The sequence below is a fragment of the Psychrobacillus sp. NPDC058041 genome, from assembly GCF_042885655.1.
In the GTDB taxonomy this organism is placed as follows: Bacteria; Bacillota; Bacilli; order Bacillales_A; family Planococcaceae; genus Psychrobacillus.
Genome location: NZ_JBHVRO010000007.1, coordinates 1 through 92,255, shown reverse-complemented (window position 1 = coordinate 92,255; position 92,255 = coordinate 1). Strand labels below are relative to the sequence as shown.

At 34.9% G+C, this 92,255-nt stretch carries 83 protein-coding genes, 1 pseudogene and 3 riboswitches; of the genes and pseudogenes, 29 read left to right on the top strand and 55 right to left on the bottom strand.

Annotated elements, in window-relative coordinates; genetic code table 11:
• Positions 1-789: 789 nt before the first annotated feature.
• Both ACFVR1_RS12535 and ACFVR1_RS12530 read right to left on the bottom strand, forming a co-directional pair.
• Entirely contained in the window at positions 790-1,593 is an 804-nt protein-coding gene (locus ACFVR1_RS12535; protein ID WP_387584440.1) for an SDR family NAD(P)-dependent oxidoreductase, read from the bottom strand.
• A 117-nt stretch (positions 1,594-1,710) separates the two neighbouring features.
• Entirely contained in the window at positions 1,711-2,793 is a 1,083-nt protein-coding gene (locus ACFVR1_RS12530) for a CapA family protein (protein WP_387584438.1), read from the bottom strand.
• Positions 2,794-2,974: 181 nt separating this feature from the next.
• Here ACFVR1_RS12530 and ACFVR1_RS12525 point away from each other — a divergent pair, with 181 nt between their 5' ends.
• The 3 genes from ACFVR1_RS12525 to ACFVR1_RS12515 are packed head-to-tail and all read left to right on the top strand — an operon-like array spanning position 2,975 to position 5,453.
• Complete coding sequence (locus ACFVR1_RS12525; protein WP_387584437.1) at positions 2,975-3,715, top strand: ABC transporter ATP-binding protein; 741 nt, start codon at positions 2,975-2,977, stop codon at positions 3,713-3,715.
• Entirely contained in the window at positions 3,693-4,799 is a 1,107-nt protein-coding gene (locus tag ACFVR1_RS12520) for an ABC transporter permease (RefSeq protein ID WP_387584435.1), read from the top strand. The genes ACFVR1_RS12525 and ACFVR1_RS12520 overlap by 23 nt, the downstream gene beginning before the upstream one ends.
• A 12-nt stretch (positions 4,800-4,811) precedes the next feature.
• Positions 4,812-5,453 (top strand): TetR/AcrR family transcriptional regulator, encoded by a 642-nt coding sequence (locus ACFVR1_RS12515; RefSeq protein WP_387584433.1) that lies wholly within the window; start codon positions 4,812-4,814, stop codon positions 5,451-5,453.
• Between the two features lie 31 nt (positions 5,454-5,484).
• Here the strand turns inward: ACFVR1_RS12515 and ACFVR1_RS12510 are convergent, their stop codons facing one another.
• From ACFVR1_RS12510 to mtnK, 4 genes and pseudogenes are all read right to left on the bottom strand, one after another.
• Positions 5,485-6,693, bottom strand: coding sequence for an MFS transporter (locus ACFVR1_RS12510; protein ID WP_387584432.1), 1,209 nt, complete (start codon positions 6,691-6,693; stop codon positions 5,485-5,487).
• A 90-nt stretch (positions 6,694-6,783) separates the two neighbouring features.
• Positions 6,784-6,912, bottom strand: a pseudogene (locus ACFVR1_RS12505) (ABC transporter permease); the annotation flags it as partial.
• A 4-nt stretch (positions 6,913-6,916) separates the two neighbouring features.
• Positions 6,917-7,972: an S-methyl-5-thioribose-1-phosphate isomerase gene (mtnA, locus tag ACFVR1_RS12500; protein ID WP_387584430.1), complete on the bottom strand. Its 1,056-nt coding sequence runs from the start codon at positions 7,970-7,972 to the stop codon at positions 6,917-6,919.
• Entirely contained in the window at positions 7,969-9,159 is a 1,191-nt protein-coding gene (gene mtnK / locus ACFVR1_RS12495) for an S-methyl-5-thioribose kinase (RefSeq protein WP_387584428.1), read from the bottom strand. Before mtnK ends, mtnA begins: the two co-directional genes overlap by 4 nt.
• A gap of 74 nt (positions 9,160-9,233) precedes the next feature.
• A riboswitch (SAM riboswitch) is annotated at positions 9,234-9,389 on the bottom strand.
• A gap of 175 nt (positions 9,390-9,564) precedes the next feature.
• Positions 9,565-9,670, top strand: a riboswitch (SAM riboswitch).
• 68 nt (positions 9,671-9,738) lie between these two features.
• On the opposite strand from mtnK, the gene mtnW reads away from it, so the two are divergent.
• The 4 genes from mtnW to ACFVR1_RS12475 are packed head-to-tail and all read left to right on the top strand — an operon-like array spanning position 9,739 to position 12,787.
• Positions 9,739-10,953, top strand: a complete 1,215-nt coding sequence (gene mtnW, locus ACFVR1_RS12490; protein ID WP_387584426.1) for a 2,3-diketo-5-methylthiopentyl-1-phosphate enolase — start codon at positions 9,739-9,741, stop codon at positions 10,951-10,953.
• A 4-nt stretch (positions 10,954-10,957) separates the two neighbouring features.
• Positions 10,958-11,617: a 2-hydroxy-3-keto-5-methylthiopentenyl-1-phosphate phosphatase gene (locus tag ACFVR1_RS12485; protein ID WP_387584424.1), complete on the top strand. Its 660-nt coding sequence runs from the start codon at positions 10,958-10,960 to the stop codon at positions 11,615-11,617.
• Between the two features lie 2 nt (positions 11,618-11,619).
• On the top strand, positions 11,620-12,237 hold the full coding sequence (locus ACFVR1_RS12480; RefSeq protein WP_387584423.1) for a methylthioribulose 1-phosphate dehydratase: 618 nt from the start codon (positions 11,620-11,622) through the stop codon (positions 12,235-12,237).
• Between the two features lie 16 nt (positions 12,238-12,253).
• On the top strand, positions 12,254-12,787 hold the full coding sequence (locus tag ACFVR1_RS12475) for a 1,2-dihydroxy-3-keto-5-methylthiopentene dioxygenase (RefSeq protein WP_387584422.1): 534 nt from the start codon (positions 12,254-12,256) through the stop codon (positions 12,785-12,787).
• A gap of 502 nt (positions 12,788-13,289) precedes the next feature.
• On the opposite strand, the gene ACFVR1_RS12470 is transcribed toward ACFVR1_RS12475, so the two are convergent.
• Positions 13,290-14,456, bottom strand: coding sequence for a TraB/GumN family protein (locus tag ACFVR1_RS12470; protein ID WP_387584420.1), 1,167 nt, complete (start codon positions 14,454-14,456; stop codon positions 13,290-13,292).
• A 486-nt stretch (positions 14,457-14,942) separates the two neighbouring features.
• Between ACFVR1_RS12470 and ACFVR1_RS12465 the strand changes: the two genes are divergently transcribed.
• The 3 genes from ACFVR1_RS12465 (at position 14,943) to ACFVR1_RS12455 (ending at position 17,076) form a co-directional block, all read left to right on the top strand.
• A complete protein-coding gene (locus tag ACFVR1_RS12465; RefSeq protein ID WP_387584419.1) occupies positions 14,943-15,281 on the top strand; it encodes a heme oxygenase in 339 nt (112 codons plus the stop codon).
• Positions 15,282-15,452: 171 nt separating this feature from the next.
• Positions 15,453-15,884 carry a MarR family winged helix-turn-helix transcriptional regulator gene (locus ACFVR1_RS12460; protein WP_387584648.1) on the top strand — a complete coding sequence of 144 codons (432 nt, stop codon included), beginning with the start codon at positions 15,453-15,455 and terminating at the stop codon, positions 15,882-15,884.
• 1 nt (position 15,885) lies between these two features.
• A complete protein-coding gene (locus ACFVR1_RS12455) occupies positions 15,886-17,076 on the top strand; it encodes an MFS transporter (RefSeq protein WP_387584418.1) in 1,191 nt (396 codons plus the stop codon).
• A gap of 41 nt (positions 17,077-17,117) precedes the next feature.
• Here the strand turns inward: ACFVR1_RS12455 and ACFVR1_RS12450 are convergent, their stop codons facing one another.
• The 7 genes from ACFVR1_RS12450 to ACFVR1_RS12420 form a co-directional block, all read right to left on the bottom strand.
• On the bottom strand, positions 17,118-17,981 hold the full coding sequence (locus tag ACFVR1_RS12450; RefSeq protein WP_387584417.1) for a copper resistance D family protein: 864 nt from the start codon (positions 17,979-17,981) through the stop codon (positions 17,118-17,120).
• Between the two features lie 228 nt (positions 17,982-18,209).
• Positions 18,210-18,752 (bottom strand): copper resistance CopC family protein, encoded by a 543-nt coding sequence (locus ACFVR1_RS12445; RefSeq protein WP_387584415.1) that lies wholly within the window; start codon positions 18,750-18,752, stop codon positions 18,210-18,212.
• A gap of 123 nt (positions 18,753-18,875) precedes the next feature.
• On the bottom strand, positions 18,876-19,868 hold the full coding sequence (locus ACFVR1_RS12440; RefSeq protein WP_387584414.1) for a sensor domain-containing diguanylate cyclase: 993 nt from the start codon (positions 19,866-19,868) through the stop codon (positions 18,876-18,878).
• A gap of 31 nt (positions 19,869-19,899) precedes the next feature.
• On the bottom strand, positions 19,900-20,703 hold the full coding sequence (locus tag ACFVR1_RS12435; RefSeq protein ID WP_387584413.1) for an alpha/beta fold hydrolase: 804 nt from the start codon (positions 20,701-20,703) through the stop codon (positions 19,900-19,902).
• A 434-nt stretch (positions 20,704-21,137) separates the two neighbouring features.
• Positions 21,138-21,872 (bottom strand): amino acid ABC transporter ATP-binding protein, encoded by a 735-nt coding sequence (locus tag ACFVR1_RS12430; protein WP_387584412.1) that lies wholly within the window; start codon positions 21,870-21,872, stop codon positions 21,138-21,140.
• A 22-nt stretch (positions 21,873-21,894) separates the two neighbouring features.
• On the bottom strand, positions 21,895-22,653 hold the full coding sequence (locus ACFVR1_RS12425; protein WP_387584411.1) for an amino acid ABC transporter permease: 759 nt from the start codon (positions 22,651-22,653) through the stop codon (positions 21,895-21,897).
• 62 nt (positions 22,654-22,715) lie between these two features.
• Positions 22,716-23,567, bottom strand: a complete 852-nt coding sequence (locus tag ACFVR1_RS12420; protein WP_387584409.1) for a transporter substrate-binding domain-containing protein — start codon at positions 23,565-23,567, stop codon at positions 22,716-22,718.
• Between the two features lie 130 nt (positions 23,568-23,697).
• Positions 23,698-23,881: riboswitch (Lysine riboswitch) on the bottom strand.
• Between the two features lie 330 nt (positions 23,882-24,211).
• Here ACFVR1_RS12420 and ACFVR1_RS12415 point away from each other — a divergent pair.
• Positions 24,212-25,612: a purine-cytosine permease family protein gene (locus ACFVR1_RS12415; RefSeq protein ID WP_387584408.1), complete on the top strand. Its 1,401-nt coding sequence runs from the start codon at positions 24,212-24,214 to the stop codon at positions 25,610-25,612.
• 898 nt (positions 25,613-26,510) lie between these two features.
• Here ACFVR1_RS12415 and ACFVR1_RS12410 read toward each other — a convergent pair.
• From ACFVR1_RS12410 to ACFVR1_RS12390, 5 genes are all read right to left on the bottom strand, one after another.
• Positions 26,511-28,220 (bottom strand): methyl-accepting chemotaxis protein, encoded by a 1,710-nt coding sequence (locus ACFVR1_RS12410; RefSeq protein ID WP_387584407.1) that lies wholly within the window; start codon positions 28,218-28,220, stop codon positions 26,511-26,513.
• A gap of 632 nt (positions 28,221-28,852) precedes the next feature.
• Positions 28,853-29,647, bottom strand: coding sequence for a phosphonate ABC transporter, permease protein PhnE (gene phnE / locus ACFVR1_RS12405; protein ID WP_387584405.1), 795 nt, complete (start codon positions 29,645-29,647; stop codon positions 28,853-28,855).
• Positions 29,644-30,438 (bottom strand): phosphonate ABC transporter, permease protein PhnE, encoded by a 795-nt coding sequence (gene phnE, locus ACFVR1_RS12400; RefSeq protein WP_387584404.1) that lies wholly within the window; start codon positions 30,436-30,438, stop codon positions 29,644-29,646. Before phnE (ACFVR1_RS12400) ends, phnE (ACFVR1_RS12405) begins: the two co-directional genes overlap by 4 nt.
• A complete protein-coding gene (phnC, locus tag ACFVR1_RS12395) occupies positions 30,435-31,205 on the bottom strand; it encodes a phosphonate ABC transporter ATP-binding protein (RefSeq protein ID WP_387584402.1) in 771 nt (256 codons plus the stop codon). The genes phnE (ACFVR1_RS12400) and phnC overlap by 4 nt, the downstream gene beginning before the upstream one ends.
• A gap of 102 nt (positions 31,206-31,307) precedes the next feature.
• Entirely contained in the window at positions 31,308-32,231 is a 924-nt protein-coding gene (locus tag ACFVR1_RS12390; protein WP_387584401.1) for a phosphate/phosphite/phosphonate ABC transporter substrate-binding protein, read from the bottom strand.
• A gap of 174 nt (positions 32,232-32,405) precedes the next feature.
• On the opposite strand from ACFVR1_RS12390, the gene ACFVR1_RS12385 reads away from it, so the two are divergent.
• The 6 genes from ACFVR1_RS12385 (at position 32,406) to ACFVR1_RS12360 (ending at position 39,635) form a co-directional block, all read left to right on the top strand.
• Positions 32,406-33,959: a bifunctional metallophosphatase/5'-nucleotidase gene (locus ACFVR1_RS12385; protein ID WP_387584399.1), complete on the top strand. Its 1,554-nt coding sequence runs from the start codon at positions 32,406-32,408 to the stop codon at positions 33,957-33,959.
• Positions 33,960-34,146: 187 nt separating this feature from the next.
• Positions 34,147-35,190 carry an ABC transporter ATP-binding protein gene (locus ACFVR1_RS12380; protein ID WP_387584397.1) on the top strand — a complete coding sequence of 348 codons (1,044 nt, stop codon included), beginning with the start codon at positions 34,147-34,149 and terminating at the stop codon, positions 35,188-35,190.
• A 7-nt stretch (positions 35,191-35,197) separates the two neighbouring features.
• Positions 35,198-36,076, top strand: a complete 879-nt coding sequence (locus ACFVR1_RS12375; protein WP_387584395.1) for a carbohydrate ABC transporter permease — start codon at positions 35,198-35,200, stop codon at positions 36,074-36,076.
• Positions 36,077-36,088: 12 nt separating this feature from the next.
• Positions 36,089-36,913: a carbohydrate ABC transporter permease gene (locus ACFVR1_RS12370; protein ID WP_387584394.1), complete on the top strand. Its 825-nt coding sequence runs from the start codon at positions 36,089-36,091 to the stop codon at positions 36,911-36,913.
• 101 nt (positions 36,914-37,014) lie between these two features.
• The gene (locus tag ACFVR1_RS12365) at positions 37,015-38,334 is read left to right on the top strand and encodes an ABC transporter substrate-binding protein (RefSeq protein WP_387584392.1); all 1,320 of its coding nucleotides are present in this window, start codon (positions 37,015-37,017) and stop codon (positions 38,332-38,334) included.
• Positions 38,334-39,635: an MBL fold metallo-hydrolase gene (locus ACFVR1_RS12360; RefSeq protein ID WP_387584390.1), complete on the top strand. Its 1,302-nt coding sequence runs from the start codon at positions 38,334-38,336 to the stop codon at positions 39,633-39,635. The genes ACFVR1_RS12365 and ACFVR1_RS12360 overlap by 1 nt, the downstream gene beginning before the upstream one ends.
• Positions 39,636-39,826: 191 nt before the next feature.
• On the opposite strand, the gene ACFVR1_RS12355 is transcribed toward ACFVR1_RS12360, so the two are convergent.
• The 4 genes from ACFVR1_RS12355 to ACFVR1_RS12340 form a co-directional block, all read right to left on the bottom strand.
• Positions 39,827-41,101, bottom strand: coding sequence for an L-cysteine desulfidase family protein (locus ACFVR1_RS12355; RefSeq protein WP_387584389.1), 1,275 nt, complete (start codon positions 41,099-41,101; stop codon positions 39,827-39,829).
• 245 nt (positions 41,102-41,346) lie between these two features.
• On the bottom strand, positions 41,347-42,612 hold the full coding sequence (locus ACFVR1_RS12350) for a cation:dicarboxylate symporter family transporter (RefSeq protein WP_387584387.1): 1,266 nt from the start codon (positions 42,610-42,612) through the stop codon (positions 41,347-41,349).
• Positions 42,613-42,714: 102 nt separating this feature from the next.
• Complete coding sequence (locus ACFVR1_RS12345) at positions 42,715-43,623, bottom strand: response regulator (protein ID WP_387584646.1); 909 nt, start codon at positions 43,621-43,623, stop codon at positions 42,715-42,717.
• A 10-nt stretch (positions 43,624-43,633) separates the two neighbouring features.
• Positions 43,634-44,848, bottom strand: a complete 1,215-nt coding sequence (locus tag ACFVR1_RS12340) for an ATP-binding protein (RefSeq protein WP_387584386.1) — start codon at positions 44,846-44,848, stop codon at positions 43,634-43,636.
• 492 nt (positions 44,849-45,340) lie between these two features.
• Between ACFVR1_RS12340 and ACFVR1_RS12335 the strand changes: the two genes are divergently transcribed.
• Together ACFVR1_RS12335 and ACFVR1_RS12330 are read left to right on the top strand one after the other, a co-directional pair.
• Entirely contained in the window at positions 45,341-45,874 is a 534-nt protein-coding gene (locus ACFVR1_RS12335; RefSeq protein WP_387584384.1) for a GNAT family N-acetyltransferase, read from the top strand.
• 370 nt (positions 45,875-46,244) lie between these two features.
• Complete coding sequence (locus tag ACFVR1_RS12330; RefSeq protein WP_387584383.1) at positions 46,245-46,769, top strand: ECF transporter S component; 525 nt, start codon at positions 46,245-46,247, stop codon at positions 46,767-46,769.
• A gap of 356 nt (positions 46,770-47,125) precedes the next feature.
• Here the strand turns inward: ACFVR1_RS12330 and ACFVR1_RS12325 are convergent, their stop codons facing one another.
• Positions 47,126-48,625: a malate:quinone oxidoreductase gene (locus ACFVR1_RS12325; RefSeq protein ID WP_387584381.1), complete on the bottom strand. Its 1,500-nt coding sequence runs from the start codon at positions 48,623-48,625 to the stop codon at positions 47,126-47,128.
• Between the two features lie 533 nt (positions 48,626-49,158).
• Here ACFVR1_RS12325 and ACFVR1_RS12320 point away from each other — a divergent pair.
• Entirely contained in the window at positions 49,159-49,650 is a 492-nt protein-coding gene (locus ACFVR1_RS12320; protein ID WP_387584380.1) for a CcdC protein domain-containing protein, read from the top strand.
• 192 nt (positions 49,651-49,842) lie between these two features.
• Here ACFVR1_RS12320 and rlmH read toward each other — a convergent pair whose 3' ends face one another.
• From rlmH to rpsF, 17 genes are all read right to left on the bottom strand, one after another.
• Entirely contained in the window at positions 49,843-50,322 is a 480-nt protein-coding gene (gene rlmH, locus ACFVR1_RS12315) for a 23S rRNA (pseudouridine(1915)-N(3))-methyltransferase RlmH (protein WP_387584378.1), read from the bottom strand.
• A gap of 87 nt (positions 50,323-50,409) precedes the next feature.
• Positions 50,410-50,577 (bottom strand): CxxH/CxxC protein, encoded by a 168-nt coding sequence (locus ACFVR1_RS12310; RefSeq protein ID WP_387584377.1) that lies wholly within the window; start codon positions 50,575-50,577, stop codon positions 50,410-50,412.
• A 165-nt stretch (positions 50,578-50,742) separates the two neighbouring features.
• Positions 50,743-51,948, bottom strand: coding sequence for a S1C family serine protease (locus tag ACFVR1_RS12305; RefSeq protein ID WP_387584376.1), 1,206 nt, complete (start codon positions 51,946-51,948; stop codon positions 50,743-50,745).
• A gap of 162 nt (positions 51,949-52,110) precedes the next feature.
• Positions 52,111-52,899, bottom strand: a complete 789-nt coding sequence (locus ACFVR1_RS12300) for an MBL fold metallo-hydrolase (protein ID WP_387584374.1) — start codon at positions 52,897-52,899, stop codon at positions 52,111-52,113.
• 12 nt (positions 52,900-52,911) lie between these two features.
• On the bottom strand, positions 52,912-53,724 hold the full coding sequence (locus ACFVR1_RS12295) for a two-component system regulatory protein YycI (protein WP_387584373.1): 813 nt from the start codon (positions 53,722-53,724) through the stop codon (positions 52,912-52,914).
• Complete coding sequence (locus ACFVR1_RS12290; RefSeq protein ID WP_387584372.1) at positions 53,702-55,024, bottom strand: YycH family regulatory protein; 1,323 nt, start codon at positions 55,022-55,024, stop codon at positions 53,702-53,704. Before ACFVR1_RS12290 ends, ACFVR1_RS12295 begins: the two co-directional genes overlap by 23 nt.
• On the bottom strand, positions 55,015-56,838 hold the full coding sequence (gene walK / locus ACFVR1_RS12285) for a cell wall metabolism sensor histidine kinase WalK (RefSeq protein WP_387584370.1): 1,824 nt from the start codon (positions 56,836-56,838) through the stop codon (positions 55,015-55,017). The genes ACFVR1_RS12290 and walK overlap by 10 nt, the downstream gene beginning before the upstream one ends.
• A gap of 5 nt (positions 56,839-56,843) precedes the next feature.
• Positions 56,844-57,548: a response regulator YycF gene (gene yycF / locus ACFVR1_RS12280; RefSeq protein ID WP_387584369.1), complete on the bottom strand. Its 705-nt coding sequence runs from the start codon at positions 57,546-57,548 to the stop codon at positions 56,844-56,846.
• 288 nt (positions 57,549-57,836) lie between these two features.
• Positions 57,837-59,312, bottom strand: a complete 1,476-nt coding sequence (locus ACFVR1_RS12275) for a peptidoglycan DD-metalloendopeptidase family protein (RefSeq protein ID WP_387584368.1) — start codon at positions 59,310-59,312, stop codon at positions 57,837-57,839.
• 440 nt (positions 59,313-59,752) lie between these two features.
• The gene (locus ACFVR1_RS12270; RefSeq protein WP_387584367.1) at positions 59,753-61,039 is read right to left on the bottom strand and encodes an adenylosuccinate synthase; all 1,287 of its coding nucleotides are present in this window, start codon (positions 61,037-61,039) and stop codon (positions 59,753-59,755) included.
• A 237-nt stretch (positions 61,040-61,276) separates the two neighbouring features.
• A complete protein-coding gene (gene dnaB / locus ACFVR1_RS12265) occupies positions 61,277-62,632 on the bottom strand; it encodes a replicative DNA helicase (RefSeq protein WP_387584366.1) in 1,356 nt (451 codons plus the stop codon).
• Between the two features lie 12 nt (positions 62,633-62,644).
• Positions 62,645-63,094, bottom strand: coding sequence for a 50S ribosomal protein L9 (gene rplI / locus ACFVR1_RS12260; RefSeq protein WP_387584364.1), 450 nt, complete (start codon positions 63,092-63,094; stop codon positions 62,645-62,647).
• Positions 63,091-65,067 carry a DHH family phosphoesterase gene (locus ACFVR1_RS12255; RefSeq protein WP_387584363.1) on the bottom strand — a complete coding sequence of 659 codons (1,977 nt, stop codon included), beginning with the start codon at positions 65,065-65,067 and terminating at the stop codon, positions 63,091-63,093. Before ACFVR1_RS12255 ends, rplI begins: the two co-directional genes overlap by 4 nt.
• A gap of 12 nt (positions 65,068-65,079) precedes the next feature.
• Positions 65,080-66,021: a YybS family protein gene (locus tag ACFVR1_RS12250; protein ID WP_387584362.1), complete on the bottom strand. Its 942-nt coding sequence runs from the start codon at positions 66,019-66,021 to the stop codon at positions 65,080-65,082.
• Positions 66,022-66,410: 389 nt separating this feature from the next.
• Entirely contained in the window at positions 66,411-66,647 is a 237-nt protein-coding gene (gene rpsR, locus ACFVR1_RS12245; RefSeq protein WP_142608051.1) for a 30S ribosomal protein S18, read from the bottom strand.
• A gap of 46 nt (positions 66,648-66,693) precedes the next feature.
• A complete protein-coding gene (gene ssb / locus ACFVR1_RS12240) occupies positions 66,694-67,200 on the bottom strand; it encodes a single-stranded DNA-binding protein (protein WP_387584361.1) in 507 nt (168 codons plus the stop codon).
• A gap of 41 nt (positions 67,201-67,241) precedes the next feature.
• The gene (rpsF, locus tag ACFVR1_RS12235) at positions 67,242-67,532 is read right to left on the bottom strand and encodes a 30S ribosomal protein S6 (protein ID WP_142642276.1); all 291 of its coding nucleotides are present in this window, start codon (positions 67,530-67,532) and stop codon (positions 67,242-67,244) included.
• A gap of 224 nt (positions 67,533-67,756) precedes the next feature.
• Here rpsF and ACFVR1_RS12230 point away from each other — a divergent pair, with 224 nt between their 5' ends.
• Complete coding sequence (locus ACFVR1_RS12230) at positions 67,757-68,305, top strand: DUF3267 domain-containing protein (protein WP_387584359.1); 549 nt, start codon at positions 67,757-67,759, stop codon at positions 68,303-68,305.
• A 393-nt stretch (positions 68,306-68,698) separates the two neighbouring features.
• On the opposite strand, the gene ychF is transcribed toward ACFVR1_RS12230, so the two are convergent.
• The 3 genes from ychF to ACFVR1_RS12215 all read right to left on the bottom strand — a co-directional run bounded on the left by ychF (position 68,699) and on the right by ACFVR1_RS12215 (position 70,955).
• On the bottom strand, positions 68,699-69,799 hold the full coding sequence (ychF, locus tag ACFVR1_RS12225) for a redox-regulated ATPase YchF (RefSeq protein ID WP_387584357.1): 1,101 nt from the start codon (positions 69,797-69,799) through the stop codon (positions 68,699-68,701).
• 87 nt (positions 69,800-69,886) lie between these two features.
• Positions 69,887-70,087, bottom strand: coding sequence for a DUF951 domain-containing protein (locus ACFVR1_RS12220; protein WP_387584356.1), 201 nt, complete (start codon positions 70,085-70,087; stop codon positions 69,887-69,889).
• Between the two features lie 43 nt (positions 70,088-70,130).
• Positions 70,131-70,955 (bottom strand): mechanosensitive ion channel family protein, encoded by an 825-nt coding sequence (locus tag ACFVR1_RS12215; RefSeq protein WP_387584355.1) that lies wholly within the window; start codon positions 70,953-70,955, stop codon positions 70,131-70,133.
• Positions 70,956-71,034: 79 nt separating this feature from the next.
• Here ACFVR1_RS12215 and yyaC point away from each other — a divergent pair, with 79 nt between their 5' ends.
• Positions 71,035-71,634 carry a spore protease YyaC gene (yyaC, locus tag ACFVR1_RS12210; protein WP_387584353.1) on the top strand — a complete coding sequence of 200 codons (600 nt, stop codon included), beginning with the start codon at positions 71,035-71,037 and terminating at the stop codon, positions 71,632-71,634.
• Here yyaC and ACFVR1_RS12205 read toward each other — a convergent pair.
• From ACFVR1_RS12205 to rpmH, 11 genes are all read right to left on the bottom strand, one after another.
• Entirely contained in the window at positions 71,590-72,297 is a 708-nt protein-coding gene (locus ACFVR1_RS12205; RefSeq protein WP_387584351.1) for a DUF554 domain-containing protein, read from the bottom strand. The genes yyaC and ACFVR1_RS12205 overlap by 45 nt on opposite strands.
• 150 nt (positions 72,298-72,447) lie before the next feature.
• Complete coding sequence (locus ACFVR1_RS12200) at positions 72,448-73,287, bottom strand: ParB/RepB/Spo0J family partition protein (protein WP_387584349.1); 840 nt, start codon at positions 73,285-73,287, stop codon at positions 72,448-72,450.
• Positions 73,280-74,041 (bottom strand): ParA family protein, encoded by a 762-nt coding sequence (locus ACFVR1_RS12195; RefSeq protein WP_387584348.1) that lies wholly within the window; start codon positions 74,039-74,041, stop codon positions 73,280-73,282. The genes ACFVR1_RS12200 and ACFVR1_RS12195 overlap by 8 nt, the downstream gene beginning before the upstream one ends.
• A 136-nt stretch (positions 74,042-74,177) precedes the next feature.
• Positions 74,178-75,050: a nucleoid occlusion protein gene (gene noc / locus ACFVR1_RS12190; protein WP_387584346.1), complete on the bottom strand. Its 873-nt coding sequence runs from the start codon at positions 75,048-75,050 to the stop codon at positions 74,178-74,180.
• A gap of 199 nt (positions 75,051-75,249) precedes the next feature.
• Positions 75,250-75,966 (bottom strand): 16S rRNA (guanine(527)-N(7))-methyltransferase RsmG, encoded by a 717-nt coding sequence (gene rsmG / locus ACFVR1_RS12185; protein ID WP_387584345.1) that lies wholly within the window; start codon positions 75,964-75,966, stop codon positions 75,250-75,252.
• Positions 75,967-75,989: 23 nt separating this feature from the next.
• A complete protein-coding gene (gene mnmG / locus ACFVR1_RS12180) occupies positions 75,990-77,879 on the bottom strand; it encodes a tRNA uridine-5-carboxymethylaminomethyl(34) synthesis enzyme MnmG (protein ID WP_387584344.1) in 1,890 nt (629 codons plus the stop codon).
• Positions 77,880-77,902: 23 nt separating this feature from the next.
• Positions 77,903-79,288: a tRNA uridine-5-carboxymethylaminomethyl(34) synthesis GTPase MnmE gene (mnmE, locus tag ACFVR1_RS12175; RefSeq protein WP_387584342.1), complete on the bottom strand. Its 1,386-nt coding sequence runs from the start codon at positions 79,286-79,288 to the stop codon at positions 77,903-77,905.
• Positions 79,289-79,489: 201 nt separating this feature from the next.
• On the bottom strand, positions 79,490-80,224 hold the full coding sequence (gene jag / locus ACFVR1_RS12170; protein WP_387584340.1) for an RNA-binding cell elongation regulator Jag/EloR: 735 nt from the start codon (positions 80,222-80,224) through the stop codon (positions 79,490-79,492).
• Positions 80,221-80,991 (bottom strand): membrane protein insertase YidC, encoded by a 771-nt coding sequence (gene yidC / locus ACFVR1_RS12165; protein ID WP_387584339.1) that lies wholly within the window; start codon positions 80,989-80,991, stop codon positions 80,221-80,223. The genes jag and yidC overlap by 4 nt, the downstream gene beginning before the upstream one ends.
• 69 nt (positions 80,992-81,060) lie before the next feature.
• Entirely contained in the window at positions 81,061-81,405 is a 345-nt protein-coding gene (rnpA, locus tag ACFVR1_RS12160; RefSeq protein ID WP_387584338.1) for a ribonuclease P protein component, read from the bottom strand.
• 63 nt (positions 81,406-81,468) lie between these two features.
• Complete coding sequence (gene rpmH, locus ACFVR1_RS12155; protein WP_387584337.1) at positions 81,469-81,603, bottom strand: 50S ribosomal protein L34; 135 nt, start codon at positions 81,601-81,603, stop codon at positions 81,469-81,471.
• 490 nt (positions 81,604-82,093) lie between these two features.
• Here rpmH and dnaA point away from each other — a divergent pair, with 490 nt between their 5' ends.
• From dnaA to ACFVR1_RS12120, 7 genes are all read left to right on the top strand, one after another.
• Positions 82,094-83,437, top strand: a complete 1,344-nt coding sequence (gene dnaA, locus ACFVR1_RS12150; protein WP_387584336.1) for a chromosomal replication initiator protein DnaA — start codon at positions 82,094-82,096, stop codon at positions 83,435-83,437.
• 172 nt (positions 83,438-83,609) lie between these two features.
• A complete protein-coding gene (dnaN, locus tag ACFVR1_RS12145) occupies positions 83,610-84,746 on the top strand; it encodes a DNA polymerase III subunit beta (protein WP_387584335.1) in 1,137 nt (378 codons plus the stop codon).
• A gap of 97 nt (positions 84,747-84,843) precedes the next feature.
• Positions 84,844-85,071, top strand: a complete 228-nt coding sequence (gene yaaA / locus ACFVR1_RS12140; RefSeq protein ID WP_387584334.1) for a S4 domain-containing protein YaaA — start codon at positions 84,844-84,846, stop codon at positions 85,069-85,071.
• A gap of 1 nt (position 85,072) precedes the next feature.
• The gene (gene recF, locus ACFVR1_RS12135; protein WP_387584645.1) at positions 85,073-86,188 is read left to right on the top strand and encodes a DNA replication/repair protein RecF; all 1,116 of its coding nucleotides are present in this window, start codon (positions 85,073-85,075) and stop codon (positions 86,186-86,188) included.
• Positions 86,189-86,278: 90 nt separating this feature from the next.
• Positions 86,279-88,201, top strand: coding sequence for a DNA topoisomerase (ATP-hydrolyzing) subunit B (gene gyrB, locus ACFVR1_RS12130; RefSeq protein ID WP_387584644.1), 1,923 nt, complete (start codon positions 86,279-86,281; stop codon positions 88,199-88,201).
• A 27-nt stretch (positions 88,202-88,228) separates the two neighbouring features.
• Complete coding sequence (gene gyrA, locus ACFVR1_RS12125; protein WP_387584332.1) at positions 88,229-90,730, top strand: DNA gyrase subunit A; 2,502 nt, start codon at positions 88,229-88,231, stop codon at positions 90,728-90,730.
• 111 nt (positions 90,731-90,841) lie between these two features.
• Positions 90,842-91,948: an HD-GYP domain-containing protein gene (locus ACFVR1_RS12120; protein ID WP_387584331.1), complete on the top strand. Its 1,107-nt coding sequence runs from the start codon at positions 90,842-90,844 to the stop codon at positions 91,946-91,948.
• Positions 91,949-92,255: the final 307 nt, after the last annotated feature.

Genomic DNA, 92,255 nt, shown 5'->3' with positions numbered 1-92,255 from the left:
GCATTAGGACAAGCGTCAACCGGATCATGTACGCGAGAGCATCAGCCTGACAGGTGGATTTTGAGGAGTTGGAAGTGACTACGTCACTTCCAACTCCTCAGTTCCGATCATCTTGTGGCGAATATTTGTCCGTCTCCCTCTTGAAATATGTAAAAACATGAAGCATTTGTTTTGAATAATGAGAGATAAGATACTTTCCTATTCTTTTAAAAGCGGACGAAGATACAATTTCGTCCGCGACTTCCCTACTTTATTAATTGACACTTCCTATTTTTCTCTAAGTCTAGATGACCATTTAAATCCTATGATCGTTAGTTTAAGAACTACATTTTATCTACATGTACAAAATTTAACCAATTTTAAAAGTAATAGAATCACTTATTCAACAATGATTACATGATTGCATAATCATTATGTTTACTTAAAATAATTCTATCCTCTTACCGAAAACGGGCTTAGTTACTACTCACAATAGATTGAAGTGAAAGGTGGCGACTCCAGGCGGAGGCCAACAGGATGTTGGTCACGAAGGCGTTGCCACAAGATGTGGCGCTTTTAGCCTTTGTTCCTCTGTGAGACAGATTAGACATCACAAACGAACGCGTAGCGGACGGTGATGGCTAATCGCTCACCCCGCGGAAAGCGTCCACCTGAAACGTATATCCCGGTATTATTTAATTCTTTCAATTACTATGAACACTGGTTTCTAAGACGATGATGCATATACATTCTTATCTATTAAAAAAAACTTCGACATGAAATAAATCAAGTCGAAGGACTTTTTTAAGCTTATTGTGATTTTTTCATTAGTTCTTTGAAGTCCGGGACCGTTGGGTTGGCAAGATAATGGCCACCCTCCACTTGAATTGTTTGCCCCGTAATGAATTTAGATTCATCTGAAGCTAAAAACAACACTGTGTTTCCAATATCATCTGCTTCACCATGGTATGGAAGAGCATTATATTTTGCGAAAATGTCTAATAGAGCTGGAGGTAAATTATTTTTAGCTGCTGGCGTTAAAATAAGGCCAGGTGCAACTCCATTACAACGAATATTATCTTTACCATATTGGGTAGCTATATATTTTGTCAACTGAACAACCGCAGCTTTAGATGCTCCATAAGCAGAACGCACTGTGTCCGATGCAAAAGCAGCCATGGAAGCTGTATTTATAATAGAACCTCCCCCAGCTTTAATCATATGAGGGACAGCAAAACGACTTCCTAATAAAACACTTTTCGTATTTACGTTCATCAATCTATCCCATTCATCTAAATCAATATTCACAACGTCTAAATCTTTTTGAAGATTTGTTAAACCAACATTGTTATATAAAACAGTTAGAGAACCATAATAATCGACAGCAAATTCAACTGCTTCTTTAATAGAGTCTTCTTTAGATGCGTCTAAAAACACACTAACAGCTTCGCCGCCTAAGCTTTTAATGTTTTCCGCTGCTGCTTTTGCACCTTCAACATTATAATCAGCAATGACAACTTTTGCGCCTTCTTTAGCTAATAATGTAGCTGCTGATAATCCAATACCTGATGCACCACCTGTAACTAAAGCTACCTTATCTTGTACTCGACCCATAATAATCTCCTCACTTACTACTAGTAATAGTAGCAATTTTTCCTTGTAACTTAACAATTTTAATTACGAATATATTTTAACATTAAAATATATAACATTAAAGTAAATAGTTTTATATCATTCAACAAATACATGCGTTAGCACCCACTGATCACTTAGACCAATTTGAGACTCAACTTCCTGAAGTGGATAAACACTGAAAGGATCACCTTGTACAACAGCAGTCGCAAAAAAAGAAGGTTGCACACTCAAGATTACTTGATTATCATTTACCTTCTTTTTCAAGATGGCTACTTTCGCTATACCTCCTACATTCGTATAACCAAAACTCTGCGCAGAAAAAAAGTTTCCTAATGAATAAAACACATGTGTTTCGTGTCCACTGCTTGTAGTAAGCATTTCATACTTTTGAATAACGTGTGGATGATGTCCAAAAATAATATCAGCCCCTGCATCCGCCATCGTTATCGCTAATTGTTTTTGTTCTTCATTCGGTTCAAGTTCATATTCACTACCCCAATGTATACTCACAATAACGAAATCAACTTTTTGTTTTAATGCTCGAATATCCTGCGAAATCTTTTTAGCATCTATTTGATTTACCAAGTACTCTTTTCCACTTGGAGTAGAATAGCCATTCATTCCATATGTATAACCAAGAAATCCAAAACTAATATCTTTTATTTGTAATATACGATCAGTTTTTTGATCTTCCCACGATTCATATGCCCCAATATAAGGAATATCGTATTCTTTCATATGATTTATAGCCGATAAAACACCTTCTTCTTTCTGGTCAAGTGTATGATTATTTGCCATTGAGATTATATCGACTCCAACCGTTTTTAAATCTCCAATAATATGAGCAGGACTTGAGAAATTAGGATATCCAGAGAATCCAAATTCGGCGCCTGCCGGTATAGATTCTTGATTAGCCAATAAAATATCTAATGATTCTAGTTCCCCTCTTATCGGTTCAAAAGATGGTAGAAAGCTTTCGTAATTGTACAATGGATAATGTAATAAAATATCTCCAATCATACCAATCTCTATAATCTCCTCTTTATAATCCATATGAAATGTCGAAAATTGTTTCCCGTGAAACTTTTCACTAAAAGGTTCATTCACTTGAATATTTGAAAAAAATAAGACCGAAACAACTGATACTAGTACAGAAAATAAGTTTTTTATAGGAAACACCTCCCTTGCAATCATTTACATTAATTAGATTATTTATACAAATCTAAGTGCATATAACTATCCATTCTCCCTTCATTCGACATTATAATATTTTTCAAGATTGTATTGACCTCGGTTTTATTAAGCATATAATGATGATAATGAGTGATTACTCACTTCTATAATTAAAGGAGGATTGCAAATGACTTCAACCATTGTATTAGATCGAGTTAGTAAAAGTTTCGGAAAAAAGTCAGTCTTAAATAACATAAGTATTTCAGTTAACTCTGGACAGATATTCGGATTAATCGGTCCATCAGGTTCTGGTAAAACTACGTTAGTAAAAATTATTGTAGGTATGGACCAACCATCTATTGGCCAAGTACACGTACTAAATAAAAAAGTTCCTAATTTGAATCTGCTAAAGAATATTGGTTATATGGCCCAGGCAGATGCTTTATACAATGATTTAACTGGTCAAGAAAATCTTGCTTTTTTTGCATCGCTTTACAAATTGAATAAAGATGTGCAAATAAAGCGGATTGCTTACGCTGCCAATTTAGTTAGCCTAACTCCCCATCTAACCAAAAAAGTGCAAAACTATTCAGGAGGAATGAAAAGAAGACTATCCCTTGCAATTGCACTATTACATGACCCGCAAATATTAATTTTAGATGAGCCAACTGTTGGAATTGACCCAGAACTACGAAAGTCTATTTGGGCAGAAATAAAACGACTTAAAACTGAAGGAAAAACAATATTAATAACGACTCATGTGATGGACGAAGCAGAAAAATGCGATCAACTTGCTATGGTTCGAGACGGCGAAGTAATATCGAGTGGTTCACCGTTAGAGCTAAAAAACCATTACGAAATTGATAGTCTAGAGGAAGTATTTTTGAGAGCTGGAGGTGAAAAAGATGAGAACAATCGCATTAGTTAAACGAATTTGTATCCAAATGATAAGAGATAAACGAACACTCGCTTTAATGATGGTTGCTCCTTTAGTCATATTAACTTTGCTACACTATTTGCTTTCTGCCGATTCATCCTCTCCTAAATTAGGTGTACATGGCGTGGAAAAATCTTTAATAGAACAAATAAAAGAGAAAGATATTGAAGTTGTCTTATATGATGAACTGATAAACACAAACCAAGTAATATTGAACGATAACCTAGATGGACTGCTTCAAATTGAAGGAGATTCAATCCATTTAACCCTTACTAATGATCACCCCTCCACTTCAAAGTTATTACAAATAAAAATAACTCAGGCAATTTCGATTGAAAACGCAAAAACAAAGTCTAATAATTTGAACAAATTCATCCAAGATATTCAAAGTAAACTTCCAAATGTTCCAGCAAGATTAGATCAATTAAACACTCCCGAAGTAGATACTTCTTATATTTATGGAAGTGACGAGACAACGTTTTTTGATCAACTAAGCCCTATTTTGGTTGGATTCTTTGTATTTTTCTTCGTCTTTCTCATTTCAGGAATTGGATTATTACGAGAACGAACTACCGGTACATTAGAGCGATTAATGGCAACACCTATTCAACGACGGGATATTGTATTTGGCTATTTAATTGGATATGGATTATTCGCTATTGTCCAAACATTGATCGTTGTATTATATTCGGTTAAGGTTTTAAATATTATGCTCGTTGGTTCTCTTTGGAATGTCGTGTTAATTAATTTGTCTTTAGCACTTGTTGCATTGTTGCTTGGTATTTTATTATCCGCATTTGCGAACTCAGAGTTTCAAATGATGCAGTTTATTCCGATTGCGATTGTTCCACAAGTCTTTTTCGCAGGTATTCTTCCAATTGAAGGGATGCCAACCTGGATGCAAATTATTGCTAAGTGCATGCCAATGTACTATGGTGGAAATGCGTTAGTGGACGTTATGTATAAAGGATTGGGACTAGAAAGTATTAGAAACGACCTCTTTGTATTATTAGGGTTCGCCTTTATTTTTATTGTGCTAAATATATTGGCTTTAAAGAAATATCGAAAAATCTGAAAGGAGTAGACCATGTCCGAAGACGAACTATTATTAGAACAATTATTTGAAGAAGAAAAATTCACTGATAAACAAAAAAAAATTATCTTTGCTGCCATTGAATCATTTTCGGAAAAAGGCTATGCTGCCACTTCTACAAGTGAGATCGCTAAGAAAGCAGGAGTAGCTGAAGGAACTATTTTCCGTCATTATAAAACAAAAAAAGAGTTGCTTATTTCCATTGTTGCTCCACTCATGACAAAACTAATTGGACCGATCATTGTAAATGATTTTCACAAAGTATTAGATCAACCCTATGAAAAGGCCGAGGATTTTTTGAGAGCAACGATTGAAAACAGAAGAGAAATTATAAAGAGACTCCTACCAGTCATAAAAATAATGATTCAAGAAATTCCTTTCCAGCCAGAATTGAAAGAACAGTTTCTGGACCAGATTGCGAAGAAAGTTTTTGATCGAATATTGATTGTCATTAAAGGATATCAAGATAAAGGACAACTAATCGAAATGCCCCCAGCGAGTATAGCGAGATTAACAGTTACAAGTATTTTTGGCTACTTGTTTTCTCGTTACATCTTCTTCCCTGACAGTGAATGGGATGATGAACTAGAAACAGAGAATACCGTCCAATTCATCTTGCATGGAATAGGGAAATAGAAAAAGCGCCCAAAAACGGGCGCTTTTTATGTTAAATCTTAAGATTTTTTCTATGTCGAATAGATACGTATAAAAAGCCAAAAGCACTTAAAAAACGTAATCCAGAGCTAATATACATCGCTATTTCCATTCCTAGTTGATCCAATAACCAAATGCCGACTTGAGGAGCAACGAAAGCAATGAAAGCAAGCAACACATTGTACGTTGTTATACAATACGTACGAGATTCCTCGGGCGATTGCTCTAATAATAAATTAAAGAGTATCAATACAGTACCAGACAAGAAAAAGCCTGAAATAGTTTGGACAAATGTTAAATAGTATAAGTTAGTAGATAACACAGTTAGAAAAGGAGTAGTCGCCATACCAACTGCAGCCCATATAAAAACATGCATATTGGACTTTTTCTCTGCCCATTTTTTCCACAAAGGAAACGTTAAAAACTGTATGAGCATATTACCAACTGAAAACATACTAATCCAAAATATTGTTGCTTCCGCTACTCTTACATTATAAATATTGAATAATCCCCACGCCGATTGCCAAGCAAAATTAAAAAATAGTGCTGCCGCTAAAAACCAAACAAAGTTGCTATGTTTAAAAATGCTCCAGTCCATAGACTTCTTTTTCACTTGTTCATTTCCTACTTGCACAACTTCTTCTTTATGCTTTAATAGGAAAAAAACTTCTAATAAGCCAAATCCAAAAGCTATTGTGAAAAGTATTTGATACGCTACAACACTTTCCGAGGAATCTTTCATTAAAATACCGATAAGTAACGTCGACACAAGTCCGACCATCGTTAACAGTCGGTTTCGATCACTAAAAAATTGACCTCTTCTAGATTCTTCGATCATTCCACTAATGAATGTTTGCCAACCAATATTGGCTACTGTATTCGGGACGCTAATGAAAGCAATAATCCCTAAAAAAGCCCATCTTTGGAGAGAGGGAGAAGGCAAAAAAACAACTAGTACAATCAACAAGAACATTAGTCGAGCGAGTAAAACAGACATTGCAACCAATTTCTTCTGAGCACGCGCCCGATTTAATAATATAGCTGCTGGAATTGTCATTAATAGTGCAATTAACGGAGGCAACGAACTAATTAATCCAACTTGATAATTAGTTGCTCCCAATATCGTAATTGCGAAGATTGGAAAAAAGTTATTGGAAAAATTAAGTGCTATAGTAGATGCCATTCCGTGGTAAATACTAATCTTTTCATTATACGGTCTCATTCTGTCAGCCCATTCAATAAATAATATAGGTTATGCTAGAATTATATACTTGCATGCACAGAAAACAAGTACTTCGAGACACAAAATTTATTAAATTTTGATAAATCGCTTTTTTGCGTAAACATACGTAACCGCAAGTGCAGTAACTAAAACTGCTCCTTTAATAATATCAAATGCATAATAAGGTAAATTTAAAATGGTTAAACCGTTAAGCAAAATGTGTTCATGATATCGCTCCTTTTTCTATACCCAATATTTTAGGAATGTTTTTATTGTATTCTGGATAAATGATTCCTTTTTCCGTAATAATTGCTGTAATATATTTGCCTGGTGTGACATCGAAAGCAGGATTAAATACTTTTGTATTTGGTGGAGCCACTTGCTTCCCTGCAACATGTGTTATTTCTTCTGCTGGACGCTCTTCAATCCGTATTTCCTTACCGTATTGAATCGTCAAATCAAAAGTAGAGGAAGGAGCAGCAACATAAAATGGAATGTTAAATGCATGTGCTAGTAAAGCTAAATTAAGTGTTCCAATTTTATTAGCTGTATCGCCGTTTGCCACGATTCGGTCTGCGCCAACAATAATTGCTTCAATACCTTTTGCACCGATTGTATGCGCAGCCATGCTATCTGTTATAAGTGTGACATCTACACCAGATTGCTGAAGTTCCCAAACGGTAAGTCGTGAACCTTGAAATACCGGTCTAGTTTCACAAGCGAATACCTGAAACTGTTTTCCTTGTTCGCTTCCTAGATGAAATGGGGCTAGTGCAGTTCCATATTTCGCGGTTGCAATGGATCCTGCGTTACAAATGGTCATAACTCTCGTATGGTTTCCAAGCAAAGACAGTGCAAATTCTCCAATATTTCGGCATGAAGCTTCATCTTCTTTGTAAATATTTACAGCTTCCTCTAAGAGACGATTTTTCGCTTCTTGTATAGTTACAGTCTGTTGAACAGTGCTACGTAAACGTTCTAAAGCCCAAACTAAATTGACTGCAGTAGGTCTTGAATCCCCTAAATACATGGCGTCTTTTTTTAGTTGTTCTTGAAATTCTTCCAACGTATTTGTTTCATAGTGCTGAGCTGCCTTAGCTAAACCGTATGCAGCTGTAATACCAATGGCAGGTGCACCTCTTACTTTTAATGTGATAATTGCGTCATACACATCTTTTAGAGTTTCTAGTGTTACATATTCAATTTCAAGCGGTAACTTCTGCTGATCTAAAATTCTTAGCTCCTCATTGTTCCACTCAATTGATAGCGGAATACTCATTTGTGGTTCTCCTCCAATAACGAGATTACTGCCTGAATAGAATGTAAATCATAACGTTTTAAAATAAGTGCCTCTCCTACTTGTAATGCTTGTTTTTTGAAATCAAGTCGTTGTTCTTCGTCTGCAATCGCATCCAAATCCTTTACATGAGCTAAACCAATTGTTCTTCGAATTAATTCACAACCAGCAAAACCAAGTGTATCGTGGAAAACTTTCTCCAAAACATATTCTTCAAATCCCTTCGTATTCTTATATGTTTCAATACCTTTTGATTTCCATAGGATAGAAAAATTCGATGAAAATACTTCCCAGGTTTGTTCGATATGTTGAACAATAGTATTTCGCGCTTCTGCTTCTCTAGTAATAGATTGAACGATTAAGTTTGCTAAAAATATCCCGATATCAAATCCAATAGGACCATAAAAAGCAAACTCAGGATCAATTACCTTCGTTTCTGTTTCACTAGCAAAAATACTTCCCGTATGTAAATCACCATGAAGCAAAGCTTCTGCTTCCGTCATAAAACTTCTCTTCAATTTTGCAACTTCAAGCTTTAAAATTTCATTGTTCCAAATTGCCTCAACCTCTGCTCTTAACGAAGGTTCAAAATCATTTGTTTCATGATCAAAAAATGGATCCGTAAAAATAAGCTCTTCCGTAATTTTACATAGCTCTGGGTTTGAAAACTCGGAAACTAACCTCTTTTTTTCAAATGGATGTAATGCAAAATCTGATGTGTGAAACAGTGTTTGAGCAAGATACTCACCAATATCCTTCGAGAGCTTTGGATAGGGTTCAAGTTGGATTAATCCTTCACGTGCAATTTTTAGATGGGATAGATCCTCCATAACTGTAATTGCAAGCTCTTCATCGGTAGCATATACAACTGGAACAAGATCCGCTGCAAATTCAAACTGTTTTTTTAACGCATTTGCTTCAATGATTGCACGCTTTAATGTGAGTGGCCAGCTTTCACCAACTACTTTTGCATATGGCAATGCCTGTTTGAGGATTAAACTTTTGTCACCGTTAGATTCCTTAATGTGAAATACATAATTCAAATTGCCGTCACCAATTTCACTGCAACTTAACTCAGCGTCTTCTGAGAAAAAGTTTAGTCCTTTTGCATATAAAATCGCACGCTCTTCAGTTAACGATTCATATTGTCTCTTCGTAGCTATTGTCATTGTTCTCTACCTTTCCCTTACAAAATAAAAAGCCTCTTTCCAAAGAAAGAGGCGCAGAATAAGAGAACTCTCGCCTCTTATCTTTCAGAAAGTTACCTTTCTGATGGAATTAGCACCGTGCCTTACGAGATTTTTCATCTCGGCGCGAAAAGCGCCCCGTCTCACAACGGTATTACGGTCGGTTGCTGGGCTTCATAGGGCCATTACCCTCTGCCTGCTCTTGATAAGAGTGCTGTTACATACAACTTTATGCTATTTGAAATGAATCCTAACATATTAAAAAAAGAACTGTCAATCTTTTTTTAATACAATAAACTTTCTAAAAACTGTATTGACAATTTTCTAAGAGCGTGAAATAATCGTAATTAATTTGACAATACAAAGTGAAACCAATTGAATAAATTATTCTTATTTAGAGCAGGTGGAGGGACAAGCCCTATGATACCCGGCAACCGGTCCGATTATTGGAAACGGTGCTAATTCTTGCAGTCATTTGACTGAGAAATAAGAAGTCGTTATACATTAACCTCTTCTTATTTGAAGAGGTTTTTATTTTATTTTAAAGGAATGTGATGACAAATGAGTGGAGTATCAGCTCTCTATCAGGTGTATGGGAAGCCAGGTTCTTTTGAAAAAAGAGCAGATGGTATTGCACTTGGTTTAACTATAGGATCTTGGACGGATTTACCATTGATAGAACAAGAACAATTAAAAAAACATAAAGGTCATGTTGTTTCGATTAATGAATTCGAACATACTTTTCATCCGCTAAAACCAGATCAAATCAAAGCTGAAATAAAAATTAACTATCCTAATGCAAACTTCTCAGCTGATTTACCTGCCATTTTAACGACTGTATTTGGCAAACTATCGCTAGATGGTGAAGTGAAGCTTCTAGATTTAGAATTTTCTCCAGAACTTTTAGATCAGTTTCCCGGACCAAGGTTTGGAATTGAAAGCATCCGTGACCAACTGGAAGTGTATAATCGTCCACTTATCATGAGTATATTCAAAGGAGTAATTGGTCGAGATATTCATTACTTAGCAGAACAGCTTCGACATCAAGCACTCGGTGGAGTCGATCTCGTCAAAGATGATGAAATCCTTTTTGAAAATCCACTCACTCCTTTTGAGAAACGGATTACAACTGCAAAAAAAGTATTGCAGGAAGTGTATGAAGAGACTGGACATCGGACTCTTTATGCTGTTAATTTATCTGGTCGAACATCCCAATTAAAAGCAAAAGCACAAAAAGCAAAGGAACTTGGGGCAGATGCTCTATTATTAAATGTTCATGCATATGGACTGGATGTACTTCAAGAGTTAGTAGAAGATGATAATATCCAACTGCCTTTTATGGCTCATCCTGCTTATAGTGGGGCATTCACTTCTTCCTCATTTTACGGGGTTGCAACTCCACTTCTACTTGGAAAATTGACACGATATGCGGGGGCAGATTTTTCGTTATTCCCTTCACCTTATGGAAGTGTTGCGCTTGAAAAAACAGCTGCACTTTCATTGGGCGAAGAATTGACGAAAATAAGTACAGTAAAACGAACTTTCCCTGTTCCATCTGCAGGTATTCATCCTGGTTTAGTCCCTCTATTAATCGAGGATTATGGATTTGATAGCATTATTAATGCTGGCGGAGGAGTACATGGTCATCCAGCCGGTGCAACAGGAGGAGGGCTAGCTTTTAGGCAAGCCGTGACGGCTGTACTTGAAGGAATCCCTCTTAAAGAAGCAGCACAACAATACTCCGAATTAAAAACAGCATTGGATTTATGGGGGTAAGAATATGAATAAGCTTGTTATCTTTTGTGACTTTGATGGCACTATTACGAACCAAGACAATATTATCTCTATCATGAAAAAATTTGCTCCTCCTGAATATTTGCCGATTAAGGAAAATATTTTAGGACAAAGACAGTCTATTCGTGAAGGTGTAGCAGAAATGTTTGATCTTTTGCCTGTTTCCTTAAAGGATCAGATCATTTCTTATTTGCTAGAACAAGCACAAATTCGAGATGGATTTGCTGAATTTGTTTCTTATACAAAAAAACACAATATACCACTTTATATAGTTAGCGGTGGAATAGATTTTTTCGTCCATCCAATGCTTGAAAAATTCGGACCATTTTCTGGTGTTTATTGCAATGAATCGGATTTTTCTGGAGAATCTATTAAAATCCTGTACCCGCATGGCTGTGATGAACAATGTACAAGTCAAAGTTGCGGTTGTTGTAAGCCTTCTATTATCCGTAAGCTTCAGGGAAGTGATGCATTAAGCGTTGTAATTGGTGACTCTATTACAGATCTTGAAGCAGCCAAATTGGCTGACATTGTCATTGCTCGAGATTTTCTCATTGAAAAATGCGAGGAGTTACATATTTCGTATGAACCGTTTGAAAATTTCCAAGATGTCATAAATGTTATTGATAAGAGGCTAGGTGTATAAATATGACAACTCTCCATAGTAAGTGGGAAGAATTAGCAGACATAAAGGATGAATTAGCCGCACGCGATTGGTTTATGGGGACTAGCGGTAACTTAGCTATAAAAGTTAATAGCAATCCAATAGAATTTTTAGTAACAGCTAGTGGAAAAGATAAGAACAAAAGAACAAAAGAAGATTTTTTACTTGTAAATGAGAGCGGAAATCCAATTGAAAATACGGATTTAAAGCCGTCAGCAGAAACATTACTACATTGTGCTATATATGAGAATACTTCTGCTGGTTGTAGTCTTCACGTACATACGGTTGCGAATAACGTAATTTCTGAATTGCACGGTGATCAAGGGAAAATTGATTTTCAAGGTCAAGAACTTATTAAAGCTTTTGGTTTGTGGGAAGAAGAAGCTATCCTTACCATTCCTATCATTCCAAATCATGCGCATATTCCACTTCTAACGAAAGAATTTCAATCTCATATATATGCAGATAAAGGAGCTATCTTAATAAGAAACCACGGGATTACCGTTTGGGGTAAGGATGGTTTCGAAGCTAAGAAGCTACTAGAAGCTTGTGAGTTTTTATTTCAATATCAATTAACATTACATCAAATAAAATCAAAATAAGAGAGGAAGATTTTAAATGGCTATCATTAAATTCCAAGGAATAGAAGAAACAATTGAAGAGCAAAACGAGGTTGCAGCTTTTTTAGCCAAACAGGAAGTTATTTACGAGCATTGGGATATCGAAAAATTACCAGAGCCTCTCCGTGAAAAATTCGATCTTAGCGATGAAGAAAAAGAACAAATTCTCTATGCTTTTAAAGAGGAAATTGATAACATTTCAACTCGCCGTGGCTATAAAGCATCGGATGTTATATCTTTATCTGATTCTAATCCTAATTTAGATGAATTATTGAAAAACTTCGAGCGCAAACATCTTCATACGGATGATGAGGTTCGATACATTGTTAGTGGTCACGGGGTATTCATTATACAAGGAAAAGACGAAAATTTCTTCGAAGTACATTTATCACCCGGAGATTTAATTTCCGTGCCAGAAAACATTACGCATTACTTTACACTTTCAGAGGATCGTAAAGTAGTTGCTGTTCGTATCTTTGTCACAACAGAAGGCTGGGTACCAGTGTATCAAGACGAAATTACCCAAAGTTAAGTCTATATAAGAAAAGCGCAAGCGCCCTTTAAGTGCAATTGTCTTCTCTACTTCTAGAGTGCTTTGGACGAAACATTCGCTACACTATTACCGATGGATTTTGAGGAGTTGGAAGTGTCTACGTCACTTCCAACTCCTCATTTTCGGTCATCTTGTGGCGAATGTTTGTCCGTCGCCCTCTTGGAATTTGCGAGGACATGATGCGTTTGGTTTGGCTAATTAGAGAAAAAATACTTCCTTACTCTTTTAAAAGCTTCCGAAGATACCATTTCGGAAGCTCGTCACTTCTCTACCTTTAGATACTATCTATCTTTTCACTGGTTTGGCTTACCATATGGATAAGCAAATCAAGACCCTGGACTGAGCGTAACTTATGAAACATTGTCTGAAAAAAAGATGAATCAAAATCTGCTCCAAAATAAAAAAATCTCCCTTGTTGTAACTTTCTAAACGCAACAAAGGAGATTTTTTAAATGGGTAATTCTAACTCAAAAAAGCCTTACTAAAAATTTTTAAAGAATAACCTAATAACATCTGCCCCACCTATAAAGGCTCCCAAAGAACCCACTAAGTTAGTAAGGACAACTACCAGTAAGATACGTGTAACCTTATTATGCCAGAATCCTTTTACAGTAAATACATCTTCTGAAAGCGTCTCAAAATCCCCGATGTTTGGTCGACGGTAATATGCCTGTACAATTCCCGATACCCACCCTGATGCTATTAATGGGTGTAAAGTAGTGATGGGAGCTACTATAAATGCCGATAATATTGCAAGCGGATGACCAAGAGCAATAGCTGCTCCAATAGCCGCAGTAGTCCCTGTCCATAATATCCAACTAAACGCTTGGTCAAACCCCGCTGTTGGATTTGCTAAAAAGGTGTAAACCACAATAGCAATAAGAAGAACCGGTATTACCCACCCAAGAATCTTTGGAACAACTGATTTTGGAGGGGTTTGAGCTAACGCTACTAAATCATGTTCTTTATGAATCTCTTTAGTAATACCCGGAACATGCGCGGCTCCTAATATAGCAACAATCTTTTTACCCGGTGCATCTTTGATTTTTTGCGCTAAATATTGATCTCGTTCATCGATTAAAGGAGTCTTTAGTTTTGGAAAAGATTCGGTGAACTCAGCAAGAACTGCGTTAAGTGTATCTTGTGATTTCATTTTTTCGAGTTCTTCTTCAGTTATACTTTCTCTGCTGAAAATACTAAAAAACACGGAAGTAAGAAGTTGGCTCTTTCCTATCCACCCAAGATTATGCCAAATACGAGAAAAGGTAATTTGTATATTTCGATCAGCTAGTACGAGATTGGCACCTGTTTCTTTTGCGGATTCAATCCCTTGAATCATTTCCTGACCTGGCTTTATTTCAAATTGTTTTGCTAAACGATTTTGAAACGAAGAAATAGCTAGATTCATTAATAGTAATGTAGCTTTTTTTTCTTTAATTACTTTAAAAATATCTGTCTCTTTCCACTTATTGCTGTCCATAACAGACTGATATCTTTGTTCATCTAATTCAATACAAACTGTGTCTGGTCTTTCTGCTTCAATCACTTCTTTTACTTGTTCTGCACTTTGTTTAGATACATGCGCAGTACCGATAAGTATGAGTTCTCTACCATCTAGGTTTATACGAGTAATATTATCCTCTTTCACAAGCTTCTTCCTTTATAGAGCATATTTCTTTTGCGCAATTTTTTACTTTTAACTACGAAAAGACTGTCTATTATTAATAATGAATTAGATTAGGATAAATTTCAAATAGTTTTACTAATTGAATCAATTTCATGATTAAAAGTTAGATCATAAAACACGAACAATATTAAAGTTAAGTGTGAGAATATGTATTATATACCCTTCATAAATCAGTATGATTTCCGCTATCAGCGGACGCTTTCCGTGGGGTGAGCGATGTCTCATCTTCTCACTCATCCCGCTGGAGTCGCCGCCTGTCGCTCCAATCAATAAAATAATTATTATTCGTGTTTAGATAATTAAATGATATTTATGAAATTAACTCAATTAAAAAAAAGATGCGTGAATCGCAGATAATGACATTTCCAAAAAAGTCTTGAGAAAAGGTTTTTCGATGGAAAAGTGATACACTAAGAAAATAATTTAACTAAAAAGGAGTAATGCGAAATGTATATTGTGACAAATAGAATTAAAACAAAACTAGGCTTTGCAGAAAAAATGGCTCCTAATTTCACTAAGCCAGGTGCATTACAAGAAATGGAGGGTTTTGTAAAAGTAGAAGTAACTCTTACACAAAACCTAACAGATTATGATGAGTTAAATGTAAATATGTACTGGGAAAACCTCGAGAACTTTGAAGCTTGGAAAAACAGTGATGTATTTAAAGAATCTCATAAACGACCAGAGCCAGGTTCAAAAGCTGCTTCTCAAGAATCACCACTCCTTGGAAATGAATTAGTTATTTCAAAAGTTGCTTCAACAATTGAAGCCATTTCTTCTAAATAATATTGATTTATTTTAAAACTCCTACTTATGCGTTTATACAACGCTTAAGCAGGAGTTTTTTTATAAAAATTCTCTCAACTTTTCATCCACTTAAATTTTTGGTATACTAAAGTAGTTACCGATGGTAACTATTATCTTAGGTAACTACTTTTTTTGTGAGGAGTGTTTCTAATCAATATATATCGAGAATTTTTTCAACAGTTTATTCAGCTGTATCGTCCATTTGAAAATCATTTGAATATCCAACTAGCTAAGCATGATTTATATAGAGCGCAGTGGACTATTTTGTTCTATTTATCCAATAATGGTTCTGCAACACTTGTTGAGCTTTCCAATTATCAAGGTGTAGAAAAGCCAACGATTACGAGAACGATTAATCGTTTAGAAGAATTAGGATATGTTGAGCAGCTATCTAGTCAAGATAAGCGGGAAAAAAGAATGCAACTAACGTTACTTGGAAAAAATGTTTATGGAAATGTTCGAGTAACAATTGATGCATACGAGCAAAATATTCTAAAAGGGATATCTGATGAGGATCAACTAAAAGTAATACAGGTTATGGATAAAATACGGAATAACATTCTAGAGTTAGGAGCTAAATAATATGAATCAATCCAGACCAAAACTATGGACGAAAGATTTTATCGTGGTATCTTCCATTAACTTGTTAATAACGTTAATTTTTTATTTATTAATGGTGACAATTGCAGTATATGCGGTGAATGAATTCAAGGCTTCAACAAGTCAAGCAGGTTTAGTAACCGGAATCTTTATCATCGGAACTTTAATTGGGCGTCTTTTCATCGGACGTGTAATTGATTTGATTGGTCGCAAAAAAACATTGTTTATTGGGTTAGCTCTATTTACGCTAACGACATCCCTATATTTTGTAAACCTGGGTTTATCTTTCTTACTAATAAATCGATTTCTTCATGGTTTAACTTTAGGGATAGCGAGTACGGCAACAGGAACGATTGTTGCACAAATTATTCCAACGACAAGAAAAGGTGAAGGTATTGGTTATTATAGTATGAGTGCAACACTTGCTACTGCAATTGGGCCTTTCATCGGCTTGTATATGAGTCAGCATACAAGTTTCCACGTGATTTTTGGATTTTGCCTTGCATTAGGAATATTTAGTCTCATTACTTCGTTCTTCCTATACGTCCCTGCCATTGACAAAATAACAAAAACTGCTGAAACAAAAGGATTCAGACTATCTAACTTTGTAGAACCAAAGGCACTACCTATTGCGTTTATTACATTAGCGGTTGCTTTTTGTTATTCTAGTGTACTTTCCTTTATCAACTTTTATGCAATTGAAGTTGACCTAGTGAATGCAGCAAGTTTCTTCTTTATTGTATACGCTATCGCAATTCTCGTATCGCGCCCATTTACTGGTCGTCTTATGGATGTCAAAGGTGCAAACTATATTATGTATCCAGCCTTTTTTATTCTAGGTGCAGGTATGATACTCCTAAGTACAGCAAGCACTAGCTTCACTTTATTATTAGCAGGTGTACTTATTGGTCTTGGGTTCGGTAATATGCAGTCTACTACTCAAGCGGTAGCTGTAAAGCAAAGCCCTCCTCATCGTATTGGGCTTGCAACTTCCACTTTCTTTATTTTCTTTGATGCAGGACTCGGGTTCGGTCCATATGTACTTGGATATATTATTCCTTTAACTGGCTACAGTACGTTGTTTGTAATCTTGGGTGTATTTGCTATCATTACAATCATTCCATATTTCTTCTTGCATGGACGAAAAGAAAAAGCAAATTCTCTTACAGAATAAAATAATAAAGAGGCTATCCACTTTATGGGAAAGCCTCTTTATTATTTTATACTCCATATTAACGCTAAATAGCCAGAAAATACGAATAGAATACTTAGTAAGAAAGTTGTAAAGGCTGGTGCTTTCTTAAGAAAAGCATAAATAGTCAACCAAATGAAAAGTATTGATAATATCAATAAGGATAATCCCGTAGCATTTAATGTAAGTTCCACATGAAATGCTTGTAGATTCTGCCCTTGATAAAAATAGCTAAATAGTTTTGAAGGACCTTCATTTTTAAATGTACTTTCACTTGGTGGTGATTGGTGACCTAGTGCAGCAGTTACAGAAAAAATGAGTAGCACTACTAAGCTTTCTACTCTCGTCCAAGGTTTAGGATTAAAGCTTAGGTCTGTTTGTAGTTTCTTTTTAATGAATATACTATTTATAGTAGCGTACACAAGTAACGGAATGATTAATAGATGTTTGATTAACAAAAGTTGTCCATATGGGAGCATCCAAGTGTCGGTATAGGAAGCAAAATCGACTACAAATGTCATGAGCACCAAGCCGGAAATTATCGTTATGCCGAAGCATACAGCAGCAACTGGTGTAAACCATTTTAAAAAGTTCAACCAATTGGAAGTACCTTTTGAAAACCAACTCACCATTAGTAAAATACCAATCCACACCGTAACAGCTGTAAAATGAGTTGTATGTGTAATGAACCCTTTCAAGTGCTCAATAGAAGTAGCATGACTTGCCCAACCTAACCCTAATATTAAGAGAAAGGTAAGGATGAGCCCCACAATCAGAAACTTACGGTTTGTTTGATCCTTAAACGATAGAAGAAAGATGAATAATATAGTAGCTACTATAAAAGTAAAAATCCACGCTTTACCTACTTCAAACGTAAAAAGAACCATTTGAAGTGTTCCCCCAAAATCATTTCCTCTACTCAAATTTAAGACTAGTAGTAAAATTGGAATAAAAGAAAAGAATGCAATTCCTATCGTAGCAATAACTTGTAACCATCTCTGAACATATATTTCTGGTTTCAAATTGCTCGGAACAAACGATATAAGAAAACTACCAATTAAAAGAGAAAAACAAAGATATACTAAAATTTCACTAATTGTAATCATGAATCTATATTATTTCTTTCTACGTAACAAGAAGAAAACTCCACCAATGATTACAATTAATCCAATAACAACAAAAGGAATTACATTGGAAGATGATTTAACTTCTTCTTTCTGTTCTACTGTTGTTGGAGTAGCAGCTGGTGCTGGAGTTGTATTTGCTTCTTCTACTTTTTCACCTTCCACTGGTGTTTCAGAAGACGTGGGAACCTCTAAGGTAAAAGGTACATTCCCTTCGATCTGATGTCCGTCTGCTCCAACAATGTTCCAGTCTATTTCATAACTTCCGTTAGGTAGAGTAGTAGATATAGTACCGGTCAGTTTTTCTTCATTTATTGTAATATCGTCTACAGGAATTTTTTCGCCAGTTGAATTTTTTAAGTCAAATGTGCTGCTTTTTTCTAATTTACCTTCAAATGTTAACGTAATTTCCTTCAGTTCTTTCGTCACTACTTCTCCATTTGCAGGATTGGAATTCTCTAAACCTGTATGTGCAAAAGCACTATTCGCAAATGTAAACATAAAAACAAATGCAATAATAATTATCTTTTTCATAAAAATCCTCCTAAATTAAATTCACTATCTTATTATAACTACTCTTTGTGATAAAAGTATGAAGTACCTCTAAATACGAAAAAATGAAGAGACTCTTTTCAGTCTCCTCATTTTTCCATTAAACTATTCCTCTTGTAACATCTCTTCTAAATAAGTCATCCGATTTCTACCTTTTTCTTTTGAAATATATAGTGCTCGGTCAGCTTTAGCTATAATCGTAGTGTCAGAATCACCCAAAATAGATGTAGTAACTCCTATACTAATTGTTATTTTGCTAATTTCCCATTCCGCATTTTGAACTGCATTCCTAAGTTTCTCAGCTTTTTCTTTCGCCTCTTTTTTGTTCGTTTGCGGTAATAATAAAACAAATTCCTCTCCGCCATATCTAGCAACCATTTCATCTTTTTCATCTTCAACTAGTGATTCCATGATTTCTGCTACCTTTACTAACACACTATCGCCAACTTGATGTCCCCATGTGTCATTCACTTTTTTAAAGAAATCGATATCAACAATTAATAAAGAAAAAGAACAATTAGTTCTTTCAAATAGATCCATTTGTTCTTTTAGCTTTTCAAGAAAGAATCGTCTATTTTTTAATCCCGTAAGTGAATCAGTTATAGCATGTTTCTCTAATTTGGCATTTAACTGAATCAATTGTTTTTGCTTTTGTTCTACTTCCATATGAAGCTGTTCTAACTTAATAAGCGCATTATTCTTTTCACGAAGTGCTTCTTCCATTTGCTTTTTGGCAAAACGAATTTCTTGTTCATAATCAATTCGTTTTCCCATTTGCATGAACACACAATCTATGACTTCCATTCCATCGCGTATAAAGCTTTTAGCATTTAATAAAACAGGAACATCTTGTCCTTTACTATCTTTAAGGCTTAAATACATCTCTTCCACATGTCCATTCAATTGAATGAATGGGTAAAAGTATGTATGAAATAGAAGCTTATTAGTAATAGACATAATGTCCTCTATATGAGTATGCATTAAATCTTCCTGTGCGTACCCGACCGTTTCTAATAAGTTTTGATTCATTTCAATTATCATGCCTTGCTTTGTTATAGAAACATACCCACAAGGAGCTTCTTTTAATCTCTTATCCATTTCGCTCATCCTTTTAAAGCATAAGATTCTTTTAAGATAACATAAGATATTCATTTATTATAAGAGCTGTTTCCTCCGGATGGCTTAAATGCGGATAATGACCTTTTGCCGTCATTAACCGAAGCGTACTATTTTTCAAATGCCTATGCAAATACTCCCCAACCTCTATTGGAACGATACTGTCGTCCGAACATTGTAAAATAAGTATAGGTACAGTAGTTTTCGCTAAATCTCTTCGATGATCAGATAAAAAAGTCACTTCTGCAAACTGTCTTGTAATCTCTGCATCAACTGCATGAAAACTTTTTTCAAGTTCTTCCGCTAGCTTTGGCTTTTCTGGATTATTCATCGCTACTAAGGACATGAAGCTTGCCCATCCTCCAAAATTCATCTCCATCATATCTAATAATTCTGTTACATCGCTTTTATTAAATCCCCCAAAATAACTATCTCCTTCATTTAAATAGCGAGGCGATGGTCCAATCATTATTAACTTATCAAAATAGGTTGGGTATTGAATCGATGCTAGCATTCCAATCATGGAACTTACGGAATGTCCTATAAATATTATACTATTAAGTTGTAACTCCTCTATAATCTCAACTAAATCGGAAGAATATCCATAAAGAGTATTGTATTTTTCTGGGTCATATTCTTTCAAATCAGATTTTCCAGATCCAACATAGTCGAACAATACGATACGATACTTTTCTTCAAAAAAAGGAACTATAAATCGCCACATGCTTTGACTACAACCAAACCCATGTCCGAATATAATCGTTTTTTCTCCCTCTCCTAATACCTTTACATTATTTCTTTCTAAAACGTTGGTCATTTATAAAACTCCTTAAGAAATAATTATTATTTAAACATGTGCCTATTGAATCAATTTCATAATTAATAATTATGACCATAAACATGAACAATATTAAAGTGAAATATGAGAATATGTATAAAATAATCTTTATAAATTAGCATGATTTCCGCTATTGGCGGACGCTTTCCGCGGGGTGAGCGATGAGCCATCGCCGCCGCATTCGCGTCGTTTGCGATGTCTCATCTGTCTCACTCATCCCGCTGGAGTCGCCGCCTGCCGCTCCAATCAATAAAATAAATATTATCCGTGTTTAAATAAATGCTATTTATGAAATTAACTCAATTAGTTAAAATAGAAAATAAATAAAGCTTCCTCTTCATGTTGAAGGGAAGCTCAATAAATATCAAGTATTATCACTAAAATCATCCTATAAATTTGAATTATTTATACAACTACTTTAGTGTTCGTTTTAAAAATTCTTTCGTTCGTTCTTGGTTAGGATTATTAAATATTTGTTCTGGAGTGCCTTCTTCCGCAATAACCCCTTTATCCATAAATACTACTCGATCTGATACTTCTTTTGCAAATTCCATTTCATGCGTTACGATTAACATTGTAAGCCCTGTTCCAGCTAGTTCTTTCATGACTTTTAGAACTTCTCCAACCATTTCAGGATCAAGCGCGGAAGTTGGTTCATCAAACAACATTACATCTGGTTCCATCGATAATGCTCTTGCAATTGCAACACGTTGCTTTTGACCACCTGATAACTGGCTTGGTTTAGCATTTACATATTGAGACATACCAACGACTTCCAAATATTTCATCGCTGTTTTTTCAGCCTCTTCTTTCGATCGCTTCAGAACTTTCACTTGTCCAACAACGCAATTGTTTAAGACATTATGATTATTAAATAAATTAAACTGTTGGAAAACCATTCCAAGCTTAGTCCGATATGCATGAATATCATGCTTGTTATCTAAAATATTTTCTCCATTATAAATAATTTGACCACCACTTGGTTTTTCCAAAAGATTAACGCAACGAAGAAGAGTAGATTTACCAGATCCTGAAGAACCGATAATACATACAACTTCTCCTTTACTAACCGAAAAATCAATGTCTTTTAATACTTCATGGGTCCCAAAGGATTTACTTAAATGCTCAATTGCAATTACCTTTTCCATAATATAATAAAAACTCCTTTGTTTACTGATTTCCTGCATTATTTATTGGTTGTGTGACTTGTGCCGGCTGTCCAATCATGCTGTAATTCGCAGGACCATCTAGCCTTCTTTCAAAATAACGTAGGATTAGTGTAACTGTATACGTCATGACGAAATACAAAATACAAGCTACAAAAAAGGATTCAAAGTAACGGAAGTTATTTCCCGCAATTGATTTCGTTTGGAAGAATAACTCCGATACACTAATTACATTTAGAACGGACGTATCTTTAATATTAATAATAAATTGATTTCCAGTCGCAGGTAAGATATTGCGAATCACTTGTGGTAATACAACGTGAAGCATCGTTTGTATATGATTCATACCAATTGCTTGCGCTGCTTCAAATTGACCCTTTTCAATAGATATCACGCCGCCACGAACGATTTCAGCCATATATGCCCCTGTATTAATAGATACAATAAATACCGCTGCCATAATAGGGTTCATATCAATATTAAATGCTAGCATAGATCCATAGTAAATGACCATCGCTTGCACAATCATTGGTGTTCCACGGAAAAACTCTATATATATAGATAGAATAATATTCACTATTTTTAATATAATTTTTTTGGCTGTTCTTTCAGGCAAAGGAATTGTACGTACTACACCAGCCAATAAGCCGATAACTGCTCCTATTATAGTACCAATGATAGATATTAATAGAGTATATCCTGCTCCTCGAAGGAACATCGGCCAGTTATTGGTAACAATTGAAACTACCCACTCGAAACTCATCATATTCCTCCTTTAAACATGAAAACCGACTGCTTAGAAGTTGCAGCCGGTTATCCTCATCATTATTCTGCAGCTGGTTGATTTTTTATTGCATTATCCATAATTTCTTGTCGGTCTTGATCTGATATTTTTGCTAATATTTCATTGATTTTATCTGTTAAATCACTATCTTTTCTGAGACCAACCGCAACCGCTGTTTCTTCTTCCGGTGCTTTAAATCCATCTGTAAATTCTATCATCGCAAAGTTTTCATTAGCTGAAGAAGCACTAATTCCTTCTGGTCGCTCTGATACATAACCATCAATTTTTCCTGATTCTAATGCCACTCTCATTGCTGGGAAATTATCCATAGCTGTTTGTTTTTTGACTCCATTAATTTGATCAATTACACCATAATGTGATGTATTTAACTGGCCAGTTACTTTAGCACCTTTAAAATCTTGTATAGATGTTGCTCCTTCGTAAGGACCGCCTTTTTTTACTACCATAACAAAATTAGATGTATAGTAGTTATTTGAGAAATCAATTGTTTTTTTACGTTCTTTTGTAGGTGACATCCCAGCCATAATCGCATCAATTTTTCCAGAAGTTAAAGCTGGAACAAGACCATCCCACTCTGTCTTTACAATTACTAATTTTTTTCCTAATCCATCGGCAATCTTTTTAGCAATCTCTACATCGTATCCACCTGCGTATTCTGCATTGCCGTCTAGCTTAACTCCGCCGTTAGAATCATCCATTTGTGTCCAGTTGAAAGGTGGATATCCAGCCTCTAATCCTATCGTAAATGTATCTTTTTCTTTTGTACCATTAGAAGAACCTGAACCATTACTCTTTGAGCTTGTTCCACACCCTGCCAATAACAACATTGTCGTAAGGAATAGCCCAATAAATATTGATAACTTCTTTTTCATCATTGTTTCTCCCCTTTTTAAATTTAGTTTATGTGTTTGGATATGAAAAAAGGACAATCTATACAAAAAAAGACCTGAGATGAACTCAGGTCGCAATATGCATAGTTGCCCTAAATCCTCTACTTTTCCCAAATGAGATAGCACACCATTATAAACCGGGATGATTATAATGGACAGTCCTGCAGTTATTCACTACAGACCCAGCAAGTAATACAGAGATTTATTACAAACTTCGGCGACATTTCCTTCTCCCTAGAATCATGGCTTCTCAAACTCCACTAAGGACTGTTAAATATCGCGCCTCTACCCCACAAATTAAGTGAGGTTGTATTTAATTATTGTCCATAGTCTACAATAACAAACTCTATCTGTCAATTAGTCTATAAGAGAAAACAATATTTCTGCATTGAGAAATATGTACTAAGAATAGCTACAATCCCTCTTATTCTATTTTTTAAAGTCCCAAATCACTATTGGATGAGTAAATTTAATAGCCAGTAATCATCAGGTCAGGAATCACTAAGTTTGATAAACCCTTGGTATTACTGATACAATAGAAAACGAATGAAGTGATAAACGAATTTATACACAATAAATGGAAGTGAGGTTTTTCATGTTATCATACAAAAAAAGGAGTTGATATTATGGGATCTGTCCAAGTCGCAGATCACAAAGTGTCAGAAGAAATGAAAGATGATTATTCATTAGATAGAGTGCCACGAGAACAAAGGAAGATGGGTTGGTTTAGTATTACCAATATCACTTTTGGTATCGCAACGGCAATTTTTTATTTTCAAATGGGAAGCGTTATGGCACTTCAATTTGGAGCCATAAATGCCATCATATCCTCCATATATGCGATAATCGTTGCGGGTATACTTGGAACTTTCATTGCTTATATTTCAGCAAAATCCGGTATGAACGTCAATCTATTTTCTAGAGGTGGAGGTTTCGGTTACATAGGCGCATCGTTAACCTCTTTCATTTATGCAACAAACTTCATCATGTATTGTGCATTTGAAGGCCTGATTTTAGTTTCTGCAGTTCACACCTTCTTCCCCGCCCTACCAAAATGGGCACTAATCATCTTCTTCGGATCAATTGTTATTCCATTGAATTGGTTTGGAATTAAACAACTCGATAAACTACAAAAGTGGTCTTTACCAATTTTAGCTATTTTTTTAACGATCACTATAATAATATCATTCCACACTCCCTCCGTTTATGAAGGAGCTTTTTGGACGTATATGCCTGAAGGAGTTCAAATAGGAGGACAAGCTTTACTACTTTGTATAGGAATGCAGCATGGAATAATGGGACTCACAGCCCTTCTTTCATCAGATTATGCCCGATTCCTTAAACCTAAAGATATTAAAATAGGATCGGTGGCTATAGGATTTATCCCACAAATCTTCTGTTTTGGGGTTATGGGTGGTCTTGGCATATGGTTTGGTGTTCGTTTGGGAGAACCAAATCCAGGTGTTTACATCGTGCTGCTCCTCGGTATTGGTGGCGCGTTATTCACTATGCTAACCCAACTAAGAATAAATGTTACAAATATATATAGCAGTTCCTTATCACTTTCTAATTTCTTCGAGAACATCTTCAAATTTACACCAGGCAGACGATTTTGGGTTGTTGTCACAGGAGTATGTGCGATGGCTTTAATGCTCGGTGGTATCGTTGATCATTTAGATACAGCTATGACATTCCAAGGAGTCTTTTTACTTGCTTGGGCAGCTATAATAGTTAGTGATGCTATGATTGTAAAAAAACTATTAAAAATCGGGCCTGGCTATTATGAGTCCCGACAAGAATATTTATATAAATGGAATCCCGTTGGAGTTATATCTTTACTTATTTCAAGCTGTTTAGGTACGATAGCTGCATTAGGTTATATGGGATCATTTTTACAAAGTACCGCTGCATTCTTCGCAGCAATTCTAGCAGCTATACTCACTGTGATTATAGCAGTATCTACAAAAGGAAAATATTATAGTAAAAGTCTCCCTAACGACATTCCTAAGGATGACTATATTGCATAATATATAAACATTTTGTTCTCTCTTTTCAGTTACTAACCAATCGATCAGCTTACCATTCATTCTATTTACTTACTTCCATGTTGCTTTAATCTCAGGCACATAATTCGTTTTCACACTGTTTTCACGCTTCTTTCTCGAGGTTGTGTTTATAGTATGCTGATCACATGATTGGTTTTACACTACTAATTCCCTCAAAACATCATCCCCCAATATTTATTCTTCTAACGTCTATTCGATTAAAAGTAACAAGAGTTATTGTGTTATCTTCATTCATAAGAAAAATGCAAGCGCCATTTAAGTGCATCTGATCTTCACTAATTCTAGAGTGCTTTGGAAGAAACATTAGCTACACTATTACCGTAGTAATTTGGCTCTTGAAGTGACTGCGTCACTTCAAGAGCCAATTTTTTTCTGTAATCTTGTAGCGGATGTTTGTCCGTCGCCCTCTTGGAATTTGTGAGGACATGATGCGTTTGGTTTGGATAATTAGAGAAAAAATGCTTTCCTACTCTTTTAAAAGTGGACGAAGAGATTCTACACTGAAAGCAACAAAATCCTTGAAGAAAGCAACCATTTCTCAATTTAACTATGCTAATGCTTCATGTTAGGTACTACTCACTTACTGGATTGTAGTGAAAGGTGGTGACTCCAGTCGGGAGACAGATGAGCCATCACAACGAACGCGTATCGGCGGTGATGGCTCATCGCTCCCCCCGCGGAACGCGTCCACCTAAAACGGAAATCCACGGTATTATTTAATTCTTTAAAGTACGATGAACACTGGTTTCGCAGGACAATAATCCATATGCTTTCTTATCTATTAAAAAAAGACGATTTCACACGTGATGAAATCGCCAAAAAAACCAAATATAATAATAACTTGCATATATTTCACTGTTTATACTTTAAATCTACTTATCTGTTCTTGTAAACTGCTAGCCATATTAGCTAACGATTCGGCTGATGCAGAAATTTCCTGCATAGATGCCAGTTGTTCTTCAATAGATGCTGCTACATTTTGTGTTCCTGACGCAGCTTCATCTGCTATTTCAGCTAATAGTTTCTCCGTTTGAAGCACTTGATCTGAACCGATTGATAACTGTTGAGCACTATTAGATACATCTTGTAATTGCTTTGCCACCTCATCTACAGAAGTGCGTATTTGTTCGAATGATTCCCCAGCTTTATTGACAATGTCTATTCCTCCAGCAACCTCATTCGTTGTTTTATCCATTGATTGAACCGCAATTTTTGTTTCAAGCTGTATCAATGTTATTAGCTCTGAAATATTATTTGCCGAATTAGCAGATTGCTCGGCTAATTTCCGTACCTCGTCTGCTACAACAGCAAAACCCTTTCCAGATTCTCCTGCTCTTGCAGACTCAATTGCAGCATTTAAAGCTAAGAGATTTGTTTGAGTTGCTATACTTGTAATTTCTTCTACTATATTACCTATATCTTGAGAGCGATCTCCTAATCCTTTTACTATAAGTGATAACTCAGAAACCGTAGCATTTATCGAACCCATCTGTTCAATAGTTGAATGGATTGCTTTATTCCCATCCATTGCTTTTTGGGAAGTTTCGACCGCATTCGAGGAAATATTTTTTGCATTAGAGGCTATTTGATGAATACTAATAGCCATTTCTTCAACTACTTTTGTACTCTCCATTGTATTTTTTACTTGAAGCTCTGCCCCAGCTGCCACCTCTTGTATAGTGGAGGCAACTTCTTCACTTGCCTTCGTTGATTCTTCAGCACTAGCTGTCAATTCTTCAGACGATGCCGCCACTTGTTCTGAAGTACCATTTACCTGTCTCATTAGCTCTCTTAATCTAGACATCATACTGTTAAATGAAGTGGTTAATACTCCAATCTCATCTTTTGAACGATACTTTCCTTCGACCGTTAAATCGCCTTCCTCCGCTTGAACCATTAGTTCTTGGATACTTTTTAGTGGATTTACGATCATTCGTACAATTAGAGTACCAAGTCCAGTTTTTAAAACTAGTGCTAGTATAATAATTACAATGATTATTATTTTACTCGTATTGCTACTCTTTATAGAGTTTGTATTTAATTCTTCCGCTTGATTCTCTAAATAATTTCCTAGGTCACTCATAATTGTATTAAGTTTTTCACGAGATGGTTGTACATCTTGCTGATATTTAACATAACCTAGTGTATTATTTCCTCTTATCGCAAAATTCACTGTTTGTGTTAATTCATCTATGTATTTTTCATTCTCAATTTTATATTGGCTAACTTTTTCCATTGCCGGTTTTGATAAACCGCTATTTTCAAGCTTCTTTATTAATTCCTCATTATCATTCATATACGAAACGATATCTTCGTTTAATTGATCCTTAATTTTTTTATTAGATGTTAGTAGCATTTCTAATGCCGTACCGTCTACAGCTCGATTATTTATACGTATTTGTGCTTGCCATTTTATAGGAAGAACAGATTCATCATACATTTCAGTTGAGTTCTTACTCATCTTATCCATAAAGTAAAAACCAGTTCCTCCGATTAAACAAAAAATGATAATAGAAGTAAATATTAAAATAAATAACTTTCTTGCTATGCTGACATTTTGCAATTTCAATGATCTTACCCCTTTCATTTAAACATAAGTCGGCTACACTTATATGCCCTTACCCCTAATTAAATTCCTTTTTTTGATAGTTCAAATTACATACTTTTATAGTGTAACATAAATCTATTGGATGCTTATTCGTTTGAATTTTGAGAAGACTTTTTGCCCGCAAAAAATAACTCTTCCCGAGCTGGCGCCTAGATGACCCACATCGTATTGCCTGGAGCTTGGCAGTTCGTCGGTGAAATGCGAGCAAGTTTTCGTCTTTAACGAATTTTCGTTTAACAGAGCCAAAAAATAAAAAATCCCCCTTTAGCACTCTACGTGCTAAAAGAGAGATCTTTCGTATATCCCAAATATTCATTTTTAAATACAATATCGAATGTTTCAATTTCATAAATAGCTATTTTGATCAAAATACCGAACATTCAAACCAAGTAAAAATTAAATACTGTTATATATTGTTTTTACTGGATTTTGTTAATTGGAGTTAATGGCGGCGACTCCAGCGGGAAGAGCGAGAAAGTCGAGACCCAGCAGGAGCGAAGCGACGAGGAGGCTCGGCCTCGCCCGCGGAACGTGTCCGTCTGTAACGGAAATCAACGGGTGGATTTGAATTATGAAATTGATTCGATTACTTATTAAATAATCTTCTTTCTGAAATATCCAGAAATAATATCTATTAGAGTAACCATTACAATGATACCTAACAAAATAATACCCACTCGGCTCCAATCACGGGAACTGAGTGCAAAGATTAACGGTGTACCTATACCACCCGCTCCAATAATACCTAAAATAGCTGCAGAACGAACATTAATTTCAAAACGGTAAAGTGTGTATGATAAGAAACCAGGTAATACTTGCGGTAAAACCGCAAACCATAGAATCTGGAAGCGGTTAGCTCCCGTCGTAAGTAAGGCTTCAGAAGGTCCCATGTCAAGGTTTTCAATTTCTTCGGAGAATAGTTTACCTAGCATCCCAATTGAGTGCAATCCTAAAGCTAATACCCCTGCAAAAGAACCAGGTCCTACTGCTTTTATAAACAATATAGCCATTACTATCTCTGGAAAAGTACGCACGAAGCTAAGAACAAACTTACCTACGCTAGATGTAGCTTTTCCCTTACTCATATTACTTGCTGCCCAAAAGGCAAATGGAACACATAAAAAACAAGAAATAAATGTTCCTAAAATAGCTATCATCAACGTGTCTAATAAACCTCGTAGAAGATCCTCGCCTTCAGGAAGATATACGTAATCCCAATCTGGATGAAAAATTCCATTGAAAATAGATTTTGAAATTTGACCAGCAGTTTCTTTAAAACCATTCAATGGCATACCTGAAAACGCCCAAACATATAAAAGGATCAACAAAACTATGATAACGTATCTTTGAAAATGCTTCTTCTTCGGTTTAGTTAATTTCTCTGTCATATTAACTTCTCCCGTAATTTCATACTAATATAGTCTATAAATAAAACCACAACAAGAGTATATATAATAATTGTCGAAGTTTTATCATACTCAAGAAACCCTAGTGTTCGATCATAATAAAGGCCTATTCCTCCTGCTCCCACAAGTCCTAGAACAGCAGCTGCCCTAACATTTACTTCAAAAGTGTATAAAACATATGATGTGTAATGCGCTAAAATTTGTGGGATAACACCGAAGAATATCCACTGTATCTTGTTTGCACCAACAGCTGTCATTGCTTCTAATGGCCCTGGATCAATAGATTCAATTGCTTCATACGTAAGCTTTGCAACTAAACCAATAGAGAATATAGACAAAGCTAAAATACCAGGAAGTGGACCTAATCCAAAGATTGCAACAAAAATAGCTGCCAACAATAAATCTGGTACTGTACGGATTAAGTTTAGGATAAAGCGTACAGGGTAATTCCAAACGGTAGCTTTTACAATGTTACTAGCGCACAGTAAAGCAATTGGGATAGCAATAATAGAACCAAAAGTAGTTCCCAAAACTGCCATTCTAATTGTTTCAAGCATAGCCGGCGTAATGTTATCAATATAACTTAAATTAGGCGGAAACATTTGTTTTAATAAGTCCCACATATTTGGAATACCTGTCCATAACTCCGATAGAGACGTTTCTGTTCTTACTCCACTCAACCAGATAACTAATATAACAAATACAGCAGTAAATATATGTTTTGTTTTTGCTGGAGGTCTCGGAATAGTTTTACTACTTTTTTCATTCGTCATGATTGCTCACCCAGTAGCTCGTCTTTATTAATTGCACGACCATAAATTTCAGAGAACATTTCATCTGTGGCCTCTTCGACGGGACCATCAAAAACAACTTTTCCAGCTCTTAAACCGATAATTCTAGTTGCGTATTCTCTTGCTAAATCAATGAAATGTAAATTCACTATTGTAGTAATTCCATCCTCTTCATTGATTCGTTTTAAGTCATCCATTACCTGTTTAGTAGTTAAAGGATCTAAAGAAGCTACAGGCTCATCAGCAAGAATAATTTGTGCCTCTTGCGCTAAAGCTCTGGCAATAGATACACGCTGCTGTTGACCACCAGAAAGTTCATCTGCCCGTGAATAGCACTTTTCAAGAATATTTACTCGTTCTAACGCCTTCATAGCAAGTTGGATGTCCTGTTTTGGAAAAAGACCAAGAACTGTTCTTAAAGTCGAATGATAACCGACTCTACCAGAAAGAACATTTTTTAATACAGAAGAACGTTTTACAAGGTTAAAGCTTTGGAAAATCATTCCTATGTCTCTTCTTATTCTACGTAGTTCAGTTCCCTTTGCAGCTGTGATAGATTTTCCATTTATTAAAATTTCACCGTCTGATATTTCATGTAGGCGATTGATTGATCGAAGCAGCGTAGATTTACCTGCACCTGACAACCCTACAATGACAATAAATTCACCTTTATGAATGGTTAAGTTAATATCATCTAGACCTTTTGTTCCATTCTGGTAAACCTTTGTAACATTTTTAAACTCAATCACGTCACAACCAACTTTCTTCCATTATAAAATTTGAAAAAAAAACGCAACCATTCCGCTAGTGTCAGAATGGTTGGGCAATTTTATTCATTTAAGACTTTTATTCTATTCCGTTTTCACTTTCTTACCATACTCACGAACGATATCAAATTTACTATCGTCTGACTTTGTATAACCTTCATGTGAGTAAATATCACGAACGATTGCATGTCCTTCTTCGCTCTCACCAATTTTAATAAAAGCTTCTTGAATTTTTGTTTTCCATTCTGGACTCATATCTGTACGTACTGTAATCGTATCATTCGGAATATTTTCTGTGTATTGGATAACTTTAGTATCTTCAAATACAGTAGGATAGTCACCTTTTACTATATTACGAGCATCTTGGAATACTACTGCTGCGTCTACATCACCATTTAGAACAGCAAGAACTGCTTGGTCATGTCCTTTTAACGTGATACCTTGTACGTCCTTAATAGGATCAATACCATTATCCATTAACATTGCTGCAGGCCATACATAACCAGCAGAAGAAGTAACGTCTTGGAATGCAATTTTCTTCCCTTTTAAATCTTTCACACTATTGATATTAGAATCTTTTTTAACGATAAATAACGATTTATAAAAGTCTACTAAATCTGAAGACGGTGTACCATCGTCATTTACACCAAAACGTTGTGCTTGAAGTATTACTTCTGCTGCATTTTTTTCTTTAGCTAATACATAAGCTGTTGGTGGTAAAAATCCAACATCTACCTTTTTAGAAGCCATTGCTTCAATAATCGTATTATAATTAGTAGAAACACTAACTTTTACTGGAATTCCTAATTGATCTGATAATAATTTTTCAAGTGGTTTCGCTTTTGCTTCAAGCGTACTAGCATTTTGGGATGGAACAAACTGAACTGTTAGCTCTTTTGGTTCATAACCAGAAGCTGTTTTTCCATCTTTGTCGGAAGATCCACAACCAGCTAAAATACCCGCGATTAAAGCGAATGATAAAACAAGCAATGATAATTTTTTAATCATTTATAAAGCCTCCAAAGTTGTAATTGTTTTGCAAAATAAATTATATCACAAAAACTTTGTAAACAAATTTAATTTTTTGTAAATAAATTGCAGAAATATTTAGAGATTTTTTATCATTGAAGATATAATGCTATATTATTTATAACAACCCTAAAAAGAAAGTAGAGATAATTTATGAAGAAAATTACCATACTTCAAACAAGCGATATTCACGGTAGCGTCTATCCTATTAACTATGGAAACAATGAAAAAGCAAATCTTGGTTTCGGAAAGCTAGCTACAAAAATAAAACAGGAACGTTCTCTAGATGATCAACTAATTCTGATTGATAACGGTGATTTAATCCAGGGTACTCCCTTGACATACTATTATGTTCAATTTTTGAAAGATAAACAGAACCCAATGATTCAATTATTAAATCACATGTCTTATGATGCTGCAATTATTGGAAATCACGAATTTAACTATGGCATGGACGTTTTAAATCATGCTGTACATGAGTCTAACTTTCCATGGCTATCTGCTAACATTGTAAACGAAGACTCTAATCAACCTTATTTTGGTCGTCCTTATATTATTAAAGAAATAGATTCTGTAAAGATAGCTATTTTAGGTGTCACGACTCATTACATACCAAATTGGGAAAACGAACATAATATAGCGGGTCTGGATTTTAAAGACTGCTTAAATGAAACAAAGAAATGGGTTGCATATATTAAAGAACAAGAAAATCCTGATGTTCTGATTGTTTCTTATCATGGCGGCTTTGAACGTGATTTAGAAACGGGTGAACCAACTGAAAATTTAACTGGGGAAAACCAAGGATATGCAATATGCCAGGAAGTTGAAGGTATTGACATTTTACTAACAGGTCACCAACATCGCTCGTTAACCGGTAATATTAATGGGGTAGAAATTATTCAACCTTCTAATAATGGACAATTTTTAGGTAAAATAGTTCTTACATTGAATGATCAAAATGAAATAATAAACAAAACTTCTGAATTGTTAGAAGTGGATGATGTAGATGCCGACGAAGAAGTTCTAAAAATGACTTCTTTTTATGAAATAGAAACACAAAAGTGGCTGGATCAACCAATTGGAAAAATTGAGGGAGATATGTTAATCGATGACCCACTTTTAGTTAGAACAAGTGACCATCCCCTTATCGAATTTATCAACAAAGTACAAATGGATACGGCAGGAGTCGAAATTTCTAATACATCACTATTTAACAACTCTTCTCCAGGATTCGCACCGAATGTAGCAATGCGCGACATTATTTCTAACTATATGTTTCCAAATACATTGAAGGTTCTTCGTTTATCGGGACAAGATATTAAAGATGCTTTAGAACAAAATGCTCGTTACTTTGTTTTAGATGAAGAAGGAAAAATTCAAGTAAATCCAACATATATTCTTCCAAAACCCCAGCATTATAATTACGATATGTGGGAAGGAATTGAGTATATTCTAGATATTCGAAATCCAATTGGGAACCGAGTAACCACTTTAAATTATAAAGGAACACCTTTAAATCTTGATGGGGAATATGATGTCGTCATGAATAATTATCGTGCAGGAGGCGGTGGAGATTACATGATGTTTAAAGACAAACCAGTTGTCAAAGACATTACTATGGATATGACCGAAATTCTTGCTAACTATATTCTTGAGAGAGAAACTATTAAAGCAACCGTCAATCACAATTGGAAAGTTATTTGGTAATAAAGCTAGGTAAATACTATAGAATTTTCTTCAAGAGAGTTGAGCTTATCAACTCTCTTTTTTCATTTTCAGTTTTAATCAATAAATTTACAGAATATTAATAGAATCTTTACAGCAACTCAACGCTCTATCGAAACTTCCTTGATATACTGATGTGCTACACAAAAAGTATTTAAGGAGAATGATGATGACTATTACGCTGAATAATGTTTCTATGAAATTTTCAAATACAACTGCAGTGAATCAATTATCTGTCACTATTCCTCAAGGAGAACTGGTATCCATTTTAGGTCCTAGTGGATGTGGAAAAAGTACCACATTATTTATGCTTGCAGGACTTTACCAACCGACCGATGGATCCATTCTATTTAATGAAAAGGACGTAACAAAACTGACCCCAGAGAAGCGAGGCATTGGGATGGTATTTCAAAACTATGCCCTTTATCCGCATATGACAGTCTTACAGAATATTATGTTTCCTTTAAAAATGCATAAAGTGAAAAAATCAGAGGCAAAAAACAAAGCTATAGAAATGGCGAGACTTGTGGAAATAGATCATTTATTGGATCGAAAACCAAGTATGTTGTCAGGTGGTCAACAGCAACGTGTGGCAATCGCACGTGCGTTAGTAAGAGAACCGGAAATTTTATTATTGGATGAACCTCTATCTAACTTAGACGCACGATTACGCCTCACAATGCGGGAGGAAATCAGAAGAATCCAACAAGCTCTTAAAATTACAACCGTTTTCGTTACACATGACCAAGAAGAGGCATTAAGTATTTCAGATCATGTTTTACTAATGAACAAAGGTGAACTCATGCAGTTTGACGTGCCTGAAAATCTATACGATGAACCTAATCATCAATTTGTAGCGAGTTTTATTGGTTCTCCACCAATGAACTATTTTGAGGGAGAAATTATTGATAATGTGCTAAAAACCCCGTTTGGTTATGAAGTATCTGTTGAAGCACCAAATCAACTGGTACAAATTGCTGTAAGACCTGAAAATATTTACCTTTCTAATACTGGGCTAAGCAAAGAAGTTCAATATGTGGAGCGCATAGGAAAAGATATGTTAGCTGTTATTGGATCAGAAGATGACAAAATACGCTTATTCCTACAAAAAGGAGTACAAATAGTTTCGGGACAAGCAATATGCGTTCAAGCAGACAAAACAGATATTCGAGTTTTCCAAAAAACTGGAGAAAGAATCTATTTAAAGGGGTAAATGAACGATGAAACTCAAAGATACAGTAAAAGCAACTCTTTACTTATTTCCAGCACTGCTTGTTATTGGGGTTTTTATCATTTATCCAATGATTAAATCGTTTTTAATGAGTTTTTATGCCGACTATGATTTTTTCAATGATGTAGTCCATCGATATGGTTTTGATAACTTTGTTTATTTGTGGAATGATGAGGTCTTTCATAAGGCACTGAAAAATACGTTTATCTTTGTGCTAGGCGTTGTACCAATCTCCATTATTTTGTCTTTATGGATTGCCTTAATGCTGAACTCTATTACCGTGCTAAATAAACTTTTTAGAACAATCTATTTTATCCCATTTGTTACAAGTGTTGTTGCAGTGTCTATCGTATGGCGTTGGATTTTTCATTCTAATTACGGAATCTTAAATTATTTTCTAAGTTTCTTTGGGGTTGAACCTATTCAATGGCTAACAAGTACACAGTGGGCAATGCCTGCTCTCATCATCCTATCTATTTGGAAGGGATTGGGTTATAACATTATTATTTTTCTAGCAGGTTTACAAACGATTGGTGATACCTATTACAACGCAGCAAAAATTGATGGGGCAAATCGCTGGAATCGATTTATACATGTCACGCTGCCTCAATTGGCACCAACTACATTCTTTGTATCCATCATTTCGATTATTAATTCATTTAAAGTGTTTGATGAGATTTATGCATTGTTCGATGGAAAAGCTGGTCCTTCCAATAGTGCTCTAACCGTTGTTTATTATGTATTCGACAAGTTTTACGGGGAATGGAATTTTGGAGTTGCTTCTGCGGCTGCGTATGTCTTATTCCTAATTATTTTCATCTTTACATTAATCCAATTTTATTTCAGTAAGAAAAAAATTACTTATTAAGGGAGCAAGAACATGAAAACCAGTCCACTTTCGAAGTTATTTATTTACGTAATGCTCGGTGCCGGTAGTGTTTTAATGCTATTACCTTTCGTTTGGATGATTTCCACATCGCTTAAAAGTGGTAACGAAGTCATGATTATGCCTCCTATTTGGATACCAGAAACATTTCGTTTTGATAACTTTGCGGAAGCATTTAAAAAAGCACCATTTGCAACCTATTTCATGAACTCCGTCATTGTCATGGTCTTAAGTACGTTAGGTGAAGTAATTACAACCATCTTAGCTGCTTATGCATTTAGTCGTTTAAACTTTTGGGGAAAAGATGTGCTATTTGCAATATTGATTGGAACGATGATGGTTCCAGGTGAAGTATTACTAGTACCTAATTTTGTTTTGCTTTCTAATTTAGGTTGGATTGATCATTATCAAGCATTAATTGTTCCTTGGACCGCTAGTATCTTTTCTATCTTTTTACTTCGTCAATTCTTTCTCAAAATTCCTAAAGAGTTAAATTATGCAGCACGTGTGGACGGTTGTACGAATTTTAGATTTTTATGGTCTATTATGATTCCAATCGCAAAACCAGCGTTAATTACTATTATTTTATTGAAAGCGATTGGATCTTGGAACGCTTTCTTATGGCCATTAATTGTAACAAATTCAAAAGAAATGAGAACTTTACCAGTTGGATTAACTAGCTTTACAACGGAAGCAGGAACTGTGTATGAACTGCTTATGGCGGCATCGACGATGATTATTTTCCCTATGATTATTTTATTTATTTTCTTACAGAAATATATCATCAAAGGGATTGCAGGAGCTGGGATTAAAGGTTGAACCTGTATACATTTGAGGAGGTGTTGCTTAGGGATATTGAAGTATTGATAATTATTAATTCTACCGGTTTCAAAACATTAAAAAATAAGGGAGATTTAAACATGAAAAAGTTATCTTTATTATTATTTATAATGATGGTGAGCGTATTAATAGCCGCTTGTAGCAACAGTACAAACGAAAGCAATACTTCGACAGAAGCAACAAAAACAGCAAAAACAGAAACAAGTGAACCAGTGGAAGTAGAATTTTGGCACGCAATGAGTGACACACATGAAAAATGGTTAGAAGATGCAACAGCAAAATTCAATGCAGAACATGAAAATGTTACAGTAAAATTAGTGAACCAAGGTAGCTACGGTGATTTGTCACAAAAATTATTAGCTGCTGCGAAAGCTAAAACATCACCTACAATTGCACAGGCTTACGCTGAGTGGATGACAGATTATAATCAGAACAATCTTGTAGTAGATTTAGCCCCAATGATTAATGGAGAAAATGGATTCCCAGCAGACCAAAGCTATGAAGATATTAGCGAAGTTTTCCGTAACGACAATACGTTTGGCGATAAAATTTTAGGATTACCTTTTAATAAATCATCACGTGTACTTTTCTACAACAAAAAGTACTTTGAAGATAACGGCTTAACACCTCCTACAACATGGGACGAATTAGCAGCTGATGCGAAAGTTTTAACAAAAGAGATTGATGGTAAAAAAGTTGTTGGAATGGGCTTTGAAAACGGAATGGGTTCTGAATTTAGCTTATGGGTTGAACAAGCAGGCGGAAAATTCGTAGATGAACAACAAGGAAAAGTTTTATTTAACTCAGATGCAGGATTAAATGCTTTAACATTTATCAACAATATGCTTAAAGAAGGTTCTGCTCGTATGGCTGGTGAAGATGGTTACATGTCCGGTCCTTTCACAAGAGGTGACGTCGCTATGTACATTGGTTCAAGTGCAGGTATTGCATATGTAGCGAAAGATGCTGGGGATATGCAATGGTCAACAACTACACTACCAAAAGGTGTTGAGCAAGCTGCTCCTTTCCAAGGAACAAATATTACAATGTTTGCCGATAGCTCTGAAGCAGAACAAACAGCAGCTTTTGAATACATGAAATTCCTTATTTCTCCTGAGAACACTGTAGATTGGGCAAAAACAACAGGTTACCTTCCAGTCCGTGAATCTGCTCAAAAAGGTTCAGATTGGACTTCATTCATTGAAGCAAACGATCCATATCAAGCAGGTAATGAACAATACGCATATGGATTTATTGATGTCCGTTTACCAGGTTCTTTTGCAATGAAAACCGCAATTCAAGCTGAATTAGATAAAATGTTATATGATAACGCAACGCCAGCGGAAACTTTAAAAGCAATGAGCACAAAAGCTCAAGAAGCACTAGATCAAGCTAAGTGATGACAGAAAATACAATCGAAAATAGTGGTACTACCATTCAATTTTATGCTGGCTTAAAAACAATTGGAGGAACTATTTTTGAAGTAAAGTATAAAGAAGAAAGATTTATAGCAGATTTTGGGATGGTTTTTCAAAATAAAGAGGGCGTCCAAGCGCGCCCTCAAGCTATGATTTCAGAATTACAAGCAATCGGCGTGATTCCTAAAATTAGCGGCGTGTTGAAAACAGATGAGGTTGATAAAAATGCAACAATCGCAATCTCTCATTTACATTTAGATCATATTGGTTTGTTACAGTATGTACACCCAGATATATCGATAATAATGAGTGAAGATAGCAAAACTTTATATGAACATTTGCATACAATTGGTGAAGAGCCAAATGTGGATGTAGAACGTCAAGTGAAGAGTGTACCATATTATCAACCAATATTAGTATCCGAGAATATACAAGTAGAGTTTTTCCCAGTCAATCACGATGCAATCGGTGCCGCTGCTATGCGGATTACAACTCCAGATACAACGATTGTCTACTCTGGTGACGTACGTCTACACGAAACCGATTTGGATACGGCAAATTTGCCGAACATCGCAGGATCACCTGATATATTAATAATCGAAACAACCAATGTACAAGAGGAATTTCTCGATTCTAATCCTGTCATTCAAAGTGAAGCAGACAAGTTAATACCGGATTTACTAGAAATTGAGTCTCCGATAGTTTTCAATATTTACCATCGAAATGTGAAGCGTTTGGAAATATTGATCGAAGCAGCAAGGCAAAAGAAGAGAATGATTGTCTTCGAACCTGATACTGCTTATATAGTACAAGCATTCAATTTAGAAGCACCACATGTACGATATTTAATAGATGAACAAGCTAACTCAAATATCAGTGTTCAAATACAGAAGATACAATCAATAACAATAGATGAAGTGCGAGACAATTTTTCATCGGTATGGTTCCAATCTTCCTATCATCATATTAGAGCCTTATTAGATTTACCTGTGAAAGGTGCGACGTATGTTCACTCTAATGGCGTACCTTTAGGAAGCTTTGACCCTACGTATGCTGAGTTGTTGGAATGGATTGATAAACTAGGAATGGAATTTGTTGTACTCGGTGTTTCTGGTCACGCAACAGCTACACAAATTAAATGGTTGGCGGATGCTATGAAAGCAAAAGTGACGATTCCATTACACGGCTTTACACCTGAATTGTTGAAAGGTCCAAATCAAACTTTCTTACCTGAAAAAGGTGTGACTTACCAACTTCCCACTCTTAATAAAATGAGTCAATAAAAAGAAGATCCCGTTTACGGAAACGGGTCTTCTTTTTTCTTATATTTAGGCTCTATTAAACGGTAATGTCCTTAATGACGAAAATTCGCTCTCTTTCCTCGGACGAACTGTCAAGTCTCCCACTCGCCAGCTTGCCGATAAAAATCGAAAGAACTAAAGATACTCATTTCGTGATACTTTTTTATTTCTCATTACTTTTCCATCATTAACTTTAGAATCCAATTATCTGTTTCTCTTGTACCCTCATTTCCCAATGTACAAAATGCATCAATACTTTTTTCTACATCATCGTGTATAAATCCGTCCGTAGACTGTATTCCTTGATTATTCAAGGCTAACAATGCTGACTGAACCGCAACATTTGAACAGGTGGAGACCTTCATCGCACAACCCGCTTTCGCTCCATCACAAATCATTCCTGAAACATTACCAATTGTATTTTGAACTGCAGCTTTTACTTGCTGAAGAGTACCATCAAGTAAATAGACGATGGCTGCACTTGCCCCCATTCCAGCTGCTGTTACACCACATAATGCTGATAGGCGTCCGAATTTAGATTTAATATGGATTGTAATTAAGTGACTAAGCGCTACGGCACGAATCATTTTATCTTCTGATACTTGGAGCTTCTCTGCTACCGCTACGACCGGCAGCGTAACGGCAATTCCCTGATTACCACTTCCAGAGTTAGCCATAACTGGCAGTGTTGAGCCCGCCATCCTCGCATCGGAACCAGCAGCAGCAAGTGACATTGCAGCAGTAGCTAGATCATCCGATAAAATTCCTTTCTTGATATTTTCTTGTATGGTTTTCCCAACATTTAGACCATAGTTTCCAGAAAGCCCTTCATTTCCGATTACTTTATTTAGATCGATACTCTTTTTAACAAGTATGAGCTCATTAACATCTACCTGAAGTACCCACTCATATATTTCATCGACCGTTAACTTATCAAAATCTCCTTTTACTGATTGAACACTACTATTTTCGCAGCCACCACGGTAAATAGGTTCGCCATCAACTTCAATTAGCGTAATATTACTATGGTTGTCAGAAATAATTACTCGAGCATTCTGTTTGTCTGTTTGAACAATCACTTCGATATATAATCTCTTCGGTGTTTCCGCTTGGCTCGCCTTTACTTTTCCCTCTTCAATTAATTTAAACGCTACACGCTCATCATCCGCTGTAAGCCCAGTTAATACCTCTAACCCACTATTTGGGTTTCCAGCAACAGCCCCGATGGCTGCTGAGAAATCTAGACCTTTTCCAGTCATTCCGGGAATCCCAACAGATTTAGCATTTTTAATAATATTTCCACTAGCTTTTACAACAACTTCTTGTATTTCTCCGCTCGCATGCTTTTTCGCAGTTGCAGCTGCCAATGCAATGGCAACTGGTTCCGTACAACCAAGTGCGACAACTAATTCCTTTTCTAATATAGATAAAATTTTATTCTTCTCCATTTGCTCCAACTCACTTCCAAAAATTACTAACGAAATTTTTGCGCCTCTTTAACAATTTTAATGATTCAGAATCCATATAAGAAAATACTATCCTTTTTTTTGTTTAACATCAATACATCTGGTCGATGATGGTAGGATTTATGATGATTTTGTCAAAATGTACTTGATAATAGCTAATATCCATATGCTCAAAAAAACCGGCTATCCAATTTGGATGCCGGTTTTCGTTAGTCACTCTATTGTTCTTATTCAATGGAAGAATAATATTCCTCTTTTTTCACAGAGTCAAATCTACCTTCCCACTTAGACATAACAATTGTAGCTAGTGAATTACCTACTACATTTACTACTGTACGTGCCATATCAAGGAGTCGGTCAATACCTGCAATAAATGCAAGCCCTTCTAGTGGAATACCCACCGTTCCTAAAGTTGCTAGTAAAACAACGAATGAAACACCTGGTACTCCAGCAATTCCCTTTGATGTTAACATTAATACGAGCACTAATGTAACTTGTTGCCCAATACTTAAATCAATACCATACATTTGTGCAATAAAAATCGCTGCTAAAGCCTGGTATAAAGTGGACCCGTCCAAATTAAAAGAATAACCCGTCGGTACAACAAAAGAAACAATATCCCTTGGAGACCCGAACTTCTCCATTTTCTCCATCACTTTTGGCAATACTGTTTCTGAGCTTGAAGTAGAATACGCTAATAACAGCTCGTCCTTTAACACTTTTAAAAGATGAAAAATGTTAATACCGACTAGCTTCGCAATTCCTCCTAGCACAACAATAATAAAAAATATCATCGTTGCATAAACAAGAATCATTAGCTTTCCGAGCGGTAACAACGATTCCAATCCAAATTTTGAAACTGTAACACCAATTAATGCAAATACACCAAATGGAGCAAATTTCATAATAAGATTAGTTACCCAGAACATAGCATCTGCCGTACCTTGGAAAAATGCAAGAACAGGTTTTCCTTTTTCACCAATTGCTGCAATTCCTAAACCAAAAAGTACGGAAAAGAAGATAATTGCTAACATATTACCGTCTGACATAGCTTTGACAATATTACTCGGAACTATGTTTACTAATACGTCCGCAAAACCATGATGTTGAACTTCCTGAGTTGTTTGAACATATTGATCAATATTACCTTTTGTAAGTGTAGAAATATCCAAACCTACCCCGGGTTTAAAAATATTTGCGGCTAACAAACCGACAACAATAGCAATAGTTGTAACAAGTTCAAAGTAAATCAGTGTTTTTCCACCAAGCTTACCTAACTTCTTAATATCGCCAGTACCCGCAACACCTAAAATTAGTGTAGAAACAATGATTGGTACAACAATCATTTTTATCATGTTTATAAAGATAGTCCCAATTGGTTGTAAATATTTTTCAACTGCAGGATTTCCGAAAAAAATTGCTCCGACAATAATACCTAGTATTAATCCGACTAGAATTTGATATGCCAGAGTGAATTTAAACTTCTTTTTCATCAATAAGTCACCCCTCTTTTTATTGAAAACGCTTTCTTGTATTCAAAATAGCTTTTACAATATTATAAGGATGACTTATAGAATCCGACAAAATACGACATTTTAATATTTATTTTTTTCTGCTTGTTGTTTGTATTTTTCTTTTGTCTCTATATACAACACTTGCAAAAACTTTTTGCTATTAACTTTTATTTTTATTCTTTCTCTACTACTTTCTCTAATATGTATCATTTGATTTCTAATTTCTTGAAAGTCAAAATAACGAGGAGCATAGTATTCAAACTCAGGATTCGTGTAATCGATTGAACCTAAAGAAGCTAAATTATTTACTGCTACAAGAATTGTTCTACGTATACGCTGTTCAATTGCCTTACTTTCCTTTTTCGCCTCTACTTGATTCAACCCCATCTTGGTGGCAACGGATTCGTATAAATCTTTTAAAGGAGGTATTTGGGTCTCTGCATTATGCTGATTCATAATATGTTCCATAATAGAAACTATATCGTCACTCCCAACTTCTCCGATAATCCCCATATCATTGAGTATGGATAATACTATTTCCTTTACACTTTGCTGTCTCTGAACAGTTTTAACAGTTCCAATTTTCTCTAATGATTCGCGTATTGATTGAAGAGAATCTTTTAATCGAAATTGTTCCGTAACTTTTTTAAGAACACTCTGGACCTCCATACGATTGATTGGCTTATGAATAAAAAACTCTACACCTTTTTCATAAGCTTCTCCTACCATCGTTTTATTAACGATTTGAGATATCATAATGAATTGACCTTCATACCCTTCATTTCTCAAGTGCTCAATTGTTTCAATACCATCCATAACTGGCATCAATAAATCGATTAAAACAACATCCGGGTGCATCTTAAGTATTGGCAGAAGGCAACTTTCTCCGTTTTCTGCCTCGCCTATTACAACACCAAGATCTCCTTCTGTTATTATTTTCTTTAACATTGTTCTACTACCTGTATCATCATCTACTATAAAATAACGCAGTTTTACTCACTCACTTTCGTATACTTTCAGTTGGAATGTGGATTCGAAAAATCGTTCCTTGTTCCGGTGTTTCTATTTCAATTTGACCTACCAACATCTGAATAATTTCTTTAACATGAGATAAACCGATTCCCGTTGCAGCCACCCCTTGATCATTAAACTTTGTCGTATATCCTGGCTCAAAGATTATCGGTATATCCTCTTTTAAAATACCCTTACCTGAATCTTTTATAACGAAATAAGTATTTGTAGAGTCCTCGAATACCGTTACATTAATCTCACCTTTATTTATTATAGATTCAACAGCATTGGCAATTAAATTATTTAACAAAGCAAGAAGTGGAATTTGCTGATTCGTTTCAAAATCATATTGGACAGATAAATGAAAGTTAATATCTTTTCTTAAAAGTTCACTGTATTTTTCGTTAGCGGTAATAACAAGACTTATAACATCCGAAAGAAGAAGAGGCTGATCATTTTTTTGTGAAGTTATTTTAGTAAGCCCCGATAATATTCGTTGGGAATCTTTTTTTACTTCATGAATTTCTTGGGCAATACGTAGTGCTTGATTACCCAGATGATTTAATTCTCTCTTTTTTAATTGTCGATACAAATTGTGACTTGATGCAGTAATTTGTTCTATATGGTTCATTGATTTTTGCAAATAGAGGGTCTCTGCATACAAATCAGAACCGACTTTAAGCATTTCTTGCATACGTTTCTTTTGTTCAGATATGGTAATAGAACTAAATAAGCCTACAGCAAAATAACTTCTCAATAATGCTACTCCACTTATTAATGCCCAATCCTTAATACTTAAATTTGATTTGTGTAATAAAATATGCCTCATTAACTGTTCTGCACCATTTCCGATAAATTCGAATAAGACTGCCCATGCCCCCAGTATGAGTGGCAATGCTTTATATTTTTCGACTTTAACAATATGAAATCCAAGTCCAAATAAAAAATAAAATAAGAAAGCAGGTAAATGATTTTTTAAGCTAATTGATAGAGGTGCTTCATTTAATATTATATCCCCGAATAAGCGAAATCCAACAACTGTTAATCCTGTAATAAAACCAGTTCTTAAAAGAGACACTGGGGTCCATATTAGTATTAATAAAAAGAAAGTAACACTTCCTAATCCAAACCGAAAAGATTCTTCATCGAAAGGAATTACTTTAATTTCACTTGCAATCATTGTGAAAAGGGCAGTTAGAATCAATATGACTCCTTCTGACCTATTAAAATCCTTATTAAAAATTTTAGTTCGAGAAAACATTAGTATCACCTGAAAATGAATTTTTTTCTTCCTTTATATAAGATACAGTATTTTTTTATACTTTGCTTTACTATACACTGTCTGAATTCATGGTACTTGTTATCATACCTATTTCTAAGTACTAAATGATTAACCAACTTGTTTTACTTCTTTCTTCTGAATATATCAAGTCATTCTCTCAATGTTTTGACTTGGAAGAAAAGATAATAGTTAACAAAACATAACTTTTTAATCCCATTATTGAAAAATTATTCCCCTACGCTACTGTGTATTTGTTTTAGTACATATATCATCTCCACACCTTTTACTCATTTTGATAAAAAAGTTACTTTAATATAAAAGTTAGAACAAAAAATCAAAAAGTAGACGTCTTTGTTCTATTTGTTTTAAAATTTAACTATTAGCATTCATCCACAATAGAAAGTAGCTGAGAACATGAAGAAATCCCATTTAAAAGATAATCATGAAGTAATGATAAAAGAGGCGACGAAAGAAAATGCCCAACAAATGATCGAATTCTATAATATTGTAGGTGGAGAAACAGATTTTCTTTCGTTTGGGAAAAATGAATTTAACCGTAATATAGAGGAGTATAAAGAGTTTATAGAATCTACGCGACAAGAACATAACTCCACTATATTGTTGGCAATTTTACAAGAGGAGATTATCGGTATTGCATCTATTAATTCTAGTCAAAAACAGAGAATGAAACATGTAGGAACATTAGGGATTGTTGTTAGCGAAGAGCATATTGGACAAGGCATAGGCAGAAAATTGATGGAACAACTAATTCATTGGGCTAGCTCAAATGGGATAACGAAAAAAATTAGTCTCGTCACTCGTGAAGATAATAATCATGCCATCGAATTGTATGAAAAGTTGGGATTTGAAAAAGAAGGCATGTTGAAAAAAGACAGTTTCATTAATGGCTCATATTACAATACATTCGTGATGGCGTTATTTCTATAATCGCTAGCATCAAACTCTTCCTAAATGTTAATAAAATATTTTAAATGATAATCTCCTCAACTACTTTATTGAGGAGTTTTTTATGGCAAGAAATGAATTACAGAAATAAATGACTTAAATCGCCATATACCATCCTTTACAACAACCTCGATACACTATATCAGCTTCGTTTTATCATGATTCCACACTGAAATTTTTCCGATTTCTCTACAAACTGACACCTAAGTTTTTTGCTAAATTGATACTTTTAAATATACTAATCCTTTGCTAAGGTTATCAATAAATATGAAACAATACGCTTTAGCTCACGCCAAAAGTAATAACAACACTGATTTTGATAAAGATAAAAAGTTAAGGAAGGTTTATGTCTATGCAAAAAACAACAAAAACTCGTACTTTTAATTTAATTCTAACAGCAATGTTAATATCACTTGTATTCGTTTCAACTCTCGTTTTAAATATCAAGCTACCTATCGCTGCAAACGGGGGATTGGTTCATCTTGGCACAGCCATGCTCTTTATCGCATCTATATTATTTGGCCCGAAAAAAGGAGCTCTCGCTGGGGCTATAGGTATGGGGTTATTTGACTTAGTTTCTGGTTGGACCTTGTGGGCACCCTTCACAGTTGTAGCACGTGGACTACAAGGATATTTAGTTGGAAAAATTGCTTGGTCGTTCGGCCGTAAAGGAAGCAGTATTGCTTTCAATCTAATAGCTACCATTAGTTCGATTCCCGTTATGTTAGGCGTTTATTACATTTGTGAACGAGTACTTTACGGTAGCTGGATTATACCTCTAGCTTCTATCCCTGGAAACATAGTTCAAAATGTTGTGGGAATCATTATTGCCATCCCAGTCTCTGCTTTACTTAGAAAAGTTCCTGTTTTTAAATAATTATTAACTAATACACAATTTTTATTTAACCATAAAGTCCGCAATTACGATAAAGTTATAACTTTTATCGTAATTGCGGACTTTTTCAAACTAATAAAAGGTTATTATGGTTCTCACTTGCCCAAGAGAACAGGTCTCAGTTCATTGATTGGGCGAAGCAGCTTGATGCTTGTCCCCTGGAAGGTGTCCACCTGCAATTAATCTCAATTCATATACATGTTTATCTCTAAAACAAAGAACCTTCAATCTATAGATAGATCAAAGATTCTTTGTTTTTTTATCATTGCCTTTTCAATCTCTTTTACATATAAACGATTGTCCATTAATCAAATACCTTGGTTTCTACATTCAAAGAATTAATTATTAACTAAATCTGATTCATTTAGTCCAAGCGTATTTGCTGTTGAAGTATGAATTTCGTGCAGAATCTCTGGGTTTTCCATTAGTGACACACCATAAGAAGGAATCATCTCTTTAATTTTGGATTCCCATTCCGGCATATGTTGTGGGAAGCATCTATTAAGTATCTCAAGCATAGCATGTACAGCGGTGGAGGCACCAGGAGAAGCACCTAGTAATGCTGAAATTGAGCCATCAGCTGCACAAACAATCTCCGTTCCAAATTGAAGTGTTCCTTTTCCACCGGCCTCCGTATCTTTGATAACTTGTACACGTTGACCAGCCACTACTGTATCCCAATCCTCGATTTTAGCATTTGGGACAAACTCCTGTAACTCTTCAATGCGCTTTTCTTTCGATAACATAACTTGTTGGATTAAGTACTTTGTTAATGACATCTCTTTTGCGCCTGCCGCCAACATAGTTACGATATTATCTGGTTTTACGGAAGTTACTAAATCAAACATTGATCCAGTTTTCAAAAACTTTGGTGAGAAACCAGCAAACGGTCCGAATAACAACGATTTTTTATTTTCAATAAATCTTGTGTCAAGATGTGGAACAGACATTGGAGGAGCGCCTACTTTAGCTTTACCGTAAACTTTTGCATGGTGTTGCTCTACAACTTCAGGATTATTACACACTAAAAATAGTCCACTTACTGGGAATCCTCCAATATGTTTTCCTTCAGGAATGCCGGATTTTTGTAGTAAATGAAGACTTCCGCCTCCGCCTCCTACAAAAATGAATTTTGCTGTATGGTATTCAGTCTTCCCTTCAGCTTCATTCTTGACTTTCACTTCCCACTTGCCATCATTTGTACGTTTAAGATTTTCAACACTATGTCTGTAATTAATATCAACGTTATTATTCTTTAAGTGGTCAAGCAATATGCGTGTTAAAGCACCAAAATTGACATCCGTTCCAGAATCGATTTTTGTTGCTGCAATAACTTCATTTGCTGGTCGGTCTTCCATAATAAGCGGAATCCATTCCTTAAGTTTTTCATGGTCATCGGAAAATTCCATTCCTTGAAATAGAGGATTTTCTGACATTGCTTCAAAACGTTTCTTTAAAAAAGAAACATTTTCTTCCCCTTGTACCATACTCATATGAGGCAATGGCATGATAAAGTCCTTTGGATTATTTATCCGCTTACTGTTTACAAGATAAGACCAAAACTGCATGGAGAGTTGGAACTGTTCGTTAATTTTGATAGCTTTGTTAATATCTATTGAGCCGTCTGGTTTTTCGGAAGTGTAGTTTAGCTCACACAGTGCTGCATGCCCAGTTCCTGCATTATTCCATTCATTAGAGCTTTCCTCGCCTGCATTTTCGAGCTTTTCAAAAACTGTAATTTTCCATTCCGGTACTAATTCTTTCAGAAGTGTCCCTAAAGTTGCACTCATAATTCCGGCACCAATTAAGATGACGTCTGTTTTAGTTTCTCTGCTCATTTTTACCATCCTTATACCCTAAAATTTGCAGAAAAGATGTTGGTGTACCTCATCTCACACCTTTTCAGTCTCTATATAACCCTATCAAAGTTTAAACAAATTATTTATAGTTATACTACCTGTCATCATTTAATAATTATAGACTATTTAAAGCTAATAAAAAAGGGAGAAGTACTTCCATAGAGTTCCAAAAATATTTGAAGAACACAAGCTTTCTTTTAAGTGCATCTTATCTTCAACTTATCAAAAGTTGTTGAATTTATCTGAATTAAATGTTATTTTTTTACCGTGGAACTTTTATGCAGCTCACATTTGATTGTCTCAAGCCGTAAATCCAGCCGGGAGGGTGAAATTCAAAAGTTAAAAAACTGCTACAGATGATATCCTACTTGAATTAATGAACTTTAAAAATCAGCGTCAATCTGAATCATATTTCTTTTATTTATATTGTTCTTACGACATTGTATATCTATTCTTCCTGCTTAGTCCGTTTCAAAAATGAACAACTAACAAAATAGAAAGGTGGGTTGATGTTGAACTATAACCCTATTCTTATCATAATCATCCTTGTTGCTGCCTTGATTTTTTATCGCCAAATTAGCTCCATGTTCCAACCTATTAGAGGCAATGGAACCCGGATAATTATAACGCTATTATTGTTAACACCAGGATCGGCATTAATAATGAACCCAAATGCAGAGGTAACACCAGTAGAAGTTGCTGTTGCGTTGTTTCTAGGATGTGTTATCTCCATCCCTTTAATTCTTACGACCGGATATGAACGGCGAGAGAACGGAAGGATCTATGTGAAGAAAAGTCTGGCATTCGTCATTTTGTTCATATTAATTTTCACGGTGAGGTGGACCATACGTGGAATAATTGATATGGACTCGGATTCTCGAATGTTGCTATTCTTCGTCTCGGCATGCGGCTATATTATTCCTTGGAAAATTTCCAGTTACTATAAGTTTCGTAAAGTCTACTTATCGAATCGGGAACTTCAGCGCAATGGTTCGGCTTTTTGATACCATAGCTTCCATTTACCCTAAAGAATTAGACATTACAAAAGACACTCAGATAAACAAACTAAGGGACTTGAAGAAGTCCCTTAGTTTTTTACTTTGTTCATGTAAAGTTTCCCAAACTACTATAAAACTTAAAACACCGACTTTTGTTTATTGTATATACCTCGCCCATCTGCAGGAGATATTTAGTAGTTACTTGTGGTAAGGCTCGTTTTTAATAATACGAAATGCTCGATAAATCTGCTCGATTAATACTAACTTCATTAATTGATGGGGCAAGGTCATCTTACCGAATGATAGTTTTTCATCTGATCGGTTCAATACTTCTTCGTGTAAACCAAGTGAACCACCAATAACAAATGCAATTTTACTTCTTCCATAGGTCATTAACGATTCTAAGCCACTTGCAAGCTGCTCCGATGATTTCATTTTACCGTCAATTGCAAGAGCAATAACATATGTATCTCCACTGATTTTTGCTAAAATGCGTTCTCCTTCTTTTTTCTTAACGATATCCATATCCGCCTCACTTAGATTTTCAGGTGCTTTCTCATCAGCCACCTCTACTAAGTCCATTTTTGCATAACTACTTAATCGTTTAGCATATTCTTCTATCCCCAGTTTTAAATACTTTTCTTTTAACTTTCCAACCGAGATAATTTGTATATTCACAGGTTATCCACCTTTACATTTCATTTACAAACAAGTTATGCACAAAAGTTATGCACATATCCACAACACTTATCTACATATTGTGTTCTACTCTTCACTTGCTACAATATATATTGCTCGTTCATTACAATAGGTACAGTTTGTGGATAACTTTTCTTCATTCAATAACTTCTCTAGCATTGGAAAGGTTTTTTGTTCCGCTACAAACATGTCTAAAGCGTGATTTATATGGGTTTCACAACTGAATATTCTCAATTTTTCACTTCCTTTATTTTTATGAATAATTAATTAAGTTATGCACAAAACATTCATTGTTATCCACAATCTATTTTACCAAACGAAAAGCGAGTAGGAAAGAATAGCTTTTCTCTTCCTACTCGCTGTGTAAATCTTTATTTACAATAACAAGTTATCCACATTTTATAAACTGTCTGTATCCACTAAATTAAGTGTTAGATCCACTATTTTTCCGTCTCGATACACTTTAACTTTTAATTCGTCCCCAATTTCTTTTTTATTATATAAATGTTTTCTTAAATCAATTGTATTTTCTATTTTTTCTCCGTCCATCTCAACGATTACATCATAAGTCTTCATTCCTGCTTTTTCTGCAGGTGAATTTCGAATAACTTCGTTTACCACAACTCCTGTAGTTACTTCTGCTGGTAACTTCAAAGTATCTTTTTGATGAATTGCAGGTACGTTTGTTAAATCGACTAATGTAATCCCCATGGAAGGACGACTAACTTTACCATTTCGTTCTAAGTCCTCAATTATTGGAATTGCAGAGTCAACTGGGATTGCAAGGCCTATACCTTCAACTGCAGCCTCGGATATTTTCATAGAATTAATCCCTACAAGTTGACCTGCTAAATTTATCAATGCTCCACCACTATTACCAGGGTTAATCGCTGCGTCAGTTTGTAAAACTTCCGCTTGCCAATCTATCACACCATCTCCATTTATATCTACTGGTATTGCACGATCTTTACCAGATACGACACCAGTTGTTACTGATCCATAAAAATCAAGTCCAAGTGGGTTCCCAATAGCAATTACTGTTTCACCTTGTTTTAATGCATCTGAGCTACCAAATGTAATGACGGAATCTACTCCTTTAGCGTCAATTTCAAGCACTGCTAAATCTGTCCAAATATCGGTTCCTACAAGTTTCGCTTCTACCTTTGTTCCATCCGCTAATGTTACTTCTAGTGATTTTGCACCTTCCACGACGTGATTATTAGTAATGACGTAAGCTTTTCCACCTTCCTTTTTATAAATAACTCCTGAACCTGTTCCAGCTTCTTGGTTAGATTTCGTATGGTTCCAGAAATCGGTGACTGATTGAATATTTGATACACCTACTACAGCACCCGAAGCCTTCTCAACTGCTTCCGTAACACCAGTTGTCACATCAACAGATAGCTGTTGGGTTTCCATAGAAGTCTTTGTCGTTTTCGTTCCATTATTTGTTGGCAAATTTGTTAAAACAGATGGTATTAAGAACCAAACGAGCAGTGCTCCTACCATTACTCCAGCTAAGGCGCTAAAAAAATAACCTGCCAAACCTTTTTTCTTTTCTTTTATCGGTTCTTCCTGTGGCTCATATGGATTATAATCGTCCATTTTTCATCTCCCTTTCTTTTTACGTATATGTTTATGTTATTAATTTACCCAATTAACATTAAAATAAGATGAAAATTAATTAAAAGTTTAATAAAACATACTTGTAGAATTTTTATAATAAAAAAAGTTCCAAAAGCTAAAATGCTTTTGGAACTTTATTAATCACACTAACACTAATTCGGTTGGTACATTTGCATCCGTATCATGTAGATGCACATATTCTCCAGCTATAATACCACAAGATTGAAGTGTTTGTGTCACACTCATACGAGCAAGATCTTTCATATTATTATCTTTACTTAAATGAGATAAATAAATATTGGTATTTTTAGTTTCTATTACTTCACTCATGGCAACAGCGGCGTCTTCATTTGATACATGACCTACGTCACTTAAGATTCTTCGCTTGACAGACCAAGGATAACGTCCCATTTGAAGCATACTTACATCATGATTACTCTCAAAGACAAAAGCATCTGCTCCTTTAATATGCCCTTTCATCCGATCACTTACATAGCCGGTGTCAGTAATTAAAACAAGTTTTCGTCCATTTTCATGAAAAATATAAAACATTGGATCAGCGGCATCATGGGACACTGCAAAAGACTGAATGTCGATTGAGCCAAATGTTTTGATCGTTTCCATGTCGAATTGAAATCGTTGATCTAAAGAAACATTTCCTATATGCGAATCCATCGCTAACCATGTTTTCTCATTTGCAAAAATAGGTACTCCATGTTTTCTTGCGATTACGCCTAGTCCTTTAATATGATCACTATGCTCATGTGTAATAAAAATACCCGATAGTTTTTTCATATCACGATCAATTTCACTGAAGAGTTGTTCCATTTTCTTGCCGCTTAGCCCAACATCAACTAAAAAGCAATGCTCATCATTTTCCACATATACCGCATTTCCACTGCTCCCACTTGCTAATACACTAAATCTCATACTTATTACTCCTTACTTTACTGCTGCTTCTTGCATTTCTTTTGGCAAATCAATAACTCTTCCCTCAACTGCGTTTACAAAATACTCTTCTTTTGTTCCATCTGAAAGTTCAGCTAGTATATACCATGTTGGTGAAAATACTTGCGTTTCCGATGTTTCAACTAATCTGGAATATCCAAGACTAATCTCTTTTACAGTGGTGTCAGTTTTTAGTAAACCTCTTGAATATAAAGCTTTAATTGCTTGCATATAAGGCGATAAGTTTTTCGATTCATTATAGTCTTCCAAGTTGTCCAATATCGTTTGTTCATATCCAACTAGTTCTTGCTGATCATTCCAATAGACAACTACCTTTGCGTTCTTATTGTAATAGACAAATCGATTATTTACCTTTTGAAAAAATGAAGCAGAATTATTTTCCTTATCAATTTTCCATAACCCATAAGAATCTCCATGCAGTATATTTTCATGTACTAATTTTTCCAATGTTTCTTCTTCTGTTATTGGAATTGGTTTAATAAATGTACTAATTAAATGATCACTAGCTTTGATTTCCACTCTTTGGTTCGTAAAATGAGCTAATTCATCTTCACTAAAATTATGAACATTTCCTGAAACATAGGCTGCCGCTTGAATAACTGACTCCATTTTTGGCACTGTAATATTATCGAGAAAAAGTCTCTCCTCTATTGGTGTATCACTCTGCACTTCTACATCGAGTGCTTCATTATATCTATTTAAATAAAGAGAAAACAAAAATACATTTAATATAGAAAACACAATAATAAATATTGTCTTTGTTTTATTCCAATCCAAATTTTCCACCTCCAAGTATATCTGGAGACACTCGAGTCCAAATGCCCTTTGATAAATAATACCAAGAAGGTGTTAAATTTAATAATGGTTGTTGATCATCTTGCGACAAATAATAACTCACTACCATATCATCCACAGATGACGCTTTTACCTCTGACGAAATTAAATCATATGTGGTTTTCCCGGATGGTAATTGTACATCTCTTTTTTTAATAAGTGTAGAATTATTTAATGAATAATACGGTCTAATATATCGATAGACTCGATTCACTCCCCAAAATTGTGAAATTTCCGTACTCGTATCATTACTAAACACAGGTAACCCGTTCATGTAAAGCTGATAACTAACTTGTTGTGTAGCTGGATTAATACGATTATATCGGTAATCATCCGTCCAACCATTATGCTCATTTATGAAATCCACACTATGTTGAATGAGTTCTGCAGGAATACCAGGATTCTTACTCTCTGAAGCTGGATGCACATAACTTAGTCTTTTAAACAAAAAGTCAACAGTCATTAGAGCACTATCATCTGTATATTCTTGTCCATTTGTTCCAACAGGATTACTACGGACTAGACTAGGAGAAGTAAACAGAGCATTTTTAAACTTCTCTGGTGGAATTTCCTCTAAAATATACGTGTATCCGGTGATATTTTCTGGATTATCCGAAGCAAATATAGATAATTTACCCGGCCTTACTATTTCACTATAAGTCTTTAAGTTAACAGTTTGCTTTATTAAACGCTCCGACAACGCTTCTCTGTCCACTTTTTCCACGCGAGATTTATATACCTTCTGTTTGGTCGTATTAATGAAATAAAATACTACTTCACCTTCTGCAGGACCATTCATATCAATTACTAAACGATTAAATGAGATATCCGGAAAGTTATGATCTGCGAAAGAAAAAATGCTGCCAAATGTTTTAATAGGAACATCTGTAGGATACATAAACGTAATTCGATTCGACGTTGTAATATAATCATTTATTTGTTGAAAACTAGCTCTATTATTCACCGGTTCTATAGTTTGTAATTCCCAGTTTTTCATTAAGTTTAATACTTTTTCTATATTTAACGGAGTTTCTGAACCCGTCATTGTTTCCTCATGACTAAATAATACACGATAGGGCTTCACTACATCTTCTATTTTCTTTTTATCCGCAATGGAAATATCCACAATTGGTGTATCAATCGTATCGTAGGTGGGTGAAAAGGTCCATATAGTAAAGGTCAAGGTTAGGCTAAGCAAGATGAGCAAGATTAAAATGATAGATTTCACTTGTTCAATATACCTCAATCCCACTCACCTTCCTCTTCCATTTCAATTTCAAGTGTGAAAAATATTGTTGTTCCTTGACCTTCTTCACTTTCTGCCCAAATAGTCCCTCCATGTGCTTCAATCATTTCCCGGGCAATTGCTAATCCAAGGCCAGTTCCCCCCATAGATCTTGCCCTTGCACGATCAACACGATAGAAACGATCGAAAATTCTCTCTACATTTTCAGAAGGTATTCCCATACCATCATCCGAAATCATCACCTTCAACACTTGTTCCTTCACCGCTATTCCAAATCGTATATTTCCTCCATCTGGGGAGTATTTTAACGCGTTGGAAATGATATTATCAATTACTTGTGTTAGCTTATCGGTATCTATGTCTACATAATAAGGTGTGTCAGGAAGTAGTCGATGAAAAGTTACATTTTGTGATTTAGATAACTCAAAACGATCTATGATTCGATTAAAAAATTGATTAAAATTGACTATATCACGATTTAATTCATAATCTCTACTATCCATTTTTGACAATTGAAGAAGATCATTTACTAGGCGAATCATTCTTTGTGTTTCTGTTTGAGTAACTTGTAGAAAAGATGGTGCAATCTCTTCATCTTTCCACGCTCCATCCGCTAGAGCCTCTAAATAACTACTCATGGTCGTAAGAGGAGTGCGCAATTCATGAGATACATTCGCTACAAATTCCCTACGTTCCATATCAATCTTCTCTTGTTCAGTATTGTCATGAAGAACTGCTATGAAACCATTGACAAAGCCTGTTTCCTTTTGAATAACCGAGAAATTTACACGTAATATAAATGGCCGATCGTGTGTGCTAAAGTCAAGTGTAATTGATTCTTTAGAATGAATTAAGTCTTCAAACGGCTGATCCATGTCGATTCCTAATACAGAAGTAATAGGCCGATTTAGTACCATTTCTCTTGGAACTCTTAAAAATCGTAGTGCTGGGTCATTGATTAAAATAACCCTTCCTTTCCGATCTGTTGCAATAACTCCGTCTGTCATGTTGGTAAGAACTGAAGCAAGTTTTCTTCTTTCCGCTTCTGTCGTAGATTGAGCTTCCTGTAATCGATTTGTTAAATGGTTAAAGGCAATAGCTAGCTGACCAATTTCATCATTTCCATAAACACGTACTTTTCTGGAATAGTTACCTTTTGCCATTGCTTGTGCTTGTTTTCTCATGTCCGATATTGGTCTTGTAATTGTCCGTGCTATTAAAATACCAAGTACAATTGTTATCGCTAACGCAACTGCAGTTCCACCCGCAAGAATTTGATTTATTTCGTTCATTTGGTCAAAAACATTTTCTATATTAGATTCAACATACAAGGATCCAATTACTTCCCCTTGAGAAATAATTGGTGTTGCTAAAATCCAAATTCGTTTTCTTGTTTTCGCATCCAGTGAAATATTATTTTTAGGTGTTTCAGCAGTTATAGATGATCTTACTAGGTCGTCCATTGATCTTTGGCCAACAATTGCTTGATTATTTATATCTGAAGATGCGAGAATTTGATATCTTGCATCTATCACTCTGACCTCTTTAATATCACTTGAGTTAAGACCATACAAAATAGAGCGCAAACTTTGTTCTAAAGTTGCGTCTCCGTCGTTTCTAATTTTTAATATCTCTTCTCTTGCGCTAAATTCAATTAAACTAACACGATCCGAGATAGAATCTTGAAAGTTATCTCTTAAGGTCTTCTCAAGCTCCTTTACAAAATATAAACCAATTATTTGCATAGCAATTATTATTAATAATATATAAATGAACACAATCTTTACATGTATAGATTTAAAATAACCAACCTTCTGCATTCCTTCTACTCCTGTTCAGGATTTCGTAAGTAGTAACCAACGCCTCTTCTAGTTACAATCCATGTTGGGTGACTTGGATTATCTTCAATTTTCTCACGTAAACGACGAATTGTAACATCCACAGTGCGAACATCCCCAAAATAATCATAACCCCATACTGTTTGCAATAAATGCTCTCTTGTCATCACTTGTCCTATATGTTTAGCCAAATAATGTAGCAATTCAAACTCTCGATGAGTTAGTTCGATTGTTTCATCTCTTTTTAACACTAAATAAGCATCTGGTTGAATTGTAAGTAGTCCAATTTTAATATCATTCGTTACAACTTCCACATCTTCTTGTATTGTTTGATGTCTTCTCATATTAGCTTTTACTCGTGCGATTAACTCACGTGTACTAAAAGGTTTTGTTACATAGTCATCTGCACCTAATTCTAAACCAAGTACTTTATCAATCTCTGAGTCCTTTGCAGTGAGCATAATAATTGGGAAATCGTATTTTTTTCGAATTTCTCTACAAACTTCCATCCCATCTCTGTTTGGTAGCATAATATCTAATAACATTAAATCGGGTTGTATTTCTTCTACTTTCTTCAGAGCTTCATCTCCATCATACGCACAAAATACTTGATAGCCCTCTTTTTTCAAATTAAATTGTAGTATATCCGCAATTGGTTTCTCGTCATCTACTACTAATATTTTTTTACTCATTGATCGAACCCCTTTTCTTGATATGTTCTATTTATAAAGTATATTATTTTTATGTTTATTCTTTAACTCTAACATGCTTTTAAACTATACGCACCATTTTAAGTTAATACGAAGTTTACAAGTCGAGGATTGTCGAATTATTTCCCAGGAAATGAATGAGAAAAGCACAAGCGCCTATGTCTGACCCGACAGGCAAGAAGTCGTCGCCTTCATGTGCGTGAGGAGTCTGAATACTACTTCTTAAAAACAGTAAAAGAGATAGCCAAGCTAATGACTATCTCTTAGATATTATTTTAACACGGATAAAGGATTAATCGTAACACCATTTTTTTCTACTTCAAAATGTAAGTGAGTTCCTGTGGCACGTCCAGTGTTGCCCATGACACCAAGTTTTGAACCTTGAGGAACAGTTTCTCCTACTTTAACACTAATAGATGAAAGATGAGCATAAGTAGTTTTATAACCGTTTTGATGATCTACAATTACTCTTTGACCGTAAGTTCCATCCCATCCTGCAGCTTCTACAACACCGTTATCAGTCGCTTTAATAGTAAACCCGCTAGGACGAGCAATATCTATCCCTTCGTGTTTTCGACCCCAACGATATCCCATTTGACTAGATATATATCCACCCTCTGCTGGCCAAGCAAAGCTGCCTGATCCTCTAGATGGGATTACTTTTGTTCCTTTTAAAATAATACTATCCTTTGGTTGTACGAGAATTGTTTCTGTAATGAGCGACTCCCCAACTTGAACTCCATTTTCTTTTCGTACTAGATAAGTAGCAACTTTCTTCCCGTCTGAACCTTCTTGTTTTACTTTTGTATCACCTTTAAACATATCCGGTGCTGCTTCTACTGTTTTATTATGCTTCATAACCTCAATAGTTTTTTTCTCGTACTGAACTTCTACATTAATAATTGGTTTTAAGACAGTAACGTTTAACTCTTTTCCTATTTGTAATACGGTAGTTTCATCAATACCGGGATTAATCTTCAAAAGTTCAGCAATCGATAAATTATGTTTGCTTGCGATTGATCCCAACACATCTCCTGCCATGACTTTATACTTTTCTTGTTCTAATGTTCCATCTAATAATAGTTTTACAGCATCATCTGGAGATATAATTTTCTCTGGGTTTACATCTACTGTAACACCAGTAACTCTCTCTTTTAAAATTACATCAGCAATACGGGTTTCGTCTTCTTTTAATTGGGGTAAAGACTCAATAGAACTCTTTCTTGCTTCCAGTACGTTTAACTCTTCTTCCGTAACAAAATGCAATTTTAGTTTTCTAATTGCTTCTTGATATGCTTTTAAATCTTTGACGTAGACGGCCATCTCGTCATTTACAGATAAAGCGAATGCAGTTGCTTCTACTTCGATTATTTTATCTAGCTTTTTAAGTGTTTCCTCATCATTTGTAGATGCTGTAAAAACTTGTTCTGGTACAATAGAGATATTGGAACCAGCTGTAATGGAAAGATCTACGTACTGGTTGCTTGAAGCTTTTTCTTTTCGTTCTATAATATCTTGTATTTCTTTTTTATCAGATAATGATCCCACATATTGTCCATTAGAGTATATATGATATATTTCTTTTAATGTGCTTTTTTTACCTTCGTTTGCAAAAGCCATATTAACAGTTAGACTAGAAATCAACAAGAGTGATATGGCTACTTTTTTCATCATATTTGACTTTCTGTTTGAAAGAACATCTATATCAATATCTATTTGTTCTTCATTCTTTCTATTCAAAAACATGATAAAGCTCCTTCCAATTTCATTAAAAGATGATTTCTCTTTGTTTCATACTATTTTAATTTAACATAATTGATATAAAGAATGGTGAAAAAAGAGCCTAATGTAAAGTAATTGTATAATTACCACCATATTTTTAAATTATTAGCCAAAATTTACCTAAATCAATTAAATATTCATAACTTTCGACTTTTATATTTTACTTTTCACCAAAATAACTAAATTTTATACATATACTCTTTTTATTCAATGTTATATTTGTCATAATAGGAGATTATTATTTTTGAATATGCGTCGTTTCGACAAAAAAAATAAAACCTTTAGGAATTCCTAAAGGTTTTATATTTATATGCTATTTTATTTAGTAACTGTCCCTACTCTAGCGCCTCTTGAGTTGCTCTCCTAAGAAGGGTACTTGGGAGCCTGCCATAAACTCCATTATACTAACGCCAAACACTCGAGATAATATTAGTTTGTGTTCGATCTGGTCCTACAGAGAAGATAGAAATTGGTACACCAGTGAGTTGAGATATACGTTCTAAATAATGACGAGCTGTATCTGGTAGGTCATCTAATGTTTTGCAACTTGTAATATCTTCGTTCCAACCTGGAAGTTCCTCGTAAATTGGTTCACATTCAGCTAATATCCGAAGATTTGCTGGATATTCAGTGATTAGTTCATCCTTATATTTATAAGAGGTACAAATCTTGACTGTTTTCAGTCCTGTTAACACATCGATGGAGTTTACAGTTAGATCAGTTAGGCCACTTACACGTCTAGCATGCCTAATCACAACTGTATCAAACCAACCAATACGACGTGGTCTGCCAGTTGTAGTTCCATATTCCTTACCTACTTCACGAATTTGATTTCCTACCTCATCGAAAAGTTCTGTAGGGAATGGACCATCACCAACACGTGATGTATATGCTTTACATACACCAACAACATGTGATATTTTTGTTGGTCCTACACCTGCACCGATCGTAACACCACCGGCTACTGGGTTAGAAGAAGTTACAAATGGGTAAGTTCCTTGATCAATATCTAACATAACTCCTTGCGCACCTTCAAATAATACTCTCCGACCTTCATCCAACGCATCATTTAATACTTTTGAAGTATCTGTTACATATTTTTCAATTTCTTGACCGTAGTTATAAAATTCTTCTAAGATCTCTTCTACAGAAAATCCTTCTGTTTCATAAAATTTCTCAAACATTCTATTTTTTTCTTCCAAGTTACGCGCTAATTTTTCTTTAAATACCTCGTAGTCAAGAAGGTCTGCGATACGAATACCTACTCGTGCAGCTTTATCCATGTACGCGGGACCTATACCTTTACCTGTTGTACCAATCTTATTCACACCTCTACGTGCTTCTTCTACTTCATCTTGTTTTAAATGATAAGGAAGAATAACATGGGCACGATTTGAAATACGTAAATTTTCTGTCGTTACCCCACGATCATGTAAACCTTTTAGTTCTTTTACAAGTGCTCTTGGATCCACTACCATTCCATTTCCTATTACCGAAATTTTATCTTTATAGAAAATACCCGAGGGAATAAGGTGAAGTTTATATGTCTCTCCTCCAAAAATTATTGTATGACCCGCATTGTTACCACCTTGATATCGTGCAATTACTTCTGAATTTTCGGATAGAAAATCTGTTATCTTTCCTTTTCCTTCATCTCCCCATTGCGTTCCTACAACAACTACTGATGGCATGAGCCAGCACCTCCGCTAGACATTTTTATGTCCTAAATTAAATCAGTGTAATTGTACCAAGCTACCTCATTGGAGTCAATTAATTACATAGAAAAACACGAATGAATAAATGCGTTAAACATCCATCGTTCGTGTTTACAAGGAAAAATATTAAAATATAACTCTTTTTTTTTTTATTTACTCCATTTAGGTACGCTTTGTTCATAGTTTTATATCGCAAAAACGTTGCCGCTTTTCTTAAGCTGGTGGAGCTTGGTGTTGACTCCAGTCAATATTAACGAATTTATTGAACTCTTTTACAAAGGCAAGTGTAACAGTTCCAGTTGGACCATTACGTTGTTTCGCAATAATTATTTCAATCGTATTCTGATTTTCTGTTTCTTTATCGTAATAATCCTCTCGATATAAGAATGCCACAATATCGGCATCTTGCTCGATTGAACCGGATTCACGTAAATCAGACATCATTGGTCTTTTATCTTGCCGTTGCTCTACTCCACGAGATAGCTGAGATAAGGCAATGACTGGTACTTGTAGTTCCCTTGCTAGTCCCTTTAAAGAACGTGAAATTTCGGAAACCTCTTGCTGTCTATTTGCTTGGCTTCCGCCACTTCCTTGGATAAGTTGTAAGTAATCGATCAATATCATACCTAATCCATATTCTTGCTTTAAGCGACGACATTTGGAACGTATTTCATTTACACGTATACCTGGAGTGTCATCAATAAAAATACCTGCATTCGATAAACTTCCCATTGCCATTGTAAGCTTCCGCCAGTCCTCAGTTGTAAGGGCACCTGTACGTAATACTTGGGCGTCAATATTTCCTTCAGCACAAAGCATACGCATGACTAATTGTTCCGCACCCATCTCTAAGCTAAAGATTGCTACATTTTCGTCTGTTTTCGTGGCCACGTTTTGTGCAACGTTTAGTGAAAAGGCTGTTTTCCCTACGGATGGACGTGCAGCTACAATGATTAAATCATTTCGTTGGAAGCCAGCTGTAATACGATCTAAATCACGAAACCCCGTTGGAATACCTGTAACATCGCCTTTTCTTGAATGAAGTTTTTCAATATTATCATATGTCTCCACTAATACATCTTTAATGTGTTGAAAGTCCCCAGCATTTTTTCTATTGGCGACTTCCATCATTTTTCTTTCAGCCTCTGATAATAGGGCCTCTACTTCGTCTTCTCTAGTAAATCCATCTTCTACAATTGTTGTAGCAACTCGGATTAACCGACGTAAAATTGATTTTTCTTCTACAATTTTTGCGTAATGTCCGATGTTTGCTGCTGTTGGCACAGCATTTGCAATTTCACTAATGTATGAAATTCCACCCACATCTTCTAATTCTTTTTTTGCAGAAAGTTCTTCTGTTACTGTAACTACATCAATTGCTTTTCCTTGATCACTTAAACGAAGCATCGTTTGGAATATTTTCTGATGAGCTACACGAAAAAAGTCTTCCGGCATAATAATTTCTGCTGCGGTTATTAATGCTTGTGGTTCTAAAAATATTGCTCCAATGACAGACTGTTCAGCTTCTTGGTTATGTGGTGGAACACGGTCCAATAATGGATCGCTCATTGACCTCTCTCCTTACGCTTCTACTGTAACATGGACTTTTAATGTAGCCACTACTTCATGATGAAGTTTAACAGGAACATTTGTAAATCCTAATGCACGAATGGCATCATTTAATTCCATTTTGCGTTTATCCAGTTTAATACCATGTGATTTTTCTAATTGAGCTGCAATTTGTTTAGTAGTTACAGAACCGAATAAACGACCATCATTGCCAGACTTTGCTTTTAACTCTACTGTAAGTTGTTCCAAAGACTCTTTTAACTTTTTTGCTTCTGCTAATTCTTCTGCTGCTTCTTTTTCGGATTTTTTCTTTTGTCCTTCTAACGCACTAATTGCTGCTGCATTTGCCTCAACTGCAAGGTTATTTTTCAATAAGAAGTTATGTGCATATCCATCTGCAACGTCTTTAATTTCGCCCTTTTTACCTTTTCCTTTTACATCTTTTAAAAATACTACTTTCATTCTGTTGTTCCTCCTTCTAATGACTCTACAATTGCTGATTTGAGCATTTGAATAGCTTCTTCAATAGTTGTATTTTCTAACTGGCAAGCAGCATTTGTTAAATGGCCACCGCCACTAAGCTTTTCCATTACTAACTGTACATTCACATCTCCAAGTGATCTCGCGCTTATTCCAATAACAGTATCACTTCTTCTTCCTACTACAAAGGAAGCTGTAATATTATTCATTGCTAACAAAATATCTGCTGTTTGAGCAAGTAATACTTGGCTATAAGATATATCTTCTGCTCCGTGTGCAATGGCAATTCCTGCTTTAAAAAATTCGACGGTTTGAATTATTTTGGAACGTTCAACATACGTATCAATATCTTCTTTCAATAGCTTCTGTACTAGTACCGTATCTGCTCCGTGCGTTCGAAGATATGAAGCTGCCTCAAAAGTTCTAGCTCCTGTTCGTAGAGTAAAACTTTTCGTGTCCACAATTATCCCTGCTAGCATGGAGGTTGCTTCGAGCATGGTCATTTTTTCATGCTTAGGCTGATATTCTAGTAATTCTGTAACTAATTCTGAAGTGGACGAAGCATATGGTTCCATGTATACGAGCATTGTATTAGATATAAACTCTTCGCCTCTTCTATGATGATCAATTACAACAATTTTCTCAGCCTTATTTAATAATTTCTCATCTATCACTAAACTTGGTTTATGTGTATCTACTACAACTAATAATGTTTTATCCGTTATTTTATTCATCGCTTCTTCCGGACTTATAAAGCGCTCATAAAGCTCTGGCTTCTCTTTTATTTCATCCATTAAACGAAGCACACTTTTATCTAATTCATTAAAGTCAATGACTACATAGCCTTCTACTTTGTTCATCTCAGACATTTTTCTAACTCCGACAGCCGATCCTATTGCATCCATATCCGGCATACGATGTCCCATGACAAATACTTTATCACTATCTTGGATTAAATCTCTAAGTGCATGGGATATAACTCTTGCTCGTACACGAGTCCTTTTTTCTACTGGGTTTGTTTTCCCACCGTAAAACTTTACTTTTCCATTTGGTTGCTTTATCGCTACTTGATCTCCGCCTCTTCCTAGTACTAAATCTAGGCTCGACTGAGCTAATTCACCGAGCTCAACTAGAGAAGTAGATTCAGCTCCAACCCCAACACTTAACGTTAGGGAAAATCCAAATTTAGATGTTGTTTCTCTAATGTCATCTAATATAGAGAACTTATTCTTTTCTAGCTCTACTAGAATAGATTCATTAAAAACAGCTAAGAAGCGATCAGATGAAATTCTTTTTACATAAATTCCGTATTTGGCTCCCCAATCATTTACACAAGATGTGACGATACTATTTAATTGACCTCTTGTTTGATCATCCATGCCTTGTGCAATCTCATCATAATTATCAATAAACAAAACTCCAATTACCGTTCGATCGCCGTAGTATAATGACTCCATTTCTATTTGTTCCGTAATATCAAAGAAATAGAGTAATTTTTCTTCCGCCTTATAGAGTACTTTATAATTATTGTTGTCTATAGAAATGGTTATTTCTTTTGAATCTTCTTGCTTTACAAACTGTTGAAAGTCCTTTGAAATAGAAAGAAGCTCCTCACCAATAATCGTATCGAAAGGAAGCTTTTGTGTCATATAAGGATTTGCCCATTCAATGATATATTGATCATTTATCAATATAATTCCTATAGGCATTTCTAACAGTGCTTCTTCACCAACTTTTTTCATTCGATATGAAAGTGTTTCTATATGTTTTTCAGTTTCTTCATATACTCGTTGTTCTAGAATCCAAGCATAAAAAGATACTCCTATAACTAATAAAGCAAATAATAACCCAACTAAAATGCTGTTAGACAGGATTAAATAAGATGCAACCCCACCGAGAAGCATAAACAAAACGAGTGGATATCGAATTGGTCGTTTCCTAAAAAAAGACGCCACTTGATCAGCTCCTTATTTTTTGTACCTGCCTTTTAAATAACTTCTTAATTTAAATAATAAGTCAAATACACCTAATACTATTGTAAACGTGTAAAGTGGTATCGCAAGAATTGTTACAACTACTGCAAGCCACTTTGGATAGCCAAGTACATGGAAATAATAATGAATTAAAGAAACCCCTTGTAAAAACAGAAGAACTCTTAATATAACTAAAGCATTAATAGTTGCTAAATAACCAAACGATCCAACCTCGTAAGAAACAAATAATGAGAAGATGGATACGATTAAATAATACCATAACACTGCTTTAGGTAGTCTAAAATCCGTAAACTGAGAAAACTTGGGTACTTCTAATTTCAACCTTTTTAATAAAGCTAAATTAATTACCAAGTATATAAAAGCTGTAATAAATACCGTACCAATAAAATAAGCAGGCATAGTCATTTTTGCTATCAATAAGCTTTGTTCTACAAGAGAATCATAATCTTTTGGTAACTGTCCAACCGATGACATAATATTTCCTACTTGTTCGTAGGATATTTCAGCAGCCCCCAAAAGTTGCTCCAGAACATTAATATTTAATACCGAAATAGAAATTACGTATTGTAAAGCTGTCATAAGTAACAAATAAATTCCTGAAGCCATTAGCATATAGAGCTTTGTCTTTTTACTTCGAATAGATGCACCTATGATAAAACCTAGTGGAGCTACAATTAACGCAAATAAAAAGCCGAAAACTCCACCAATTATAAAGGAAATTACTATAGCAATTATCGTAACCCATGCTGCTTGTTTTCGTTCAAATTTAGCACTATACCAAGCAATTGGTAATGGTACGATAAAAGAAGTAATGAAACCAACAAACGGAACATATACGGACATTGCCAAGAGGATAGAAAATAGTGCAATCATCATTGCTCCATAAGTTAAATAGCTTGTCTGATTTTTCAACATAAAGTACCTTCCTTTATTGTAATCATCTATCCATTGTAACAGATTATCTACTACAACTAAAATTCCTTTTATTTCTCATTGTAATATAAGGCAAAAAAACGCCATGTCCTTTAAAGATGAGTAACCGTAGAAATACCGTTGATTTCCGCTATGGCGAATGCTTTTCGCGGGCATGGCTTCAGTCTCCTCCTGTGGCTCCTACGGGATTGGTAAGCAACGCGACGAGCTTGCGCAGGAGCAAGGGAAGCGGCTAGATACTTGCCCCCTTGGAAAGCGGCCGCCTGTAGCGGAAGTCAAGCTGTTCATAGCATAAAGAAAGTATATACTCTTGTATCTTGTAAAAAATTATAAAAAAAAGACCGGTTTCCCGGTCCTTTTCATTTATTAACTTATCTCTCTTCAGAAGAGAATGGTAGTAAAGCCATGATACGAGATACTTTGATAGCTCGTGTCAATTTACGTTGGTACTTCGCGCTTGTTCCTGTCACACGACGTGGAAGAATTTTCCCACGTTCTGACACGAATTTTTTCAACAAATCTACATCTTTATAATCGATGTTTGTGATGTTGTTAGCAGTGAAGTAACAAACTTTACGGCGTCTTTTGCCTCCGCGACGTGGTGCCATAATAGGTTGCCTCCTTTTCGATTAAAGTAAAACGTGTGAAGTCATTTTAAAAAGGTAGATCGTCATCCGATACTTCGATTGGCCCGCTACTATTTGCAAATGGATCTTCATCTACACGTGTATAATTTTGCTGATTCATTGGTTGGCTTTGCTGATATGTTGGAAATGGATTTTGTTGTTGCTGTTGTCCTCCACCAAATGGTTGTCCCCCTTGGCTACGTTCACCAGAACTACTACGTGGCTCTAAAAACTGAACACTGTCTGCGACAACATCCGTTGTATAAACACGTTTTCCATCTTGTCCTTCATAACTGCCTGTTTGAATACGCCCTTCAACCCCAGCTAAACTTCCTTTTTTCAAAAAGTTAGCTGTGTTTTCCGCTTGCTTTCTCCAAACGACACAGTTGATAAAATCGGCTTCTTTTTCACCTTGTTGGTTGGAGAATGTTCGATTGACAGCTAGTGTAAATCTTGCCATTGCAACACCACTTGGAGTATAGCGAAGTTCCGGATCTTTTGTTAGTCTTCCAACTAAAACGACACGGTTAATCATCAGTGTATAACCTCCCTCATTCAGCTTTTGTTAGTCGATTATTATTTATCGTCGATACGAACAGCAATGTGACGGATAATGTCTTCATTGATGTTAGCTAAACGAATGTATTCATCGATTGCTTTAGAATCAGAGTTTACTTTAACGATTTGGTAGTAACCTTCACGCAAGTCGTTGATTTCGTAAGCTAAGCGGCGTTTACCCCACTCTTTTGCTTCGATGATTTCTGCACCATTTGAAGTTAAGATTTCGTTAAAACGCTCAACTAAAGCTTTTTTCGCATCTTCTTCAATTGCTGGTTGGATAATGTACATTAATTCGTACTTTCTCATCTATTTACACCTCCCTATGGTCTTTGGCCGACTATTTATAGCCGACAAGGAGCAAGTAATGCTATTACTCACATCAATGAATTGTAACATAAATAAATTATTATAACAAGAACTGAATACCATTGTTTTCATAATTCGTGTATATTTATTTTAACTCTAATCTGCGAGGAATCAAAGTACGACTGAATTAAAGCTAAGGTTTACTTAACATGGAGGAATTGCAAATGGAAAACAAAGAAGATTTCTTGTCTATTATTGAAATAGATTTAAAAAAAGTTGCTTGGTCTAACTTATTTTTGACCTTATTTCTATCCATTTTTGGTTTATTTTTTTATGCTTGGCTATACGATGGATTTACTATAACTTTTTCATTCCTCGATTTCCTATTATTTTTCATCGGATATGCATTACTTATAGTTCTACATGAATTTTTCCATTTAATTGGTTTTCGGCTTTTTGGAAACGTTTCATGGGGTTGTATGGATTATGGTCTCAATCTTAAACTAGGGATTGCATATGCGACAACAAAAGTACCACTTTCAAATAAAGCAATGAAGAGAGCTTTATTACTCCCTTTTTGGATGACAGGAATTCTTCCAATGCTTTTAGGCTATTTCGTAGAATCACCAAGTTTGGTTTTATTAGGAGCTTGGTTAATTGCAGGAGCTGTAGGAGATTTTGCTATGTATAAAGAGCTTAGAAAATATCCACCAGATGTATTTATTAAAGACGACCCTGTAAAACCAAAGTTATATGTATTAAGAAAAGTATAAGCGCCCTTTAAGGGCATCTGATCTTCACCAATTCCTTTGTGCTTCGGACGAAACAGTCGCTACATTATTAGCGTTAGAATTGTGTAGCTGGATTGTAGTGTGAAAGGTGGCGACTCCAGCAGGAGGCCAACAGGATGTTGGTCACGAAGGCGTTGCAACACGATGTGGCGCTCTTAGCCTTTGTTCCTCGTGAGACAGATTAGCCATCACAACGAACGCGTAGCGGCGCCCCCGCGGAAAGCGTCCACCTGAAACGGAAATCCGCAGTATTATTTCATTCTTTAAAGTACTATAAACGCTGGGTTCACAAGGTGGCTTTCGAGAAACGTGAGCCATGGTATTTTATTATTTTAAAAAAAGGATTAGCAATTTCTCGCTAATCCTTTTTCTTTATTAAACATTAAAACGGAATAACAAAACATCTCCGTCTTGTACTAAATACTCTTTTCCTTCTAAACGGACTTTTCCAGCTTCTTTTGCCGCACTCATAGAACCAGTAGCTACTAAATCATCGTAAGCAACGGTTTCTGCACGGATAAACCCTTTTTCAAAATCTGAGTGAATCACTCCTGCACATTGAGGAGCCTTCATTCCTCTACGGAATGTCCATGCACGTACCTCTTGAACACCTGCAGTAAAATAAGTAGCAAGTCCCAAAAGTGAGTAAGACGCTTTAATTAATTGATCTAAACCAGATTCTTTAATTCCTAACTCTTCAAGGAACATTGATTTTTCATCATCTTCTAGGGCTGCCATTTCTTCTTCAATTCTCGCACAAATAACTATTACCTGTGCTCCTTCCTCTGCTGCAAATGCACGTACCTTTTGCACGTATTCGTTTTCATCATCTGCCATAATATCTTCTTCTGATACATTAGCAACATACAGCATTGGCTTAATCGTTAACAAATGAAGACCTTTTACTACACGTAGCTCTTCGTCTGAAAACTCAACCGAACGACCGGATTTTCCGGCTTCAAAAGCTTCTTTTAAACGAGTTAAAATAGGTTCTTCTACCATTGCATCTTTATCTTTTTGCTTAGCCATTTTCGTCACTCGAGCTAATCGTTTATCAACACTTTCTAAATCCGCTAAAATTAATTCTAAATTAATTACTTCAATATCTGATATCGGATCAACTTTTCCAGATACATGTGTAATATTTTCATCATCGAAGCAACGTACGACTTGGCAAATTGCATCTACTTCGCGAATGTGAGCTAAGAACTTATTTCCAAGACCTTCTCCTTTACTAGCACCTTCTACAATACCTGCGATATCCGTAAATTCAAATGCTGTTGGAACAGTTTTCTTTGGTACTACTAACTCTGTTAATTTATCTAAACGAGCGTCAGGAACTTCAACAATTCCTACGTTTGGATCAATTGTAGCGAACGGATAATTTGCAGCAAGTGCTCCCGCTTTCGTTATTGCATTAAATAATGTGGACTTACCTACGTTTGGTAATCCTACGATCCCTGCTGTTAATGCCATCTATTTCCCAACCCTTCTATTTTCTTAACCAATTCATTTTATATATAACCTGTTCATTATATTGATTTCACCAATAAAAGTCTATCTTTACTCTAGTTCTGCTTGTATCAAACGTTTTTTCATCTTTTTCTCAAATTCTTTTCTCGGAATTAGTACACTATGCTGACAACCTTCACATTTTATACGAATATCCGCACCCATACGTATTATTTTCCACGCATTAGTACCACAAGGATGCTGTTTTTTCATTTCTACAATATCATTCAATTGAAATTGTTTACTTTCCATTTCACTCACCTACTTATCCTTAACTTTCTTCCGATCATTTTGGTCATGGAATTTTAACACCTTTTTGTTCGAGGAATTCCATTAAATCTTTTCTTATGTTTCTAGCAACTCCACTTTGTTGCGTTGGTTTAGTTTCTGCTGCAATCCGAATAACTATTTCAGATGAGCTAAAGCTTTGTACGCCTAGATAAGTTGGAGGTTTAACAAGTTTTTCATATTTATTTGGCAACCTTTGTAAAAATCCTTCTATATTCTTTTCCAGTTCCTGCATGTTTGTTTCATACGCAACACTTATATCTATTAATGCTATTGAATTGTATATAGAAAAGTTAATAACTACAGAAATACTACCATTTGGAATAGTATGCAATTCCCCTGTATAACTCTTTATTTTTGTAGTCCTCAATCCAATTTCTTCTACCGTTCCTGTAGCTGTACCAATTTGTACTTGATCTCCTACAGCAAATTGATCTTCAAATACAATAAAAAAACCTGTAATAATGTCTTTCACTAAACTTTGTGCTCCAAAACCTACTGCTAGACCTACTATTCCAGCGCCTGCCAAAAGTCCAGCTACTTCTATGTGAAACGCAGATAATATCGCTAAAATTGCAGTAAAGTAAACTACATTTGTCAATATATTTTGTAGTAACTTCATTAATGTAGTTTGCCGACGTTCAGAATACGCCAATGGACTTTTTTCTCTTACCAAAAAGACATGTTTAATTATTCTTTTCCCAATCCTTACAACAATAGCCGATAAAAGCAAAATCACTATTACTTTGAGGACTACCAATCCAAGATTTATCCAAGTTTCTTCATCTAATAATATTTTCTCTATATAAGGAATTGTAATGACTTTTTCCATATAGTTCTTTTTGTCTCCTCACTGAATAAATAGTTTGTTATTTACATATACTTGTCTTAAAAAGAAAGTGAGTCTATATATGAATTCTCAAGCTGCAACATTTAAAGATTCAACTACTATTTATTATAAAGAAACAGGTGTAGTTTGGCGCTTAAGTACACATTTTTTAGAAATAATCCCATTTGATCATCCAAACTTAGTTTTTTGTTGTATAGGAACAGATCGTTCAACGGGTGATGCACTTGGGCCAATGACTGGCTCATTTTTAACTCAGCTCTCTTCTTTTCCTTTTCAAATTGTTGGTACACTCGATAATCCATTACACGCTCTTAATATCGAAGCAATATCACAAGAGTTAATAAACTCTCCCTTAAAACCATATATTATTGCTATCGATGCTTGTTTAGGAAATTCAGGAAATATTGGACAAATTATTATCCATCCCGGACCACTATACCCTGGAAAAGCGGTAAAAAAGGAATTACCTCCAATAGGTGAAATTTCAATAAAAGCAGTAGTAAATATTGGGGGCTTTATGGAATATAATGTTCTACAAAGTACTCGTCTAAACATTACATTTGAAATGGGTAAAGTTATTTCCCGCTCACTTCTTCTAGCTTGGCATCGTTATAACTTAAAAGTTATAAATAAAAGTGACAGCTATTGCGACAACAACTAAGCTTGGGAGAAGATTTGCAACTCTTATTTTTGTTAATCCAAGTAAATTTAATCCAATTGCCATAATCATTATTCCTCCAGTAGCTGTCATCTCTTGTAGAAACAAATCAAGTGCAGCTTCTGGAATTAGTTTAGTGATTTGAGTAGCAAAGAGTGCGATTGCACCTTGGTATATAGCTACAGGTATGGCAGATAAAATCACTCCTATTCCAAGTGTTGCTGATAGAATAATAGAAGTAAATCCATCAATAATACCTTTACTAATTAATAATTCGTGATCATTTTGAAGTCCACTATTCAAAGCACCTAATACTCCCATTGCACCAATCACAAATATTAAAGTACCAGTAACAAACCCTTGAGCAATACTTCCTCCCTGTGCTTCTTTAGATCCAAATTTTTGTTCTATATAATTCCCTAATTTGTTTAACCATTTATCTAAATCAATCCATTCTCCAATGACTCCTCCAAATACTAAGCAAATAATAACCAATACAAAATTATTACTTTTCAACCCCATTTGTATCCCTAAAACTACGACCGCAATTCCTATTGCATACATAACTGTCTGTTTCATATTTTCAGGAATATTTTTTAGGAACCTTCCTATAATCGAGCCTATTATTATTAATATCGCATTCACTAGTGTACCAAGTAAAACCATCCCTATTCCTCATTCCCTATAGTAGAAATGAAAGAGCTTGATTTCTTTAAAGTAAAGACACAAAAGCTAATCATTTTCTAATCTAAAAAGTATACTTTCAAACTAAAAATTCAACCTATTTCTAGAAACAGCTAGAAATAGGTTATATTCTTAGTCTTCTAATAGTTGTAATATTCTTTCTAAGTCATCATCGGAATAAAATTCGATTTCTATTTTCCCTTTATTTTTGCCTTTAATAATAGAAACTGAAGTACCAAGTAACTCTCTTAATTCTGTTTCTTTTTCTACTGTGAATATATCTTTTTTCTCTTCTTTTTTTGTTTCACGTGGAACATTTTCATTTAATCGTTGCACTAATGCTTCTAATTGACGAACGTTTAAATTTTCTTTCAATGTTTTTAACATTATTAATGGTATATTCTTTTTCTTTTTTAAACCTAATAAAGCCTTGCCATGTCCCATTGATAATTCACCATTTGAGATTGCATTTCTAACTTCTTGAGGAAGTGATAATAATCTAATATGGTTAGCAATATGAGGGCGACTTTTACCTAACCTAAATGCTAGTTGTTCTTGGGTTAAGCTTAAGTTTTCCATGAGATTTTGATATGCTTCAGCCTCTTCTATTGCCGTTAAATCTTCCCTTTGAAGGTTCTCTAAAATAGCAATTTCCATCATTTGTTGATCATTTAGTTCACGAACAACAGCTGGAATTTCATCTAAACCAGCTAGTTCGGAAGCACGAAATCTTCTCTCACCAACCACTATTTCATACTTTGAACCTTTTTTCCTAACAATAATTGGTTGTAATATACCATGTTCTTTAATCGATTCACATAGGTCTGTCATTGCCTCTTCTTCGAAAATCTTTCTAGGCTGAAAAGGATTTGGTTTAATCTTTATTAAACTAATTCGCTCTACTTTTTCTGATTGATTCAAATCTTCCCCTGGAAACAATGCATTAAGCCCTTTACCCAATCCTTTAGCCATTACGGATCACTTCCTTCGCTAAATCTAAGTAAACTTCTGCTCCTCTTGACTTTGGATCATAAATAATAATTGGTTCACCATGACTTGGTGCTTCACTTAACCGAACATTTCTAGGAATTATCGTTTTGTATACTTTCTCTTGAAAATACTTTTTTACTTCTTCTATAACTTGAATACCTAAATTAGTACGAGCATCAAACATTGTCAAAAGAACGCCATCAATTTCTAAGTTCTTATTTAAATGCTTTTGCACAAGTCTAATTGTACTTAACAGCTGGCTAAGACCCTCTAAAGCGTAAAATTCACATTGTACAGGTATTATAATTGCATCAGAAGCCGTTAATGAATTAATTGTTAACAATCCGAGTGACGGTGGACAATCAATGAGGATATAGTCGTACTTATCTTTCACCTCAAGAAGTGCTCGTTTTAATCTTACTTCTCTTGAAATAGTAGAAACAAGTTCTATTTCAGCTCCTGCTAACGAAATAGTAGCAGGTACAATATGTAAATTCTCAACTTTTGTTTCTTGAATTGTTTCTACTACATTCACATCATCTATTAAAACGTCATATATACATTGATTTACATCACCTTTATTTACACCTACGCCACTTGAAGCATTTCCTTGCGGATCAATATCCACAAGTAACACTTTCTTACCTAAATATGCAAGGCAGGCACTTAAATTTACTGAAGTAGTAGTCTTTCCTACTCCACCTTTCTGGTTAGCTATTGCTATAATTCTTCCCACTCTTGCACCTTCTTTCTTATTGATTTATCTGACTCTATTACATTCTACCAAATTTTCTAAGAAATTTGGGTTTTATTCTTGTTACAAAAAAAAACTCTCACAATTTTTTGTGAGAGTTTGGAAAAATAAAAGTATATTATAATTTCTTTTTAGGTATTTTTACTGTAATTTGATAAAATTCTTCTGTATCTTCTTCTTCTGTCTTAATATTTATTCCACTTTTAGTTACCATTGATAAAGAATGCTTAATCGTATTTAAAGCAATTCGAACATCTTTACTTACTGCTTTTCTTTTAGGCTTTACTGATTTTTTCTCTTCTTTGCTTGGAGGATTCAGCAATTCTTCTACTTTTTCTTCAAGTTGCTTTACATTCCAATGTTTCTCTTTCGTCAAATTCATTAATTCGATTTGAACATCTTTTTCTTTTATTTGCATTAAAGCTCTAGCATGACGTTCAGAAAGTTCTTTTTTCATTATTGCTTCCTGAATTTCTATAGGCAACTTTAGTAATCTAAGTTTATTAGCAACTGTAGATTGACCTTTGCCAAGACGTTGCGCTAATGCCTCTTGGGTTAATTCGTGCAACTTCAATAATTTTTGATAAGCAACTGCTTCCTCTATTGCAGTTAACTCTTCACGTTGCAAGTTTTCTATCAATGCAATGGAGGCTGTTTCTTTATCACTTAAATTACGAATAATTGCTGGTACCTCTGCCCATTGCAGTTTTGACATTGCTCTAAATCTACGTTCTCCAGCAATAATTTCATACCGATCGTCATCCATCTTTCGAATGACGATTGGTTGAATTACACCATGAGTATGGATAGTACGAGCCAACTCTTCTATTTTAGCATCATCAAAAACCGTTCTAGGCTGATACCTATTTGGAACTATTTTATCAATTGCTACATTTACAACTTCCTCTAAATGATTTTGTGTAGGTTCCACAATTTCATCTTGTCCTTGCTTTTCGGAACTTCCAAAAAAACGCGAAAAAGGACTTTTCATCTCACAAGCACCACCTTTTAGAAACTCTGTACGCTAAATATTCACTATATAAACTATAATACTATAAATGTTTCACGTGGAACGTTCCTCAATCATATATGCCAAGGCGTATTTGGTCCAGATTTTATATCCAGTTTGATCGATAAACTCAATTACAAAATCTGTTCATCCGCCGGAAGCTTTAACCTTTGAATCAAGGTTAAATAATAGGTGTTTTGTTTGGAATACCTGGTTTTCGAGGGTATCTTTTCGGTGTGCTTTTTGTTTTAGAAAAGACATACAACGTTCTTTCACTATCTTCTATTGGTAAAAGAAAGGAATACTCTGCGTTTTTTTCTGAACCTAATATTTGAAGAGCTTTTTTGGCATCTTTAAGTTCATCTAATGCACTAGCTGCTTTCATTGCTATAAATCTACCATCTATTTTAACTAATGGCACACATAATTCAGCAAGTACGGAAAGCCTTGCAACAGCCCTTGCTGTTACAATATCATAACTTTCTCTATATTTGGAGTTTTGACCAAATTCTTCTGCTCTTGCATGCACAAAGTTTACATTAGATAATTGTAATTCTTTGCTAAGATGAGTTAAAAATTGAATTCTTTTATTTAATGAATCAACTATCGTAACCTTTAAATTTGGAAAACATATCTTTAAAGGAATACTAGGAAAACCAGCTCCTGCTCCTACATCACACACAGAGTATGAGCCAGTAAAATCTTCATAAAAAGAAGCACTAATAGAATCAAAAAAATGTTTTAAGTATACGGCTGGCTCATCCGTAATTGCTGTTAAATTCATTTTTTCATTCCATTCAACAAGTAATTCAAAATACTTTCTGAATTGCTGTACTTGATTAATAGTTAGTTCAATACCTTTTTCATGAAGGGCTTGAATGAATTGTTCCTCGTTCATGTAGTTCTCCTTATCAATTTAGACTACCCAGTGATTTTTGCAATTTTTCCATGTTCAATATAGATAAGTAAAATTGAAATATCAGCTGGATTTACTCCTGAAATTCTAGATGCTTGTGCAATAGACAATGGTCGTACTTGCTTTAATTTTTGTTTAGCTTCTGTTGCTAATCCTGAAATTACATCATAATCTATTTGATCTGGAATTTTTTTGTCTTCCATTTTTTTAAGTTTTTCTACTTGCTGAAGAGATTTTTCAATATACCCTTCATACTTAACTTGAATTTCAACTTGTTCTTTCTCTTCAGATGTTAATACCACATCTGATGGAGCTAGTTCAGAAACTAAATCGTAGTTCATTTCTGTACGCTTCAGTAAATCCGCAGCTCGAATACCATCTTTTAATTCGCTTCCTTCCACGCTACGAATTAAAGTCTGAGTCGCATCATTAGGTTTAATCATCAATGTACGCAAACGGTGTAGTTCCTGTTCAATTCTTTGTTTTTTCGCCAAAAATCTATCATAGCGCTCTTGGGGAACAAGACCTATTTCATATCCCATTTCAAGAAGACGTAAATCTGCATTATCGTGACGTAATAACAGACGATATTCTGCACGGGAAGTTAATAAACGATAAGGTTCATTCGTACCTTTTGTAACTAAATCATCTATTAAAACTCCAATGTACGCATCTGATCTACTTAACACTTTTTCTTCTTTTTTTAGTACTCGTAAAGCAGCATTAATTCCTGCCATTAAACCTTGACCAGCAGCTTCCTCGTAACCAGAAGTCCCATTAATTTGTCCGGCAGTATACAAGTTTTTAATTTTTTTCGTTTCGAGTGTTGGCCAAAGCTGTGTTGGAACCATTGCATCGTATTCAATTGCGTAGCCCGCACGCATCATCTCTGCCTTTTCAAGTCCCGGAACTGAGGCAATAAGACGACGTTGAACATGTTCTGGCAGACTAGTTGAAAGTCCTTGCACATATACTTCCTTTGTATTTCTACCTTCTGGCTCTAAAAATATTTGATGACGTGGCTTATCACTAAAGCGTACTATTTTATCTTCAATAGATGGACAATATCTAGGTCCAGTACCTTTAATCATACCTGAATACATAGGAGAAAAGTGTAAGTTTTCGTTTATAATTTCATGTGTTGTTTCTGTTGTATATGTTAACCAACATGGTAATTGATCCATGATGAAATCAGTGGTCTCAAAACTGAAAGCCCTTGGAACATCATCTCCAGGTTGAATTTCTGTTTTACTATAATCGATTGTTTTACTATTTACACGAGGGGGAGTTCCTGTTTTAAAACGAACTAAATCAAATCCAAGATTTCGAATACTATCCGCTAATTTTATAGATGGTTGTTGATTATTAGGTCCGCTTGAATACTTTAGGTCTCCAATGATTATTTCACCACGTAAAAAAGTTCCTGTAGTAATAACAACTGTTTCCGCTCGATATATAGCACCAACTTGTGTTACTAGACCGATAACTTTTTCATCTTCCACGAGTAATTCTTCCACAACTGCCTGATGAATTGTTAAATTTTCTTGCTCTTCTAATAAGCGTTTCATTTCATTTTGATATAGTACTTTATCCGCTTGTGCTCTTAACGCCCGAACAGCCGGACCTTTCGCTGTATTAAGCATCCTGATTTGTATATGTGTTTTATCTATTACTTTTCCCATGGCGCCACCTAATGCGTCTATTTCACGCACGACAATTCCTTTTGCAGGTCCTCCGATGGATGGATTACATGGCATAAATGCAATCATATCAAGATTTATTGTTAAAACAAGCGTTTTTACGCCCATTCTAGCAGCTGCAAGTGCTGCTTCTACACCAGCATGTCCTGCTCCAACAATAATCACATCGAACTTGCCTGCTTCAAATTTTGGCATGTTCGTTACTTCCTCTCAATTAATTATTTTCCTAAACAAAATTGTGCAAATAACTGATCAATTAGGCTTTCTTCTACTGTGTCACCAATAATTTCCCCTAATATTTCCCACGTTCTCGTCACATCTATTTGAATAATATCAACTGGAACGCTCTCAGTTGCTGCTTCAATTGCATCTGTTACGGTTGTTTTTGCTAGATGTAGCAAAGAGATATGACGTGCATTTGAAACATATGTCAAATCGGATGATTCAATTGAGCCTTCAAAGAATAAAGAAGCGATTGCTTCTTCTAACTCATCTACTCCTTCTTCTTGTAGTAAAGAAGTTGTAACCACCCGCTTATCTGATGCTAATCGTTTTACTTCATTCATATCAATTTTAGTAGAAAGATCTGTTTTATTTATGATCACAATACAATCCATACCTTCAATTGCTTCAAATAATCTACGATCTTCTTCTGTAAGTTGCTCAGCATTATTTAGAACTAGAAGAATAAGGTCTGCTTCATTTAGAACTTGACGCGACTTTTCTACTCCAATTCGTTCAACAATATCTTCTGTTTCACGAATTCCAGCAGTATCTACTAATTTTAAAGGAACTCCACGTACATTAACATACTCTTCTATTATATCTCTAGTTGTTCCTGCTATATCTGTAACAATTGCTTTATTTTCTTGAATTAAACTATTTAAAAGTGATGACTTACCTACATTAGGTCTGCCAATAATAGCCGTTGAAAGTCCTTCTCTAAGAATCTTCCCTTGGGATGAAGTGAGTAATAGTTTGTCTATCTCTTCCCTAACCCAAGTACATTTTTCTATTATCATTGGCAAAGTCATTTCTTCTACATCATCATATTCTGGATAATCAATGTTCACTTCTACTTGTGCTAAGGTTTCTAGTAGTGCTTGCCTCAATGTTTTAATAAGTCTAGATAATCGGCCATCCATTTGTCCTAGAGCAACATTCATCGCTTTATCTGTTTTTGCTCTTATTAAATCCATGACAGCTTCTGCTTGTGATAAATCGATTCGCCCATTTAAAAAGGCACGTTTTGTAAATTCACCAGGCTCTGCAAGTCGTGCTCCATTAATCAAAACTAGTTGTAGAACACGATTAACCGTTACTAGACCCCCGTGGCAATTTATCTCTACAACGTCTTCTCTTGTAAAGGTTTTAGGGCCCTTCATCAAAGATAACATTACCTCTTCTACTACCTCATCCAACTTCGGATCTATCAAGTGCCCATAGTGGATAGTATGTGATAATTGGTTTAGTAAATTTTTCCCGTTTGGTGAACGAAAAACTTTATTTGCTATTGATATTGCATTAGGTCCGCTAAGTCTAACTATTGCAATAGCACCTTCTCCTAGTGGAGTTGAGATAGCAGCTATTGTATCAAATTCCACTGATGTTCACCTCCTTACAAATGATTACTTATTCACATGTGGATAAGTAAAACGAACATGACTATCTAACATCTAACAATAACACAAATCATTAAAAATCAGAAGTATAGAAGATTTTATTTCTGTGAACAAAAGTTATTAACATACCAATTTCACATAAGAAAAACGGATTTTAGCTAAAAAGCTAAAATCCGTTTTTACTTATTTTATTGGTTCAATAACTAAATGACGATTTGGATCAGTTCCAACTGAGTAAGTTTCAATATCTACTCGAGCAGATAATGCATTATGAATTATTTTTCTTTCAAAAGAGGACATTGGCTCAAACTCTACTTTGCTGCCAGTCCGCACTGCTTTGTCGGCCATTCGTTCTGCAAGTTGCTCTAACGATTCTTGTCTACGCTCACGGTAATTTCCAACATCCAATTTAATAATAATAAATGAATTAGAAAATTTATTTGCAACAAGCTGGGCTAAATTTTCCATTGCATTCAATGTTTGGCCGCGTTTACCAATTAATAATGCTGCTTTATTACTATTTAAATGAAGATGTATGAATTTACCTTCTTGTTTCTGCTCAATCATTAAATCATCAATTTTCATTTCTTTCGCTATTTCACGAATATATTCAATCGTTTCTTCTATTGCTTTATTATTTGAGCCTTCGGGATTAACCCCGACATTCAAATTAGAAATATCATTAGTATCTATTGGTTCTTCAATTTTCTCTAGAGACTGTAAAACTTCTTCAATCTTTTCCTCTTTTTTAAGAACAGTTACTTGAACAACTGCAGGTTTAACTCCAATTCCAAGAAAACCTTTTTTACCTTCATCTAATACTGTAATTGTAACTTCTTGTTTCGATACTCCAAGTTTTTCCAATGCGACAGTTATAGCTTTTTCTTTTGTAGGTGCAGTTTGCGTAATCTGATTCATTTTTTTGCCCCTCCTATTTTGACTGGCTCAGCCTTAGGTTTATTCCAAGGTTTATAAATGAATAAATTTTGAATAATAGAGATAATATTTCCAATAACCCAATACAATGTTAACGCTGCAGGTAAAACCGTACCGAATCCAATGATCATAAATGGCATAATATACATCATTATTTTCATTTGAGGATTATCCATTGCTGGACCAGTTCTCAAAACGAAAAATTGCATTAAGCCTGCAAGTATTGCTAATGTGATACTTGGATCTGCTAGTGCAAAACCTAAAAAACTACCTAAATCAATTTGAGGCGTGTTATTCATTCGACTAATTGCATGATAGAAGCCTATAAGAATTGGCATTTGAACAAAAACCGGTAAACAACCAGCTGCTGGATTAATACCTCTTTCTTTAAAAAGAGCCATCATTTCTTGTTGATATTTTTGTTGTGTTGCTGCATCTTTTGAACTGTACTTCTCTTTTAATTTTTTTAATTCTGGTTGAACTTCTTGCATATTTTTAGAACTTTTTGTTTGTTTAATCATTAATGGTAATATTACTAGACGAATAATAATAGTTACTGTAATAATACCTAAACCATACGTACCAAGCAAATCTTTAAAGAATGTAATTGCTGATACCAATGGCCAAACAATATAATGATTCCAAAAGCCTTCAGAGTCTACATAAATCGGTTCTTTAAATTCCGAACACCCAGCTAGTAAAGCAATTGTTACTACGAGTAAAAGTAGTAATGATAATTTTTTTCTCAACCTTCTTCCCCCTATTTAGAGCAAAAATATATATTCATTCTATATTACCATTTAACAGAAAAGTCTTCACTAGCTTTTCTTTTTTACAACCTTCGCTATTTTCAACACATGTTCAAGACTTTTCTTCGATTCATGAAAATCCAATTTGGCCGCCGGGTTTCTGGCGATAATAATATAGTCCTTATTTGGATCCACTTGATCCTTTAATTCTAAGAAGGTTTGTCGTATATATCTCTTTATACGATTTCGAACAACAGCATTCCCTACTTTTTTACTGACAGATAAACCAACGCGAAAATAATCTTGTTCTTTTTCTAAACAATAAACAACAAACTGTCTATTTGCATAAGATTGTCCTTTTTTAAAAATCGTCTGAAACTCTTTATTCTTTTTTACTCGTTGTTTGTTATTCATCGGTTCACCTGCTCCAACTAATCTTTTTAACAGAAAAAAAGACCACTGAAATGGTCAGTGGACTTATGCTGATAATACTTTTCTTCCTTTTGCACGACGGGCTGCTATTACGCGACGACCGTTTTTTGTACTCATACGTGCGCGGAATCCGTGATTTTTGCTACGTTTACGGCTATTTGGTTGGAATGTACGTTTCATCTATATGACACCTCCTGAGTGATTATCTTAAAAACTTCTTTAGACAGTCTCCGATATTATATATAAAATGCCTACCTTTTGTCAATTACTATTTCCAGACTCTTTATTACTACAATAAATAAGTTATCCACATTAATAATAATAGTAGAAGTTCTGAACTGTTAATAAAAAAAATAACAACAAAATTATCCACAATGCTTATGAACATGTTTTAAACATAATCATACCTTGTGGACAACTCTACTTGTTAATAATTTTACTTTTGTGGATAACTCTTAATTCTCTTGTAATATCCTCATTTTTTTGATACGATATTTGTGTTTTACTTTTCTAATAGAATTTCACACCCAAAATATTATCCACAACTGTTAATAATATGTGGACAAGTTTTTCCACTACCGTTTATAATGTTTATCCACAGATGGTGGATTTGTGTATATCTCATTTTATTTATACATATTTATTAATCAAAAAAAAGGAGATTAGATTATTGGAACATTTAGAAGAACTATGGGCTAAAGTTCTCTCTGAAGTAGAAAAAAAGACATCTAAACCGAGTTTTGAAACTTGGTTAAAGTCAACTAAACTACTTTCATATCATGGAGAAACTGTAACGATAGCTGCTCCTAATTCCTTTGCAAGAGATTGGCTTGAAAATCATTATGTTCATCTAATTGCCGGCATACTAACTGAGTTAACGGGCAATGAACTACTTATTTCATTTGTTGTACCTAAAAATCAAGGTTTAGATGATTTTGATGTACCAAGTCCTAAAATACCTGCAAATCATGGAGATCAACCTGATTTTTCACCAGGAATGTTAAATTCCAAATATACTTTCGATACATTTGTAATAGGCTCAGGAAATCGTTTTGCTCACGCTGCATCTTTAGCAGTGGCAGAAGCTCCTGCAAAAGCATATAATCCTCTTTTTGTTTATGGAGGAGTTGGATTAGGTAAAACCCACTTAATGCATGCGATTGGTCACTATGTTCAAGAACACAATCCAAATGCTAAAGTGGTTTATTTATCTTCTGAAAAATTTACGAATGAGTTTATTAACTCTATTCGCGACAATAAAACAATCGAATTTCGAAATAAATATCGTAATATTGATGTCCTATTAATTGATGATATTCAATTCCTAGCAGGAAAAGAATCAACTCAAGAAGAATTTTTTCATACTTTTAATGCTTTACACGAGGAATCTAAACAAATCGTTATTTCAAGTGACCGACCACCAAAAGAAATTCCTACACTTGAGGACCGCCTTCGTTCCAGATTTGAGTGGGGTTTAATCACAGATATTGCACCACCTGATTTAGAAACAAGGATTGCTATTTTACGAAAAAAAGCAAGAGCGGATGGTTTAGATATAACGGATGAGGTAATGGCTTATATTGCAAATCAAATTGATTCGAATATCCGTGAATTAGAGGGTGCTCTAATTAGAGTCGTTGCATATTCTTCTCTTGTAAATAAAGATATTAATCCTGATTTAGCTGCAGAAGCGCTTAAAGATATTATGCCCAATGCTCGTCCACGAATTATTACAATTCTAGATATCCAAAAAGTTGTTGGAGAGCATTTTCATATTAGACTAGAAGATTTCACTGCTAAGAAACGTACTAAATCTATTGCCTTTCCTCGTCAAGTAGCAATGTATCTTTCACGAGAGCTTACTGATTTCTCTTTACCTAAAATCGGAGAAGAATTTGGGGGGCGCGATCACACTACCGTGATACATGCGCATGAGAAAATTACTAGAATGCTAAAAGATGACATAAACTTACAAGATGATGTGAAACAAATAAAATCAATTTTAGGCCGTTAAAAGTAAATGTGGATAAGTGATTTGATTCTCAGTGGTTTTAAACACAACTTATTCACATGTGGATAGTTTAGTGTACGTAAGAAAAAAGAGAGTTATCAACAAATCCACAAGCCCTATTACTATATCTATTAATCTTTTAAATAAATAATAATTATATAAGTGAGGTAACAAAATGAAATTCGATATAACAAGAGATAGATTGTTAGAAGGATTAAATGATGTAATGAAAGCAGTTAGTTCCAAAACAACTATTCCGATATTAACTGGTCTAAAATTAGAAGTTGTAGATAAAGGACTTTATATAACAGGTAGTGACTCAGATATCACTATCCAAACATTTATCCCAGTAGAAAAAAACGGAGAACAAATTATTAGAATCACAGAAACAGGTTCTATTGTTTTACAAGCAAGAGTTTTTAATGAGATTGTTCGTAAATTACCTACAAATGATATAGAAATTGAAGTAACTAATCAGTTTCAAACACATATTAGATCTGGAAAATCAGAATTTAGCTTAATAGGATTAGATGCAACTGAATATCCTTTACTTCCACAAATTGAGGAAAATCGTCAATTTGTTATGCCTTCTGATTTATTGAAATCTATTATTAAAGAAACTGTATTTGCAGTATCTACATCTGAAAGTCGTCCGGTACTTACCGGTGTAAACTGGCAACTAAAAGATGGTGAACTTCATTGTGTAGCAACAGATAGCCATCGACTTGCTAGAAGAAAAACTGTTATAAATGAATTACCTGAAGAAGAATATACTGTCGTAATTCCTGGTAAAAGTTTAAATGAGTTAAATAAAATTTTAGAGGAGACTTCATCTGAGGTAGCAATTGTAATGACCCAACAACAAATTTTATTTAAAACTGAAGATGTATTATTTTATTCAAGATTATTAGAAGGAAATTATCCAGATACATCCAGACTAATACCAAGTGAATATAAAACTACGATTTTAGTAAATGGAAAGTCGTTGTTGCAAGCAATAGATCGCGCCTCTTTATTAGCTAGAGAAGAAAGAAATAATGTTGTTCGTTTTTCAACTATTGGACAAGGTTTTGTTGAAGTATCCTCCAATTCTCCCGAGATCGGAAATGTAGAAGAACAAATTTTGGCAGAATCAATTGAGGGAGAAGAATTGAAAATATCTTTTAGCGCTAAGTATATGATGGATGCCCTAAAAGCAATTGATGGACAAGACATAAAAATATTATTTTCAGGAGCTATGAGACCTTTTGTTTTGAAGTCCGTACATGATGACTCCATTTTGCAACTAATATTACCTGTAAGAACATACTAATTTCGAGATAGTCACTACGGTGACTATCTTTTTTACTTATTTGATTATTTAGAGTAAAATGAAGGGATAATGAAAATGAGAAGAGGTTGAATTATTTTTGGAAGAGATTCGATTTGACTCAGAATTTATCACACTTGGTCAATTATTAAAAATGACAGATGCAATAAGTTCTGGTGGAATGGCTAAATGGTTTTTAAGCGAAAATATCGTTTATGTAAATGGAGAAGAGGAACAGCGAAGAGGCCGTAAACTTCGAAATAATGATATTGTGAATATTCCAACTGTAGGAAGATTCCAAATGATTGGACCAGAGAACGGGGATTGATATGTATATCGAACGATTAGAGTTAAAAGATTACCGTAATTATGATTCAATTCAATTGGAGTTTTCCTCTAAAATTAATGTATTACTTGGAGAAAATGCCCAAGGTAAAACAAACTTAATGGAATCACTCTATGTTTTATCCATGGCAAAGTCACACCGAACAGCTAACGATAAAGAATTAATACGTTGGGAAGCAGACTATGGTAAAATAAAAGGTGATATTCAAAAGAGATATGGTCGTTTACCTTTGGAATTAGTTTTGTCGAAAAAAGGAAAAAAAGCAAAAGTAAACCATATTGAGCAAACAAAGCTTAGTAATTATATTGGACAATTAAATGTCGTAATGTTTGCTCCTGAAGATTTATATTTAGTAAAAGGTAGTCCACAAGTTAGAAGACGATTTCTTGATATGGAAATCGGTCAAATTTCCCCTGTTTATTTACATGATTTACTTCATTTCCAAAAAGTTTTAAAACAACGCAATTATATTTTAAAACAACATCAAGGGAAATCAATATTAAACGATGTTATGTTTGATGTATATACAGAACAATATATAGATGCTGCAGTAAAAGTGATTCAAAAAAGATACCAATTTATGGACTTATTACAAAAATGGGCAGAACCAATCCATTTCGGTATATCAAGAGGTTTAGAAAAGTTAACCGTGTCCTATCATACGACCTCTGGAATAAACGCGGAATGGTCAGAAAGTGAAATGAAGGACTATCTAGAAAAAAAGTTATTTGAAAGTCAAAGAAGAGAACTTGATAGAGGAGTTACTCTAACTGGACCTCATAGAGACGATCTTCAGTTTTTTGTTAATAATTATGATGTTCAAACATATGGATCACAAGGACAGCAACGTACTACTGCATTATCTTTAAAGCTTGCTGAAATTGAACTTATAAAACAGGAGGTAGGTGAAGCTCCTGTTTTATTGCTGGATGATGTTCTGTCAGAACTTGATGATTATAGACAATCGCATTTGTTAAATACCATTCAAGGGGATGTGCAAACCTTTGTTACTACAACAAGTGTAGATGGTCTGGCACATGAAACGATTCAACAAGCTCAAATGTTTCATGTGGAACATGGTGAAGTTGAAACAAAATAGTAGTCTATAAAAAAGTGAAGAATTCCTAATATCTTTAACAGGGTTAAATTCACTATTATTGCGATGAAAGAGTGGGTGAGCAATTTGGCAATGGAAGAAAAAGAATTAGAATCATCATATGATGCTGATCAGATACAAGTTTTAGAAGGACTAGAAGCTGTAAGAAAACGTCCTGGGATGTATATTGGTACTACCAGTTCAAAAGGACTCCACCATCTAGTGTGGGAAATTGTTGACAATAGTATAGACGAAGCCCTTGCAGGTTATTGTGATCATATTATAGTCACAATTGAAAAAGACAATTGGATTAGAGTAGAAGATAACGGACGTGGAATCCCTGTTAGTAATCAAGAAAAAATGGGAAAACCCGCTGTCGAAGTTATTATGACCGTTCTCCATGCAGGAGGTAAATTTGGTGGTGGGGGCTATAAAGTTTCCGGTGGACTTCATGGTGTTGGTGCCTCCGTTGTAAATGCCCTATCAGAATTTACAGAAGTATATGTAAAACGTGATGGAAAAATTCATTGTATTAAATTTGAACGCGGTGATGTTAATTCTCCGTTAGAAATCATTGGAGATTCCGACGAAACAGGAACAACCACAAGATTTAAAGCAGATGCGGAAATTTTCACTGAAACTACTATATATGAATTTGATATCTTAGCTCATCGTGTAAGAGAATTAGCTTACTTAAATCGTGGGTTATCTATTACAATTGCTGATGAACGTGAAGGACAAGAAAAATCCGTTAAATATTTCTATGAAGGCGGAATTAAATCATACGTTGAAGATCTAAATAAAACAAAAGAACCTATTACGGAAGAAGCTATATTTGTAGAAGGTGAAAAAGATGGTATATCCATTGAAATTGCTATGCAATATAATGCTGGATACTCATCAAATATATTATCCTTTGCAAATAATATTAATACGTATGAAGGTGGAACACATGAGTCGGGTTTCAAAATGGCCCTCACTCGTGTAATAAATGACTATGCTAGGAAAAATAGTCTATTAAAAGAGGCTGATACTAATTTATCTGGGGACGATGTAAGGGAAGGTTTAACAGCAATCGTATCCGTTAAACACCCTGATCCCCAATTTGAGGGTCAAACGAAGACAAAACTAGGTAACTCAGAAGTGAGTACTATTACAAATAGTTTATTTTCAGAAGGATTTGATCGATTCTTATTAGAAAACCCACAAGTTGCTCGAAAGATAGTAGAAAAAGGGTTAATGGCTGCAAGAGCTCGCGTTGCTGCAAAAAAAGCTCGAGAATTTACACGAAGAAAATCTGCTTTAGAAGTCTCAAGCCTTCCTGGTAAACTGGCGGATTGTTCTTCGCGAGTACCTGCAGAAAGTGAACTTTATATTGTCGAAGGTGACTCAGCAGGTGGATCTGCAAAATCAGGAAGAGATCGTCATTTCCAAGCAATATTACCGTTACGCGGAAAGATTTTAAATGTAGAGAAAGCACGTTTAGATAGAATTCTTGGGAACGCTGAAATTCGTGCAATGATAACAGCGCTTGGCACGGGAATAGGTGAAGAATTTACACTAGAAAAAGCACGCTACCATAAAATTATTATTATGACAGATGCGGATGTAGATGGTGCACATATTCGGACATTATTGCTTACTTTCTTCTTCCGTTTCATGCGTCCATTAATTGAAGCTGGTTATGTTTATGCTGCTCAACCACCTTTATATCAAGTGAAGCAAGGTAAACATGTTGAATATTGCTATAATGATGAGCAACTTAAAGAAATTTTAGACCGTTTACCGAAAACTTCTAAACCGAATATTCAACGATATAAAGGACTTGGGGAAATGGATGCGAGTCAACTATGGGAAACAACTATGGACCCTGAAGTGCGCACATTACTTCAAATAAACTTAGACAATGCCATGGAGGCAGATGCTGTATTTGAACAGTTAATGGGTGAGGAAGTAGAGCCAAGACGTCTATTTATCGAAGAAAATGCAGTATATGTTAAAAATTTAGATATTTAAGTAAGTGTGTGACTGGAGGTCTTGAGAATGTCGGAAATGCCGAATAAAGGTGTTAAAGGGATTAATATTAGTCAAGAAATGAAAACATCTTTCCTTGATTATGCAATGAGCGTAATTGTATCCCGTGCATTACCAGATGTTCGCGATGGTTTAAAACCCGTTCATCGTCGAATTTTATATGGTATGCAGGAATTGGGAAATACGCCGGATAAACCTCATAAAAAGTCTGCCCGTATTGTTGGAGATGTAATGGGGAAATATCATCCACATGGTGACTCTTCTATTTATGAGGCAATGGTACGTATGGCGCAAGATTTTAGTTATCGTTATATGTTAGTGGATGGTCATGGTAACTTTGGATCCGTAGATGGTGATGGAGCAGCGGCCATGCGTTATACCGAATCACGAATGTCTAAAATAGCTTTAGAGTTATTACGTGATATCAATAAAAACACGATTGATTATAAAGATAACTACGATGGACAAGAAAAAGAACCCGTTGTTTTACCAAGTAGATATCCAAATTTACTTGTAAACGGAGCTTCGGGAATTGCCGTTGGGATGGCAACAAATATTCCTTCTCATAATTTAGGAGAAGTAATTGATGGAGTATTAGCTTTATCTGAGAATCCTGCAATTACGATTGATGAGTTAATGACCATTATTCCTGGTCCTGACTTTCCTACAGGTGGGATTATTTTAGGTAGAAGCGGTATCCGTCGTGCCTATGAAACAGGAAGAGGTTCTGTTTTAATACGTGCAAAAGTTGAAATTGAACAAAAATCTAGTGGTAAAGAAGTAATTATTGTTACTGAATTACCTTACCAAGTAAATAAAGCTCGTTTAATCGAGAAAATTGCAGAATTAGTTCGTGATAAAAAAATAGATGGCATTACACATTTAGCAGATGAATCCGACCGAAATGGAATGCGAATTGTAATTGAAGTTAGAAAAGATGCTAATTCTCATGTTTTGCTAAATAATTTATATAAACAAACTGCATTGCAATCTAGCTTCGGTGTCAATATGCTTGCGCTAGTTGATAACCAACCTAAAGTATTGAATATTAAAGAGATGCTTTACTATTATCTAGAGCATCAAAAAGTAATTATTCGACGTCGTACCCAATTTGAACTAAATAAAGCAGAGGATCGAGCTCATATTTTAGAGGGCTTACGCATTGCTTTAGATCACATAGATGAAATTATTGCTTTAATTAGAGGCTCCAGAACTGGGGACGAAGCAAAAAATGGATTAATGGAGAAATTCAATTTGTCGGAACGACAAGCACAAGCAATTTTAGATATGCGCTTGCAACGTTTAACAGGTTTAGAACGTGACAAAATTGAAGACGAGTATAGTGCACTAGTAAAATTAATAGATGAATTGAAGTTCATTTTAGCAAATGAGTATAGAATACTTGAGATAATTAGAGAAGAGATTACAGAAATTAAAGACCGTTATAGTGATAAGCGGAGAACAGAAATAGTTGCAGGTGGAGCAGAAGTTTTAGAAGATGAAGACTTGATTCCAGTGGAGAATTCTGTTCTTACTTTAACAAATAAAGGTTATATTAAACGTTTACCTGCAAATACGTACAAAAGCCAAAAACGTGGAGGACGTGGAGTTCAAGGGATGGGTACGAATGAAAATGACTTCGTAGAACATTTATTGTACACATCGACCCATGATACAATTCTGTTTTTCACAAATAAAGGTAAAGTGTATCGTGCAAGAGGATTTGAAGTTCCAGAGTATGGTCGTACAGCGAAAGGATTGCCACTTGTTAATCTGCTTGGAATTGAAAAAGATGAACAGGTTACTGCAATGATTCCAATGGCATCTTTCGAAGAAGATAACTATTTCATTTTCACAACTAAACAAGGTGTAACTAAACGTTCACCTGTGTCTGGTTTTGCTCATATTAGAGCAAATGGATTAATTGCCATTTCTTTACGTGAGGATGATGAGTTAATTGCTGTACGTTTAACGGATGGAACTAAGCAAATCATTATTGGAACTCGTCAAGGGAAATTAGTTAGATTCGAAGAACTTGATATCCGTTCTATGGGTAGAACAGCTAGTGGAGTAAGAGGTATTCGCTTAAAAGATGATGATTTCGTAGTAGGAATGGAAATTATTGAACCAGATCAAGAAATCCTTGTTGTCACAGAAAATGGTTATGGTAAACGTACGCCAGAATCAGAATATCGCTTACAGAGTCGTGGTGGAATGGGTGTAAAAACTTGTCAAATCACAGATAAAAACGGTCCTTTATCAGCAGTTAAAGCAGTCGATGGAACCGAAGATTTAATGTTAATTACGATAAATGGCATGCTTATACGTATGGATGTAAACGATATTTCAGTAACTGGAAGAAGTACTCAAGGTGTTCGATTAATGAGATTAGCGGACGAAGAATTAATTGCTACGGTAGCAAAAGTAGAAAAAGAAGAAGATGAAGAAATAGTAGATGAAATTTCTTCAAACGAAATAGATGAATCAACAATAGAAAATATAGAAGAATAAAAAGATGAAGGACTCTTAGGTAAATATATTTGCCTAAGAGTTTTTTTACATATATATAAAATGAATATTTGGTATAATTAAGAAAAAAACAGAGGGGAAGGGGGATACACAATGGAATATACATTGGAGAATTTAGAAGAGTTAAGATTAGGCAGTACTATTGCAGAAGATATCTTGGTTAATACCAAAACCCCTATTATTCGTAAAGATACTAGATTAACAAGGGAACATATTCAAGTACTACAAGCTTTTAATATAAATAAAGTACCAATAGCTATAGATAATCAATTTAATAGATCAGAAGAAGAAATAATAAGTAAATTGAACAACGAAAAAGTTAATAAAACAAAAAAAGAAAGTATTACAGAAACTAAATCAGATTTTGTTCACTTATATAATGATGCCGTGACGAATTACCAAAAGGAATTCAATTCATGGGAATCTGGTGTCAAAGTTGATGTAGCAAAGTTACGAAATATTATTATACCCTTAGTAGAAAGAGCATCTGCAGAAAGGCAAATCTTTTTCCATCTGAATGATTATTCTTCTATAGAAAGGTATATTTCTCATCACTCCATAGCTGTTGGAATACTATCTGGTGCAATTGCTAAAAAATTGGGGTATTCAGACGGACAGTTGATTCAAATAGCGACTGCAGGTTTAATGGCAGACATCGGGATGGCAAAGGTGGATAAGAAAATAAGAGAAAAGAAGTCTTATTTAACTGAAGCGGACTTTTCGGAGATTAAGAAACATACCATTCATAGTCTTCAAATGATCAAAGATAGCCCTTTATTAAAGCCTGAAATGAAGATTGCTATTTTTCAACACCACGAAAGATTGGATGGTAGCGGTTATCCGAAAGGTGAAAAAATGAATAGCATTTCAACTATTTCGCAAATAATTGCTGTAGCAGATGTATTCCATGCCATGACAAGTGAAAGAATATATCGAGCAAAAAGCTCTTCATTCAAAGTTTTGGAAATGATTAAAGAAGAAGAGTTTGGTAAATATAGCATTGAAGTTGTTAATGCTTTGATCTCATTAATAGGAGCTTTACCTATTTCTACTCGTGTTCTTTTATCTAATGGAGATAAAGGAGAGGTAGTATTTGTACACAGAGATTCACCTTTTCGACCAATGATTAGATTAATAGATACTGGTCAAATAATAGATTTGGCAGCAAATCGAAATGTATATATAGAAACAGTCATATAACTATTTTATTGGGCTCTTTCCTTCATTTTTTATAGAAAGGAAAGAGTTTTATATTTTATTTTAATAAAGTGTTGACATACTTATCAAACCTTGATATTATATAGAAGTCGTCAAAACAAGTCGACAACATGAACATTGAAAACTGAACATGCAAAACGTTAAGACATATAGCTTGAAAGACTAACTTTGTTAGTTTGATAGCAAAACAATTTTGACATCATTTAATGATGATGCCAGCAAAACAAAATGAGCTTTTTAAGTTCTCTTTTATGGAGAGTTTGATCCTGGCTCAGGACGAACGCTGGCG

Coding starts and splice junctions, on each gene's coding strand:
- ACFVR1_RS12535 (WP_387584440.1), bottom strand. CDS start 1,593: ATGGGTCGAGTACAAGATAAGGTAGCTTTAGTTACAGGTGGTGCATCA.
- ACFVR1_RS12525 (WP_387584437.1), top strand. CDS start 2,975: ATGACTTCAACCATTGTATTAGATCGAGTTAGTAAAAGTTTCGGAAAA.
- ACFVR1_RS12520 (WP_387584435.1), top strand. CDS start 3,693: ATGAGAACAATCGCATTAGTTAAACGAATTTGTATCCAAATGATAAGA.
- ACFVR1_RS12515 (WP_387584433.1), top strand. CDS start 4,812: ATGTCCGAAGACGAACTATTATTAGAACAATTATTTGAAGAAGAAAAA.
- ACFVR1_RS12510 (WP_387584432.1), bottom strand. CDS start 6,693: ATGAGACCGTATAATGAAAAGATTAGTATTTACCACGGAATGGCATCT.
- mtnA (WP_387584430.1), bottom strand. CDS start 7,972: ATGAGTATTCCGCTATCAATTGAGTGGAACAATGAGGAGCTAAGAATT.
- mtnK (WP_387584428.1), bottom strand. CDS start 9,159: ATGACAATAGCTACGAAGAGACAATATGAATCGTTAACTGAAGAGCGT.
- mtnW (WP_387584426.1), top strand. CDS start 9,739: ATGAGTGGAGTATCAGCTCTCTATCAGGTGTATGGGAAGCCAGGTTCT.
- ACFVR1_RS12485 (WP_387584424.1), top strand. CDS start 10,958: ATGAATAAGCTTGTTATCTTTTGTGACTTTGATGGCACTATTACGAAC.
- ACFVR1_RS12480 (WP_387584423.1), top strand. CDS start 11,620: ATGACAACTCTCCATAGTAAGTGGGAAGAATTAGCAGACATAAAGGAT.
- ACFVR1_RS12475 (WP_387584422.1), top strand. CDS start 12,254: ATGGCTATCATTAAATTCCAAGGAATAGAAGAAACAATTGAAGAGCAA.
- ACFVR1_RS12465 (WP_387584419.1), top strand. CDS start 14,943: ATGTATATTGTGACAAATAGAATTAAAACAAAACTAGGCTTTGCAGAA.
- ACFVR1_RS12455 (WP_387584418.1), top strand. CDS start 15,886: ATGAATCAATCCAGACCAAAACTATGGACGAAAGATTTTATCGTGGTA.
- ACFVR1_RS12450 (WP_387584417.1), bottom strand. CDS start 17,981: ATGGTTCTTTTTACGTTTGAAGTAGGTAAAGCGTGGATTTTTACTTTT.
- ACFVR1_RS12445 (WP_387584415.1), bottom strand. CDS start 18,752: ATGAAAAAGATAATTATTATTGCATTTGTTTTTATGTTTACATTTGCG.
- ACFVR1_RS12440 (WP_387584414.1), bottom strand. CDS start 19,868: ATGGATAAGAGATTAAAAGAAGCTCCTTGTGGGTATGTTTCTATAACA.
- ACFVR1_RS12435 (WP_387584413.1), bottom strand. CDS start 20,703: ATGACCAACGTTTTAGAAAGAAATAATGTAAAGGTATTAGGAGAGGGA.
- ACFVR1_RS12430 (WP_387584412.1), bottom strand. CDS start 21,872: ATGGAAAAGGTAATTGCAATTGAGCATTTAAGTAAATCCTTTGGGACC.
- ACFVR1_RS12425 (WP_387584411.1), bottom strand. CDS start 22,653: ATGAGTTTCGAGTGGGTAGTTTCAATTGTTACCAATAACTGGCCGATG.
- ACFVR1_RS12420 (WP_387584409.1), bottom strand. CDS start 23,567: ATGAAAAAGAAGTTATCAATATTTATTGGGCTATTCCTTACGACAATG.
- ACFVR1_RS12415 (WP_387584408.1), top strand. CDS start 24,212: ATGGGATCTGTCCAAGTCGCAGATCACAAAGTGTCAGAAGAAATGAAA.
- phnE (WP_387584405.1), bottom strand. CDS start 29,647: ATGACAGAGAAATTAACTAAACCGAAGAAGAAGCATTTTCAAAGATAC.
- phnE (WP_387584404.1), bottom strand. CDS start 30,438: ATGACGAATGAAAAAAGTAGTAAAACTATTCCGAGACCTCCAGCAAAA.
- ACFVR1_RS12390 (WP_387584401.1), bottom strand. CDS start 32,231: ATGATTAAAAAATTATCATTGCTTGTTTTATCATTCGCTTTAATCGCG.
- ACFVR1_RS12385 (WP_387584399.1), top strand. CDS start 32,406: ATGAAGAAAATTACCATACTTCAAACAAGCGATATTCACGGTAGCGTC.
- ACFVR1_RS12380 (WP_387584397.1), top strand. CDS start 34,147: ATGACTATTACGCTGAATAATGTTTCTATGAAATTTTCAAATACAACT.
- ACFVR1_RS12375 (WP_387584395.1), top strand. CDS start 35,198: ATGAAACTCAAAGATACAGTAAAAGCAACTCTTTACTTATTTCCAGCA.
- ACFVR1_RS12370 (WP_387584394.1), top strand. CDS start 36,089: ATGAAAACCAGTCCACTTTCGAAGTTATTTATTTACGTAATGCTCGGT.
- ACFVR1_RS12365 (WP_387584392.1), top strand. CDS start 37,015: ATGAAAAAGTTATCTTTATTATTATTTATAATGATGGTGAGCGTATTA.
- ACFVR1_RS12360 (WP_387584390.1), top strand. CDS start 38,334: ATGACAGAAAATACAATCGAAAATAGTGGTACTACCATTCAATTTTAT.
- ACFVR1_RS12355 (WP_387584389.1), bottom strand. CDS start 41,101: ATGGAGAAGAATAAAATTTTATCTATATTAGAAAAGGAATTAGTTGTC.
- ACFVR1_RS12350 (WP_387584387.1), bottom strand. CDS start 42,612: ATGAAAAAGAAGTTTAAATTCACTCTGGCATATCAAATTCTAGTCGGA.
- ACFVR1_RS12335 (WP_387584384.1), top strand. CDS start 45,341: ATGAAGAAATCCCATTTAAAAGATAATCATGAAGTAATGATAAAAGAG.
- ACFVR1_RS12330 (WP_387584383.1), top strand. CDS start 46,245: ATGCAAAAAACAACAAAAACTCGTACTTTTAATTTAATTCTAACAGCA.
- ACFVR1_RS12325 (WP_387584381.1), bottom strand. CDS start 48,625: ATGAGCAGAGAAACTAAAACAGACGTCATCTTAATTGGTGCCGGAATT.
- ACFVR1_RS12305 (WP_387584376.1), bottom strand. CDS start 51,948: ATGGACGATTATAATCCATATGAGCCACAGGAAGAACCGATAAAAGAA.
- ACFVR1_RS12300 (WP_387584374.1), bottom strand. CDS start 52,899: ATGAGATTTAGTGTATTAGCAAGTGGGAGCAGTGGAAATGCGGTATAT.
- walK (WP_387584370.1), bottom strand. CDS start 56,838: ATGCAGAAGGTTGGTTATTTTAAATCTATACATGTAAAGATTGTGTTC.
- yycF (WP_387584369.1), bottom strand. CDS start 57,548: ATGAGTAAAAAAATATTAGTAGTAGATGACGAGAAACCAATTGCGGAT.
- ACFVR1_RS12275 (WP_387584368.1), bottom strand. CDS start 59,312: ATGTTTTTGAATAGAAAGAATGAAGAACAAATAGATATTGATATAGAT.
- ACFVR1_RS12270 (WP_387584367.1), bottom strand. CDS start 61,039: ATGCCATCAGTAGTTGTTGTAGGAACGCAATGGGGAGATGAAGGAAAA.
- dnaB (WP_387584366.1), bottom strand. CDS start 62,632: ATGAGCGATCCATTATTGGACCGTGTTCCACCACATAACCAAGAAGCT.
- rplI (WP_387584364.1), bottom strand. CDS start 63,094: ATGAAAGTAGTATTTTTAAAAGATGTAAAAGGAAAAGGTAAAAAGGGC.
- ACFVR1_RS12250 (WP_387584362.1), bottom strand. CDS start 66,021: ATGTTGAAAAATCAGACAAGCTATTTAACTTATGGAGCAATGATGATT.
- rpsR (WP_142608051.1), bottom strand. CDS start 66,647: ATGGCACCACGTCGCGGAGGCAAAAGACGCCGTAAAGTTTGTTACTTC.
- ssb (WP_387584361.1), bottom strand. CDS start 67,200: ATGATTAACCGTGTCGTTTTAGTTGGAAGACTAACAAAAGATCCGGAA.
- rpsF (WP_142642276.1), bottom strand. CDS start 67,532: ATGAGAAAGTACGAATTAATGTACATTATCCAACCAGCAATTGAAGAA.
- ACFVR1_RS12230 (WP_387584359.1), top strand. CDS start 67,757: ATGGAAAACAAAGAAGATTTCTTGTCTATTATTGAAATAGATTTAAAA.
- ychF (WP_387584357.1), bottom strand. CDS start 69,799: ATGGCATTAACAGCAGGGATCGTAGGATTACCAAACGTAGGTAAGTCC.
- ACFVR1_RS12220 (WP_387584356.1), bottom strand. CDS start 70,087: ATGGAAAGTAAACAATTTCAATTGAATGATATTGTAGAAATGAAAAAA.
- ACFVR1_RS12215 (WP_387584355.1), bottom strand. CDS start 70,955: ATGGAAAAAGTCATTACAATTCCTTATATAGAGAAAATATTATTAGAT.
- yyaC (WP_387584353.1), top strand. CDS start 71,035: ATGAATTCTCAAGCTGCAACATTTAAAGATTCAACTACTATTTATTAT.
- ACFVR1_RS12205 (WP_387584351.1), bottom strand. CDS start 72,297: ATGGTTTTACTTGGTACACTAGTGAATGCGATATTAATAATAATAGGC.
- ACFVR1_RS12200 (WP_387584349.1), bottom strand. CDS start 73,287: ATGGCTAAAGGATTGGGTAAAGGGCTTAATGCATTGTTTCCAGGGGAA.
- noc (WP_387584346.1), bottom strand. CDS start 75,050: ATGAAAAGTCCTTTTTCGCGTTTTTTTGGAAGTTCCGAAAAGCAAGGA.
- rsmG (WP_387584345.1), bottom strand. CDS start 75,966: ATGAACGAGGAACAATTCATTCAAGCCCTTCATGAAAAAGGTATTGAA.
- mnmG (WP_387584344.1), bottom strand. CDS start 77,879: ATGCCAAAATTTGAAGCAGGCAAGTTCGATGTGATTATTGTTGGAGCA.
- jag (WP_387584340.1), bottom strand. CDS start 80,224: ATGAATCAGATTACGCAAACTGCACCTACAAAAGAAAAAGCTATAACT.
- rnpA (WP_387584338.1), bottom strand. CDS start 81,405: ATGAATAACAAACAACGAGTAAAAAAGAATAAAGAGTTTCAGACGATT.
- rpmH (WP_387584337.1), bottom strand. CDS start 81,603: ATGAAACGTACATTCCAACCAAATAGCCGTAAACGTAGCAAAAATCAC.
- dnaN (WP_387584335.1), top strand. CDS start 83,610: ATGAAATTCGATATAACAAGAGATAGATTGTTAGAAGGATTAAATGAT.
- recF (WP_387584645.1), top strand. CDS start 85,073: ATGTATATCGAACGATTAGAGTTAAAAGATTACCGTAATTATGATTCA.
- gyrB (WP_387584644.1), top strand. CDS start 86,279: ATGGAAGAAAAAGAATTAGAATCATCATATGATGCTGATCAGATACAA.
- gyrA (WP_387584332.1), top strand. CDS start 88,229: ATGTCGGAAATGCCGAATAAAGGTGTTAAAGGGATTAATATTAGTCAA.
- ACFVR1_RS12120 (WP_387584331.1), top strand. CDS start 90,842: ATGGAATATACATTGGAGAATTTAGAAGAGTTAAGATTAGGCAGTACT.